96 protein-coding genes, 1 tRNA gene and 3 pseudogenes are annotated in these 102429 nt (G+C 44.4%); 35 read left to right on the forward strand and 65 right to left on the reverse strand.

What is annotated here, in order from left to right; all coding sequences use genetic code 11:
• The 48 genes and pseudogenes from ACED60_RS14515 to ACED60_RS14750 all read right to left on the reverse strand — a co-directional run.
• Positions 1-206: pseudogene (locus ACED60_RS14515) on the reverse strand (chemotaxis protein CheW); the annotation flags it as partial.
• On the reverse strand, positions 193-975 hold the full coding sequence (locus ACED60_RS14520; protein ID WP_009848532.1) for a ParA family protein: 783 nt from the start codon (positions 973-975) through the stop codon (positions 193-195). The gene ACED60_RS14520 and the pseudogene ACED60_RS14515, both read right to left, overlap by 14 nt.
• Positions 976-985: 10 nt before the next feature.
• Positions 986-2098: a chemotaxis response regulator protein-glutamate methylesterase gene (locus ACED60_RS14525; RefSeq protein ID WP_371727858.1), complete on the reverse strand. Its 1113-nt coding sequence runs from the start codon at positions 2096-2098 to the stop codon at positions 986-988.
• A gap of 13 nt (positions 2099-2111) precedes the next feature.
• Positions 2112-4313: a chemotaxis protein CheW gene (locus tag ACED60_RS14530; protein WP_371727859.1), complete on the reverse strand. Its 2202-nt coding sequence runs from the start codon at positions 4311-4313 to the stop codon at positions 2112-2114.
• 9 nt (positions 4314-4322) lie between these two features.
• Positions 4323-5054 carry a protein phosphatase CheZ gene (locus ACED60_RS14535; protein WP_065678596.1) on the reverse strand — a complete coding sequence of 244 codons (732 nt, stop codon included), beginning with the start codon at positions 5052-5054 and terminating at the stop codon, positions 4323-4325.
• A gap of 114 nt (positions 5055-5168) precedes the next feature.
• Positions 5169-5537 (reverse strand): chemotaxis response regulator CheY, encoded by a 369-nt coding sequence (gene cheY / locus ACED60_RS14540; protein ID WP_012603445.1) that lies wholly within the window; start codon positions 5535-5537, stop codon positions 5169-5171.
• A 42-nt stretch (positions 5538-5579) separates the two neighbouring features.
• Positions 5580-6314, reverse strand: coding sequence for an RNA polymerase sigma factor FliA (locus tag ACED60_RS14545; protein WP_009848537.1), 735 nt, complete (start codon positions 6312-6314; stop codon positions 5580-5582).
• Complete coding sequence (locus tag ACED60_RS14550; protein ID WP_371727860.1) at positions 6307-7194, reverse strand: MinD/ParA family protein; 888 nt, start codon at positions 7192-7194, stop codon at positions 6307-6309. Before ACED60_RS14550 ends, ACED60_RS14545 begins: the two co-directional genes overlap by 8 nt.
• 13 nt (positions 7195-7207) lie before the next feature.
• The gene (flhF, locus tag ACED60_RS14555) at positions 7208-8719 is read right to left on the reverse strand and encodes a flagellar biosynthesis protein FlhF (protein WP_017101966.1); all 1512 of its coding nucleotides are present in this window, start codon (positions 8717-8719) and stop codon (positions 7208-7210) included.
• A gap of 27 nt (positions 8720-8746) precedes the next feature.
• Positions 8747-10849: a flagellar biosynthesis protein FlhA gene (gene flhA / locus ACED60_RS14560; protein WP_371727861.1), complete on the reverse strand. Its 2103-nt coding sequence runs from the start codon at positions 10847-10849 to the stop codon at positions 8747-8749.
• Between the two features lie 348 nt (positions 10850-11197).
• Entirely contained in the window at positions 11198-12328 is a 1131-nt protein-coding gene (gene flhB / locus ACED60_RS14565) for a flagellar biosynthesis protein FlhB (RefSeq protein WP_371727862.1), read from the reverse strand.
• 9 nt (positions 12329-12337) lie between these two features.
• Positions 12338-13120, reverse strand: a complete 783-nt coding sequence (gene fliR / locus ACED60_RS14570) for a flagellar biosynthetic protein FliR (RefSeq protein ID WP_009848542.1) — start codon at positions 13118-13120, stop codon at positions 12338-12340.
• Between the two features lie 6 nt (positions 13121-13126).
• Positions 13127-13396, reverse strand: coding sequence for a flagellar biosynthesis protein FliQ (gene fliQ / locus ACED60_RS14575; RefSeq protein ID WP_009848543.1), 270 nt, complete (start codon positions 13394-13396; stop codon positions 13127-13129).
• 11 nt (positions 13397-13407) lie between these two features.
• Positions 13408-14337, reverse strand: a complete 930-nt coding sequence (gene fliP, locus ACED60_RS14580; RefSeq protein ID WP_009848544.1) for a flagellar type III secretion system pore protein FliP — start codon at positions 14335-14337, stop codon at positions 13408-13410.
• Positions 14324-14764, reverse strand: a complete 441-nt coding sequence (fliO, locus tag ACED60_RS14585) for a flagellar biosynthetic protein FliO (RefSeq protein WP_065678595.1) — start codon at positions 14762-14764, stop codon at positions 14324-14326. The genes fliP and fliO overlap by 14 nt, the downstream gene beginning before the upstream one ends.
• On the reverse strand, positions 14764-15174 hold the full coding sequence (gene fliN, locus ACED60_RS14590) for a flagellar motor switch protein FliN (protein ID WP_004739851.1): 411 nt from the start codon (positions 15172-15174) through the stop codon (positions 14764-14766). Before fliN ends, fliO begins: the two co-directional genes overlap by 1 nt.
• 29 nt (positions 15175-15203) lie before the next feature.
• Positions 15204-16247, reverse strand: a complete 1044-nt coding sequence (fliM, locus tag ACED60_RS14595; protein ID WP_009848546.1) for a flagellar motor switch protein FliM — start codon at positions 16245-16247, stop codon at positions 15204-15206.
• Positions 16248-16254: 7 nt separating this feature from the next.
• The gene (gene fliL / locus ACED60_RS14600) at positions 16255-16743 is read right to left on the reverse strand and encodes a flagellar basal body-associated protein FliL (RefSeq protein WP_371727863.1); all 489 of its coding nucleotides are present in this window, start codon (positions 16741-16743) and stop codon (positions 16255-16257) included.
• A 91-nt stretch (positions 16744-16834) separates the two neighbouring features.
• The gene (locus ACED60_RS14605; RefSeq protein ID WP_371727864.1) at positions 16835-18952 is read right to left on the reverse strand and encodes a flagellar hook-length control protein FliK; all 2118 of its coding nucleotides are present in this window, start codon (positions 18950-18952) and stop codon (positions 16835-16837) included.
• A gap of 182 nt (positions 18953-19134) precedes the next feature.
• A complete protein-coding gene (gene fliJ, locus ACED60_RS14610) occupies positions 19135-19572 on the reverse strand; it encodes a flagellar export protein FliJ (protein ID WP_009848549.1) in 438 nt (145 codons plus the stop codon).
• A 22-nt stretch (positions 19573-19594) separates the two neighbouring features.
• Positions 19595-20914 (reverse strand): flagellar protein export ATPase FliI, encoded by a 1320-nt coding sequence (gene fliI, locus ACED60_RS14615; protein ID WP_371727865.1) that lies wholly within the window; start codon positions 20912-20914, stop codon positions 19595-19597.
• Complete coding sequence (gene fliH, locus ACED60_RS14620) at positions 20914-21714, reverse strand: flagellar assembly protein FliH (RefSeq protein WP_009848551.1); 801 nt, start codon at positions 21712-21714, stop codon at positions 20914-20916. Before fliH ends, fliI begins: the two co-directional genes overlap by 1 nt.
• A 126-nt stretch (positions 21715-21840) precedes the next feature.
• Positions 21841-22899, reverse strand: coding sequence for a flagellar motor switch protein FliG (fliG, locus tag ACED60_RS14625; protein WP_012603439.1), 1059 nt, complete (start codon positions 22897-22899; stop codon positions 21841-21843).
• On the reverse strand, positions 22892-24634 hold the full coding sequence (fliF, locus tag ACED60_RS14630; protein ID WP_009848553.1) for a flagellar basal-body MS-ring/collar protein FliF: 1743 nt from the start codon (positions 24632-24634) through the stop codon (positions 22892-22894). The genes fliG and fliF overlap by 8 nt, the downstream gene beginning before the upstream one ends.
• A gap of 15 nt (positions 24635-24649) precedes the next feature.
• Complete coding sequence (gene fliE / locus ACED60_RS14635) at positions 24650-24961, reverse strand: flagellar hook-basal body complex protein FliE (protein WP_009848554.1); 312 nt, start codon at positions 24959-24961, stop codon at positions 24650-24652.
• A gap of 132 nt (positions 24962-25093) precedes the next feature.
• The gene (locus ACED60_RS14640) at positions 25094-26503 is read right to left on the reverse strand and encodes a sigma-54 dependent transcriptional regulator (RefSeq protein WP_009848555.1); all 1410 of its coding nucleotides are present in this window, start codon (positions 26501-26503) and stop codon (positions 25094-25096) included.
• A 33-nt stretch (positions 26504-26536) separates the two neighbouring features.
• Positions 26537-27577: a PAS domain-containing sensor histidine kinase gene (locus ACED60_RS14645; protein WP_009848556.1), complete on the reverse strand. Its 1041-nt coding sequence runs from the start codon at positions 27575-27577 to the stop codon at positions 26537-26539.
• A 188-nt stretch (positions 27578-27765) separates the two neighbouring features.
• Entirely contained in the window at positions 27766-29229 is a 1464-nt protein-coding gene (locus ACED60_RS14650; protein WP_122046951.1) for a sigma-54 dependent transcriptional regulator, read from the reverse strand.
• A gap of 226 nt (positions 29230-29455) precedes the next feature.
• Positions 29456-29866, reverse strand: coding sequence for a flagellar export chaperone FliS (gene fliS / locus ACED60_RS14655; RefSeq protein ID WP_009848558.1), 411 nt, complete (start codon positions 29864-29866; stop codon positions 29456-29458).
• A 12-nt stretch (positions 29867-29878) separates the two neighbouring features.
• Positions 29879-30184: a flagellar protein FliT gene (locus ACED60_RS14660; protein WP_009848559.1), complete on the reverse strand. Its 306-nt coding sequence runs from the start codon at positions 30182-30184 to the stop codon at positions 29879-29881.
• Between the two features lie 3 nt (positions 30185-30187).
• A complete protein-coding gene (gene fliD, locus ACED60_RS14665; protein WP_135382697.1) occupies positions 30188-32242 on the reverse strand; it encodes a flagellar filament capping protein FliD in 2055 nt (684 codons plus the stop codon).
• A 22-nt stretch (positions 32243-32264) separates the two neighbouring features.
• Positions 32265-32690 (reverse strand): flagellar protein FlaG, encoded by a 426-nt coding sequence (gene flaG, locus ACED60_RS14670; RefSeq protein ID WP_017099166.1) that lies wholly within the window; start codon positions 32688-32690, stop codon positions 32265-32267.
• Positions 32691-32771: 81 nt separating this feature from the next.
• Positions 32772-33950 carry a flagellin gene (locus ACED60_RS14675; RefSeq protein ID WP_009848562.1) on the reverse strand — a complete coding sequence of 393 codons (1179 nt, stop codon included), beginning with the start codon at positions 33948-33950 and terminating at the stop codon, positions 32772-32774.
• A gap of 460 nt (positions 33951-34410) precedes the next feature.
• Positions 34411-35577 carry a flagellin gene (locus tag ACED60_RS14680; RefSeq protein ID WP_009848563.1) on the reverse strand — a complete coding sequence of 389 codons (1167 nt, stop codon included), beginning with the start codon at positions 35575-35577 and terminating at the stop codon, positions 34411-34413.
• A 647-nt stretch (positions 35578-36224) separates the two neighbouring features.
• On the reverse strand, positions 36225-37424 hold the full coding sequence (locus tag ACED60_RS14685; RefSeq protein ID WP_009848564.1) for a flagellin: 1200 nt from the start codon (positions 37422-37424) through the stop codon (positions 36225-36227).
• A 401-nt stretch (positions 37425-37825) separates the two neighbouring features.
• On the reverse strand, positions 37826-39016 hold the full coding sequence (flgL, locus tag ACED60_RS14690; RefSeq protein ID WP_012603430.1) for a flagellar hook-associated protein FlgL: 1191 nt from the start codon (positions 39014-39016) through the stop codon (positions 37826-37828).
• Between the two features lie 9 nt (positions 39017-39025).
• Positions 39026-40906 (reverse strand): flagellar hook-associated protein FlgK, encoded by a 1881-nt coding sequence (gene flgK, locus ACED60_RS14695; RefSeq protein WP_371727866.1) that lies wholly within the window; start codon positions 40904-40906, stop codon positions 39026-39028.
• Between the two features lie 220 nt (positions 40907-41126).
• The gene (flgJ, locus tag ACED60_RS14700) at positions 41127-42068 is read right to left on the reverse strand and encodes a flagellar assembly peptidoglycan hydrolase FlgJ (RefSeq protein WP_371727867.1); all 942 of its coding nucleotides are present in this window, start codon (positions 42066-42068) and stop codon (positions 41127-41129) included.
• A 10-nt stretch (positions 42069-42078) separates the two neighbouring features.
• Positions 42079-43170 carry a flagellar basal body P-ring protein FlgI gene (locus ACED60_RS14705; RefSeq protein ID WP_017056857.1) on the reverse strand — a complete coding sequence of 364 codons (1092 nt, stop codon included), beginning with the start codon at positions 43168-43170 and terminating at the stop codon, positions 42079-42081.
• A gap of 93 nt (positions 43171-43263) precedes the next feature.
• Positions 43264-44040 (reverse strand): flagellar basal body L-ring protein FlgH, encoded by a 777-nt coding sequence (flgH, locus tag ACED60_RS14710; protein WP_009848569.1) that lies wholly within the window; start codon positions 44038-44040, stop codon positions 43264-43266.
• A gap of 71 nt (positions 44041-44111) precedes the next feature.
• Positions 44112-44900 (reverse strand): flagellar basal-body rod protein FlgG, encoded by a 789-nt coding sequence (gene flgG, locus ACED60_RS14715; RefSeq protein ID WP_009848570.1) that lies wholly within the window; start codon positions 44898-44900, stop codon positions 44112-44114.
• 21 nt (positions 44901-44921) lie between these two features.
• Positions 44922-45671: a flagellar basal-body rod protein FlgF gene (gene flgF / locus ACED60_RS14720; RefSeq protein ID WP_009848571.1), complete on the reverse strand. Its 750-nt coding sequence runs from the start codon at positions 45669-45671 to the stop codon at positions 44922-44924.
• A gap of 269 nt (positions 45672-45940) precedes the next feature.
• Complete coding sequence (flgE, locus tag ACED60_RS14725) at positions 45941-47245, reverse strand: flagellar hook protein FlgE (protein WP_135382695.1); 1305 nt, start codon at positions 47243-47245, stop codon at positions 45941-45943.
• A gap of 45 nt (positions 47246-47290) precedes the next feature.
• Positions 47291-48001: a flagellar hook assembly protein FlgD gene (gene flgD, locus ACED60_RS14730; RefSeq protein ID WP_009848573.1), complete on the reverse strand. Its 711-nt coding sequence runs from the start codon at positions 47999-48001 to the stop codon at positions 47291-47293.
• A 17-nt stretch (positions 48002-48018) separates the two neighbouring features.
• The gene (flgC, locus tag ACED60_RS14735) at positions 48019-48432 is read right to left on the reverse strand and encodes a flagellar basal body rod protein FlgC (protein ID WP_009848574.1); all 414 of its coding nucleotides are present in this window, start codon (positions 48430-48432) and stop codon (positions 48019-48021) included.
• Between the two features lie 4 nt (positions 48433-48436).
• Positions 48437-48832, reverse strand: coding sequence for a flagellar basal body rod protein FlgB (gene flgB, locus ACED60_RS14740; protein ID WP_009848575.1), 396 nt, complete (start codon positions 48830-48832; stop codon positions 48437-48439).
• Positions 48833-49087: 255 nt separating this feature from the next.
• Positions 49088-49915, reverse strand: coding sequence for a protein-glutamate O-methyltransferase (locus ACED60_RS14745; RefSeq protein WP_009848576.1), 828 nt, complete (start codon positions 49913-49915; stop codon positions 49088-49090).
• Positions 49916-49926: 11 nt separating this feature from the next.
• On the reverse strand, positions 49927-50853 hold the full coding sequence (locus ACED60_RS14750; RefSeq protein WP_009848577.1) for a chemotaxis protein CheV: 927 nt from the start codon (positions 50851-50853) through the stop codon (positions 49927-49929).
• A gap of 76 nt (positions 50854-50929) precedes the next feature.
• Between ACED60_RS14750 and flgA the strand changes: the two genes are divergently transcribed.
• From flgA to ACED60_RS14765, 3 genes are all read left to right on the forward strand, one after another.
• Positions 50930-51676 carry a flagellar basal body P-ring formation chaperone FlgA gene (flgA, locus tag ACED60_RS14755; RefSeq protein WP_012603426.1) on the forward strand — a complete coding sequence of 249 codons (747 nt, stop codon included), beginning with the start codon at positions 50930-50932 and terminating at the stop codon, positions 51674-51676.
• 177 nt (positions 51677-51853) lie between these two features.
• A complete protein-coding gene (gene flgM, locus ACED60_RS14760) occupies positions 51854-52171 on the forward strand; it encodes a flagellar biosynthesis anti-sigma factor FlgM (RefSeq protein WP_029225445.1) in 318 nt (105 codons plus the stop codon).
• A gap of 65 nt (positions 52172-52236) precedes the next feature.
• Positions 52237-52662, forward strand: a complete 426-nt coding sequence (locus tag ACED60_RS14765) for a flagella synthesis protein FlgN (RefSeq protein ID WP_009848580.1) — start codon at positions 52237-52239, stop codon at positions 52660-52662.
• Between the two features lie 260 nt (positions 52663-52922).
• On the opposite strand, the gene flgP is transcribed toward ACED60_RS14765, so the two are convergent.
• Both flgP and ACED60_RS14775 read right to left on the reverse strand, forming a co-directional pair.
• Entirely contained in the window at positions 52923-53354 is a 432-nt protein-coding gene (flgP, locus tag ACED60_RS14770; RefSeq protein WP_009848581.1) for a flagellar assembly lipoprotein FlgP, read from the reverse strand.
• A gap of 9 nt (positions 53355-53363) precedes the next feature.
• Positions 53364-53999, reverse strand: a complete 636-nt coding sequence (locus ACED60_RS14775; RefSeq protein ID WP_012603422.1) for a FlgO family outer membrane protein — start codon at positions 53997-53999, stop codon at positions 53364-53366.
• A gap of 192 nt (positions 54000-54191) precedes the next feature.
• Here ACED60_RS14775 and ACED60_RS14780 point away from each other — a divergent pair, with 192 nt between their 5' ends.
• Positions 54192-55325: a flagellar assembly protein FlgT gene (locus ACED60_RS14780; protein WP_371727868.1), complete on the forward strand. Its 1134-nt coding sequence runs from the start codon at positions 54192-54194 to the stop codon at positions 55323-55325.
• Positions 55326-55464: 139 nt separating this feature from the next.
• On the forward strand, positions 55465-55971 hold the full coding sequence (locus tag ACED60_RS14785) for a Fe3+-citrate ABC transporter substrate-binding protein (RefSeq protein WP_371727869.1): 507 nt from the start codon (positions 55465-55467) through the stop codon (positions 55969-55971).
• Positions 55972-56304: 333 nt separating this feature from the next.
• Here the strand turns inward: ACED60_RS14785 and ACED60_RS14790 are convergent, their stop codons facing one another.
• From ACED60_RS14790 to ACED60_RS14800, 3 genes are read right to left on the reverse strand one after another with little or no spacing between them, the layout of a single operon-like run.
• On the reverse strand, positions 56305-57546 hold the full coding sequence (locus ACED60_RS14790; RefSeq protein WP_371727870.1) for an NAD(P)/FAD-dependent oxidoreductase: 1242 nt from the start codon (positions 57544-57546) through the stop codon (positions 56305-56307).
• 24 nt (positions 57547-57570) lie between these two features.
• On the reverse strand, positions 57571-58644 hold the full coding sequence (locus tag ACED60_RS14795; RefSeq protein ID WP_009848586.1) for a methyltransferase: 1074 nt from the start codon (positions 58642-58644) through the stop codon (positions 57571-57573).
• Between the two features lie 29 nt (positions 58645-58673).
• Entirely contained in the window at positions 58674-59063 is a 390-nt protein-coding gene (locus ACED60_RS14800; RefSeq protein WP_017103990.1) for a hypothetical protein, read from the reverse strand.
• 71 nt (positions 59064-59134) lie between these two features.
• On the opposite strand from ACED60_RS14800, the gene ACED60_RS14805 reads away from it, so the two are divergent.
• From ACED60_RS14805 to ACED60_RS14890, 18 genes and pseudogenes are all read left to right on the forward strand, one after another.
• On the forward strand, positions 59135-59914 hold the full coding sequence (locus ACED60_RS14805) for a beta-ketoacyl synthase chain length factor (RefSeq protein ID WP_371727871.1): 780 nt from the start codon (positions 59135-59137) through the stop codon (positions 59912-59914).
• Positions 59911-60681 carry a 1-acyl-sn-glycerol-3-phosphate acyltransferase gene (locus ACED60_RS14810; protein WP_009848589.1) on the forward strand — a complete coding sequence of 257 codons (771 nt, stop codon included), beginning with the start codon at positions 59911-59913 and terminating at the stop codon, positions 60679-60681. Before ACED60_RS14805 ends, ACED60_RS14810 begins: the two co-directional genes overlap by 4 nt.
• A gap of 106 nt (positions 60682-60787) precedes the next feature.
• A complete protein-coding gene (locus ACED60_RS14815) occupies positions 60788-61048 on the forward strand; it encodes a phosphopantetheine-binding protein (RefSeq protein WP_009848590.1) in 261 nt (86 codons plus the stop codon).
• A gap of 10 nt (positions 61049-61058) precedes the next feature.
• Positions 61059-61316, forward strand: coding sequence for an acyl carrier protein (locus tag ACED60_RS14820; RefSeq protein WP_009848591.1), 258 nt, complete (start codon positions 61059-61061; stop codon positions 61314-61316).
• Positions 61316-61873 (forward strand): septation protein IspZ, encoded by a 558-nt coding sequence (locus ACED60_RS14825; protein ID WP_012603416.1) that lies wholly within the window; start codon positions 61316-61318, stop codon positions 61871-61873. The genes ACED60_RS14820 and ACED60_RS14825 overlap by 1 nt, the downstream gene beginning before the upstream one ends.
• Positions 61874-61879: 6 nt before the next feature.
• Complete coding sequence (locus ACED60_RS14830) at positions 61880-63262, forward strand: AMP-binding protein (RefSeq protein ID WP_371727872.1); 1383 nt, start codon at positions 61880-61882, stop codon at positions 63260-63262.
• Positions 63263-63349: 87 nt separating this feature from the next.
• Positions 63350-63712, forward strand: a complete 363-nt coding sequence (locus ACED60_RS14835; protein ID WP_065678580.1) for a 3-hydroxyacyl-ACP dehydratase — start codon at positions 63350-63352, stop codon at positions 63710-63712.
• Positions 63705-64497 (forward strand): annotated as a pseudogene (locus tag ACED60_RS14840) (glycosyltransferase family 2 protein); the annotation flags it as partial. The gene ACED60_RS14835 and the pseudogene ACED60_RS14840, both read left to right, overlap by 8 nt.
• A 62-nt stretch (positions 64498-64559) precedes the next feature.
• A pseudogene (locus ACED60_RS14845) lies at positions 64560-65525 on the forward strand (glycosyltransferase family 2 protein); the annotation flags it as partial.
• Positions 65503-67050 carry a histidine ammonia-lyase gene (hutH, locus tag ACED60_RS14850; RefSeq protein WP_017099153.1) on the forward strand — a complete coding sequence of 516 codons (1548 nt, stop codon included), beginning with the start codon at positions 65503-65505 and terminating at the stop codon, positions 67048-67050. The pseudogene ACED60_RS14845 and the gene hutH, both read left to right, overlap by 23 nt.
• Before the next feature lie 39 nt (positions 67051-67089).
• Entirely contained in the window at positions 67090-67620 is a 531-nt protein-coding gene (locus tag ACED60_RS14855; RefSeq protein ID WP_012603411.1) for a thioesterase family protein, read from the forward strand.
• Positions 67607-68305: an outer membrane lipoprotein carrier protein LolA gene (locus tag ACED60_RS14860; protein ID WP_371727873.1), complete on the forward strand. Its 699-nt coding sequence runs from the start codon at positions 67607-67609 to the stop codon at positions 68303-68305. The genes ACED60_RS14855 and ACED60_RS14860 overlap by 14 nt, the downstream gene beginning before the upstream one ends.
• Positions 68277-70649, forward strand: coding sequence for an MMPL family transporter (locus ACED60_RS14865; protein WP_009848599.1), 2373 nt, complete (start codon positions 68277-68279; stop codon positions 70647-70649). The genes ACED60_RS14860 and ACED60_RS14865 overlap by 29 nt, the downstream gene beginning before the upstream one ends.
• Positions 70646-71269, forward strand: coding sequence for a DUF3261 domain-containing protein (locus ACED60_RS14870; RefSeq protein ID WP_009848600.1), 624 nt, complete (start codon positions 70646-70648; stop codon positions 71267-71269). Before ACED60_RS14865 ends, ACED60_RS14870 begins: the two co-directional genes overlap by 4 nt.
• Positions 71270-71274: 5 nt before the next feature.
• Complete coding sequence (locus ACED60_RS14875; protein ID WP_371727874.1) at positions 71275-72474, forward strand: beta-ketoacyl-[acyl-carrier-protein] synthase family protein; 1200 nt, start codon at positions 71275-71277, stop codon at positions 72472-72474.
• Positions 72467-72931 carry a hotdog family protein gene (locus ACED60_RS14880; RefSeq protein ID WP_269337358.1) on the forward strand — a complete coding sequence of 155 codons (465 nt, stop codon included), beginning with the start codon at positions 72467-72469 and terminating at the stop codon, positions 72929-72931. Before ACED60_RS14875 ends, ACED60_RS14880 begins: the two co-directional genes overlap by 8 nt.
• The gene (locus ACED60_RS14885; RefSeq protein ID WP_371727875.1) at positions 72928-73653 is read left to right on the forward strand and encodes a 3-ketoacyl-ACP reductase FabG2; all 726 of its coding nucleotides are present in this window, start codon (positions 72928-72930) and stop codon (positions 73651-73653) included. Before ACED60_RS14880 ends, ACED60_RS14885 begins: the two co-directional genes overlap by 4 nt.
• Entirely contained in the window at positions 73650-74873 is a 1224-nt protein-coding gene (locus tag ACED60_RS14890; protein ID WP_371727877.1) for a beta-ketoacyl-ACP synthase, read from the forward strand. Before ACED60_RS14885 ends, ACED60_RS14890 begins: the two co-directional genes overlap by 4 nt.
• An 84-nt stretch (positions 74874-74957) precedes the next feature.
• Here the strand turns inward: ACED60_RS14890 and gltX are convergent, their stop codons facing one another.
• Positions 74958-76385 carry a glutamate--tRNA ligase gene (gene gltX, locus ACED60_RS14895; protein WP_009848605.1) on the reverse strand — a complete coding sequence of 476 codons (1428 nt, stop codon included), beginning with the start codon at positions 76383-76385 and terminating at the stop codon, positions 74958-74960.
• A gap of 318 nt (positions 76386-76703) precedes the next feature.
• On the opposite strand from gltX, the gene ACED60_RS14900 reads away from it, so the two are divergent.
• Positions 76704-79487, forward strand: a complete 2784-nt coding sequence (locus tag ACED60_RS14900) for a copper-translocating P-type ATPase (protein ID WP_371727878.1) — start codon at positions 76704-76706, stop codon at positions 79485-79487.
• Positions 79477-79917, forward strand: coding sequence for a DUF411 domain-containing protein (locus tag ACED60_RS14905; RefSeq protein ID WP_029223113.1), 441 nt, complete (start codon positions 79477-79479; stop codon positions 79915-79917). The genes ACED60_RS14900 and ACED60_RS14905 overlap by 11 nt, the downstream gene beginning before the upstream one ends.
• 249 nt (positions 79918-80166) lie before the next feature.
• On the opposite strand, the gene ACED60_RS14910 is transcribed toward ACED60_RS14905, so the two are convergent.
• On the reverse strand, positions 80167-80880 hold the full coding sequence (locus ACED60_RS14910; protein WP_009848608.1) for an oligogalacturonate-specific porin KdgM family protein: 714 nt from the start codon (positions 80878-80880) through the stop codon (positions 80167-80169).
• A gap of 536 nt (positions 80881-81416) precedes the next feature.
• Complete coding sequence (locus ACED60_RS14915) at positions 81417-84071, reverse strand: beta-N-acetylhexosaminidase (RefSeq protein ID WP_371727879.1); 2655 nt, start codon at positions 84069-84071, stop codon at positions 81417-81419.
• A 404-nt stretch (positions 84072-84475) separates the two neighbouring features.
• Here ACED60_RS14915 and ACED60_RS14920 point away from each other — a divergent pair, with 404 nt between their 5' ends.
• Positions 84476-85363 carry a TraB/GumN family protein gene (locus ACED60_RS14920; RefSeq protein ID WP_371727880.1) on the forward strand — a complete coding sequence of 296 codons (888 nt, stop codon included), beginning with the start codon at positions 84476-84478 and terminating at the stop codon, positions 85361-85363.
• Between the two features lie 121 nt (positions 85364-85484).
• On the forward strand, positions 85485-85907 hold the full coding sequence (locus tag ACED60_RS14925; RefSeq protein ID WP_371727881.1) for a hypothetical protein: 423 nt from the start codon (positions 85485-85487) through the stop codon (positions 85905-85907).
• 503 nt (positions 85908-86410) lie between these two features.
• Here ACED60_RS14925 and ACED60_RS14930 read toward each other — a convergent pair.
• Positions 86411-86487: transfer RNA gene (locus ACED60_RS14930), tRNA-Pro, on the reverse strand.
• A gap of 255 nt (positions 86488-86742) precedes the next feature.
• Here ACED60_RS14930 and ACED60_RS14935 point away from each other — a divergent pair.
• The 3 genes from ACED60_RS14935 to rluF all read left to right on the forward strand — a co-directional run bounded on the left by ACED60_RS14935 (position 86743) and on the right by rluF (position 88949).
• Entirely contained in the window at positions 86743-86883 is a 141-nt protein-coding gene (locus ACED60_RS14935) for a DUF3149 domain-containing protein (RefSeq protein ID WP_004736246.1), read from the forward strand.
• 167 nt (positions 86884-87050) lie between these two features.
• On the forward strand, positions 87051-87632 hold the full coding sequence (gene smrA / locus ACED60_RS14940) for a DNA endonuclease SmrA (protein WP_371727882.1): 582 nt from the start codon (positions 87051-87053) through the stop codon (positions 87630-87632).
• Between the two features lie 177 nt (positions 87633-87809).
• A complete protein-coding gene (gene rluF, locus ACED60_RS14945) occupies positions 87810-88949 on the forward strand; it encodes a 23S rRNA pseudouridine(2604) synthase RluF (protein ID WP_371727883.1) in 1140 nt (379 codons plus the stop codon).
• Positions 88950-89054: 105 nt separating this feature from the next.
• Here rluF and ybaK read toward each other — a convergent pair whose 3' ends face one another.
• From ybaK to hemA, 8 genes are all read right to left on the reverse strand, one after another.
• The gene (ybaK, locus tag ACED60_RS14950; RefSeq protein WP_371727884.1) at positions 89055-89528 is read right to left on the reverse strand and encodes a Cys-tRNA(Pro) deacylase; all 474 of its coding nucleotides are present in this window, start codon (positions 89526-89528) and stop codon (positions 89055-89057) included.
• Positions 89529-89646: 118 nt separating this feature from the next.
• Complete coding sequence (gene ushA / locus ACED60_RS14955; RefSeq protein WP_029223112.1) at positions 89647-91308, reverse strand: bifunctional UDP-sugar hydrolase/5'-nucleotidase UshA; 1662 nt, start codon at positions 91306-91308, stop codon at positions 89647-89649.
• Positions 91309-91857: 549 nt separating this feature from the next.
• Positions 91858-92712: a 3-deoxy-8-phosphooctulonate synthase gene (gene kdsA, locus ACED60_RS14960; RefSeq protein WP_198597434.1), complete on the reverse strand. Its 855-nt coding sequence runs from the start codon at positions 92710-92712 to the stop codon at positions 91858-91860.
• Positions 92713-92734: 22 nt separating this feature from the next.
• Positions 92735-93544, reverse strand: a complete 810-nt coding sequence (locus ACED60_RS14965; protein ID WP_017084479.1) for a SirB1 family protein — start codon at positions 93542-93544, stop codon at positions 92735-92737.
• A 6-nt stretch (positions 93545-93550) separates the two neighbouring features.
• Positions 93551-93934: a SirB2 family protein gene (locus ACED60_RS14970; RefSeq protein ID WP_004736238.1), complete on the reverse strand. Its 384-nt coding sequence runs from the start codon at positions 93932-93934 to the stop codon at positions 93551-93553.
• Between the two features lie 192 nt (positions 93935-94126).
• Complete coding sequence (gene prmC / locus ACED60_RS14975; RefSeq protein WP_371727885.1) at positions 94127-94999, reverse strand: peptide chain release factor N(5)-glutamine methyltransferase; 873 nt, start codon at positions 94997-94999, stop codon at positions 94127-94129.
• 5 nt (positions 95000-95004) lie between these two features.
• Positions 95005-96093: a peptide chain release factor 1 gene (gene prfA, locus ACED60_RS14980; protein ID WP_009848728.1), complete on the reverse strand. Its 1089-nt coding sequence runs from the start codon at positions 96091-96093 to the stop codon at positions 95005-95007.
• 28 nt (positions 96094-96121) lie between these two features.
• Positions 96122-97381: a glutamyl-tRNA reductase gene (hemA, locus tag ACED60_RS14985; protein WP_009848729.1), complete on the reverse strand. Its 1260-nt coding sequence runs from the start codon at positions 97379-97381 to the stop codon at positions 96122-96124.
• A gap of 160 nt (positions 97382-97541) precedes the next feature.
• On the opposite strand from hemA, the gene lolB reads away from it, so the two are divergent.
• The 5 genes from lolB (at position 97542) to ychF (ending at position 102095) form a co-directional block, all read left to right on the forward strand.
• Positions 97542-98189 carry a lipoprotein insertase outer membrane protein LolB gene (gene lolB, locus ACED60_RS14990; protein ID WP_135380866.1) on the forward strand — a complete coding sequence of 216 codons (648 nt, stop codon included), beginning with the start codon at positions 97542-97544 and terminating at the stop codon, positions 98187-98189.
• Complete coding sequence (gene ispE, locus ACED60_RS14995; protein WP_371727886.1) at positions 98186-99061, forward strand: 4-(cytidine 5'-diphospho)-2-C-methyl-D-erythritol kinase; 876 nt, start codon at positions 98186-98188, stop codon at positions 99059-99061. Before lolB ends, ispE begins: the two co-directional genes overlap by 4 nt.
• Before the next feature lie 27 nt (positions 99062-99088).
• Positions 99089-100033, forward strand: a complete 945-nt coding sequence (locus tag ACED60_RS15000; RefSeq protein ID WP_017106306.1) for a ribose-phosphate pyrophosphokinase — start codon at positions 99089-99091, stop codon at positions 100031-100033.
• 369 nt (positions 100034-100402) lie between these two features.
• Complete coding sequence (gene pth, locus ACED60_RS15005; RefSeq protein WP_010439162.1) at positions 100403-100993, forward strand: aminoacyl-tRNA hydrolase; 591 nt, start codon at positions 100403-100405, stop codon at positions 100991-100993.
• A gap of 10 nt (positions 100994-101003) precedes the next feature.
• Entirely contained in the window at positions 101004-102095 is a 1092-nt protein-coding gene (gene ychF, locus ACED60_RS15010; RefSeq protein ID WP_029223110.1) for a redox-regulated ATPase YchF, read from the forward strand.
• Positions 102096-102429: the final 334 nt, after the last annotated feature.

A 102429-nucleotide genomic window follows, 5' to 3' on the forward strand; every position in this document is an offset into this window, starting at 1 on the left:
TCTGGCTCTGGCTCTGGCTCTGGCTCTGGCTCTGGCTCTGGCTCTGGCTCTGGCTTTTTAGTTTGTGATTCGTCGCTAGACTCGTCAACAAGAAAAGCATCAGATTCAAAGTTTTCATCGCCTAACAGCGCAGTAAAGTAATCATCGATTGCTTGTTCACTCGATAAACTTGGTTGCGTCAATGTCGATTCGTTATTCGCGCTCATTTATCGCTAACCTCTCGAGATAAATAAGCAGCTGTTTATAAGCAAATACACCACGGCTACCCGATGCGAAATGAGATGCTGGCAAACGTTTTAGACTGGCATCGCGAAACTTGGTATCAATCGGCACAGCAGAGGTCCAAACTTGGTTTGGATAGTCATCTTTAAGCTGAGTCAATGTTTGCAATGATGCTTTCGTTCGCTTGTCGTACATCGTCGGGACAATCGTCACCTTAAACGGTGTTTTGCGAGACTTCTGCATAATGGTTAGAGTGCGAATCATGCGCTCTAAACCCTTCATCGCCAAAAATTCAGTCTGTACCGGAATCAAGATACGATCACTGGCAGCCAACGCATTCACCATCATCACACCAAGAATAGGCGGACAATCGATAAGCACGTAGTCATAGTCATCTTTCAAAGCGGCTAAAGCACGCTTTAAGATCAAGCCCATACCACTTCGATTTCCCATTACACGGTCTAATGTCGCCAATGACATGTGTGCGGGAATAATATCGATACCTTCAATTTCGGTCTGTATAGTCAATGCTCTCACAGCTTGCGTAGAAAACTCACGCAGCTGGAACAGATCAAACAGGCTCGATTCCACCGTATCTGAGTCGTAACCCAGATAGGTGGTTAGTGATGCATGTGGGTCAGTATCAACCAACAACACACGATGACCCTTTAAGGCAAGTAAGCCAGCTAGGGTCACTGTCGTCGTCGTTTTCCCAACGCCACCTTTTTGGTTTGCAACACTCCAAACAATCATGTCGATTTACCTAAGCTAACCCAACTTCGACCAAAATCCGTTCCGCAACGCGGTCTAGAGGTAGGTCTTCAGTAGAAATGCCAGCTTTTGCTACAGCTTGAGGCATACCATATACAACACAACTATCTTCGTCTTGCGCCCAAATGGTCGAACCCGCTGTTTTTAACATGCGAGAACCTTCTCGACCATCAGCTCCCATACCGGTCAGTATCATAGACAACACTTTATCGCCGTAGATCTTAGCTGCAGAACCAAAAGTGACATCGACACAAGGCTTGTAGTTCATTCGGTCACCACCATCGATAATCTTCAGACGCGCCGAACCCGGGCGACCATCAATCATCATTTGCTTTCCGCCTGGAGCAAGATAAGCCACCCCAGGTTTCAACAGGTCTCCGTCTTGAGCTTCACGAACTTCAATCTTACACAAGGTATTCAATCGGCTAGCAAAAGCAGCGGTGAACGTTGCTGGCATATGCTGCACTAACACAATCGGATGTGGGTAGCTGGCAGGGATGCGTGTCAAAATTTTCTGTAGTGCAACTGGCCCACCAGTAGAAGTACCAATAGCAGTTAATTGATACTTTTTACCCGAGGCTCTGAATTTCGCGGTTGAAGCAACCGCTGGTTTAGCAGCAGGGGCTGTTGCTGAAATAGATTGACGCAATGGCGCCGTAGCTGTTGCAGTAGCTCTTGGCGCAACAGGAGTGCGTCGCATAAACGCGCGCTTTGCCGCAATCTGAATCACGCGCTGTTGAAGCAATGCGACAGCATCGTCACGGTTACGAGCGATGTCTTCAAATTTCTTAGGTAAGAAATCTAGAGCACCAGCATCTAACGCATCTAACGTTGCTCTTGCACCATCATGCGTTAGCGATGAAAACATCAAAATAGGCGTCGGAGACGCAGCCATAATTTCACGAACGGCAGTAATACCGTCCATGACAGGCATCTCGATGTCCATGGTAATTACGTCAGGTCTTAGCTTTTTCGCTTTCTCAACCGCTTCTTTACCGTTTACTGCTACATCGATGACTTCTAGGCGAGCCTCCGAGTTGATGATCTCGCTTACTCTACGACGAAAGAAGCTCGAATCATCAACGACTAATACTTTAATCGCCATATTTATCCTTAAGTTAAATTCTTGATGCAGCTGCGTACTGCTTCAACAAGTCCGGCACATCTAAAATCAATGCTATGTGACCGTCACTTGTAATTGTCGCACCTGCCATTCCTGGCGTGCCTTGTAGAAGCTTATCAAGTGGCTTAATAACCACTTCTTCTTGGCCGATAAGCGCATCGACAACAAAACCAACACGTTGACTACCAAGTTGCACAATAACAACATGACCATGACCTTGACGTCCTTCAACAAGACCTTCTTTAGGTGTAAGCCAATTTTGTAAGTAGAACAGTGGAATAGACTTATCACGAACGATAATCGTTAGCTGGCCATCAACCACGTTTGTGCGGCTTAGGTCTAGGTGGAAAATTTCATTTACAGAAGCCAGTGGCAATGCGAACGGGTGACCCGCAACACCGACCATTAAGGTTGGTAGAATCGCAAGTGTCAACGGAACCTTAATGGTTATCTTGGTGCCTTGGCCCATCTCTGAGTCGATATCAATTGAACCATTCAGTGTGTTGATCGCTGTTTTCACAACGTCCATACCTACACCACGGCCAGAGATATCTGAGATCTTTTCTTTACTTGAAAAGCCAGGAGCAAAGATTAGATTGAAACACTCTTTATTTGTTAGGCGAGACGCTGCATCATCATCCATCAGACCGCGCTTAACCGCGATAGCACGAAGCTTATCAGGGTCCATACCGCCGCCATCATCAACGATAGCCAGTTCAATGTGGTCGCCTTCTTGAGAGGCAGACAGAATCACTTTACCGGTTTTAGATTTACCCGCAGCAACACGGTCGTCCGGCATTTCGATACCATGATCAACAGAGTTTCTCACCAAGTGAATCAGGGGATCAGCAAGTGCTTCTACTAAGTTTTTATCAAGATCCGTTTCTTCGCCACGCATTTCAAGAACGATGTCTTTCTTCAAGGTACGAGCAAGGTCACGGACAACGCGTGGGAATCGACCAAATACTTTCTTGATCGGCTGCATACGCGTCTTCATTACTGCACCTTGTAGGTCAGCAGTAACAACGTCTAAGTTAGAGACAGCTTTCGACATTTCTTCGTCATTGCTGTTTAAACCTAAGCTAACAAGGCGGTTACGGACCAAGACTAGCTCACCCACCATGTTCATGATGGTATCCAGTGTTGATGTATCAACACGAACTGTGGCTTCAGCTTGCTGCTTCTTCGCAGGCGCTTTAACTTCAGCTTTTGCTGGTACGCTAGGCTTAGGCTCTGCTTTTACAGCAACAGGAGCAGGCTGTGGTTTAGGAGCGACTTTCGGCGCAACAGGCTCAGGCTTCGCTTGTACAGGCTTAGTCGCAGCATCCAACTCTTCAATTGAAGGGCCGTTACCTGAACCGTGTAACTGGTCAAGTAAACTCTCAAACTCAGCATCAGTCATTAGGTCATCGCCTTCAGACTTTACTGGTGCTTTGGCTACCGGAGCGACTGGAGGAGGTGGTGGCGTTGAGCTTGCAGCTGTCGGGCTTTGACCTGCACCATGCAACTCATCTAACAACTTTTCAAATTCGTCGTCAGTAATGTCACCACTCGCAGCAACTGGCTGAGGTGCCACAGGTGCTGGCGCTGGTGTGTCTAGAGATGATGTCGTTGGTGAACCACCCTTACCGTGAAGTTCATCAAGTAAACGCTCAAATTCATCTTCAGAAATATCATCCACGGAAGATGCACTGATGTTTGTACTTTCAGCAGTAGGTTCCGGAGCAATAACAGGCTCAGGAGCTGCAACGATAGGCTCAGGGATAACCGGTGCTGGAGCCTCTACTGGTGCCACTTCATCTTCAGACTCTGGCTTGCAGAGGCGATGAAGTTCATCCAGTAAAGATTGGTCTGCTGGTACTAAAGCTTCCTCATCTTGCACGGCTTTAAACTGTACATTGACTGTATCTAAAGCCTGTAGCATCGTATCCATTAGACCTGATGTTACACTGCGTTGGCCATTTCTTAGAATGTCGAACACATTCTCAGCACCATGACAAGTATCCACCAGCTCGGTCAATGCTAGGAAACCAGCACCACCTTTTACTGTATGGAAACCACGGAAAATAGCGTTTAGTAGTTCTTTGTCGTCAGGGTTATTCTCTAGCTCTACCAGTTGTTCTGATAGGAGTTCAAGGATCTCCCCTGCTTCGACTAAAAAGTCCTGAAGAATATCTTCGTCTAAATCGTAGCTCATACGTTACCTTTAAAATCCAAGACTGGATAACAAATCGTCGACTTCATCTTGAGATGCAACAGCATCTTCACGAGCTTCTGGGTTCATGATCGGCCCCTCAGGAGCAATAGATGCTTTCTTATCTGTCTCTGGTGTGGGTTCTATTTGATTCGCACCGAATACGGTGAGAATCTCTACCAGACGTCCTTCAACCTCATTCACCAAGGTAATAACTTTGCTAATAATCTGCCCAGTTAAATCTTGGAAATCCTGAGCCATCAAGATTTCAGTCAGTTGTCCACGTAGTTCAGTACTATCGCCTTCTACTTGGACAAGTAATCCATCAATGCGGTGGCATAAAGCTTTGAATGTTACTAGCTCAATGCGGCCATGCATCAGTTCATTCCATTGAGGCCTTACTTGAAGTAAACACTCGTGTAAATTAGTTGCAATTGGCATACAGCGATCGACAGCGTCCATCGTTTTGTTCGCCGCAACTTCCGTTTTATCAATGACATATTGAAGGCGATCCCTGGCGTCAGGGATTTCATCCTTTGCGATAACGTTAATACGCTCGTCAAAGTTGAATTGTGTCAAAGAATCATGGAGGTCACGAGTCAGACTGCCTATTTCTTGAAGCATTGGGTTATCTTGAAGATTAAAATTATCTTCATAAATGCTTCTAACAAGAGAATCAGCACCTTGCTGCTCGTCGTTTTCAAGCAGCTCTACTAATTTTTTTGCTTGTTCTAATGAAATCATCCTGAGTCCGGCCTTACTCCGCATAGTTTGTGACGCTTCAGCTTTAGAGGTAAACGGGAAACAAAAAAGTTAATGTCTCTCTATGAAGCGCCTGAAACAGGTTCTTATGAGTGCTTATAAACGCTCAAAAATCTTGTCGAGTTTCTCTTTTAGAGTTGCGGCAGTGAACGGCTTCACAATGTAACCATTAACACCCGCTTGCGCTGCTTCGATGATCTGCTCACGCTTAGCTTCTGCTGTGATCATAAGCACTGGAAGGTGCTTAAGTTCAGCGTCTGCACGGACGTGTTTTAGAAGATCAATACCTTGCATACCCGGCATGTTCCAGTCAGTTACCACGAAATCAAATTCGCCTTTTTTCAGCATAGGTAACGCGGTCAAGCCATCGTCTGCTTCTTGAGTGTTGTTGAAACCTAAATCGCGAAGTAGGTTTTTAACAATTCGGCGCATCGTTGAAAAATCATCAACAATGAGAATTTTCATGTTTTTGTTCAAATTAGCCTCCACTGAATAAAATCAGTGTTGTTAGTCGTTCTGTGTCCAAGCACTTAACTTAGTGCGTAAACGCTGCATAGATTGGCTTAGTATTTGGCTGACACGAGATTCGCTGACACCTAATACTTCCCCAATCTCTTTTAAATTGAGTTCTTCGTCGTAATAAAGCGAAAGCACGAGGCCTTCCCTTTCCGGAAGTTGTTTTATCGAGTCGATCAAAGCTTGGCGGAATGATTCATCTGCAACCCCTTGAAAAGGCGTATTATCTTGAGAATCTTCATTCGGAGATATTACATCATCAGAGACACCTAAGTCTTCTATCCCTACCAATTTTGAGCAATTAATATCAGTTAAAGCACTGTGATACTGGTCTAAACTCAGCCCCATGTGCTTTGCCACCTCAGCATCACTGGGATCGCGATTGAGAGTGCCCTCTAATTCCGCGATTGCACTACTGATTTCTCGATTGTTTTTATGAACCGATCTCGGGACCCAATCCCCGCGGCGAATGTCATCCAACATTGCCCCACGAATTCGAATACCTGCGTACGTCTCAAAGCTTGCGCCTTTAGTACCATCATAGTTCTGCTGTGCTTCAATCAGGCCAATCATGCCGGCTTGAATCAAGTCATCAACTAATACATTAGGCGGTAATCGCCCCAACAAATGATGAGCGATACGCTTAACCAACACAGAGTACTTCTCAAAAAAAGCCTGCTGGCTATTGTGATTAGCATGTTGATCGTAAGTAAGCGCTTTATTCACCAAATGGTTCCTCTATAAATTCAGTACGGTTTAGCAGCCTTTCAACAAAAAACTCCAAGTGTCCGCTTGGTGTTTTTGGTATTGGCCAGGTCAATGCCTTATTAGCCAAAGATCTGATTGCCAATGCAGCTGGAGAGCGAGGAAACGCATCGACTACGATTTTCTGTCTCTTAACTGATTGACGTACTTTATCATCTAAAGGAATACATGCTACGAGTTCGAGGCTCACATTCAAGAAGCGCTCTGTGACCAAAGTCAACTTTGCAAATAATTCTCGGCCTTCGCGATAGCTTCTGACCATATTTGCAACAATTTTGAATCGCTGTACTTGGTGCTCTCGACTCAACAGCTTAATCAATGCATATGCATCAGTAATCGACGTTGGTTCATCACAAACCACCACAACCACATCCTGCGCAGCTCTTGAAAAGCTGATGACCATATCGGATATACCCGCTGCGGTATCAACCAATAAGATATCCATCTCATCTTCAAGCGAACCAAAAGCACGAATCAACCCGGCGTGTTGAGCGTGTGAAAGTTCAGTCATGCTTTGTGTGCCTGATGTCGCTGGAATAATTTTAATTCCGTGCGGCCCTTCGACAATCGCATCCTTAAGTTCACACTCGCCAGCCAACACATGCCCAAGATTTCGTTTAGAACGAATGCCGAGCATGATGTCTACGTTAGCTAATCCTAAATCGGCATCCAGCACCATGACTTTCTTGCCTTGGCGAGCCATACAAATAGCCATACCTAACGTTACATTCGATTTACCTACGCCTCCCTTGCCACCCGTTACAGCGATAACTTTTGTGAGTGAAGGCTGGGTTAAGCGACGGAGGCCGCTAGCTTGATCGTGTATCATATTCTCATTCATATTTATCCGCCGCCTAGAGCCCTTCAGAATCGCTATTCCAGTAATGAGGTTCATTCTCTGTCGATTTTTCTAATAACTCATTGGCCTTAGCAATCATGTACTTTGGCTGAGCAATAACGATATCTTCAGGAACTCGTTGACCATTTGCTATATAAGCAACTGGTAATGCATTTTGTATTACCACACTGATGAACTCACCCAAACTAAGTGATTCGTCCAGCTTCGTCAGGATACATCCCGACAGCGGGATTCTTCTAAAGTGTTCAATGGTTTCTTGTAGTACTTTGCGTTGCGCGGTTGCGGGTAACACAAGGTAACTATTGATAACGGAACCACTCTCTTGCATCAATGTGTCTAACTGCTCAGATAGGCGAACATCTCGCTGCCCCATACCTGCAGTATCGACTAGAATCAGGCGACGATTACGTAACTGATATATTACATCGGCCAATTCACTAGAATCTTTAGCAACTCTTACAGGACAACCCATAATTCGACCATAAATCGATAACTGCTCATGTGCACCTATGCGATATGTATCTGTTGTCACAAGAGCAACGTTGTCTGCACCGTACTCCATTGCTGCACGGGCTGCGAGCTTAGCAACGGTTGTTGTTTTACCTACGCCAGTCGGGCCAAGTAAGGCCACAATACCGCCGCGTTTTAAAATATCTTTTTGTGTTACTGAGATTTGATCAGCGACCAGAGCAAGCAAGGCTTTCCATGCTCGTGCTGGTTTTGTGTCTTCTGGAATGTAACAGGCCATTTGATCGGCGAGTTCTGCCGAAACACCCATACGTTCTAGGCGCTTGATAAGCATCGCTCGCAAAGGTTCGCGACGTTCGACTTCTTGCCACATGAGCCCAGAGACTTGATGCTCTAATAAACGACGAATTGAAGTCATCTCGTCGCGCATCGTTTCCATTTCAGTATCTGAACCTTTGGATTGAGTGTTCTCTCGACCACGATCATAACGGGTAGGATCTAAGCGAGGTGCTGGACGCTCTACTCTGCGATCTTCGGCAATCAATTTAGATAAACCCGTTTCACGAGCAAAGGCCGAGTCAAGGCTGCCGCTAGAATGCTGGCTACTCTGAGGTTGATGACCGTTACTTGACTGGCGATTGAGCAATGCTGATAACGAGTCTTCGTTTTCAGCGCGATGTTGTTGCTCATCGTCGGCGCCATGACTGTATTGCTTTAGCATATTCGCAAAGCGCTTGGTCATTGAGCGTCCACCTTCTGCATTCGGCTGGATGCTAACCTTGTCATCATCTAATTGACGACGCCCAGTTGGCAATTTGGGCTCAGACATTTGAGTGTACTGGCTTTGCGTAGGCTGCTGAGGTTTATTGAGTCTGGGACTTGCTGTCGACGGGCTGGAATCGCCATCAATAGCGGCAACAATTTCCACACCACCTGCGACCTTTTTGTTAGACATGATCACCGCTTCTGAGCCAAGTTCTTCTTTAACTTGGAGCAGGGCTGTTCGCATATCTTTTGCAAAAAATCGTTTAATTTTCAATTCGATCGTCCGTTCTAATTAGGCGGCTTAATTACCAACAGCTTGTACTATACGTATCTGCTTTTCGTCTGGTATCTCTTGGTAAGATAATACTCTCAAGCTTGGGATCGTGTTTTTCACGAACTTAGCCAGAGTCGAACGTAAAACACCAGAGGTCAATAATACCGCTGGCTCACCTTTCAGTTCTTGCTCTTGTGTCGCGTTACTGAGTGAGGTCTGTAAACGTTCGGCTAAACCAGGTTCAATACCAGCAGATTCTCCGCCGGATGCCTGCATGGTTTGATGCAAGATTTGTTCCAACTCAGGAATCAAGGTTATAACTGGTAATTCTGGCTCTATACCATTGATTTCTTGAACAATTAGTCGTTTTAGTGAGATACGAACAGCTGCAGTTAATATGTCAGGTTCTTGACTCTTAGAAGAGTACTCCGACAAAGTTTGGACAATGGTTCGAATATCACGAATTGGAATCGCTTCATTCAGTAGGTTTTGTAGAACTTTCACAACCACACCAAGCTGTAATTGATCCGGTACAAAACCTTCCACCAGCTTAGGTGTTGATCGGCTAAGCATCTCAAGTAAGTTTTGAACTTCTTCGTGGCCAATCAACTGTGAAGCGTTATTCGTTAACTGCTGGCTAAGGTGTGTGGCAAGTACGGTTGAAGAGTCTACAACCGTATAACCTAAGGCTTGTGCGTGTTCACGCTGCTCTTCACGAATCCAGACGGCTTCAAGGCCAAAGGCAGGGTCAATCGTCGGCTCTCCATCTATCATCCCATAGACTTGGCCAGGGTTAATCGCGAGCTCCATGTCCGGCTTGATCTCAGCCTCACCAACCGCTACCCCCATCAGGGTAATTCGATAGCTGTTTGGTGTCAGTTCCAGATTATCGCGAATGTGTACTGCTGGAATCAAGAAACCAAAATCTTGAGACAGCTTTTTCCGTACACCTTTCACGCGCTCAAGCAATTCACCACCTTGGTCTCTATCGACCAAAGGAATCAAGCGGTACCCCACTTCGAGACCAATAATGTCTACCGGTTGAACATCATCCCAAGACAGTTCTTTTTGCGATGCGGGCTTATCACCATTGGCATTAGCGGTTGCAGGTAGGTTTTTCTCTTCTACCTTTGCCTTGTTCTTTTTATCGATAAAGTAAGCCCCAGCCCCAGCAACCACAGCAAGGCTCAAGAAGGAGAAATATGGCATACCAGGAACAATACCCATGATGCCGAGGATAGCAGCGGTGATCATTAGGGCTTTAGGATTATCGAACATTTGGAAGACAAGTTGTTCGCCCATGTCTTCATCAGTATTTTGACGCGTTACCATCATCGCCGCAGCAATAGAAAGTAACAGCGATGGTATTTGTGCAACCAGACCATCACCGATAGTCAGTAGCGTATAGATTTCGATGGCTTCACCAAAACCAAGGTCAAACTGAGCCATACCGATACTCAAGCCGCCAATGATGTTGATGAACAATATCAAGATACCGGCTATTGCATCGCCTTTAACAAACTTAGATGCACCGTCCATCGAGCCGTAAAAGTCAGCCTCTTTGGTCACTTCAAAACGTCGAGTACGAGCCTGATCTTGGTCGATCAAACCCGCATTCAAGTCGGCATCGATTGCCATCTGTTTACCCGGAAGAGCATCTAGGGTGAAACGCGCACTTACTTCCGAAATACGACCCGCACCTTTGGTTACAACCATGAAGTTGATGATCATCAAAATCAAGAACACCACTAGACCTACCGCGTAGTTGCCGCCGATAACCACGTTACCAAAGGCTTCGATAACGTTACCGGCCGCGTCACCACCTTCGTGACCATGAAGCAATACCACACGTGTCGAAGCAACGTTCAAAGCTAATCGAAGTAGAGTCGCAATCAGAAGTACGGTCGGGAATGCAGCGAAGTCCAAAGGCCTGCGGGTATAAACCGAAACCAGTAATACAACCATGGACAGTGCAATGTTGAACGTGAAGAACATGTCCAACAAGAAGGCTGGTATTGGCAACACCACCATAGCGAGCGTCGCAAGTACCATAACGGGCGCGCCAATTGCAGGCATCGCACGATTAGGGATTTTAGGCAGCTTGTCCGCAAAAGGCAGGGAGAATTTCATAAGTCTAGACAGTTTCGCTATGTTGTAGCCATCTCACTAAGCTATTTGTTGAAGCTCAGGTCTAAGCTATGTTGCTATGGTTTATAGTGCATAGGTTCAAATGCACAGGTTTATAATACTAAGCTTTATATACTCGGGATTTATAACGCTAGGATTTATAATGACTGGGCCTATAATGCTCAGATTTACAATGCTAAGGTTATTAATGATCGGCTTATAATATTCGGGGTTGATATAGCAAACACTGTACCAACACTATTCGTCAAATTATTGCCATCGCCTCTTTAAAAAGAGGATTAGCTAGCCCGCTATTATCAGGGTTCATCAAGCAGAGCTCAAGCAATTGATCTAATGTCGTAAATCAGGTGGGATCGGCATATTAGAATCTTGGAGTTTTGGCCTCTCTCCGCCTCGTTTTCGGTACTGTTTCAGCTGAAATACATATGCAAGAACTTGAGCAACCGCTGTAAACAGACCGTCAGGAATTTGTTGTTCTAACTCGGTAGTGTGATAAAGCGCCCTAGCCAATGGTGGCGCAGGAACAATATAGATGTCATTTTCACGTGCAATTTCACGAATCTTCATTGCCATATGATCAACACCTTTAGCCACTACAACGGGGGCTTTGTCTTGATTCTGCTTATAGCGTAGAGCCACCGAGAAGTGCTCCGGGTTGGTCACTATCACATCCGCTTGAGGTACGTCAGCCATCATACGGCGCTGGGCTGCTTCTCTTTGCAACATACGAATGCGGCCCTTAACTTCAGGTTTACCTTCAGTATCTTTGTGCTCATCTTTAATTTCTTGTTTGGTCATCTTCAGCTGATCGGCGTGTTGCCAAATCTGGAACGGGATATCAATCGCCACCACGATAAGCAAAGAGCAGCTGATCAGTAGAATAAAATTGAGCAAGATATCTAAAGCGTGGAAGATATTCTGTGGGTATACCTCCATGCTCAGTTGCATTAAATCGTGTTGAGAAGCTTGAATAAGATAGATGGCCATTCCCGAAACAAGTGCCACTTTCAAGATAGATTTCAACAGTTCAACCCAACTCTGCAGGCCAAACATACGCTTAATACCACTGAGTGGGTTTAGCTTAGACGCCTTAGGCATCGCCGCCTGCATAGAGAAATTAATCCCCCCGACACCCGCAGCACCAATGACGGCTGCAACAAATAAGGTTATCAGGATTAAGAACAGCGGGAACAACAGGTTCACTAATGCGCCACCCGCAATTTCGAGAAGTTTTGTGGTATCAAAAACTTCTTCCCGACTCAGAGAAAACAGACGTTGCATTGTTTCGAACAAACCTTTCGCCATCGATTCACCAAACCACATTAAAGCAATCGCACCAACAATAAGTACCGACGCCGACGCTAACTCTTTTGACCTTGCAACCTGCCCTTTCTCTTTGGCCTGTTGCAAGCGTTTGGGCGTGGCGTCTTCCGTGCGTTCTTGACCGTCTGACTCTGCCATTTTAGTCTCCTAGCACTCTAACCTGATTAGACGACATATCTGTTGTTCGGTTTGTATCCAAAATAACTCATAGTGACTAAACAAGCCGCCAAGGATATACCAACAAAGCAATAGGCCCACGAGTAGCGCAAATGAGAAACCCAAAGAAAAGATATTTAGTTGAGGCGCCGCACGCGTCATTACACCAAACGAAAGGTTAATCGTCAGCAGCGCAATAATACCAGACAATGACATTGCTAATGCTGTTTTGAACATGATACCCAACCACAGAGCAAGCTCTCTATAATCAACAGAGGTCAAACTTCCACTGCCAATGGGTAAAGTCTTAAAGCTGAACACCACCAGCTGCAGCATTTTCAAGTGACCGTCAGTCTCCAAAAAAAACATGGTCGCTAGCAACATAAACAATTGGCCCAGTACTGGCGTGTTTTGCCCGTTAGCCGGATCCACCATAGAGGCGAAACCCAAGCTTGATTGCATACCTAAGATCTGGCCGAGCATTACGAAAGTTTGAATCATGAATTGGGTGACAAACCCCATGGCAACGCCAATCACGATTTGTTCAAATACCGTCAAGAAACCTTGGAAAGAGAGCAGTTCAATCTCTTTAGGAACAGCGGGGATCGCAGGCATCACCGCAAAGGTGATCGCTAAACCTAAATACAGACGAATACGCGGCGACACAAAGCGTGCACCGGTTACTGTCATCACCATCAGCATGGCTGAGATGCGAGTGTAGGGCCAAAAATAATTGGCTAACCACTCTAGTACAAGGCTCGTTGGGTATTCCATATCGGTTTAGTACAGAACTTGTGGCAAGCGTTCGATGAGTTCGAAAAAGAACTCCATCATCATTTGGGTCATCCAATGTGCAAACATCATCAACGCTAATAACGTCACGATCAAACGTGGTAGGAAACTTAAAGTTTGTTCATTAATCGAAGTAGCCGCTTGGAAAACAGCCACAACCAAACCAATCAGCAGGCTAGGGATAATTATGGCGCAAACCATAATTAATACCATCCAAAGGGCATCTTGGAACAAATCTACGAATATTTCAGGATTCATGCTTCCCCCAGCTACAAGGCAAAACTGCCGGCGAGTGTGGAGAGTATCAAATTCCAACCATCAACAAGGACGAACAACATCAACTTAAACGGCAACGATACAATCATTGGTGACAACATCATCATACCCATGGCCATCAAAACTGATGCCACCACCAAGTCGATAATTAGGAACGGCAAGAACAACATAAAGCCTATCTGGAAAGCTGTTTTCAATTCAGACGTGATAAACGCGGGAATCAGAACCGCCATTGAAACATCTTCTGGGTTAGTTACTTGCGCACCGGATATCTCAACAAAAGTTTCAAGATCTTTGATTCGAGTCTGTTTAAGCATAAAAGACTTAATCGGCCCTTGGGCAACATCAAACGCCTGTCGCGCTGATATCTGTTCATTCAAATAAGGCTGAACAGCTTGTTCATTGACCTGACTGATTACTGGCGACATGATGAAGAAGGTCAGAAATATCGCAATGCCAATAATCACTTGGTTTGAAGGTGTTTGTTGAAGACCCATTGCCTGACGCAAAATAGACATCACAACCACAATACGGGTGAACGATGTCATCAAAATAACCATCGCCGGCAAGAAGCCAAGCATGGTCATTAACGCAAGAATTTGCAGGTTAATCGAGTAGTCTTCACCGCCATTGGCATTGGTGGTCATGGTAAATGCAGGTATGCCGCCACCATTACCGGTTAAGCTACCAGTGGTCATAGTCTTCGATTTGGCTTGATCTTGCTGCATCGTACTGATGGTGACCGACTCAGATCCAGCGGTATTCGCAGGAATGACAGTGCCATCTTCAACCTGTGCAAATACTGACACGCTAAATACGAGAGAGCAGAATATAATGAGCTGAACCAACCACACTTTCACCGTACGGAAAAATCCGGCATGGCAAAAGTAAAATGGATTCAAAAATCCGTTACTTGTTTGCATCTTTTTTTATTAGCTGGGAAAGCTGACTTGAAAATGTACTTTTTTCCAGCATCTCCTGAGTAAGAGGTTTATCGAGCTTAGAGATCAGCTGAATCGATTGTGTGGTAATGCCTACCAAGAACTGTTCATCACCCGCTTGTACAATAGCGATACGTTCTTTTGTGCCTACCGGAATTTGCCTAATAATAGCCAAACCTTGTTGATTCGACATCGCAGGCACTTGCATTCGCTTCAGTAGCCAAGCAATAAATAAAATGAAGGCTATAACGAAAATTAGCGACCCAAAGGTGGTCGCTAAATCGAGAGAAGGAGGCGTTGCCGCAAAGGCAATAGAAGGAGTAGCAAGTAGCCCTACTCCCAAGACTCTGCGAGAAAAACCTGTCATTCCGAGAGAAGAGCCCGCCAGTCTTTGAGACAAGAAGCTCATTAACGCAACTTCTTAATTCGTTCTGTTTGACTAATAACGTCTGTCAAACGAATACCAAATTTGTCATTCACCACAACCACTTCTCCATGAGCAATCAGAGTGCCGTTAACCATCACGTCAAGTGACTCACCAGCAATTCTATCTAGCTCAACAACCGAACCTTGGTTCAATTGAAGTAAGTTACGGATACTAATTTGAGAGCGTCCGACTTCCATTGAGATAGTCACTGGGATATCCATAATGGTATCCAGCTTACGACGCTCATCTTCTGAAATTGGAGACGATGAGTCGGTTAACTCATCAAGTGGTGCCGCGAGAACATCATCAACATCGATTGACGGCGCTGAAGGGTCTTCACCAAGTGCTGCAGCCCATTCGTCTGCTAGCTTTTGATCTTCACTAGGTTCCATTACCAATTCCTATACTTTTATCTACTTTGCTATTCTTCATCTTCGCTATTTTCCAACTCAGACATTAAGTCTTTGCCAAGAAAGGCGAGATCGGTTTTGACCACATGAGGTCTTTCAATTTTTTCAGAAATCTGTACCGCGAGCTTCTCTCCAGAACGGCCCATTTTAACACGATAGGTCGGCAGTTCTTCAACAAACATGGTTGCATGCTCAGGCATATTCATCGGGATAACATCCCCAGGACGAAGTTCCATCAAATCACGCAAAGAGATATCTTGCTCGAGCAAATTGACACGGAAGTTGACTGGCACATCCATGATTTCATCACGCAATGCAGAGCTCCAACGAACGTCGGTTTCCATTTTATCTGATTGGACACCAGCATCCAGCAATTCACGAATCGGCTCAACCATTGAGTAAGGCATAACCACATGGAAATCACCGCCGCCGCCATCGACTTCAATGTGAAATGAACTCACAACAATCACTTCGGTTGGACTCACAATGTTAGCCATACTTGGGTTTACTTCAGAGTCCAAGTATTCAAACTCAACGCCCATCACGGGAGACCAAGCTTCTTTGTAATCTTCAAAAACAATTTTCAGTAGTAACTGAATAATTCGTCTTTCTGTTGGTGTAAATTCGCGACCTTCAATCTTGGCGTGAAAACGACCATCACCACCAAAAAAGTTCTCTACAAGAATGAAAACTAGCCGAGCTTCCATCGTGATTAGCGCAGTACCTTTTAACGGGCGGAAGCGAACCATGTTTAAACTTGTGGGTACATAGAGTGTGTTCTGGTACTCACCAAATTTCATCATCTGTACGCCGTTGATCGACACTTCAGCCGTCTTACGCAACATATTAAACAAGCTAATACGCATATGACGTGCGAAACGCTCGTTAATAAGTTCAAGGGTCGGCATTCGACCACGAACGATTCGATCTTGTGATGAGAAATCAAAATTGACCGTATTGTCACTTTCGGTTTCTAAGACATCTTCAACGTCTTCAACATCATCAACGCCATGTAATAGCGCATCAATTTCGTCTTGGCTTAATAAATCGGTCACATATTACCTATTGAATTACAAAGTCAGTGAATAACACTTTTTCAATTACCGGCTGGCCAACAGCTTGAGTTAAGCTTGCTTTAATATCTTCAGTCGCCTTGTTCCGCAGTTCAACTCTGCCGGCAGGAGATCGTAATTGATCGACCGTCGCCGAAGCGAATGTAGCAAGTAGTGCGCTTTCAACAAGTGGAGAGTGGTATCGAGCGAGAACTTCATTCTTCATACCACGTACCATCAGCTGTACCTTTATCTGAACTAAGCGATCTTTCTTATCGCCCGTAACGTTAAATAAGAAAGCTTGAGGCACATTAACATAGACCACTGGATCGACACCCATGAGTTGAACCTCAGCTGACGACCCAGCACCCTCAGCCTTATCATCGGAACCCATTAAGAAAAATGCGGCACCACCACCTCCAAGTAACAGCACAACAACCGCGATAGCGATAATGAGGAGCTTACTCTTTCCTTTCGGTGTTTCTTGTTCTTCTGCCATATTCAGCTCTAACTTCCTGTTCTTTCTATTAACTAACTGTTCTTCTATTAACTAACGGTTCTTTCTATTAGCTAAGTGTTTTAGCCTGATACTAGGCATAATAACTAATTCCATCACGCTTTGACGTGACATTCAATTCAAGATTGCTGTTGCTATCAAGGTTTTCATCACCTTGACCATCATTTATACGGTTAGAGCCTGATTGTTGCTCGCCATTATTGTACCTGTCTTGCCCCTGACCAGTATTCTGTTGCTGAACTGAAGACTCAGCAAGCTGCATCCCTTGTTGAGCGAGCATCTCCCTCAAACGAGGTAAGGTTTGTTCAATAACCTCTCTCGCTTGTTGGCTACCGACAGTAAAGTGCACGTTCGCCACATCATTATTCATGGTCATGCGAATTTTCATCTGCCCCAACTCTGGTGGGTCAAGACGGATATCCAAGCTCTTGAGATTCTTAGACATCATCATTTGGACTTTTTCCGCCACCTGGTCGTTCGCTAACTCTTTAGTGAGTTGCAAAGGTGCCTGTTGAGCCGCTTGAATTTCAGCTCGCGTAGGTGCTGAACCCACCGTAGCTGTACCTTGTGCGCCAGCGGCCGAGGCTATCTGCTGAGCAAAGGTCGAATCTTTAGAATCTTCTTTAGCACCGGCTTTGCCCAAACCAGACAATGCCGCGGCACCTGCGCCCGCTTTAAGAAGCGCATCAGTAGAGCCTGCTTTTGTAGTGACTGGCGCTGCATTCATCGCGATCCCTTGCGCGGTTAAAGCTGGATCCAACGTTGCTTGCTGCTGAGGTGAAGCAACATTAGCTTGTTGAGCGGCTGCATGTGCATTGTTGGCGTGCAGCATTGCTGCCTTATCCGTAAGAGCATTGTTTGTTGATTGAGAAGCGGCCTGCGCTGACACTTGTTGTGCAGCCGTCGCTACAGCTGCTGTTGATGCCGCCGCAGCTAAAGCTTTAGTTTCGCTTGAATCCGTATTATCCCAATCAATAGCAGCGGGTTCACCAGACGCGCTGTTCACAGCCGGAGCTTGATTTAGCAAAGCCGTTGCTTGTTGTTGAACGTTAGTGAGCTGTTGATTCAACAGGTCTAAGTTAGAGGTCGCTTTAGCCAAAGCAGCTTGCTCATCAACCGTCAACTTAGCACCACTTTGTTGCTTCTTAAGCAAGCTATCGACAACAGACTGTTCTGATTCGATTTGCCCATTCAATTGTTTTAGTGCTTTGGTATGGGCATCAACCTGCTTGGCTAGTTCAATATCCGCAGCTGAGATCGCTTGGCTCTGTTCGGCCACCGCGGCGCTAGCCGCATTCTTTTGACTCAGCTCTCGGTTCATACTGGCTTCAATTTGTTCTGGAGTGACGCCTTTATCCATCAACTGTCGGATTTCATCATCAGTCAGCTGAGACACACCCTTACCTCCGGTAAGAACAGCGATTTCAGAATCCACCTCAAAACTATTCTCTTGGGTTGCTGCATTCGTTTGCTGTGTCGCCTCATCCGTAACGGAGGCTACTGCAACTGAAGCACCGGAGATATTACCTTGGGCTTTATCTACCTGACCTTGCTGAGGCAAGCCTTTGCCGTTTGGCGCTTGATTTAGAGTTTTGTTTGCCTCATCCAATTGACCAAGCAATTTATTGCCTTCATTCATCGCTGCATTCGCTTGCGATGCTTGCGTAGAGCCATCTATAGCTGATGTACCCTGAGTTTGGGATTGAGCAACCTGTTCTTTAGAATCATTCGTCGTAACCTGCGCATCTTTACCATCCGCCTTATCTGCGACAGTTTTATCAGCGACAGTGCTATCAGTGCCCGAATTGGCTTTGAGCTTAGCCTCAGTTCCAGACACAGCCTCTGCAGATGTTTCCTCAGCAGCTTTCTCGCCTTCTACTTCTGAAGCTGCTTGCTTGCTTTGCGCTTCGCTTACTTCGTCAGTAGCCTTTGATTCAGCTGAATCACCTTTGTTCGCTTCGGCTGACGCTTCACCTTCGGTAGAGGCCTGTTTAGCATCAGGTTTCGCGGTGCTTTCTGTGTCTTTTGCTGCGACTTTACTGTCACTTTCTTCAAAGCCTAGTGCTTCTTTGAAAGACTCAAAGAAACCTTTAGAGTCTCCAGTTTCTTCTACCTTTGAAGAGGCAGAACCGGAGTCCAACAACGATGACGTTTTGTTGGTCGCTGAATTTGAGGAAAGACTAACATTCATATATACAAGCTCTATCTACTAGCTTTGCTGCCTTGAATCAGACAACAAAAAGAAAGTCGGGTGCTTTTTATGCCTTTGGTGAGCATAACTCGCAATTTGATATAAAACAGAGCAAGAAACATGCCTATAAGTTTTAAGTCTGCCATCTGCAGAGCAACACTTGCGTCATTCGTGAATTAGGTTCAAATCTTCTTTCGGCTATATAACAGAGTCGAGAACTCATCCATTTGCTTTTGCTCTCTTTGATCTTGCAGCTTTGCTTTTTCTTTCTGCTTTTTCTCCATCAACCATTCGTAGGATTTACGCTTTTTTCGTAACTCCATCCAATAGTTTTGGCAGTTATCGACCTGATTTTTAAAGTGGTGTTCCGCTTCTCTCTGCTTAGAGAGCGTTTCATCTAATTGCGTTAAGAAACGGTTTAAGTGACCATATTGGCTAGCCGTTAATCCGGCCTTACCTCGGTCAACAAGTTGCTGGCAGTAATCAAGTCGATATTTTTCAATCTGTTCGACCTGTTCGTAGTAACCCTGCAGCTCGACATTCGCTTGATTCAGCGCCAATACAGCTTGGTTCTCTTGGTCTTTCGCTTGATCGAGAAGAAATTCTAACGCGTTATCCATGATTGACCTTATTCAACACGACCTAACCGCCTAACACATGCTTTAACATGTTGACGCACATATCATAGGGAACCGTTTCTTTCATTTTCTGTTGTAAGTACTCGTCCAACCTCGGTTTCAAAGTGAAAGCACTGTCGATTGCAGGGTCTGTTCCCGGCTTGTAAGCACCAATCGAAACCAAATCTTGATTTTTCCGGCATATAGACAGCACTTGTCTAACGGCTTTCGACATCAAGACATGTTCTTCGGTGGTGATTTGAGGCATAACACGACTGACGGATTTCTCAACATCAATCGCGGGATAGTGACCAGCATCAGCCATCTCACGAGATAAAACAATGTGACCATCAAGAATCGCTCGCGATGCATCGGCAATAGGGTCTTGTAAATCATCACCTTCTGTTAACACGGTAAAGAAAGCCGTGATAGAACCTTGTTCATCGTTACCATTACCTGCTCGCTCCACCAGCGCAGGAAGCTTGGCAAACACAGACGGCGGATAGCCTTTGGTTGCTGGCGGCTCACCCACAGACAGAGCGATTTCACGCTGCGCCTGAGCGAAACGAGTCAATGAGTCCATCAGTAGTAAAACATCTAGACCTTGGTCTCGGAAATACTCAGCTACAGCCAGTGCGGTTTGACAGCCTTTTAAACGCATCAATGGAGACGAATCCGCAGGAGCGGCGACCACAACAGAACGCTTACGACCATCTTCGCCAAGGATCTCTTCAATAAATTCTTTTACTTCTCGTCCACGCTCACCAATCAACCCCACCACGACCACTTGCGCGGTTGTACCACGAGTCATCATCCCAAGCGTAACCGACTTACCCACACCGGAGCCCGCAAACAGGCCGATACGCTGCCCTTTGCCCACCGTTAGTAAGCCATTAATCGCTTTTAAGCCAACATCAAGTGGCTCAGAGATAGGTTTACGAGCTAAAGGATTGATTGGCTCAGCATTAAAGGAAGCGCGTTGCTCGGTATAGATTGGACCTAAACCGTCGAGCGGATTACCTACGCCATCGATAACACGACCAAGCAACTCCATTCCAACAGGGATACCGCTTTCCGACGCCATCGGTGTCACGCGAGCGCCTGGTAAGATCCCAGTAATTTGTTCACTTGGCATCAAAAACAGGTTATCGCCAGAAAAGCCAACCACTTCAGCTTCCATCTGACCAGACATAGTCTCTACTAAGCATAAGCTGCCAATTGGCGCTTTGCAGCCGGTCGCTTCAAGCGTTAGTCCAACAACACGAACTAGTTTGCCTGAAGCAATTGGTCGCGACTTTAGCCCCTCGACTTTGTATTGGCTAAGACGGTTCGCTAACTCAAGCATTACTCATGACCTTGATGACGATTTACACCACAGAAGCTTTGAATGACGTTCTTCACGCGCTCTTCCATGCGGTAGTTAACACTCGATTCACCCGCTTCAATTTGTACGTCGCCGCGATTGAGTGCAGGCTCTGATACCAACGTCCAATTGCGAGAGTCCAATTCCGTTTCGCCATACGCTGAGCGTATTATTGCAACGTCTTCAGGGTTTAGCTTCAATGTGATCGCGTGACCTGAGATTGGCAATGACTCTACCGATTCTTTCACGGTATCTAGTATGATTTGTGGGTTGGTTTGCACTTCAACATGAACCACTTCTTTGACCATAGTCAGCACCATGTCCACCAGTTGCTTCTCTACCTGAGCATTCATCAGCTCTAATGGCTGAGCGAACTGGTTGGCTAGCCCCATAAAGATGGCGACTTGCTGCTGAATGTACTCTTGACCAGCAGTAACGCCTTCAAGTTTGCCGGCTTCGTTACCCTCTTCGTGACCTGCGGCAAACCCTTCTTCTTTACCTTTTTCGTAGCCCTGTTTAAAGCCAGCCTCTTGTCCTTGATGAAGCCCTTCCTGATAAGCACCTTGCTTGATCAGTTCGATTTGGTCTTCAGTTAGAACCAGCTCTTCGTCTTCAATGGCTTCTTCAACCGTTGGCATCCAGCCAGGATCGTAGTTAAAAGCCGTTTCTTTGGCTTGTTTGTTCACATCAGATGTATAGTCAGGCAGCCCCCATTTCTGAGGTTGGGCAACCGTATTATCTTCTTCAGGGCGAAGGAAGCCACGTTTTCTATCACCTGACATATCAGTACCTATCTATGAGTTCGTCCAACTGCGTTGTAGATTCAAGCAATTACACGGTAGTTAATCTGTGGTTTGAGGTTGGATAAAGAAAAGCCCCAACAATGTGGGGCTCTTGAGGTTTCTGTATTAAAGGAACTCGTCGGCGCCACCAGACAGCATAATCTCGCCACTGTCTGCCATCTTCCTCGCAATACCCAAGATCTCTTTCTGAGCAGCTTCTACATCAGAGACTTTAACTGGCGGCATCGCCTCAATATCGTCTCTCATCATATCAGCAGCACGCGTAGACATGTTCTTGAAGATCTTCTCACGTAGGCTTTCATCAGCACCTTTAAGCGCTTTCTGTAGAACGTCTTGTGGAACATCACGCAGCAATCGCTGAACACCTTGGTCATCAACTTCAATAAGGTTTTCAAAGACAAACATAAGATCTTGGATCTGTGTTGCCATGTCTTCGTCTTGATCTCGAATTTGTCCCATCAAGATGCCTTCTACATTATTGTCCATGTAGTTCATGATCTCAGCAGCGGCTTTCAGGCCACCAATTTTGGCAGCTTGAGCACCCGCTTGACCCGCAAACTGTTTCTCCATGATTTCATTCAATTCAGCGAGAGCTGAAGGTTGAACTTCTTCAAGGTTAGCAATACGCATCATCAAATCAAGGCGAACACGCTCAGGGAATTGAGACAAGATCTCCGCAGACTGATCCGATTCCAAGTAAGATAATACGATCGTTTGAATCTGTGGGTGCTCGTTAATGATGATGCTTGCCACCTGACGAGGGTCCATCCACTTAAGAGAATCCAAACCTTTAGAACCAGTACCTAAAAGGATCTGATCAACAAGGTTATTCGCCTTATCTTCACCTAGAGCAGCCACCAACGCATTACGCATAAAGTCTTCACTGCCCATACCGATGTTGGTGTACTTCTGAATATCATCTAAGAAAGCGCGGTGCACAGCACCTACTTTTTCTTGAGACCAATCCGTTGAACGTGCCATTGCACTACCAACACGCTGAACCTGTTTAGGTTCTAGATGGCGAATGATACCCGCAGCATCTTCTTCACTTAAACTTAGCAACAAGATAGCAGCGCGCTCTTCGCCTGAGATAGACTCGATATCGACACTTGCGACATCAAGCTCACCACCTTCTGCTTGTTGTGGAACAATTTCGTTAGCCATCTGCCACCCAATTCTTAACTACTTGAGCTGCTAGCTCTGGTTCATTCGCTACAAGTGCACGTACTGCTTTCAGTACGTCCTCATCTTTGTGAAGGTTAGGTAGGTCGATACTTGAACCAAATTCAAATAACTCACCACCTTCAATATCACCACCAATTAAACTGGTTTCGCCGTCAACACCAATTGGCATGCCATCGGGGCCGTACATTTGATCGTCATCGTCTGCTGCTGGGTTAAGCAGTTTTTTCATTGCAGGGCGAACCAGCACCAATACGACAACAATAATAACCAACGCACTCGCAAACCAACGAACCCAATCATTAAAGTGTTGGTGCTCCCAAATTGGTACGTCAGCAACAATATCCGTTACTTGAGGTGCAAATTGCATGCTTAACACATTGAGTAAATCACCGCGGTTTTCATCAAAACCCACAGTTCCAATCAATACCTGACGTATCGCGTTAATTTCGCTTGCTGGAATTGGGGTATGAACCACTTCTCCCGTATCAGGGTTCAATGATTGGCGATCTTTGATTGCAACAGATACGGTCTGACGATTAACCGTGCCGCTCTGTTTTCGCTCATGACTAATGGTAGTATCCAGCTCAAAGTTGCGGGTCGCTTCTTTGTGAACCGAACCTTGCCCCATCATCGTACCATCTTTCATCTGAGCCACATCCTGAGGAATCGAAGCATCAGCAGGAGGCTGGTTACTCAAAGCCCCTGGAATACCAGCCACAACGTTGCCGTTATTATAGTCTTCTAATGTGTATTCACTTCGGGTTGCTGGAGTATTCGGATCAAAACGCTTTCTTGTTTGTTCCACAGCACTAAAGTCGAGTTGAATATCAACCTGAGCCGTGTAGTTACCAAACCCAAGAATCGGAATCAAAATAGAGTCAATTTTTTCACGTAGCGCTTGCTCTTGATTACGCTCTAACTCGTGCTCTTTTCGGCGTGCCGCTGACATCGGATCCTGAGAGCCAGAGCTCAAAAGTCGGCCATGCTGATCGGTCACCGTAATTCGCGAAGTTTTCATCCCCGGAACGGCACTGGCCACCATGTCCACAACAGAATCAACTTCTTGCTGCTTGAGGTTCGTCCCCGTTTTAAGTGTCAGGAATACTGAGGCAGAGGCTTCTTGATTGTGACGAACAAAGACACTTTGCTTAGGTAAGGCAAGTAAAACTTGAGCTTTACGTACCTGCTTCATCTGTTCAATAGCTTTAGCAAGCTGTCTTTCACGGCTTAGTTTAAGACGCTCTTTCTCTAAACGTTGTGATACACCGAAACCCATGTCTTGCATGAGGATATCATCACCGGTGTTTCGCTCTTGGTTCAAACCAGCTCGAACCATATTTAGCTTTAATGAGTTATATTCACTCGCTGGTACCGAGATGGTATTCCCTTCAAGAGAGTACTCAATCTTCTGCGTATCCAAATAATCAAGAACCGGGATCAACTCTTCTGTTTCGTAAGCCCCTAATGGACGCATTTCTGGCTCTTTCACCCAGAAAAACAGCATTACAATAAGCGCTACACAGATCGAGATAGAAAGAACTAAGACGACTTGACGAAGCAAATCGAGATCACCGACGGCCATATCAAACTTAGATGAACTGCGCTCACCTAAATCGGTATTTTGCCCTTCTCCATCTAGATCAGAACTTGCAATAAGTGCGTGGTCGTTGCTATCGCTTACGGTTAAATCTGTTGTTTGACTGTTATCTGCCACTATTTACTACCCAACTTATACCGGCATGTTCATCAGCTCTTTGTACGATTCGACCAATTTATTTCTAATTTGGATCGTCGCTTCAAAAGCCACACTAGATTTATTACGAGCAATCATCACGTCAGATAAAGACACGCTTTGATCGCCACTGTCAAAACGAGTTTGAAGATTACCAGAGGTCTTTTGTAATGAGTTCACATTATTGATGGCATTAGTCAGCATGTTGCCAAAATCTGCACCAACCGCTTGGCCCGTTGCAGCAGGACGCGTGCTGGCAGCTTCAACCATCATTGCCTGCATTTCGCCTTGTAAACCATCTATTCTCATTTACTACCTCAGGAGTCAAAATTATGACTATCTATTTAGCTGTATTATTGACAGAGCAATTAACGTGCCATGCATCAATTTGACTAGCTATCGTAATACACTAGTCAGAAAGCTGACACTACTAATTTATGTTCAATTTGGAATGTCTATTCCAGCATCACGCATTTTCGCTAATTTATAACGCAATGTACGAGGGCTAATGCCTAGCTTTTCAGCCATATCTTTACGTCGACCATGACAAGCAATCAATGTTTCGAGAATGATCGCATACTCTTGATCTCTAAGCTCATTTCCAAGCCCTTCGCTACCTGCCACGACTTTATTGATAGGATTAGCTTCAGCAATCGGCTTAATTTCTGGCGCTGCAACACTGTTCCCTTCAACGATCTGTTGCAGTCCAGTAGCGTCTTGCCAATCAACACCTTCAAGTAAAATATGTTCGCCTGAAATATTTTCTTGCTCACTCAAAATTAGAGCGCGCTGCACGACATTATCCAGTTCACGTACATTTCCCGGCCACGGATAATTGACGAGTTTACTAATGGCTTGCTCAGACAGAACAGGAACAGGCATTCCTAGTTTGGTGCAATGACGTTCCACCAAATGTTTCGCAAGCGGCGCAATATCACCTTTACGTTCACACAGCGCTGGCCAAGTAATTGGAAATACATTCAGTCGGTAGTATAAATCTTCACGGAAATTCCCTTCAGAAACATACTGTTTTAGGTCGCGGTTACTGGTTGCTAGAACACGGACATCCAATTTGATGCTCTTGCGGCTACCAAGACGTTCAACTTCGCGCTCTTGCAACACTCGCAGCAATTTCGCTTGTAGGCTGAGATCCATTTCGCTGATCTCATCCAACAAAATAGTACCGCCTTGAGCTTGCTCAAATTTACCCGGACAAGCTTGAATCGCCCCGGTGAACGCACCTTTATCGTAGCCAAACAGTGTTGCTTCCAACATGTTATCTGGAATCGCGGCACAGTTAATCGCAACAAACGGACCGTCTTTACGGCTCGAGGCGTTATGAATATAGCGAGACATGACCTCTTTACCAGAGCCACTTGGCCCTAGCACCATCACGTTGGCATCGGTTTTAGCCACTTTGTCAGCCAGCATCATTAGTTTGATACTTTTCTCATCGGCAACTATAGCATCGCCATTGTCATCCGACTTTACGGGAGCGTAACGGCTCACCATGTTTAACAGCACTTCTGGAGCAAATGGCTTTGCCATGTAATCGATAGCGCCTTCTTTCATTGCCGCGACCGCATCTTCAATGTTGGCATAGGCCGTCATCAATAGAACCGGAAGATTTGGCCAATGCTGCTTGATGTTTCTTAGCAATGCTAAACCGCCCATACCGGCCATCTGTACATCAGAGACCACGATATCAACAGAGTTTGATTTCAATTTTACCAGAGCATCTTCCGCACAATCCGCTTCCAGCCATTCATAACCAGCAAGCGCGAGTGTATCGACAAGGGCTTCGCGTAGACCTTCATCATCTTCGACGATTAACACTTTGCTTTGAGCCATAGGATTCTCCAGTGTAAATTCAGTTAAAACTTATTAGTCTTCAGAAGAAGAGCTTCTTTCCAACGGTAGACACATGGTAAAGCATGCGCCGTCACCCTCTTCTGATATCAATTCCAGTCGACCTTCATGTGCTCGGCATACCATTTGTACAACCGCTAAACCTAGACCTGTGCCTTGAGAACGAGTGGTAAAGAAAGGTTCCATAATCTTACCTTGTAGTTCTTTAGGCACTCCGGGGCCACTGTCTTGCACTGATATCTTAAGTTCACCGTTTACGGGTCTAAAAAACACATCAATCTGCGATTTCTTGCCAGCAATTTGAACCGCGTTCAAAACTAGGTTACTTAAAGCAGAAGCGATAGCATTGGCGTTGCCAAACATTTGAGTCTTTTCATCTTCAACTTCCTGACAATAATCAATCTGGTTGCTTTTTAACGCAGCCTCCACCATAGGATGAAACTCAATGATGAGTTCCGCGATGGTGAATGGCTTAACCACCTTGTTGTCGCCACCTTTGGCAAACAACAGCATGTCATTCACTTGTTTCTCTAAATCATGCAACCTATCCATCAGCTTAGATTGGAAACGCGTTTTTGTTGCCGGCGGCAAATTTGGCGCGGCAAGGTTTGATGCATACAGCATTGCACTAGAAAGCGGCGTGCGAACCTGATGGGCAAGCGAAGCGACCATTCTTCCGAGTGAAGATAAACGCTGAAGATCGCTCACACGAGACTGAAGTAAGCGAGTTTCTGTCAGGTCTGTAATCAAAATAAGCTGACCTGTAGTCGAAGCTGAAATCGCTAAGCGCACTTTTCGCCCATTCTTCAATGAGATCTCATGCCCATCATCGTCCCTTGGTTCAAAGGCATTTTGTATTACCGAAAACCATTTCTCGCCAACCAACTCAACCCCGAGAATACGGTGTGCTTCAGGATTCGCTTCTCTCACTTCACCATGTGTATCTAACAAGATGACCCCCGCAGGCATAACATCGAGCACTTGCTTATAGCGCTCAACCTGTTGCTCAACAGAATCTAGATGTGATTGATTTTCTGGTTCGTTAGATAGGTGCATGTCAAAAATTTGCCTCAAATACTAAAACAGCCTGACATGTACAACACAAGTCAGGCTATTTGCTATATTTATCACATAGTTAAGCAAGCAACAACTCGACTATGGTTTATCTGTTCGTTTAGCTAAAGTTGCTAAAATGCTAAAATGCTAAAGTGTGTACTAGTTTTCGTTTTCATCGAAAATAGGCACTAACGCTGCAAGTTATATTTACGCATTTTTTCGACCAGAGTGGTTCTGCGCATTCCAAGCATGTCAGCAGCGCGAGCAACAATACCGCCCTGAGCCTCCAACGCTTGATTGATCATATTCACTTCCATATCAGCGAGTAGTTCTTTCAAGTTAACCCCTTCAGCGGGTAAATCTTGAGGTGCGTTCGCATTGTCAGCAAGCTCATCGTGCTGCTCAAAACTGAAGTCTTCTGAGAACAAGTCAGAAAGAGCATCTCGCTCTTGCTCTTCCTCTGATGCAAAATTATTAAACTCTGGCTGAAACTCTGGGATATCACTGTATCTATATTTAGTTGGTAGATGATTCACATCAACCAAGCTATTTGGATATAAAATAACCATTCGCTCAACTAAATTAGCTAACTCACGTACGTTGCCCGGCCAGCAATGCTCCATCAAAGAGTTGATGGCACGGGGAGTAAAACAGATTGGCATGCCACCTTCAGCTTCCATTCTGGTCATCAACTCCTGAAGCAATAGGGGAACATCTTCTTTTCGCTCCTGAAGCGATGGCATTTCAATTGGGAAAACGTTCAAGCGATAGTAAAGGTCTTCACGGAACAAATCATCTTCGATCATATTTTCAAGATTGCGGTGTGTTGCCGCAATCACTCGAACATCAGCTTGAATGGTACTATTGCCACCTACACGTTCAAAACTGCGTTCTTGTAAAACACGAAGCAACTTAACTTGCATCGCCATTGGCATATCACCAATTTCATCAAGAAACAGTGTACCACCTTCAGCCAACTCAAAACGGCCTTTACGTGCGGTAATTGCACCAGTAAACGCGCCCTTCTCATGACCAAACAGTTCACTTTCGAGCAAGTCTGGCGGTATAGCGCCACAGTTTACGGGAACGAAAGGTCCTGAACGACGTTTAGAATGATAGTGAACATTACGTGCTACAACTTCTTTGCCCGTGCCTGACTCACCAAGAATCAATACGTTTGCTTCAGTAGAAGAGACTTGTTCAATCAAGTGACGAACTTCTTGGATACCAACACTCTGCCCAACTAGACTACGAAAAAGCGTGTTCTTACGCGCTGAAGGTAAAATTTGAACGCCTTTACGGCCTAAGAAGTCTTTACAGTGTCTCAGTGCATCACTTAATTGCGGATAGTTAAGAGGAAGTTCGAGTTCACCAACAAAGTTAGTCAGTTCCTCAACCGGGTAATCGTTTTTGCCAATCACCAGTAAAGGGATGTGATTAACATGAACAAGCTTTTCATTCAGTAATGCGAAGCCTTTGGCTTTAATTGAACCAATGATGCAACCGGCCCACTGTAGGGACCAGTCAACGTTGTGTGCTTGTTCAGAGCTGATTACTTCGCAGCTCTCTCCTACAAACTCTAATATTGTGCTTAAATTGTGACGATTTTGAGCGTTATCATCGACGACAAGCAGTTTTGCCAAACCTTGCATAAGTAGGAATTATTGCCTTTATTTTGGTGCGATGCGGAAATTGGTAAGCGACGTAAGAGACAAAACAGAGAAAATATCAATGATTATGATCTACGTGGACAAATCTAGGAAACCAGCAACGAAAAAAGCCATTAGGCTATCTAATGGCTTCTATTTTATTTGATTATAAAAATAAGGCAACCAAGCAATTCAGAGATATGCGATTGGTTTAAACTGGGATGTTTCTTTAAATACCAACATCCGCAGACGTTAAATTGTGATATTCATTCGGAATTTGGTCCCAAGCGCTCTTAATTTCGCGGATAATATCGATAACATCATCAATTGGCTGAGGATCATTTTTGTGATTTGCAGCAGAAATTTGCGTGATCATAAACTCATAAAGTTGATCTAGATTTTTCGCAATGTCGCCACCATCGGACATCGATAGGCAACTACGCAGGCTAATAATGATATCTAGAGCCTTACTCAGTCGCTCACCTTTCACCGGGATGTTGCCCGCTTGCATTGCCGCTTTACCTTGAATTAAGCGCTCGATAGCACCAGCCATTAGCATCTGAACAATTTTATGCGGTGAGGCAGCTGTAAGCTGGCTATCCACTGATACCTTTTTATATGCCTGTAAAGAACCGCGCATAGTAAACCTCTTCTATAAAAACTTTTTGTATTGTTGAACTGATTTGGCAGCATGTCGGTATTTATGTAAGTTTTTACCTACTAGACCAGTCTCAGACTGCATCAGTTCGACCAATTGTCTTGTTCTCGAAATGGCTTCAAACCACTCGGAGCTTTGCTTAACGTCGGGATATGAATCGATTAATTGAAGCACGTTTTGCAATAACTGTTCTCTGTTATCGACAAGATGCACGATTTCTTCAGCATTAATTTCACTAAATTCGAGCTTAGACATAATTAATTGATCGAGCTCACAAAGCTCTTGAAGCAGTTTGCTCATCTATTAGCCCATTGCACTCATCATGCTGCCTAACTGAGATTGCATCTTGCTGGTCGCATCCTGCATAGCAGTGAACTTGGAGTGCGTGCGATTCTGCAGGCTATCCATACGGCGATCGAGCGCGACTTGGTCATCAACCAACCGATAGTTTTGTTCGACCAAGCTCTTCTCTCTCGTACGGATAGAACCGGTAACACCAGTGATCCCTTGAATCGCATCTTCGACTTTTTTAGCGAAGCCATTGTTACCACCAAAGAATTCACCCAACTTATCAAAGTGATTGTTGAGTTGACGGTCAAGCATATCGTAATTGATTTCTAGCGAGCCTTGCCTTGTGGTGGTGATGCCAAATTCAGTCAAAGACTTTAGATTGTCTGGCGCGTCTTCAATGCTTGATGAGAACACACCTTTCAATCGCGAATCGGCACTACGTACTGTACTGTCGCCAGAGAGAGGGCCTTTTTGACCAGTCAGTGGATCTACGCCCGCTAAATCTTTAGATACTTGGTAAAACTGATTATAAGAATTAACAAAAGCTTCAATATCTTCACGAACACGATTACGGTCGTACTCAACACCAATCTCTGCTGGCGGCTTATCTTGAGGGGTTTTACCTTTAACCGTAATATCAATACCTTCAACGGCATCTTCAATCACATTGTTATTGCTAGAGAGCTGAGCAATGCCGTCTAGAACAACCATAGAATTTTGTCCTGCTTGCACTTCAGTCATACCGCTGTATTGGTCAAAAGACTGTTGAGCTACCGCAAGGTCAGCTTGAGCTTTATCAACCTTCTCTAAGTGTGCTCGCTCTGCTGGAGATAATTTAGCTCTCTCTAATTGCTGAGCCTGTAGTGGGGTTAGTTCACCCCTTTCAACTCTCTTCGCTAACTCAGAACGTTCATCAACCAATTTACTTTCTATTCTGGCTTTCTCGGCATCGAGTTTCTGCTGCGCTTCTTTGGGAGTAACATAAGAATCCGTCAACGTACCAGCGGCAGTATTTGACCACCCTGGAATATCAGCGGCTTTCTCTATGGCTTTTTCGTCAAGCTCAAGTTCAGGCCTAAAAAAAGAATCGAGTAATGTACCTGAAGCGGTATTGTTCCACCCAGGGATTGTATCTTCTGGCATCCCTGAAGCCGCTAAAGCTGCCGCATCTAGCGCCTTCTGACCAGCCATTGCCGCAGCTTGACCATAAGTTAAATTGTCACGGTCAAATTCAGCGAAAGGATCTTCGGGTTCAACGACGGGTTCCGATTTTCTTTCATAAATAGGATTACCGTTTACATCAAATATAGTGTTTCCGTTAGCGTCTCGCAGAGGAACAGCGAAGCCGTCTGGAATAGGGTTACCGTCGGCATCCAATTTGGGAGGAGCATCAGCCAAGACGCCTTGCGCTACTGAGCGAGCATCTTCTAAGGCTTTCAGTCTTTCCGATAGGGTTTTATATTCTAATTTTTTTAGAGGGTTGTTATCTTCAGAGTCAACGTGGAGTTTTATTTGATTGTCTTCACCAGACATATTTGAAGCGAGGACTAACCGTGGTCCTTCTTTATCATTAATAATAGAAGCTCGAACACCCGGATTATCCCCGGCACTGTTAATTGCTCTAACAACATCACGCAGTTTTGAGTTAGCACTAACTTGTGTCTCGAAGCTCTCTTTACCAAGCGAAACCTGCAGCTTACCAGGGCCAAATTTCATGTCCTCTGATAGTACATCAGAAGCCACTTTATGGCTCTGGGCAAGCTGCAACACATCGATAGCATATTTGCCAGCGATCGCTTCGGTAGTCGCGGTTGCAGAGACAAGACCTTCATCAGAGCTTTCTACTGTTCGTACAGCAAAAGCTTTATCCTGGCGAAAGCTTGTCATCAGATTTTTCATCGAATCAAGGGACTCTCTGAGTCTTCCATAGGCACTAATGCTGGTGTCGATTCGCGTTCGTTCATTGTTGATTTGTTGCTGTTTAGGCACACGCTCCGAATCAACAATTTTGCTGACCATGGAATTGATATCCATGCCAGACGAAATCCCCATTGGGCCAAAACTCATTAAACCACCTCAATAATACGACTTAAACCTTAGCCTCCAATATTCCACTATTCGAGGTTTGGGCTGCTAGGCGCCTTAGAATTTCGAGCATTTCTTCATCGGGAATTTGGCGAATAATATCGCCCGTTGTGGTCTCATAAATGGTAACCACATCTCTCCCAGTCTCTTCATCAACCTTAAAAGCAACACCCTTGTTGAGAGAAGATATAAATTCGTTTACCTTCTCCACCATTTTGACTCGCTCCGCATCATTTAACTCTTGTCTATGTTGAGCTAATTTAATCGCCGCTTCGGTAGCCATCTCTTTCGATTTTTCTACCTTGTCATAAGATGTTGTTTCTTTCGGTTGTAAAGTACTCGACGCACTACTACCTTTATCGCTTGCAAATTTAATGCCATTAGGTGAGCCATAAGGCTGGATGTTCGATGCGTTAGATAATATTTCCATAACACTCTCCCTCCCAACTTTATGAGCCTAACAGTAAAACTCTACCTACAGTAGAGTTTACCGTTACTTACTGAAGTAAGTTTAGCCCAATAAGCTTAAAGCTGCTGATGGTGATTGTTTTGCTTGAGCTAAAATAGAAGTACTCGCTTGTTGTAAGATTTGAGACTTCGTCATTGCCGTTGTTTCTTTTGCGTAATCAGTATCTTTGATTCGGCTCTTAGACGCATTAACGTTTTCGTTAATATTTTCTAAGTTGCTGATTGCGTGGTCAAAACGGTTTTGGAATGCACCAAGAGAGGCACGATTACTGTCTACTGCCTTTAAGGCACCGTCAATAATAGATACAGCGTTGTTTGAACCTGCAACAGAAGTTACATCAATGTCGTTAACAGTAACATCCGTTACAATAGCCTTGCTGCTGCCAGGAATCTCTTTACCTTCTGCATCTTTACCAGAGCCAAGACCTAGCTCTTCAGCAAGAGAGCCGCCAAACTCAACATTACCATCAACTTTTTGGCTTGAAGCGAAGAGTTGCAATTTACCGCCTTCACCTACCGAAGCTTGAACATCCGGGCTTTGGCCGTTTAGGTAAGTGGCAAGTTCTTCCATGTCATTACCTTTTTTCGCAGTAATCGACAGATCTTGAACGTCACCAAACTGATCTTGGTACTTCATCGTTAGGACAGAATCTTCACCTACGCGCCAAGACGTATCTTTCCCCTCAGCAACGCTATAACTCTTACCGCCCATCGCTTCAGTATCGGTACGCATATTATTCATTGTCAGCATTACTGCTTCACCAGAATCTGCACCAATTTGGAAAGATTGACTACCGAAAGTTCCGTTCAAAAGCTTATTACCACCAAAAGAGGTCGTTTCAGCGATACGGTTAAGCTCAGTGTTTAGAGCAGAGACTTCTTCTTGAATTGCAACACGTTCAGATTTCGTGTTTGAACCATTTGAAGATTGAAGGGAAAGGTCACGCATTCGTTGCAGGATATTAGTTGACTCATTCATTGCACCTTCAGCTGTCTGTGCAATAGAGATACCATCGTTCGCGTTTTTTACAGCCATATCTAGGCCACGACTTTGCGACGTTAAGCGGTTAGAGATTTGTAGGCCTGCAGCATCATCTTTTGCGCTATTAATTTTATAGCCAGAAGACAAACGCTCCATTGATTTTTGAGTACCTTCAGCCGCACTATTTAGGTAGCGCTGAGCCGTCATTGCAGACACATTTGTGCTTACATTAATCGCCATAGTTGATCTCCTTTAGGCATTTTTTTCATGCACTTATGTGACTCTCACCTCACAAAAACACATGTTATTTTGTTTTATATACCAGTGTCTCTCTCACCTTACATTGGTACATATCATTTCTCTCAATCCCTTTAACGGCCCCTTAACTAGAAGCTTTAATAAAAAATGCATTTTTTTTCGTATTATTTTCAATGTTAAAAAAACGTGAAGTAGATCATCATTTCCCGACTCGGTCATTCCCTACTGTGAGGAACGAACGTGATAGAGGATCTCGCTTTTTCTTCTATCAACCAACATTGCACTTTTTCCAAATTCACCCTAGCCAAATAGCAGGCAATAAAAAACCCAGCCGAAGCTGGGTTTATTTAGCGCTCATCTCTCACCACGAGCTAATTTGTGGAAGCCTGACATTGACGATTATAAACAATAATGCACATGGTCAATGTGGCCTTTCAACCGATTAACCTAGTAGGCTAAGTGCCGAGTTCGGAGCTTGCTTCGCTTGAGCAAGAATCGAGCTTGAAGCTTGAGAAAGGATCTGAGATTTAGTCATCTGAGTCGTCTCTTTAGCGAAATCGGTATCTTTGATACGGCTCTTAGATGCATTAACGTTTTCGTTGATGTTGTCTAAGTTGTTAATTGCGTGGTCGAAACGGTTTTGGAAAGCACCAAGCTCAGAACGGTGGCTATCTACATATTTAAGTGCCGCATCGATAACAGCTACAGATTCTTGAGCGCCACCAACAGACGTTACGTCGATACTATCAACCGTAACTTGCTTAGCCTCTAGCGTTTTTGGGTCCTCAGGTTTCGCACCTGCTGTCATGCCTAGTTCATCTGATAAAGCACCAGAAAATGCAATTTCCCCATCAACTTTGTTGTTACCAGCGAAGATTTGCAGTTTACCTTCTTCATCAATTGACGCTTTTACTAGGTCTTGTTGACCGTTAATGTAAGTCGCTAGCTCTTCAATATCATCGCCTGCTTTAGCCGAGATGTTGATTTCTCGTTGGTCACCGAAGCTATCTTTTAATGACATGGTTAAATCATTAGCACCAGCTGTTACACCCCAATCTTTACCTTTAGCTTCTGTAAATTGGTAGCTGTTGCCGCCCATTTGGTCGTTATCAGAACGCATGTCTTTCAGCTGAAGCATTACTGCCTCACCATTGTCTGCACCAATTTGGAATGACTTAGTACCGTGAGTACCGTTAAGCAGCTTGTTACCACCAAAAGAGGTTGTTTCAGCAATACGATTTAGTTCATCGTTCAGTGCTGTAACTTCTTCTTGGATTGCAACACGGTCAGCTTTTGTATTCGAACCGTTTGTTGATTGCAGAGACAAGTCACGCATACGTTGCAGAATGTTTGATGTTTCATTCATCGCACCTTCTGCCGTTTGAGCGATAGAGATACCATCGTTCGCGTTACGTACAGCAACATCAAGACCACGACTCTGAACGTTCAAACGGTTCGAGATTTGTAGGCCTGCAGCGTCATCTTTTGCGCTGTTGATTTTAGAACCTGAAGATAGGCGTTCCATTGATGTTTGTTGAGCGCTGTTTGCACTGTTTAGGTAACGTTGTGCTGTCATTGCTGATACGTTGGTATTTACATTCACTGCCATGGTGATTTCTCCAATTGATTTTCCGGTATAGCGGTTTCCGACGTCTCGGAAAACCAAGTAGTTATCTCTAAGTTACTTTTAATAACGGCTCAAAATTCAGAAGCTTTAGAAAAACTTTCAAAAAACCACAAATTAAATATTAAAATCAAATTTATCAGGCACTTAAAATCTCAAATTTTCTATAACAGTGGCAGTCTTCAATTGAGAACGCATTTAAAAAGTGTTTAAAAAACACACTAATCACTATTTGAGTTACCCAATGTAGATAAATGAATAGTCGCCAAAGAGTTCAGATTGGTATGCTTCTTATACAAAGAGTTGAGTTGTTTGTCGTGAAACAGGTAAGTGAGATCGAGGTTTTACGGATTTGAAAAGTAAACTAGACGATCTAAAAGAAAACAAAAGTGTAGAAATAGAAAGGAAAAAGCCCCTTTTCCTGTGAAGGAACCGGGGCTAGTTGGCGTGTCAGAGCCTGTGCGGAGATCATCGAGAAATGAACACATTTCCGACACGCCGTTGCATTCTTACCGTAAAAATGGATAGCAGGTGAGAGATGAGAGAGCTAAACACCCAATAGTAAGTATGCTTGCCAGTATCCCTCGCTAAGCGGTTCACGTCTGAACACGAATAGCGAGTTCAACCAATAACTATTGCAATAGTGATATTGCAGAGTTAGGCAACTGTTTTGCTTGAGCTAGTATTGATGTACCAGCTTGTTGCAGAATTTGAGCTTTGGTCATTTGCGTTGTCTCTTTCGCAAAGTCCGTATCTTTGATTCGGCTGTTTGAAGCGTCTACGTTCTCTTGAACGTTTGCCAAGTTATTAATACTGTGGCTTAGACGGTTTTGTTTCGCACCCAAATCAGCACGCTGTGAATCAACGTACTGCATTGCAGAGTCGATGACACTGATTGCGTTTTGTGAACCAGCTACAGTATTCAAATCGACATCTTGAACTAATGTCGTTCGACCTACAGCAGGTGCAGGTACAACTTTGCCATCCGCCGTGGTTGTGGTTTCCTGGCCTTCAGGAGCATCATTTTTGAAGCCTAGTTCAGAGGCTAAACCACCCGAGATTCTCATCTCACCATCTAAATCTGGCTCGGCAACAAATACCTGTATGCGACCTTCATCAGTAACCGATGCGTTAATTAAATCAGATTGACCATTAATGTAAGTTGCGAGTTCTTCGATATCGTCGCCGGCTTTGGCGCTTATATCGAGAGTAATCTCTTCACCCGCTTTAGTTTTGAATTCAAACTTAAGATCTTTTGCTGCTACTGGTACTTCCCAGCTTTTATCTTTAGCGTTTTCAGTGTCGAATGTTGTTCCGCCCATACGGAAATCATCCGCACGAATACTCGTCAGCGCCATGATCATCGCTTCACCAGAATTTGAACCAATCTGGAATGAAGCTTCACCAAATGAGCCATTCAACAAACGGCGGCCACCGAAAGCCGTGGTCTCTGCGATACGGTTAAGCTCATCTTGAAGAGCCATAGTCTCTTCGTTTAGTGCTTGACGCTCTGCTGGAGAGTTAGTGCCGTTTGATGACTGAATCGCTAGATCACGCATACGTTGTAGTATGTTCGTTGATTCGTTCATCGCGCCTTCTGCAGTTTGAGCAATCGAAATGCCATCATTTGCATTACGCATTGCTACATCAAGACCACGAGACTGTGCTGTTAAACGGTTTGATATTTGTAGGCCAGCTGCATCATCTTTTGCACTGTTGATCTTGTGGCCTGATGACAAACGCTCCATAGAGGTCGCTAGTTCATTAGACGATTTATTCAAGTATCGTTGTGCTGTCATAGCAGATACGTTAGTGCTTACATTAATAGCCATATTGCTCTCCTTATGAGTTCGCAAAATTTCTGCGAAGCGGCCAGCTTTACTCTCATATGGATAAGCACTGACCGTGTATTACGCGATAAACCCTAGATAAGGTTTAAGATCTGTATTAATCATTTATGACAAATACAAAAGCATGTTATGTGCCAACTTTTTAAACTAATTGCAATAATTTAAAAAACCACAATAAAACAGAGACTTAATGGCAAACCACCATAAGTAACAATTGTATTAAGTCGAGAATATAAGAGATTAATATCTCTCGTTGCCGTTTTTTGCCGCTATTTTTAAAACATGCCACTTTGAATAAAAAAGCGGCAATCCATAGGATTATTCGCACGTATGGCATAGCACATACGGCAGAGAACTACCCCCAGATTAACGACTGTTTACAGCTAAATATAATTAAACAAGGTCAGGTCTTTCGTCTTGCCAAACGCTTGTTGTGAAGCTTGTAACGCTCGAGAGTTTTCATTGAATTCAATGATGGCTTTCGAATAATCCAAGTCTTCAAAGTTGCTTTTTGCTTTCGCTAAAGACAACTTAAAATCTTCATGTTGCTGCTCTTGAATATCCAACGTACTCAAACGTGCACCGACATCCGTTCTCGCCTTAGTCAAATGAATAAACGCGGCATGAAATTCTTCTGTCATTTGGTGCAGTTTTGCCGTTGCCGATGCATCCGATACTGGATTTTCAGCCTGTTCGGCGGTCTCTTTGAATGTATCAAAAATAGAAAATGTCTTTCTCGGCTCTAAAGTGATCGAGTCACCCTTCGTGATCTGCCCCTTGAATTGGATATTCAGACCTTCATAGACAACACCTTTCGAAGGATCAAAATCTTCCGAGGCAACCACTTCGCCATCTTTTTCAAGCTGGTAAGCGAACTTGCCTGTTTGCATATCAACAAAAGTCACTTTATAAGTAGAACCATCTTCAGATTTATTGGTTGCGCGCCCTAGTAATAACTCAGAGGCCGGTTCAAGATCATACTGAGGCTCGTAGTCACCAAACGGGTTATCTATTTCCATAAACAACTTACTGCCCGGATCGTTCATTGCCATTTCAAAGCTAGTTGCTACTCGCATCTTTCTTTGATAGTCATCACCTTGATAAGAAACATTTCCTTCATTATCTTGAAAAAATGGCTGGCTCTTGGGCTTGGTTCCTGAAAATGTGTAGTTACCTGACTCATCTTGAGTATTAGCTAAATGTAGAAGATTATTCGATAACTCTTGAATTTCACGTTTCTTCGCTAAGCGGTCTTCCGGTGAAAGTGCACCGTTAATCATTTCCATCACGGTTCGTTTTGCTTCATCCGCGAACCCTTCCGAGTTGGCGACCATGACTTCATGATGTTCAAGGCGGTTTCTAATTAGAGTGATCGCATCGACATACTGTTTAAGTTGCTCAGATTGCTGGCCGATGTTTTGTAAATAATGCGTCGCCAAAGGATCATCACTCGCCGACTGTAATTTCTTACCGGAAGCCAGTTGTGCTTGATTATGATGCACCTTGTTTTCTTGGCGGCGAAAGTCATTTTGTACTGACTGATAATTATGAAAGCTAGAAATACGAGTCAACATTTATCTCTCCTACCTCAAAGCCAAAATAGTATTAAACGTATCATTTGCGGCTTGCATGATGCGTGAAGAAGCCATGTACGCTTGCTGAAATTTCATCATATTTGCCGCTTCTTCATCTAGGTTCACCCCAGAGACTGAAGCAATACGTTCTTGAGCTGACTCTTTTTCTAGCCTAGCAATATCACTCAAGCGATTTGCCGTTGAAGATTTCAAGCCCGTATTGGTATTCAAGTTGTGGTAAAGATCTAAAATAGTAGACTCACCATCATCCAAGACTTTGCCTGTTTGGAGATCTTGCAATTTACGCAAATTGCCATTGTCACCTTCTGATGGGACAAGGTTTGCCGTAAATTTATCGTTTGCCACCGCGCCCGGTGTAAGTTCAAACGTTGTGCCATTAATTGTCACAGGGCCTTGTGGTGGATACGGTTGAGGCTGCATAAGTATGTTGCCCTTAGGATCGGTAACCGCAAACTGTTCGCCCTTTGGTGACACGATCACTTCGAACTCTCGTAATTGACCTGCCGCCAAAATTTTGAAACCTGCAGTGCCTTTGGCAAAGGTAGTTGATGCCTCATAGCTTTGTGCCGCAATATCTTTAGGGTCTTTGGTTTCCATCTGAATCTGCGCGGCAAAGTTGCGGGTTGGGCGTAGTAATAGCTTCTCACCCAGTTCAGGTGGATTGCGAACTTCCACTCGCATGCCATCTAAATAAAAGGCATTGCCGGTTGAATTGGTGCTAATTTTTACCGTTTCACCATCTGGCTTAATCACCACATAATCGCTGCCATCGTATTTCAGACCATACTCGCCGCCTTTCAGAGCAGAAGTATCATCAATATAAACCGCGACATCCGCTTTTGACTGTCCGTGAGCAGTAACACGAGACTTAGCCACTAACTCAGAGTTCACATCGGTAAACAGGTTTTTACCTACATTGCCATTGAGATCCAAACCTTGCGATTGCAGCGCATTGACCTCGTATGAAAACGCGGTCGCCAAACGACCAAGCTCATCCATAACTGCAGGAATATGTTCATCACGCATGTCTAACATCGCGCCGATTTGTCCATCAATATCGCGGTTAGTAATCGCCTTTAATGACTTTCCTTCTACGATAGCAAGACGACGCTGATGTGCATCTGGTACGCCATCGATCATTTTCAGCTGGCTCGCTTCTGTACCAGAAACTAAGGTATGACCATTACCGATATGGACATTAAACCCTTCATTATTAGCTCGTGGTGTCACCGTCACTTTAGTGTAACCAGAAAGCTCATTAACTAGCTGTTCGTGCTGATCTTGTAGATCATTATGAGGTCCGGGAGTTCGTACCATTAGTCGCTGAAGATCACGGATCTCGTATGCAATTTGGTTAACTCTCTCGATACCCATGTCTAGTTTCTTATTCGCAGAATCAGACTGTTGACGAACGGTTTCATGAAATTCATTTAACGTTTTACTTAATAACCCAGCTTTTTCTATGACGACTTTTCGTGTACCCACATCATTCGGGGTATCAGCGAGCGTCTTAACAGAATCAAACCACTCATTGAGGTTCTCTGGGATTTTCTTCGAAACAACCGATGACAACATGCTTGACAGCATATCCAGGTTAGCTTCGGTATCCGCTTTGTTAGCGGCATTGGTTGTAGATAAGTTAAGTTCCTTGACGGCAAATTGGTCCCACGAGCGGCGAACATTTTCCACATGCACACCCATACCGTAGGTTTGACCACCGTACTGGCGCGGGTCATTCACACCTTGAACCACAGACTGGCGGCTATAGCCTTCTGTGTTGGCGTTAGAAATGTTATGACCTGTGGTGTTTAGCTGTCTCTGAGCAGTAAGAACACTTTGTGCTCCTACATTCAGAAGATCCGACGCCATAATGCCCCCAAAAAACTTAACAAAATCAGCATGAACTGATTAACTACTACAGCTTATTATTAAGATATCTAGCAATATATGTGCCAATAGAAATAACGGAGAGTTAAAAGGCAATAATTCATTGAAGTGTAAGGAGAAAACTATGGATGGCGCGTAAGACTGAAGGAGTGGATAAGAAAAGAGCCTGCCGGTGGCAAGCTCTCGAGTGCATTCAATAACGCTATTTCATCTCATCAATCTTAGCTTTAACTCGTAAAACCTTGTCGGCATAGTTAGGGTCGGTTGCGTAACCCGCCTGGTGAATGCCTTTGATGAAATTCTCAGAGTTACCTTGATGCTGCAATGCCGTTTCGTATCTTGGGTTTTCGTTCAAGAACTTCACGTAATCATTAAAGCTATCTTCGAAATTAGAGTAAGAACGGAAAGAAGCAGACTCTTTAACGGCTGTTTTACCATGGAACTCTAGAGTTTGAGTAGCAACCTTATCGCCCTTCCAACTTCTATCGGCTTTGATATTGAATAGGTTGTTGCTGTTGCCCAAAGAGTTCTTAATCATCTTAGAACCCCAACCTGTTTCAAGTGCCGCTTGTGCCAATAGCAGTGATGAATCGACACCGAGCGCACTCGCTGCTTTTTCAGCGTAAGGCTTCATTGAGGCAACAAACGATTCTGGAGAATCGAAGGAAACGGGTTGTTTGGCTACTGACACGTCTGTTGCTGACATAGCTTGCGCAGATTGAACTTCAGGTGATCTATCTTGTGAACGACCAGAGTACTGCGGTCTTTGCAGTGAAGTATCAAAGCCTTCATTGCGAACCTTATCTTCAGTTGCATCATTTGCTTGGCCAGCACTTAACTGAGCTACGATCATGTCCGCAAGACCGAGCGAACCAGATGCACTGAGTTCACTCGCCATCTGGTCATCTTGCATCTGACGATAAAACTGTTCATTCTGGCTGTTCAACATATCTGACTTAAAGCTCGAGTTCGCATCGCGCATCGACTTAAACAACATCGAGGTAAAAATAGATTCAAACTGTTTTGCTGCAGCGGTTAGCGCTTCTTTTTCACTGCCTTCTTCACCGCTTACCGCTTGTTGACGAAGACGGTCTAGGCTACCAATATCGTGGATAAAGCCGATGTCATTGTTATTTTTAATCATGCTTTACCCCTTAAATAATGATCAACTGACCTTCAATTGCACCCGCTTGTTTCAGTGCTTGAAGGATTGCCATTAAATCAGAAGGTGCGGCGCCGACTTCATTGACAGCGCGTACCAAATCATCAAGCGTTAAACCGGGTTCGAACTTGAACATTTTACCATCGGCTTCGGTTACTTCGATGTCCGAATCAGGAACGACTACCGTTTGACCACCAGAGAATGCGTTAGGTTGACTCACGTTTAGATTTTCTTTGATTGCGACTGTCATGCCGCCGTGTGTTACTGCTGCTGCTTTTAAGCGCACATGCTTACCAACAACAATAGTACCGGTACGAGAGTTAACAATGATTTTTGCAGAGCCCTCTGCAGGGTCAAATTCGATGTTTTCGATGGCAGACAAAAAAGCCACACGTTGGCTGATTTCACGTGGCGCACGAACTTTTACAGAAGTCGCATCTACCGCAGACGCCATTTGAGGGCCTAGGAAATTATTAACCGCATCAGCTAAACGCTGAGCCGTAGTAAAATCAGATTGGATTAAGTTGAAAGTGATGTAGTCACCACGACCAAATGGGGTTGGGATTTCTTGCTCTACCGTCGCACCGCTAGAGATGATACCGACGTTTGGGTTGTTACCAACGAGCTTAGAACCATCGTTGCCTTGAGCACTAAAACCACTCACAACCAAATTACCTTGTGCCACAGCGTACACTTGACCGTCTAGACCTTTAAGAAAAGTCTGCAGCAAAGTACCACCACGAAGGCTTTTTGCTGAACCAATAGACGACACCGTTACGTCTACTTCCTGACCTTGCTTAGAGAATGCCGGAAGTTCAGCGGTAACGATTACCGCCGCAACGTTTTTGGTTTTTGGCTTGGTGCCAGGCGGCAATTGAATGCCAAAATTTTGCAGCATTGCGTTAAACGTTTGATCGGTAAAGGGAGTTGTCTCACCGGTGCCCGGCAAACCTGTGACCAAACCATAACCGACAAGTTGGTTACTACGAACACCCGCTACTTTTGCCACGTCTTTTATACGCGCGGCATGAGCACTGGTGGCAAGAAATAGCATGCCGAAGAGTACGAGTGTCAGTTTTTTCATTGAGTAACCTGTCTGTATTGCTTTAATTTATAATGAGTTAGCTTGAAATTAGATAATTCTTAAAGTGCCAGTATGTCGACACAGTCTCAAGCTCTACAAAGATACATTAAAGAATCGTGCCAAGAACCCAGGTTCTTGCATATCTTTCTGCACACCCGTACCTGAGTACTGAATTCGTGCATTCGAAACACGGTTCGAAGCAATGGTATTCTCAAAGTCGATATCGTCAGGGCGGATGGTGCCACTTAAGCGAATGTACTCATCACCCGTATTCAACGTCATCCACTTTTCACCGCGAACCACTAGGTTGCCATTAGCTAATACTTCAATAACTTCAACGGTAATGTAACCGCTAATGCTGTTACTTTGGTTAGCTGATGCATCTCCAGCAAAGGTGTTGGTGTTACTCAGATCGTAAGAAAAGTTGTATTTACCAAGTTCTAGGTTTTCACCGCCTACAGCTAACGGTTCCATCGATGCATCGTTCGATTTAGACATATCTGCATTAGCTTTTTTAGTCGCTCGCGTATTCTCATCTAACGCAACTGTAATAATGTCACCAATACCGCGAGGTTTTGAGTCGTCATACATGCTACCAATGTGGTTAGCATTGAACAGTGAGCCTGTTGCTGCCGCATAATGCTCTTGTTTTTTCTTCGGGTTAATTGGCGCCCATGCAGGATCACCAGCAATAGGGTCCGTTCTATCTCGAAGTGTGTCGATAATACCAGAGCTTTCCTGGGCCGACTTGTCGCCTTCTACGGCATCAACCACTGTGGTTGCGTTCTCTTGCGCCGGAGTTTCAATTGGAGCCAATGGGGCGCAGCCAGTCATAGACAAAAATAGGGCTAAACAAACAATACGTTTCATGGCGACATACTCTCAGCGGGCAATGGTAAACAGAACGATCAAAAGAAATAAGTAAACAGCGAATTAACTAGCTACAGTTGTTGGTTAACGAAGCTCATCATCTTATCTACCGCCGAGATAACTTTTGAGTTCATTTCGTATACACGTTGAGCTTCAATCATGTTAACCAACTCTTCAGTTACGTTTACATTGGATGCTTCAAGCATAGACTGACGAACATTACCTAAGCCATTCAACCCCGGAACACCCTCTTGCGGGTCACCACTTGCACCTGTAGGCAAGTAAAGGTTTTGGCCAATGGGCTCTAAACCACCTGGGTTTACGAAATCAGTAATAGTGATTTGACCAACCACGACGTTGTCTTGCTGACCACGTAGACGAACCGACACCTCACCATCGTTCCCAACCGTTACCGAGATCGCGTCTTCAGGAATAACGATTTCGGGTTGTAGGGCATAACCTTGACCCGATGTTACGATCGCGCCGTCACCGTTCAATGTGAACTGACCATTACGGCTGTAACCTGTTTCACCGTCTGGCATCTCAACTTGGAAGAAACCGTCGCCTTCAATCATCATATCTAGGCTATTCGACGTTGTTTGTGCGTTACCGTGAGTGTGCACCTTTTGGGTTGCAACTACCTTAGAACCAGCACCCAACATCAAACCACTTGGCAACTCAGTATTCTGAGACGATTGGCCACCTGGTTGGTTAATATTCTGATAGAACAGATCTTCAAACACCGCGCGGCTCTTTTTAAAACCAATGGTTGAGGCGTTGGCAAGGTTGTTTGAAATTGTTGAAATATTGGTTTGTTGGGCGTCTAAACCGGTTTTACTTACCCATAATGCTGGATGCATAGTAATTTCCTTAAAATTCTATTAGCTCATACGAAGCAGTGAATCAGACGACTTGTCCATTTCCTCTGCTGTGCTCATCATCTTGACCTGCATTTCAAACTGACGTTGTAAGTCAATTAAGCTGGTCATTTCACCTACGGCATTTACGTTACTGCCTTCGATAGCACCTTTAAGCAACGTTACCGCTGCATCTGCTTCGTATGCCTGATCTGGGTTTTTCGAACGGAATAGGCCATTCGTATCTTTAAACAAGCTTTGGTTATCTGGACGCACAAGCTTAATACGATCAACTACGGCTAATTCTTCAGCTGGAGCGCCTTGAGGAATCACCGAAATCGTACCATCAGTACCAATTTCTACTTTACTTATTGGGATTGGGAGCGTGATTGGTGCGTCGTTTTCACCAAGCACTAAATGGCCACTTGCGTTGGTAAGTAAACCGTTTTGGTCAACCCTCAGGTTACCGTTACGGGTTAAACCTTCACGGCCAGTATTGTCCATTACTGAAATCCAACCATCACCTTGAATGGTGACGTCTAGATCTCGGCCAGTAGTAACCACACTACCCTGAGCAAAATTATGACCCGGACGCTCTGTCATGCTGAAAACACGAGTAGGCATGCCTTCACCATACGCTTGCATTGAACGTGCCTGTGCTAAATCAGCACGGAAACCCGTTGTACTTACGTTGGCAAGGTTGTTTGAACGCAGCTGCAAAGCCTGCATATTTTGCTTAGCGCCACTCATGGCAAGAAACAGTGCGCGATCCATAATTTTGCTCCAAAAATCATTTTCTGGAACTAACAAAGCAAACACTATGCCAATATTTTTAACTGTTATTTATCAAAAACTTAAATGAAAAAACAACAAAAAAGGCTGATCGTAAAGGATCATTGAGGAAGAATTGTTGCCAGAGGCATTACCGGGCGGCAATAGGGGCGGCAAATAGAAAAGCAAACAGCCATACATAATTCACCAACAATACCCAATTCAATAACATTGAATTGGGTATTCGCAGATGATTCAAACGCTCGAAACGATTAACGAATCTGAAGAATATTCTGTTGTAGTTGGTTGTGTACTTCTAGAGAACGAGAGTTCGCTTGGAAGTTACGTTGAGCAGAAATCAAATCAACCAATTCTTGAGTCATATCGATATTCGACTGCTCTAGTGAGCCATTGTTGATACTACCAAATGAACCTTTATTTGATTCACCCCAGATTTTATCACCTGAAGCGTTAGTAGAATCCCATTGAGTGCCGCCTTTCTTATCTAGACCATGCTCATTAGGTACACGAACTAAACCTACACGGCCTAGAATCACATTTTCACCGTTTGAGTAACTGCCTAGAACGCTGCCGTACTCATCGAAATCGATTTTCGTTAAGAAACCAGTTGTCGCACCATCTTCGTCAAACCTAGACAGTTCGAATGGAGCAGCAAACTGAGTTGAAGAATCCAGACCAAAGTTAAGTACCTGTGTCGGATCAGCACCGTTCAAATCAATAGGATTCTCGCCAGCGCCGATTGGGTCAGAAGTAATTGGCTGACCACTGTTAAGGCTTGCTAAGGTACCGTCATTGTTGAATTTCATGGTGTGACCAACATGGCCTGCTGAATTCGTCGCGTCGCCACCAGTAATATTTACCGGCTTCTCACCCGTTTCATCTGACATGGTGTAGTAGGTTTGCCAAGTATTCGGTTGAGTCTGATCTTTTAGGTAGTAAGTCGTTAACTTGTAAGACTGTCCCATAGAATCGTAGACCGTCGAAGACGTTGCACGGTTATAGGTATCTGGATCTTTGAAGTCAAATGTTGCCGGGTCTTTAAGATCACCGTTCGCAGGAAGGTTAACCCCTACTTCAATGTTTTCTGTCTGTTTAGGCTTACCAAACTCAGCTGGAATGTCGAGAGGCTTTGGTGCATAAGAAAGAACTTCACCCGAGTTTGGATCGACATCATAACCTAAAAGAAACTCATCATTGGCCGTAACCATGTAGTTGTCTTTGTTTAGGTGAAATGCACCATTACGCGTTAGTTCATTGATCTCTGGCACCATACGGTCTTTCGATACTGCAAAGAAACCTGTACCACTTACACGCAAGTCCATTGGGTTATTCGTATAGATACTTGAACCTTCATGGAACTGTTGTGCCACTTGGCTAGCTTGCGCACCGCCTCCTGGCGTCGTTTTTGCGTTAGTGAACAACGAGCTTGAGTAAACATCCCCGAACTCCGCACGAGACTCTTTAAAGCCAAATGTGTTTGCGTTCGCAATGTTGTTACTGGTTGTATTCAGGTCTAACTGTGCAGCGGATAGACCGCTTAAAGATACATATGACATTCCAATATTCTCCTAATCTAGCTAGCATAATCACTCTAAAAAGAGCTACGCTTTACCAACTTCTAGTACTTCAGCAAGTCGTACTGGCGATGTAAAACCAGCCAGATTGAGTAGTACGTTGCCATCGCCTTTACCAAGAAGCACACTGTTCACGTTCGCATAACTCGACACTTGGAACTCTGTGTTCTCACCTTCCAATAAACCCGACGCTTTCACGTTGTATTTACCGGCCGGCAATGGATTACCGTCTTCGTCTTTTCCGTCCCACTCAACACGCGTGTCACCAGATGGTTTTGAGCCGATATCAAAAGTGCGAACCAATTGGCCAACTTCATTCTCAACACGGACCATTACATTGTCCATTGCCTGAGGAAGCTTAACCATTGACGCCATACCGCCATCACCTTGTTTCACACCTGCCGCTCCAGGAACCAATACATCGCGGCCAACCAAAGAAGATGCCTGCAGTGCTTGGTTAGAAGTCATTGATGAATTCAAGCTTTCAAACTGTGTATTCATTTTTCCAATGCCATCTACGGTCGCAAATGAAGCCATTTGCGCAATCATCTGGTCATTGCTAACCGGCTTAAAAGGGTCTTGTTGTGCAAGTTGCTTAGTCAACAACGATAAGAAGTCATCTTGTTTAAGATCTTGCTTACCTGTCGTTTCATCGGGCTTCTTAGCACCATCTTGAAGACTCTTCAGCTGGTCAACATAGGACAAGCCGCTTTGACCAACATTGTTGATTCCAGCCATTTGCTACCTCCTTATCCTTATTGACCCATCTGCAGCGTACGCAGCAGCATTTGTTTACTCGAGTCAGCAACCTGTACGTTTGTTTGATACGCACGTGATGCTGAAATCATGTTTGCCATTTCTTCCATAACGTTCACGTTAGGCTTATAGATGTAGCCTTCGTTGTTCGCTAACGGGTGATCTGGGTTGTACTCCGCATTCAGCGGTTTATCGCTTTCTACGATACCTAATACTTTTACTGGCACAGTGTGACCACTATTACGTGCCTGATTTAGCTCAGCGCCAAACACTGCGTGACGAGCCTTGTAAGTGTCTTTAGCAGAGCTACTTACACTGTCTGCGTTAGCAAGGTTACTTGAGGTAGTATTTAGACGAACAGATTCAGCACTCATCGCAGAACCAGTCACATTGAATACATTAAATAAGCTCATCTAGTTATTCCCCTTTTATCGCTTTAGTTAAATTCTTGAACTTACTTCCTAAGAAGTCGAGAGAGGCTTGATGCCTAATTTGGTTTTGCATGAAAAGATTTCGTTCCAAATCCAAATCAACCGTATTGCCATCTCCAGTATCAGGTTGCGTAGGAATTCGATACTTCGTTTCCCCATTCACCGTTGTTGAGGCAGAAATATGCCGACCGTCTGTTCGGCTAAGACCAATGCTTGCCCCAGAACTTGCCGCCTGCAGTGATTTATTAAAGTCTAATCCCTTTGCTTTATACCCAGGCGTGTTAGCTTGCGCGATATTGGTGGAAAGCACCTCAGCGTTACGCTCACGTACACCAACTGTGTGCTGGTGAATGCCTAAAGCATTGTCAAAAGAAATAGCCATGTAAACCTCAACTCAAGAACTGACTGTTATGAAATAACCCAAGCAATATATATACCAACTTTAAAAATAAAGTGGCCGACCATTACTTTTACAGGTTACTCGTGGGTAAACTTGCAATATACAAGCCAACAAATAGAGTAAAATTGAATGTCACTCTGACTTAAAGATATAGATTAAATGAGAAAAAGAAAACCCAGCACTTGGCTGGGTTTTAAATTTGGACAGTAATATTGCACCTTAAAGTGGTGACACTAATTACTTTAATTTGTAGATGATGCCTGGATTACAGCGAACCATTTCAAAACGATCTGTTAAGCCGGTTAACGATTCAGACGCTCCCAATAACAGGTAACCACCAGGATTCAGGCTATTTGCCATCTGGTTAAGTACTTTTGACTTCATATCCGGAGAGAAATAAATCAACACGTTACGACAAAAGATAATGTCGAATTTGCCTAACAGTGCATAGCTCTCCATCAAGTTCTGAGGACGGAAGTTTACCATTCGCTTAACGTTGTCTTTCACTTTCATACGACCATCGCCAGCATCTTCAAAGAAAGTGCGACGGCGCTCAGGAGAAAGTCCTCGGCCCAAGGCAAGGTTGTCATAAGCGCCAGTGCGGCACATATCTAACATACTTGCTGAAATATCAGTAGCGGTAATCGATACATTTGGCAACATACCCGGCTTACGTGCTTGGGTCTCAAGTATCGTCATAGCCATTGAGTATGGTTCTTGACCTGAAGAGCTTGCCGCAGACCAAATCTTGATAGGACGTTTATTTGCCGCTATTTCCGGTAGAAGTTTATCCGCTAGTACAGCAAACGGATAAGTATCTCGGAACCAAAGTGTCTCGTTAGTCGTCATAGCATCCACTGCCGCCACTCTCAACTCACGGTTTCGACCTGTCACTACATCTCTTAGCAAATCAGACAATGAAGCAACATTAAACTTCGTTACTAATGGGCTTAAACGACTGCGCACTAAATACTGCTTACTGTCACCTAATACAATGCCACATTGAGATTCTAAGAAACGGCTGAAATCGCGATACTCTTGATCACTTATTGTTATAGCAGTCATTAATGTCTCTTTTAGTTAGTTAACGCAGCTTTAACCGCGCCACCAAGCTCATCAGGATTGAATTTCGCGATGAAGGAGTTAGCCCCTACACGCTCAACCATGGCTTGGTTAAATACACCACTCAATGATGAGTGCAAAATTACGTATAAATCTTTTAGTTCTGCGTGACGACGAATCTCAGCAGTCAGCGTGTATCCATCCATTTCAGGCATTTCAATATCTGAAATCACCAATGAAATTTGATCGTAAATACTGCCTTCCGATGCCATTTTCATCAGAGTCTCATAGGCTTCTTTACCATCTTTGACAGCAATGACCTCAAAACCAATAGATTCTATAGCACGTTGAACCTGCTTACGAGCAACCGTCGAGTCATCAGCAATCAAGATTCGGCGAACCAATTCTTTCTCTTGTTCAACTTCTGCAATTTCCTCTGCGATTCTGCTATCCATGGTTTCATCAACAGGTGAGATCTCAGCAAGAATCTTTTCAACATCCAGAATTTCAACCAATTCATTATCGATGTTGGTTACCGCTGTTAGGTAATTATCTTTACCTGAACCATCTGGTGGTGGAAGAATAGCTTCCCAGTGCATATTAACAATTCTATCTACAGAGCTTACGAGGAATGCTTGGATAGTACGGTTAAATTCAGCAATCACCACAAAGCACTTATCGATATCAGATGTAGGACGTCCGCCTACCGCTAGGCTCAAATCAATGACAGAAACTGTCTGACCACGAATATGAGCCACACCTTTTACGAGATGATGTAAATTTGGCATTAAAGTCAGACGAGGGCATTGTAAAACCTCTTTCACTTTAAATACATTAATACCGTAACGCTGACGCCCCATTAGGCGAAAGGTTAGTAATTCTAATCGGTTTTGACCGACGAGTTGCGTACGCTGATTCACTGAATCAAGAATACCCGTCATGAGCTCATCTCCATATCAAACTTTTTGGATAGAAAGTGTTAGTCTACTGCAGGCTACGAACCACTAGAGAAATAAAATGACATATCATAAAGCAAACATATATCTTTTTTCCATAGCTATGTGTAGAACTATTTTTAAAACTGTCGCTAAGTTTATCGGCATTCTAACAATATTGTTTAGTTTTTTTACACACGCGGCAACGCCGGAACAAATTGACATGATCCAATCAGCGGCTGAGCAACACATCCTTGACTCGGTGGAGCAACCGCGAGGCGGTGAACTTTTTGTTAATTCCGCTAATGTAGACTCTAGAATCAAAGCAACAAATTGTCCTATCCCCCTTGAGACAAGTGCCTCTACAACAACCAACACTCGCAGCAGCATTACTGTTTTAGTTCGTTGTGTTCCTGATGAATGGCGTGTTTACGTGCCAGTGCGCCTTTCAATGTCAGTACCACTTGTCACAACGACTCGTTCACTGGCGAGAGGCGAAATTGTCGGTCAATACGACGTCACAACTGCGATGATCTCTCTCAACAAATTTCGTCGCCAAGGCTTTACCACTCCACAACAAGTCATCGGTGCTAAGGTAAAAAAGAACCTAAGACCCGGTGATGTTGTCGAAAGAGGCGATATTTGTGTCGTATGCCGAAATGAGAAGGTTATCATACAGGCAGTAAAAGGTGGCATGACCATTACCACCAAAGGTACTGCACTTACCGATGGCTCAATGGGTGATCAAGTTAGGGTGAAAAATGACAAATCACAGCGTATAATCGAAGGTATTGTTACCAGCATGTCTGAAGTCACGGTTTACTTTTAACACTTCACTTTAAAGTGTCGGTATCGTTAGCGCTTTTATTCTCAACTCTAACATCCAATTATAACGGTTGAGGTGTTTGGTTCGTTTTCGACTATTGAGCTAAAAATTGCTAAAGTATTCTCACCCATGGTCGATATTGACTGTACAGGTTCCCATTTTGAAGAAAAAGGCTTAACTATGGCAGGTATTGATAATATTCGTTCAGGGCAAACCCTAGCGAGCACTAACCGCTCAGCAGTGCGCTCTGATTCTAAGTCTGAGGCATCAAGAGCTGATGTGTCATCTAAATCACCCGCAAGCAAAGATGCGGTTTCACTAAGCCAACAAGGCAAGGCGATTGGTCAACTCCATCAAGAGATGGCAGCACAACCAAGTTTCGATTCAGTGAAAGTCGCGGCAATAAAAGAAGCGATCGCAAATGGCTCATACACTGTTGATCCAGAAAAGTTGGCCGACAACATGATGAAATTTGAAAACGAATTAAAAGGTCTTTAAGCAAACATTAGCTTTTAAATAAAGTTATTATCTTAAAGTACACGAGGTTATTAGTAGGTTACATTATGGCGGCACTAGCAGATTTAGTTAATTTCCAACTTCAAAATGCCAAAGCCTTATCTGAATTATTGAGTTCAGAGAAAATCGCTATTACAAGCCGACAATCGAGCGATATTGAGCGAATAGCCAAAGAGAAAGTGGTTCTTGTTGAACAACTAAGATCAACCGATCAACGAATCGCTGCCCATACTAATATATCTGAACTAACCGAGAACCCTGAACTTGCTCAGTTAGTCGCAACCATCAAGTCCATAGTGCACGACTGCCATCAAGCGAACCTAGTAAATGGCGAAGCCTTGAATCGAGCACACCTTAGCTTCAAAAAACTCAGCAATATGATGCAGCAAAGTCACGGCAAAATTGGCATGACCTACAATGCCGGAGGCCAAACGCATACAATTTCTACGCTAGGAACCAACGTTAAAGCTTAGTTAGGTAAACCACCGCCCTCTCATATCTGTATCTGTATCTGTATCTGTATCTGTATCTCAGCCTACCCTTCTCGTTACACCTATCAAAACGCCTATTAAGCCAGTGAATGTACTCCCCAAGCCAATAAACAAAAAAGCGGCAAGTACTTTAATACTTGCCGCTTTCTTATTCATAGCCGTTACTGGTTGCCGTTACGCCATCTGGAAAGCGAATAGCAGCCAATATAACAGGAGAAACCTATAACTAGACGATCCTTAAACTAGAACAACGTTTGTTGTCTCTTCTCAGGCACTGGTTGAACTTCGCCATAATTACGCAGTTGTTCCATTTTTCGGATATCTAACCGTAGTTCAGTCACATAGCTGTCGCCAACAGGGTAACTGCGCACCACTTCAGCCCCACGGATAACACCATCAACTGCACCTGAAGTTCTTTCAGCACCAAGACGCTGATCCTCAAGCTCAGCCCGACCACTCACGCGCATACCATACACTTGTTCGGCAAGTTCACGATACGCATCAATTTTAGAAGCTCTCATTGCTCGGATACGTTTCTCTTCGTCATTACGACCTTTCTGCTCGCTGACACTCGAGTAGCCAACCGCAACCAAAAAGTCATTAGGTCTCATGCTTTGTAATGGTTGACAGCCGACAAGCAATAAAGCGGCAACAACAAATATTAATTTCTTCATCACGAACTCCTAAGGGCGAAGAATAACAGTATGAGGCTGACTGATCGTTGGATCAGAACGAATAATAACCCCATCTTGAGTTCGAATACTGTTCAGGGTATCTAAGTCACGACCAATACGGTCTGCAGGTAAAAAGCCTTGTGCGGAGGCAACAACGATGCGAGTTTGCATTCCGACCACACGAGCATTCACTAGAACACCGCCTTCTTGACGAAGCATAGTTCCAGTCAAAACATACTGGACGTCTTGCTCTTGGGCTAAGTCTTTCCAATCGCGGCTAATAGCAAAATCCCCCTGGTGGGTCACTTGGATAGAGCCGGTGGTTTTAAAATCAACCACTTTAAAACCTCGACGCTGAAACTGATGAATGAAACCTTCTGATACCGAGTTTCCTAACCAACTGGTTGTGTCCATGTGTTGCAGATCGACAAACGAGGTAATGGCAATGGGTGTTCTGGCTGAAATACTCGTATTCGACAAGATCAAATCTTCGGTCATGCTTTCCACGAAAAAATCCATGGTATGACGCGGGCTGTCCATCAACATAAACGGACTGCCTGAATACTCAGATTTACCGTTATAGATTGGCGAATAAGCGCATGATGTCATTAACATGACACTCATTACTACGAGCCATTTTTTCATTCTCTTATCTCCAGATATATTTAGTGCTTGCTGTTCCAATATGTTCTCGCCATGACTCTTTTCAATGGATTACAATGTTGGAACAATCTTTGCTTTTCATTAATGGTTCAGATTATGAAAAACGCACTTGAGTCAGCTTTAAGCTTATAAATATTTGTTAAGCAATATTTATACCCAACTGGTAACGAATAGATGAAAAAAATAATTTATTACTTATTTCCAATAAGTTTACTGACAACCATCAGCTTCAGCACTCATGCCTCTTGGTATGAAGTTACCGGTACTGCGGCCATAGTATCGTCAGAGGATGCGGCAAGGGTTCACGCCTTAGAGGATGCCGTCTACAAAGCCATACAGTTCTCAGGCGCTGACATCGGCAGTATTGCAAACCTCACCCCCTACTTAGATGCAAAAAAGAAAGAATTTCAATTTACCAATCATGAAGTACGCTACATCTTGGTAGAAAAAGAGAAGAAACGCGGTGGCAATATCATGATCACCGCAAGGGTAGACATCTACCCTTCGGCAAGTGCTTGCCATGACAGCCAATATAAGAAGACGTTTTTGGTCGGTAATATTGATGTGACCTCTCCACAACAAGCTGTGATGGGTCGAATCTATAACATTGGTGATGATTTTGGCCATGTTGTTAACCGACAACTGGCGCAAGAATCTCGCAGTTTTGTCTCTGTTGGTACAACAAATTACGACATAGACAAGCGTCGACCGGAAGTGATCAAAATGATCGCACAAGATACGGGGGCACAGTACATCATAGGTGGTGACATCACCGACTTAACCGCAACCATCGAATCGAAGCTTTTGAAAGACGACATTATCAATCGCCAATTTGCATTAGAAATGCAGGTATTCGATGGTAAAACAGGTCATCAGGTTTACAACCGAAGCTATCGTGAAGTTGCAAAATGGCCATTTGCGAAGACCAGCGAAATCGACACCCGCAGTGCTCGTTTCTGGGCATCAACCTATGGCAGCATGATGCTTCGTGTCAGTCGTAATATTATGTTGGATTTAGAATCGGAAGTATCTTGTAAAATCACGCTTCCTGAAGTTGCTGCTGTGTTTGGGAATATGGTGACCATTGATTTAGGCCGAATACACGGTGTAGAACAAGGTGACAAACTTCAGCTTTGGCACACAGGTTCATTTATCGACCAAAGAGGCTTGCCACGCAATAAGGTCTCTCAAAGCGATATCACCCTGACGGTTTCTCGCGTTTATGAAAACGAAGCTGAACTCACCATTGATCAACCAAGCCTTGCGGGAAGTATTCAAATTGGTGATGTAATGCAGAAAATCATGTAGTTAGCGACAAGCTCACTTCATAGTTTCTAATAAAGCCTTAGCACTTTTGTTAAGGCTTTATTTTTTTCATGATGATTAGTTTCGGTTTTAACGTATTTGTCGTAACCTTATTAATAACATAATCATCATTTAGCAAGCTATGAGCCAGAATAATCTAATTGGTGCGACCGGTTATCGATTTATATCGAAAGGCCAAACCGCTTTTAAAATCCACATCCATACTCCTGAAGATACGGTGTTACATCGTTCTGTCGGTTTTGTTCGTATGGGGGAAGACAAAGCACTCAAGAAAACCATCAAATTAAGAGATGAGCTAGGTAGACAGCTTTGGGGCAAGTTTTGGCCAAAGGTCCTCAAAGAGCCCTATCTCATGACACGTCTGCCTCATAGTTTAGAGCCTAAAATTGTATTTAAGCCTAATCCAACGCAGAGTGACCCTGAACATCGCGACGAGTGCTACATAGCGAAATGGCGTGTTTTCTCTGAGAATGGTGATTACAAATACAGAACAAAAGTATGCTCTATACGAAAACACGGGAGACTCGCAGCCTACAGCCAAACCAAACGAGCACTTCTTGAAGCTCACAAAGATGTGATTGAGCTGCTTATCTTTATGGGACGATTGAACAGCATTGATCTGAAGTAGTATCAACCTCGATAACTTCGTTAGAAACTTTGGATTCTGACGTACTGGAGTTGGTATTCGCTCTGAGAGGCTGATAATCAAATACAAAAACAGCCGCGCATTGCGGCTGTTTTGATTTATGGCTAACCATAGTGACCATTTAGCATGCTGTTATACCAATCACAGTAAGTAAGTGATCATAAATAGCGCAGGAAAAAGGCTTAAGAACAAGGCAGAAATTTTCGATAAGTAGTTATTCTACAATCAAAATTTCTAACGTAGTTATTGAGCGTTTTAACCAGCTAGGATGACCAGTTATTTACTACGATTGGTATTACATACTAAATAGACCATCTAGCTTCGGCATATCTCTGCCAGCGTCTTCAATCGACGTTTTGACTCGTTTACATAGGGGTTGCTTTGATCCCATGCGTAGCCCGCCAAAATCGAACATACCATTTGCTTTATCTTCTGGTTTGGTTCTTGATAGAAAATCACATCCTGAAGAGCCCCCGAGTACCACCCTTCAACATACGTTCTGAAAGTATTTACCCCAATCATCAATGGTTCAGCGTATTCACGATCCCAGTCGACTTTCTCGCCATTGAGTTGTTTTTCCACACACTCAACCACAAACTGAGCCGACTTCATCGCTATAGTCACTCCCGATGAAAATACAGGGTCAAGAAATTCCCCCGCATTACCCAGTAATGCATACTTATCGGTTGCAAGATGTTTAACGTTGACAGAATAGCCACCAATTTCGCCTGCGGGATTTGGATACTCCGCATTTGCCAAAATCTCGGCCAAGCCCGACTCTTCTGTTGCCAGCTGCTTAATCGCCGAAATCTTGTCTTCTGGGTATGATTCAAAGAATTTAGGTTCCCCTACCACACCGAATGAAGAGACTCCGTTACTGAAGGGAATCAACCAATACCAAACATCAGGATTGGTTGGATGTACCGAGACCAAAATTTTACTGCGATCGTATTCAAGATCAGTATCCGTTGCTGAGATATGATCATTAATATGTGTGAAGATAGCTTTGCGCGGAGGAAGTCGTGATGGCTCTTCTAAATCGAGCATCTTGGGTAACACTCGACCAAAACCACTACCATCAAGGACGTATTGAGCCTCTAGCTGATAACGCTCTCCACCCTGTATTTGTACATCTAGTACAGTACGGTCTTCAGCGAAGTTAATGCCTATCAGTTCATGTTGGTAATCAATGGTAACACCCTGCGCTTCAGCACAGTCTGCCATTACCTTATCAAAAGTACCTCGTTGAACCTGAAACGTCGTTCCCGGCCCAGAAGAGAACTTATCTTCAAAATTAAACGCCGTATAAACGCCATTTTTACGAAAAGCCGCGCCATCTTTAAATTGGAAGTTAGCATTAGCCACAGCTTCGCTCATGCCCGCTTGTTCGATCACTTCCATGCACGCTGGTAACAGGCTTTCACCAATAGAAAAACGGGGGAAAAGGCTTTTTTCAATCACTCGAACATCGATGCCTTTTTTATGAAGCAAAGACGCCGCAATAGACCCTGATGGGCCAGCTCCGATGATCACTACTTGAGTTGACAGTTTTTTCATTAATTTAAGCCATGTTTACCATGATTATTTCGCGCTAGCTTTCAGCTCCAGAAGCGTATGCCCAAGACCGATATCGTCGGTACGAGTCACCACATCAAAGCCAGCCTCTTCCACTATCTCTAGGAAATCTTCACTGCGGTAAAAGCGGCTGTTGCCGTTGGCCAAGCAAGTGAAGTAGAGAGACGTCGCATTTAAGCTATAAGAAGCCGCATCGTATTTCTGTGCATCCCAAAACAGTTCAAGGATATAAACAGTCGCGTCTTCTGACATATGAGAGCGAACACGCTTTAATATGCTAAGAATTTCCATTGGCGAGAAACAATCAAGGAACTGACTCATCCACCATACATCCGTACCTGTCGGCAGCGCTTGCTGTTTATCAAGCATGTTAGCGGGGAATGGAGTCACTCGATCTTGATGACCGTGCTGTGTTGCGTTTGCCATTGCCATTTCTAATTGCTGCGGCAAATCGACAATCGTCACCTCGACATCAGAGTCGTAGTTACAACATTGCATTGCCCACTTACCTGTATTACCGCCAATATCCACCAGCGATTTAGGCTTCTTACTGAAAACTTTCTCAAGCAACACAGGGAACGAACGATCTGAGTAGAAATGATCAAACTTAAACCAGCTCTCTTTTGCTTTTTCTGGTAATTGAGACAAACCTTGATAAATCGTTTCCCAATCACCCAGCTCTTTCAGGCCTGCAGGTGTACCTTCTTCTATTGCTTCGGTTAAATGCATCATCGCGGCATAACAAACATCAGCCGTGAAATCCATATTTGCGTTGGTCATGCCATCATGCAATAGATAAAAACCTAGGTTAGCCATTTTATAATGAGGCTTATCCCAAGTAACGATGTGAGCACTCAACGCCATATCAAGCAGAACTTTGACACCGTATTCGGATACACCCGTTGCTTGAGAAATAGTTTCAGCGGGTAAACCATCATTGCCCGCGTCATCTAACGCTTTCAAAATACCTAAATCACGAAGTGTACGAGCTGTATGAAAAACAATAGGAGCAAAAGACAATTTTTGCGCTTCTGTTTTTGCTTCTAATGCGTTAAATGGATCTAATTTATATTCCGACACGAAAAACCTAACTTTAAAATAATAGAGAGCTACATAGCAGCCATTTGTGCAAGCTTGCGTTTAATATCAACGTTCAAGTTATTAACCCAACGGTTGTAATTACGGTGTATTTCACCATCGTCGTACTTCAAATTCTCTGATTCGACGTAAAGAATAGAGTAAAACTTATCATTATATGGAATATCAACCACAGCATGATGTGAACGGACATACAGTTCAGCACGGATTAGGCCTGGCTTAATTTCTGAAACCAACCAACCTCGGTTCTCAGCAGACTCATAAATCGCTGATTTCACCTGTTTACTTTGAAGATTCAAAGCAACTGGAGTATCCTCAACATTCATTACAGGTTGGACACGTCCACAGCCTGCAAGAACGAGTATAAATAACATTGAAACGGCTATTTTTAGTAATTTCATTTAAACTCCTTACCCGTGTTTATTTATAAGCATGCATAGTATTAGTTAGACCCAAAGTAAATCAATACTCTATGTCAAATCAATCCCAATTAATGTCGTTTAATATTGAAAAATGGTCAGCAAATTCGCCAGGCCTCTATTCCGTTGCCGAGTGGCAAACGTGGAGCACTCATTTAGATTGGCCACAAAATGGCTCAACCGAATTTAAAGCCATCCCTCCTATGATGCGTCGCCGAATGAGCCTGCAAAGCAAACTGGCCGTCCAAACCGCATTAACCCTATTAAAAGATACCTCGATTGATTATCTGGTTTTTGCCAGTCGACATGGTGAGCTCCACCGAACAGCCACTTTAATTCAATCAATATTAGAAGGTGACTACGCCTCTCCAATGGCGTTTTCCCAATCGGTACACAACACCGCTGCAGGTCTAACAACGATTGCTGCAAAAGCGCCGATTCCACTGACCTCTATCGCTGCTGGGCAAGATACCTTTCACAACGCCCTGATTGAAGCTTATCTTTACCTACATCAGTATCCGTCACATCGTGTACTCGTCATTGACTTCGACCAACCTCTGCCTGATGTATATCGAGAATATGAAAATCAGCACTATGCTGACTACGCTCTAGGTTTAGTACTCACAGCAGGCAGTGACTACTCGGTGTCGAGAGCAGTAACAAGTAAACCAATCGCTAGCACCCCCAAAGTTAGAGACAACTCAGCAGCTGATTTACCGCAAGGCCTACAAACGCTACAACATATCCTATTGGGAACACAGCATTGGACTATTGCTGGTAAGCACCAAAACTGGTCCTGGGTCAATAACGCGCAAACAGGTGCACAGAAATGAGCAAAGTAGGCCAATGTTGGCGAGTATTCGCGACGGGGCTCTGCTTTACCATCTTTGGTTTGGGAGGCTTAGTCTTAAGCTTCTTAATCTTACCTTCGATCGCCCTAACGACTCGCAACGTCATAGAAAGAGAGCTCAAAGCACAGCGATTAATCCGTTTCTCATTCAATGCATTCTGCCAAATAATGAAGTTTACAGGCGCGATTGATTACCGAATTGATGGCGCCGAACTGCTCCGCGAAGATCGCAACTGCATCATTGTCGCCAATCACCCTAGCTTGATTGACTATGTACTGATCGCCTCTCAACTTCCTCAATGTGATTGTCTTGTTAAAGCGGCAATATGGGAAAACCCGTTTATGAAGAGGATTGTCAAAGCAGCGGGATACATACCCAACCAAACCCCTGACGATCTTTTAGAACGCTGTGAAGAACGCTTTTCGCGTGGAAATGTATTGTTAGTTTTCCCTGAAGGAACTCGCACAACGCCAGGAATTGAACCATCCTTACAACGTGGTGCGGCACAAATTGCCACTCGAACACAAACCGACTTACGCGTGATTCATATTACAGTTTCTCCGACATTCTTAACAAAAGAGAAAAAATGGTATCAAGTTCCTGCCACTAAACCCTTTTTTCATATCGCAGTGAAAGGTAAAATAGACGTCGCACCCTTTATTGAGAATTCAAATAACTTAACTTCGGCAGCAAGGCGCCTCAATCAACACCTTGCACAGACTATTTTTCCTTCCGAAGAAAATATTTAGCTCATCAATAAAACAACTGGTGATATCAGCGTTTCGAAAATACATCACATAATGTAGAATCGCCCCCCTTGAAGTAGCATTTAGATAAAGTACTAAGTAGGCCTAAGTGGAAACATTACACAACGAACTAAAACAACTGATTATCGACGCACTGAATCTTGAAGATATGAGCATTGATGAAATTGAAACGGAAGCACCACTGTTTGGTGATGGACTTGGATTAGATTCTATCGATGCCCTTGAGCTCGGCCTTGCTATCAAGAAAAAGTACAACATTGTTATCGATGCCGACGATTCAAACACTCGCCAGCATTTTGCATCGGTTGAAAACCTAGCTAACTACATTTCATCTAAAACGAACAACTAGACAGATCTTTATGACACAAGCTAACCAACAAGAAGTATTCAACCAGGTTAAAGATGCGCTTATCGAGCTGTTTGAGCTTGATGCTGAAGATATCACTCCAGAAGCACACCTTTATCTCGACCTCGACCTCGACAGCATTGATGCCGTTGATTTGGTCGTTCACTTACAGAACGTTACAGGTAAGAAGATCAAGCCTGAAGAGTTCAAAGCAGTACGCACCGTTAATGACGTTGTCGAGTCTGTGGTTGAACTATTGAAGGACGCATAATGCGTCCTCTGCTGACTTTACTGTCGGCAATCATACTTTTCACTTATCCAATAGCGGTTTACTTTGGACTCAACAAGTTTGGCCTACAAACCGTTGGTATCGTCTTAGCCGCTATTTTTGCTGTCCGCATTTTCACCGGTGGTCAGGCTAAAATCAAAGAGCTAAAACACCTAGCTTGGATCAGCGGAAGTGCCGGAATTGTTCTGCTGGCATTAGGGTTAACCTTCAAACAGCACGGCTGGCTAACTTATTACCCCGTCATCGTTAATGTTTGTATGCTGGTTGTGTTCGCCTCGAGCCTATGGCAACCGCAAACGATTATCGAGCGGCTTGCTCGCCTCCAAGAACCAGAACTTCCACAAAGTGGCGTTGATTACACACGAACAGTCACCAAAGTTTGGTGTCTGTTCTTTGTTATCAATGGCTCTATCGCCCTTTACACCTGCTTCCAACCTCTTGAAATATGGACCCTATACAATGGCTTACTCAGCTATGTATTTGCGGGGTTGCTCTTTGCAGGAGAGTGGGTAGTAAGACAGCGCATTCGTCAGAGTTAAATTGTTATGACACAAACCATCTCTTACACTTCCTTGTCTGAACTTCTTAGTCAGAACAGATCGCCTGATTCTATTGTCTGCTTTGACGACAATAGCGAGATTTCGTGGCAAACATTTAACGACGACTTATCTCAACTCGTACAGCTTTTATCTTCATCCCCTTTTCAACGAGTTGCGATTTGCACCCAAGACAGCTACCTATTTTCAGTGGCCTTTTTAGCGTGCGCAGCCAGCAACAAACACATCATCTTGCCAGGTAACTATCAACCGTGTGCGCTTGCCGAGCTGAGTGAGCATTTTGACTGTCTGTTGGTCGATGATGCGATTGGTGCAGTGGAAATAAATGAAGTTCGCAATATCCAAACCTTATTAGACACCGAAATACGAGAACCTCTAACCGATAATCTTCCCGCCATTGAGTTAGCAGCAATCCAATTGACCCTGTTTACTTCAGGTTCAAGCGGTACGCCGAAGGCAATCAATAAAACACTAGAACACCTAGATATTGAAATCGCTCAGCTAGATAAAAACTGGGGCGCCTTGCTTAAAGACAACCAAATCCACAGCACCGTATCACACCAACATATCTATGGTCTGTTGTTTCGAATCTTATGGCCACTTTGTTCTGGAGTTCCATTTTCTCGAAACAATCTCGAATACCCGGAACAGATCCTGTCTCACGCTAACAAGCAGAGCGTGTTGATCAGCAGCCCTGCGCTACTCAAACGATTAAAACACGAGACAAAGTCTACGCATCTAGCGGGTGTGTTCTCTTCTGGTGGCCCTTTACCTACCGAGTCGGCTCATCAATCACGAGATCTGCTTGGGCATTTACCTATCGAGGTGTTTGGCAGCACAGAAACCGGCGGCATCGCGTTTCGTCAGCAACAGAGCGTTCAAACACCTTGGCAGCTTTTTGACTGTATTAAGGCTAGTCTTAATAGTGAGAATTGCATTAAGTTATTGTCGCCGTACATCGACAAAAACAACTGGTATCAAACCGCAGATGAGTGCGAAATGGTCTCAGAGAATCAATTTATATTGAAAGGCCGAACCGACCGAGTGATCAAGATAGAAGAAAAACGAGTATCACTGGTTGAAGTTGAAAAGCGACTGGAGCAACTACCTTGGATAAGCGAGTGTGTGGTCATTCCCTTTGAAGAGCCTGAACGCTTAATTTTAGCATCGGTTTTGGTATTATCAGAGGAAGGCCAAGTGACTCTCGCAACCATGAGTAAAGGTAAATTCTGGTTAATGTTACGTTCAGAACTCAGAAAATGGTTAGAGCCAATCGCTATTCCAAGAAAGTATCGTGTTGTTGATGAGATCACCCTCAACAGCCAAGGCAAGCGACTAACCTCTCACATAGAGCAGCTCGTCAAATCATAAAAATCACTGGTCGCATTTTATACTGAGATTATCTTTTATATTTTTGTCAGAAGACCCATTTTAGCCCAAGGATTCTAAGCACACGCTATGGATAAGAGAAAACCAAACGTCATTGCTGTTGACACTGTAGAGAAAGAATCGACCCTGACACTCCATGTTACCGGAGACATCACCGATTTTAAGGGGCACTTTAAGAGCTTCCCTATTCTTCCCGGTGTGACACAAATTGACTGGGCACTTCACTATGCTGTCCAAGAGTTAAATGTCCCTGGTTACTTTAAAGGTATGGAGGTCATCAAATTCCAAGAGCCTATCCTTCCTGACGCCACAATCCAGCTATCACTCAAATGGGATGCTGACAAAGACAAGCTGAGCTTCAGCTACACCTCAAACAACGGTGAACAGACCCACTCTTCAGGAAAAATGAAGCTGGGAGAGAAAAGTGAATAGCGCTCCTGCTGAGGCTGCTTCTCAACACGTAACAAAAGAAAGCAACTACAAAGCTTGCTTCCTAATCCCGTGCTTTAACCACGGTGAAACCATGCCTGCAGTGGTGTCGTCACTCCATCATTTTGAGTTGCCGATCATCATCGTTGACGATGGCAGTGAACTCACCACGAAACAGTTTCTGGCTCCCCTAGTAGAGAATTCAAACGTAACCTTGGTGACGCTAGAGCAGAACCAAGGTAAAGGCGGTGCCGTAAAGGCTGGCATCAAACGAGCACAGGATCTCGGCTTTAGTCATGCCATTCAGATTGACGCTGACGGTCAACATGACCTAGACGCCCTACCCGCATTAATCGAAGCGTCACAAGCTAAGCCCCAGCGCCTGATCTCAGGTCAGCCTGTCTATGACGATAGCGTACCGAAGGCAAGGCTCTACGGGCGCTACGCGACACATATTTGGGTGTGGATAGAAACTCTATCTCTCTCGATTAAAGACAGCATGTGTGGTTTTAGAGCGTATCCAATCGATAAGACACAAACAGTACTGAATAAATACGATGTCGGTTCGAGAATGGACTTCGATATCGAGATTCTGGTTCGCTTATACTGGGAAGGTTGCGACATTGACTTCATTGAGACGCGAGTCATCTACCCTGAAAATGGTGTCTCTCATTTCGATGCGCTGTGGGACAACGTAAAAATCAGTTGGATGCATACTCGACTGTTCTTCGGCATGCTGCCAAGAGCCCCTAAGCTGATTGCTCGTCACTTCAAATCAAATTCTGAAGATCACCTAACAAGTTCGACACAATTTTCAGAAAGCAATCAGGCGCAGCAGACACCAAATAGCACTGAACAGCCTCATTGGTCCAGAACTCAAGAGCGCGGCACAGTTCTCGGTATCAAACTGTTGTTAGCTGTGTACTCACTATTAGGCCGAGGTGTATTCAACCTAATTTTGCGCGGTGTGATGCGTTACTACCATTTGACAGGCAAGCGCGCGCGAAACGCTTCTGAGCAATACCTATTCCAGCTTAAGACATACGCAGAGCAACGGAATATTGAGTTACCCGCTGAATTAACCAGTTATAACCACCTGCTTTCGTTTGGCCATACCATGCTAGACAAATTAGCCGCATGGAAAGGTGATTTTTCAGTCGATAACCTGACCATTCATGGTCAAGAGCAATTCGAAAGTATGGTGGAAAACCAGCAAGGTGTGCTAATCCTGGGTTCTCACCTTGGTAATATCGAGTTGTGCCGTGCTTTGGGACGTCGACACTCACACATCAAAATCAATGCGCTGGTCTTCACGGAACACGCCGAACGCTTTAATTCGGTGATGAAAGCAGTAAACCCACAATCTGATTTAAACCTGATTCAGGTGACATCGATGGGCCCTGATACCGCCATCTTGTTGCAACAAAAATTGGAGCAAGGTGAATGGATTGTGATCGTTGGCGATAGAACCTCCACCAGCAAAGAGAGTCGCTCAGTATGGGCAGAGTTCTTGGGTAAAGAAGCTCCCTTCCCTCAAGGGCCATTTATGTTAGCCTCTGTTCTCAAAGCGCCAGTATTCTTATTGTTTGGCCTACGAGATGACTCACAAACCAAACCGCATTTTAATGTCTATTTTGAGCATTTCAGCGACAAGATAGAGCTACCAAGGAAGACTCGCGAACAATCTTTACAGCAAGTCGTGCAGAAATACGCAGACCGACTTCAGCACTACACACTGAAAGCACCGCTTCAGTGGTACAACTTTTTTAACTTTTGGACATTGAGCAAGCACCATGACGAAAACAAATCCAAATAGCATCACCTTTGGTGCCGAACGCCTCACGATTGAGGATGTTGTCGCTATTTCACAAGGCGCAAAAGCCTCGATGAACTCAAGCAATGAGTTCACATCAAAGATCGACCGCGGTGTCGCTTTTTTAGAACGCCTATTGAAAGAAGAAGGCGTGATCTATGGTGTGACAACGGGCTACGGTGACTCATGTACCGTTGCAATTCCGCCAAACCTTGTTGATGAATTACCACTGCATCTAACGCGCTTTCATGGCTGTGGTTTAGGCGAAATACTGTCTCACGAACAATCTCGTGCAGTATTAGCGACACGTCTTTGTTCATTGTCACAAGGTGTCTCTGGTGTGACTCACGATTTGCTCAACCAGATCGTCACTCTGATCAACCAAGATATCTCGCCGCGCATTCCTCAAGAAGGATCGGTTGGTGCCAGTGGTGATTTAACGCCGCTGTCTTATCTGGCAGCTGCACTGATTGGTGAGCGCGATGTCATCTACAAAGGTGAAGTTCGCCCTACTAGTGACGTTTACAAAGAGCTAGGGATTAACCCTATCAAGCTTAAGCCAAAAGAAGGCTTAGCATTGATGAATGGCACGTCAGTAATGACGGCTTTGGCTTGTATCGCCTACAAACGTGCAGAATACCTAGCTCAGCTATCGACTAAGATCACCGCAATGGTGTCTGTAGGTATGCAAGGCAACGATTTCCATTTCGATGAAGCGCTGTTTGCAGTTAAGCCTCATCCGGGTCAACAGCAAGTTGCTGCATGGCTACGTGATGACTTACAAGCGGATCGTCCGCCACGCAACAGTGATCGCCTACAAGATCGTTACTCACTGCGTTGTGCTCCACATGTGATTGGTGTGGTTCAAGACTCTCTGCCTTGGCTACGCCAAATGATTGAGAACGAGCTCAACAGCGCTAACGATAACCCAATTATCGATGGCGACAATGAGCGCGTACTGCACGGTGGACACTTCTACGGTGGCCACATCGCAATGGCAATGGATACGCTAAAAACAGCAGTAGCCAACCTTGCAGATCTACTTGATCGCCAAATGGCGCAGTTGATGGATTACAAGTTCAACAACGGCTTACCATTTAACCTAACGGGTGCTGAAGGCGAACGTAAACCAATCAACCACGGTTTCAAAGCGGTACAGATTGGCGTTTCAGCTTGGACAGCAGAAGCATTGAAACACACCATGCCAGCAAGCGTGTTCTCTCGTTCAACCGAGTGTCACAACCAAGACAAAGTCAGCATGGGCACCATTGCGGCTCGTGACTGCTTACGCGTTCTTGAACTGACTGAACAAGTAGCGGCAGCATCACTTCTGGCGGGGACACAAGCTCTTGAGCTTCGTAAACGCCATAATGAGCTTGATGAGCACCACATGAGTGAAAACCTAAAGCACATTCGCGACGAAGTGCTTAAAGAGTTTGAATTTATCGTAGAAGATCGACCACTTGAAGGCGATCTACGCCACTTCATTGCTCGTATTCAAAGTCAACACTGGTCACTTTACTCCTAGAGTAGCTAACCCTTTACGCAATATTGTTGAGAGCGATTTATGTCTGAAATCCTTCATCCATTAAAATCAGAGGTTACTTTAGTAACCTCATTCCAAGATGCCGACCCAATGGGCGTGATCTACCATGGCAACTACTTCCGATTTTTTGAAGAAGTTAGGCGCATCATGATGGATAAGATTGAGTACAACTACCATGAGATGAAGGATTCGGGCTACATGTGGCCGATCATCGACACGCGCGTAAAGTACATCAAAGCAATACCGTTTAATCATCAGATCACGGTATCCGCTAAGTTAACTGAATGGGAAAACCGCTTGCGTGTTGACTACGAAATTCACGATGCCAACACCGGTGCTCGTATGACACGCGCTCACACCATGCAGGTTGCAGTAACCATTGAAGAGCAAGAGATGTGTTTTGCTTCGCCGAAAGTGTTTACCGATAAAATCGAACACTGGCATCAATTTGGCTGCTTACCCCAATCAACTGAGCAGCAATCAAACGATCACCAATCAGAGCAACCGCAAGTACCTAACACACAGCAGCAGGTGAAACATGAGTCTGTTTAAACACGGGCGTAAGCAAATCAGTATCGCACTGCTAGGGCTTGCTTCAATGATGGCGAGCCACTTTGCTGGCGCTAGCGAGAACACGAATGCTGTCGGCTCTATTACAGAACTACAAACCGTGTTAAGCGAAAATAGTATCGTTCGTGGTGAGTTTACTCAAACACGTAACATGGAAATGTTCGCCCAACCTCTAACATCACAAGGTACTTTCCTGTTAGACAAGTCGAATGGTTTGCTTTGGACACAAGCGACCCCCTTTCCTGTGAGCTTGGTGCTAACCGATAACAAACTGAGCCAAAGATTTGCCGATCAACCCGCTAAGATCATTACCGATAAAGAAAACCCAATGGCATTTTATTTCAGCCATATATTCCTGTCGGTGTTTCACGGGGACACGCAAAAACTTCAAGAGCAATTCTCACTGTCATTTGAACCAGCGACTGAGAAAAATTCTGATGAAAGTGCAAACTCAAGTTCAGAAGACACACGATGGACACTCACTCTAAAGCCAAAGAATGCGCCAATGAACGCGGTGTTTGAAGCCATCACACTGCAAGGAAAAGGTGACATTGAACGTATCGAACTTAGAGAAGTTCGTGGGGACAGCACTGTGATCGAATTTAGCCAGTTAAGCCATCTACCGGAAGTATTAACAGATGCTGAAGCGCAACAATTCCAATTCTAGCCTAGCCCTTGCTTGGCTTGTTGTCGTAATACTGTTTAGCGGATTGTTGATCAAACAATTCGCTTTTTCTTCGTCGGTACCCATTGAAAGCAACATCATGAAATTGCTGCCAGAAAACCAGCAAGATCCCATGGTAGAGCAAGCCTTTCAGCAAATATCCAGCTCGATGAGCGAGCAAGTGGTGTTTATCATAAGTGCCTCCGACGTCGAACAAGCCATGACAGCGACTGACGCTTTTGAAAAAGCCCTCAACCAAAGATCTTTCTCAAATCAGCCAACTCTGTTTAAGCAAGTTCAAGGCAAGATCAACGCCAGCACGCAAAGCCAATGGAGCGATTTCTATTTTCGTCACCGAGCTCAACTTCTAACTCAACAACAAAAAGAGACGCTGACACACTCGCCGGATTCGCGAGCTCAATATGTCATTCAGTCTTTGTACAATCCGTTCTCAGGCGTCACCGCAGCAGAGCTATCTCTAGACCCATTCTTGTTATTTCGCGACTACATCAGTGCTGTTAGCGTTCAATCAAGTAACTTTGTTGTGAAAGAGGGCTACCTCACCGCTCAATCTAATGAGCAAACTCATATTTTGGTGACGGCGACTCTGGCAGGCTCACCTTATAGCTTGTCGATTCAAGAGCAACTTCCCGCTCTTGGTTCAATTGAGCGCGAGATCGAAAAGCAGTTTGGTGTCAAAGTGCAGCATACCGGTGTGGTGTTCTACGCCAATTACGGTACCGAAAGCGCGAAATCAGAAATCAGTACCATTGGTTTAGGCTCATTGGCAGGTGTGATTTTATTGGTGTGGCTGACGTTTCGTAGTGCCCTACCTCTTGCCTTGTCTTTGCTTTCAATCAGTACCGGATTATTGGTCGCACTGGCAAGCACCGTCGCTATCTTCGGTAAAGTTCACCTGTTTAGTTTGGTGTTCGGTGCCAGCTTAATTGGCGTATCCATCGATTACTCCTTTCACTACCTGACTGACCGCTTAGCAGCTGGGAGTAAATGGCAAAGTGAAAAAGGCTTGAAGCACATTCTCGTTGCGATCACCTTGGGTCTGATCACCAGCTTGATTGGCTACCTAGGTCTGTTGGTGGCACCTTTCCCTGGCTTGCAGCAACTTGCTCTGTTCTCGTCAATTGGACTTATTGCCGCTTACGCCAGCGTGGTGTGTTGGTACCCCGTTTTAGCGGCAAAACCAAGCCAAGAACGCCGTCTTCCCTTGTCGAAGCTTTGGCATACTTGGTTAAGCCTCTGGAACAACCAAAAGTTTAGAATTGGCTTACCATTAATAGTGACTGTCGTTAGTTTGATATCACTCAGTCAAATTCGCTACGATGACGATATTCGACAACTTCAGGCGATGCCAGAGCAACTCAAACAGCAAGAGCAAGCCATTACTGAGATATCAGGATTAGGCAGTGGTCAAAATATGCTGCTGGTGACTGCCAACAGCGATCAAAAACTGCTAAAAAAACTGGCTGAGATCACTACGAGCTTAGATTCTTTGGTCGATAGCCAAGGTATCTCAGGATATCGCAGCATCAATCAGCAATTGTTAAGTAAACAAGACCAGCATGATAACTATCAATTGGTTGAGCAACTCTATGACCAGCAAAGCCATATCTTACAGAACACACTTGGTTGGCCTAGCTTTCCAAAATTACCTAAGTTCGAAGCAATCACGGTATCTGGATTTTTAGAATCACCAGTGTCAGAACCTGTTCGACCACTTTGGTTAAAGCCGATAGACGGACAAGCAGCGTCAGTCATTTTGATCAAAGACGTCACAAATTCAGAACTGTTCTCTCAATGGCTTGATTCAAGCTTTGCTCAGCAGCAAGGTGTTAAATACCTCAATAAAGCCGATGAAATCTCTGCTCTCTTTGCGGAATATAGAGTCAAGATCACCGAGCTATTATTGATAGCTTTGGCCGCTATTGGGATGGTGTTAGGTTGGCGCTACGGTGTGAAGCAAAGCCTATTAATGCTGTTGCCTTCATTAATTGCCGGAGTCGCTGGTTTAGCGGTCACGGGCATTTTAGGCTCGACACTGAATCTGTTTAACCTGCTTGGACTGATTCTAATTTTAGGGATTGGTATCGACTATACCCTGTTCTTTGCTGAGCAGAAGAAATCACTAAGCACCTTATTGGCGATTACTTTGTCAGGCCTCACGACGTTACTCTCGTTTGGCTTATTATCGTTGAGTCAAACTCATGCCATTCATAGTTTCGGTGTTACCGTCCTAACTGGTATTTTCGTCGCGTGGTTGCTTTCGCCACTTGCAATCAACAACCAACAAGCAGCGGAAAAATCAAACTCTCGAGAGGCTTTTAGATGAACAAAACAATCAAGATAGCGCTCGTCGTTGGATTGGGCTTACTACTCAGCGCTTGTTCGATGGTGTCTCAACAGCCTACAGGCGCAAGTGTCGCAATCGATAAAGACACAGAGCTCGCCTTGCCGCTGCCTGCTGAACTGGGATACTCATTTACGGCGAGCCAGCTGATCAGCGCTACGTGGGAAAATGATACGCAGCAACTACCGGTTCAAGTCGAAGTCACATCAGACAAAGTCGTGTTGGCGGGTTTCTCCTCTTGGGGTACTCGCATTCTATCGCTGCAATACCAAAACCAAACGATTGATACTCAAGTTCTATCTGGTCTTGGCGCAACCCTGCCGCAACCCGAGCAAGTACTATTTAATTTAATGCTAACTCTATGGCCAGTTGAAGCATGGGCTCAACCTTTACAAGACATCGGTTGGTATTTGGTCGATACAGAAAACAGCCGCACCGTCTTTGATGAAAACCAACAGCCAATCATTGAAATTGATTACCAAGCAGAGCCCGGAGCACATAAAACGGCAGGCAATATTGTTTTCAAGCATTTGATTCAAGGCTACACCATCACCATTCAAACGTTGAACTCAACGATTGTCGACAACCCAAGTAAGAGCTAAACATTATGCCTATTTATATCCAAGACTGTGGTTTCCACTCCGCATTAGGCTCAAGCGTTGCTGACATTCATGGCTGCCTCAAAGGCGAGCATGAATCAAACATGGTTGAAGTGAGCGACATGCTAAACGACGGTAAGCCGACGGTCGTTGGTAAGGTGGCTGGCGAATTACCAGAAATCCCATCAGAACAAGCGGAATACGCCACTCGCAACAATCAACTGGCGTTATCGGCTGTTAATCAAATCAAAGACTCTATCGAACAAGCAAAATCACAATTTGGTGCCGATAGAATTGCTGTAGTTATCGGCACAAGCACCTCGGGAATTTCTGATGGTGAAACGGCGTTTAAACACAAACTAGAACATGGCTCTTTCCCCGAAGATTTCCACTATTCAAAACAAGAGCTAAGCAACACCTCTGAGTTTGTTAGCCAACATTGTGCATTAACCGGGCCAAGCTATGCGATATCGACCGCTTGCTCATCAAGTGGCCGTGTATTTGTTACTGCCCAACGTTTGTTAGATTCAGGAATGGCTGATGCTGTGTTGGTTGGAGGTGTCGATACACTATGTAAACTGACGCTCAATGGCTTTCATGGTCTTGAAGCGCTATCAACCACACATTGTAAGCCCTTTAGCGCCTCTCGTGATGGCATCAACATCGGAGAAGCAGCGGCATTTATGTTGCTTAGCAAGACAAAACCAACCGCTACCAATACAACTCAAAGCACTTCGAATATAGCTCTATTAGGCTATGGCGACAGCTCCGACGCACACCATATTTCAGCGCCCCACCCTGAAGGGAATGGCGCAGAGCAAGCAATGAGAAAGGCGTTAGATTCTGCACAGTTACGAGCAGAAGACATCGGTTATATTAATGCCCATGGCACCGCAACTCCACTCAATGACTCAATGGAAAGCAAAGCCATCCATCGTATTTTTGCAAACAAGGTTCCCGTCAGTTCAACCAAGCCTCTAACAGGACATACTCTTGGAGCGGCAAGTGCGATAGAGGCTGCAATTGCATGGCATATTCTAAAATATGACTTACCACTCCCCTTACAAAAATGTCAGTATAAAGCTGAAGATATTGAGATTGATTTGGTAAACTGTTCCCAGAAACTTAAAGTAAAGAACATCTTAAGCAACTCGTTCGCTTTTGGTGGCAACAACATTAGCCTGATTTTTGGTGTAATAAATGACTGATATCCCTTCTGTAGACCAACTTCTCCCACACGATGATCCGATGATATTAATCGATCGAGCTATCAACGTTGAGGCATTGTCGATTCACTGCCAGGTCGATATTGGCGCGCACAACCTATTCTTTGACGCCGAATCTCAAACGGTCCCAGCTTATGTTGGCATCGAGTTTATGGCGCAGTCTGTTGCAGCTTGGTCTGGATACCATGCGCTGAAAAACGACACTACTCCTCCAATCGGCTTCTTACTCGGTTCTCGTCGCTACAAATCACTGTGTGATGAATTTACTCAAGGTCAAACCCTTGATATCTATGCTGAACAACTCATGGAAGACAGTGGCATGGCCGTGTTTACCGCCCGAGTCGAAGACCAAGGCGAGTTAGTGGCTCAATGCCAACTCAACGTCTACGTGCCGACCGAACAAAAATTACAAGAAATGAAAACTAGGAGCCCATCATGAGCCGTCAGGTTTTAGTCACTGGTGCCAGTAAAGGCATTGGTAAAGCGATCGCTATTCAACTCGCGAAAGACGGTTTTGAAATCGCCGTTCATTACATGGGTGACAAGCAAGGTGCTGAAGACACGTTAAAGTCGATCACCGGACTGGGTGCTGCAGGACGTCTGATCCAATTTGATATCAGCAATCGCAGCGAATGTCGCGAAACGCTTGAGTCAGATATTGTCGAACACGGCGCTTACTATGGTGTGGTGAATAATGCCGGTATTACTCGTGACACGGCATTCCCAGCTATGACTGAAGAAGAGTGGGATGGTGTTATCCATACCAACCTCGACAGCTTCTACAACGTACTTCACCCGTGCGTGATGCCAATGGTTCAAAAACGCAAAGGCGGTCGAATCGTTACTTTGGCTTCTGTATCGGGCATCATGGGCAACCGCGGTCAAACCAACTATGCCGCAGCAAAAGCAGGTGTGATTGGTGCAACTAAGTCTCTGGCTCTAGAGCTCGCAAAACGCAAGATAACGGTAAACTGTGTCGCTCCTGGTCTAATCGATACCGGGATGGTTGATGAGCATGTAAAAGAGCATGCGCTGCCTCAAGTTCCACTGCGCCGCATGGGTGAACCAGAAGAAGTAGCAGGCCTAGTCAGCTACCTAATGTCGGATATTGCGGGCTACGTAACTCGCCAAGTGATTTCAGTTAATGGAGGCTTAGTATGACCCGCCGCGTTGTTGTAACTGGCATGTCAGGCGTTACCGCTTTTGGCAACGATTGGCAGCACATCGAGCCAAAACTAAAAGCATGTGAAAATGCGACCCAGTACATGCCTAGCTTTGAGCAGTACGATGGCCTCAACACAAAGCTTGCCGCACCTATTGATGACTTCCAACTACCTAAGCACTATAAGCGTAAACAAGTACGTGGTATGGGCCGTGTGTCTCGCCTAGCAACAGTGGCGACCGAAAATGCACTAGAGCAAGCAGGACTGATTGGCCACGGCGTTTTGACTAATGGCGAAACAGGCATTGCCTATGGTTCTTCAACCGGCAGTACTGATGCGGTTGGTGCATTTGGCGTGATGCTTAACGAGAAATCGACACGAGCTATCACCGCAACGACTTACGTTCAGATGATGCCACACACCGCAGCGGTCAACGTCGGGCTATTCTTTGGCTTACGTGGACGTGTGATTCCCACCAGCAGTGCCTGTACTTCAGGTAGCCAAGCGATTGGCTACGCCTATGAAGCAATCAAACACGGTTACCAAACCGTTATGGTTGCCGGTGGTGGTGAAGAGCTATGCCCAACCGAATCTGCCGTTTTCGATACCCTTTTTGCTACCAGTTTAAAAAACGACACGCCAGAAAAATCCCCTAGCCCTTACGACAGTGAGCGCGATGGCCTGGTTATCGGTGAAGGTGCTGGTACGCTTGTTCTTGAAGAGTATGAACATGCGGTTGCTCGCGGTGCAAAGATCTACGCGGAAATCATCGGTTTTGCCAGCAACTGCGATGCCGCCCATGTGACCCAACCTCAAATGGAAACCATGCAAATCTGTATGGAGAAAGCGCTGAAAGATGCACAGCTTCCTGCTGAAAAAATTGGTTACGTTTCGGCGCACGGAACGGCAACAGATAAAGGCGATATTGCAGAAAGTAATGCGACCGCGAACATTTTTGGTGAAGTGCCAATCAGCTCATTAAAAAGCTACTTTGGTCATACGCTTGGAGCGTGTGGTGCCATTGAGGCTTGGTTGAGCCTAGAAATGATGCATTCCGGTTGGTTCAGTCCAACATTGAACCTTGAAAACATCGACGAACGCTGCGGCAAACTCGATTACATTACAGGTTCTGGTCGCGAATTGAATGTTGAATACCTGATGAGCAATAACTTTGCCTTTGGCGGAATCAACACTTCAATCATCTTCAAGAAAATCTGAGCTTAGCTAGATAAAACTCAAGACAAATAAAAAGGGTCAGTAACCAAGTTACTGACCCTTTTTTTCAATATAGCTAATGCTCAATTAAGCGTTAGCTTCACGCTCAGCGATGAACTCAAGAGCCATCTTAATGCGAGCGATTACGCGCTCTTTACCAACAAGCTCCATCACTGCATCAACAGAAGGAGACTGGCCGCCACCTGTTACTGCTACGCGAAGTGGCATACCGATTTTACCCATGCCGACCTCTAGCTCTTCACATACTGCTGCAATCACACCATCTTTGATGTTTGCAGTAGTGAAATCCTCAAGCGCTTCAACCTTAGCAAGAGCAAGCTCTAGTGGGCCTTTAGCAACACCACGTAGGTGCTTCTTCGCTGCGCCAGCTTCAAACTCAGAGAAATCTTCGTAGAAGTAACGAGACTGTTCAGCAAGTTCGATAAGCGTATTACAACGCTCGCCAACTAGCGTGATCACTTCAGTGATAGCCGGGCCATTTGTTGTATCGATCTTTTGTGCGTCTAGGTGCCATTGCAGGTATTTAGCAACGTACTCAGGCTCAGAAGTCTTGATGTAGTGGTTGTTCAACCAAAGTAGCTTATCAGTGTTGAATGCAGAAGCAGACTTGCTGATAGCGTTCAGGCTGAAGAATTCAATCATCTCTTCTTGAGAGAAGATCTCTTGGTCACCGTGAGACCAACCTAAACGAACTAGGTAGTTGTTTAGTGCATTTGGTAGGTAACCTTCGTCGCGGTATTGCATTACAGAAACAGCACCGTGACGCTTAGAAAGTTTCGCACCGTCATCACCAAGAATCATTGCACAGTGAGCGAAAGTTGGAACTGGTGCGCCTAGTGCTTCATAGATATTGATTTGACGAGGTGTGTTGTTGATGTGGTCTTCACCACGTACAACGTGTGTAATACCCATGTCCCAGTCATCCACTACAACAACGAAGTTGTATGTTGGTGCACCGTCGGTACGACGAATGATTAGGTCATCAAGTTGGCTGTTAGAAATTTCGATGCGACCACGGATTTGGTCATCAAAGACTACACTACCTTCTTTAGGGTTACGGAAACGGATAACGCATGCATCACCTTCTTTTGCTGCTTCGTTTGCTGCAACAATTTTAGGGTGGTTCGCATCGTAACGAGCCATTTCTTTGTTTTCTTCTTGCTCTGCACGAATTTCGTCAAGCAGCTCTTTAGACGCATAGCATTTGAAAGCTTTGTCTTCAGCAAGTAGCTTATCAACCATTTCGTTGTAACGGTCAAAACGCTTAGATTGGTAGTAAGGACCTTCATCCCATTCCATACCCATCCATTGCATGCCTTCTAGAATTGCATCAACCGCTTCTTGAGAGTTACGCTCAAGGTCCGTGTCTTCGATACGCAGAACGAATTCACCACCTTGGTTCTTAGCGAATAGCCAAGAGTAAAGTGCAGTACGTGCACCACCAACGTGAAGATAGCCAGTTGGGCTAGGAGCAAAACGAGTTTTAACCGTCATTTAAATACCTTGATTATGTAGGTGATTCTTTTAGTGATTACCATTACAAAGCCTGCAACAGAAAAATATCACTAAATTTTGGGCGCTATTTTATCACCACCGCTTAAATCTACAATCAGTAGTGAATGATTAATGCGCTGATCTTGTACGAAAGCTATCGTAGAAGGAGAAAACTAATAGCTCAAGCACATGTCAAATGCTCTAAAACGACAAATTCTCGCCACGCTCGCGATAAACCTCATCTATTCCATCACTCAATATTCCAGCAAATATCAAATTCTTGAATTTATGTTTGACCTTACCCTTACGGGAAGGTTTATGTTAGGGCTAGATGAAAATTGGAGTATCGATATGAACCATTACACAGCTGTGCTCAACGGCCTAAATTGCATGGGGTGTGCTGAGAAGGTCCGCACATTGTTTGACGATCTCGATAATACGAAGATCAACGACATATCGCCGACCTACATCGATATTTCTACTCCTTTTAGTTACGTTCAACTCAACCAACAGTTAGCGACCCTTGGTTATTCCATGGGTAATTCGCTGCATCTTTCATTATCAGGGCTCAGCTGTGGTAAGTGCGTGAGTAAATTGACTCAAGCGCTTGAGCAGACCGAGCTAATCTCAGACCTAGAAGTCAGCAAACATGAATTGTCGTTGGTTACTCTGCTTTCAGAATCCGAGCTTATTGAGCTAATCGAAAGTGTGGGTTATCACGCGACTCCTTACTCTGAAATTAATGAGCCTTTATCTAATTCAGATTCAGAAGACGATAAAAAAACAGTGCCCGTGGAACCGAAACAAGCTAAACCTGCTGCTAGCCAATATACCTATCACCTTGTTCTTGAGGGAATGACGTGTGCGAGTTGTGTTTCTTCGGTAGAGAAAGCACTGAAAAAGAATGAGTTCGTCGACCAAGCTCAGATCAACCTCGCTGAACAGACAGCCTTGGTCTTCACATCTGAAACACGTGACGTCATCGAGAGCGCGCTAATAGAATCGGTGAAAAACGCAGGTTACGGTGCCGAGTTCGTTGATGACGCGGCAACTCAACAACAAAAACAGCAAGAGCAACAACTTCGTACCCAAAAAGCTTTCCTAAAGAATTCAGTAAGTGCACTGCTGATCGGTGCTCCGCTGATGGCGTGGGGTCTGTTTGGTGGCAGCATGACTATTGCTACATTTAACGACCAATTGGCTTGGGGCTTAATAGGTGTTGTCTGTTTGGTACTGCTTGCGACCTCAGGACGCAGCTTCTTTACTAACGCTTGGCAATCACTGATGCACAAGCGTGCAACCATGGATACGTTAGTTGCTTTAGGTACTGGCGCAGCATGGTTCTATTCAATGTTGGTTGTGCTTATTCCATCATGGTTCCCAGAACCATCGCGCCATGTCTATTTTGAAGCGAGCGCAATGATTGTTGGCCTAATTTCTTTGGGTCACTACATTGAAGCCAAAGCCAAAGCTCGCACCACTAAGTCTTTGCAGGCGCTGATTAACTTACAGCCTCAAAAAGCGGTGGTTATCGTCGATGGCAAAGAGCAAACCATCGCTGTAGAAGCCATTCAAGTCGGTATGCAAGCTCGAGTGAAGCCAGGAGAAAAAGTCCCTGTCGATGGTGTCGTGGTATCTGGCGAATCTTATATCGATGAATCGATGCTGACTGGCGAACCGCTTCCCAACGTTAAATCGATTAATGATGGCGTTTCAGCAGGTACCATTAATGGTGATGGCAGCTTAATCATTGAAGCTACGGGGATTGGCTCAAGCACCATGTTGGCTCGAATCATTCAGATGGTTCGCCAAGCACAAAGCAGCAAGCCTGAGATTGCGAAGCTTGCCGACTCTATCTCTGCCGTTTTCGTACCAGTTGTGGTCGCGATCGCAGCCATTGCCGCCCTAGTTTGGTTTTTTGTTGGACCACAACCGAGTGCAAGTTACATGCTAGTGGTATCAACAACAGTGCTAATCATCGCCTGCCCATGCGCATTGGGCTTAGCGACACCGCTCTCTATTACTGTTGGCGTTGGCAAAGCCGCTGAGTTTGGTGTTCTGATCAAGGATGCAGATGTGTTGCAATCTGCAAGCAAAATTGATGCTGTCGTATTTGATAAAACAGGCACCCTAACCCAAGGTAAACCAACCGTTCAGCAGGCCTTTTATGGCGACTTATCAGAACAAGAACTGCTGGCTTACGCCTATTCGGTAGAGGTAGGGTCAGAACACCCATTAGCGAAAGCCGTTTGCCAATATGCTGAGAGCTTACAAGTTTCAGCACTACCCCACAGCGAATTTGAAAACCAACGAGGGCTTGGGGTACTGGCAATAATTAACGGCAAGAACGTGCAAGTTGGCTCGCTTAAGTTCCTAACCCAATTAGGTGTCAATACAGACATTGGCGCGGATTTCATCGAGCTTTGTCGTACACAAGCATGGACACCCATCTTCGTTGTAATCGATCAAAAACTGGAAGGCATATTGGGCATTTCAGACTCGTTAAAAATAGATAGCAAACAAGCCATTGCTCAACTAAAATCCGCCGGAATTCACACCGTACTATTAACGGGCGACAACGACTCTGTGGCTCAAGCAATAGGTAAAAACGTCGGTATCGACGAGGTTATCTCGGAAGTCCTACCAGAGCAGAAAGCTCAGCATATTGTTCAGCTTCAACAACAATATAAGAGCGTTGCCATGGTAGGAGACGGTATTAACGATGCACCAGCTCTTGCTCAAGCGGATATAGGAATAGCAATGGGCAGTGGTAGTGATGTGGCGATTGAAAGTGCGCAAATGACGCTGCTGAACTCGTCGCCACTGTCTGTGAGTAATGCGATCGAGCTATCCCAGGCGACCGTGAGAAATATGAAGCAAAACCTGTTTGGTGCCTTCATCTATAACTCGTTAGGTATTCCAATTGCGGCTGGTGTGCTCTACCCATTTTTTGGATTTTTACTTAGCCCTGTCGTTGCAGGCGCTGCGATGGCGATGTCATCAATCACCGTAGTCAGCAATGCCAACAGATTAAGATTGTTCAAACCCACTCATTATAATATCAACAAAAACCAAATTCATGAGGTTCACCATGATTCGTAAAGTTATGACTCTTACTGCACTCGCTGCAATTTCAGGACAAGCTCTCGCTACTAATGTACTAAACCATAAGTCTCCATATTGTGGCTGCTGCACAGAATGGACAGAACACATGCAAGACGCAGGTTTCGATGTCACAGAGAAACTCCATGATGACATGAACCCAATCAAGCAGAAGTTAGGAGTAACGCCAGAACTGGCTTCTTGCCATACGGCAGAGATCGACGGTTACGTATTTGAAGGGCACATTCCTGCAGAGGACGTGAAAGCCTTTTTAGAGAACCCACCACGCAATGCGATTGGCTTGGCGGTTCCAGGCATGCCAATGGGCTCTCCGGGCATGGAGTATGGCGATAAGAAAGACGAGTATTCTGTGTATGCGTTTAACGAGAAAGGTCAGGTGTTTGAATACCGTCATTACAACGGAAAATAGAGCGTAATTAGACCTACGAACAGCAATAAAAATAGAGCCTAGCATTAAGCAAACCCAAGACTGTGGTTTACTTACTAGGCTCTTTGCTTTTGGACAGTAAAGCAAATCTTGTCGCGGCACCAACCGGGCTGTTAGTACCGCTATGTTTTCGTCGCTAGTTAGCAAAAACTCTATTTAACAAAAAAGCTAATTAGCGAAGAAACTCACTTGGCTAATAATCTAATCGATTAAGCAGCCAAGTGAGTCAGCTTAGAAGCCGTAAGATGCACCGAATACGAATGCGTTGTTTGTTTTAGACGCGCCGTTCGCGAAATCAACTCCGTTAGCTTGGCTACGGAATTCGAAGTAAGGTTGAACACCTTGACGAGTCCATGTTGCACGAAGCTCGTGATCCATAGCTTCAGCATCAATCATGTATACGTTGTTGTAGCTCAGCGCTAGGTCTTCGTTTACAGAGTAAGCAATGCGGTTATCCATGCGGTAATCAGTGTCTGCATCTGCAGAAGTGTCATCGATGTGTGCACGAGTACGGTTACTAATAGAGATACCGTTATCGAAGTTGTAGCCAATTTTAACCAATGGACGGAACTGAATGCTCTCGCCAGCAGAGAAGACATGTTGGTAACCCGCTGCAACCCATAGGTTGTCAGTGATATTGAAAGCTTGCTCACCACCAACAGTGATGAATGCATTTGCTTGACCAGTTGTTGCGTCGCCACCAGTTTCAGCAGCAGTTAGACCTTCAAGGTCGCCAAGTTGGATGCCATCAAACTCAGTGTAAACAGTTAAACCGCCTAGAGAGTTGTCAAACGTGTGGCCAGCTTCTAGAGTCGAAGTCATATCAGAACCGTGGATACGGCCATCGTCGTGAAATTGGATATTACCTGTAACGTAAGAAGAACCAGCGAAAGCACTAGAAGCGAAAGCAAGAGAAAGTGCACTTAGAGCGATAATTTTTTTCATAGTAAACTGCCTTAGTTTAAATTTTTCAGCGACATATCTTCGGTATATCATTCACCTTCGCCGCTTGAGTAATTGGTAGCCTCCCTGGCATGAAATCTATCTTGCTCGAATTAATTTACGTTTCAAAATAAAAGGGCAAACAGAGTGAACTCTCTCACCATCAAAAAAAGGAAAGTTATTTAAACCAAATAAATCAACAACTTAAAAACATAAAAATAGATAAAAAAAGAAACCCAATAATCAAAACGGATCAAGATCACGTTATTTCACGTCGTAAAATTAGATTCAGTTATTTCAATCACACCTGATTTATAGTTTTTTATGGCAGACTTATTTTTTGAAGAGAAGAATGAGAAGTGCGTCACTTTTGCGATGAAGCTCACCTTATGTGCATTGTTGACGTTATAAACAAAGGCTATTTCTATATGTTTCAGTTTAAGGAATGTACCGAACTTAGTTTGGACGAAAAAAAAGCTCCCACTTTTATCTGAGTAAGATAATAGCTAGGGAGCTCATCTATTAATGTTGCTTATCGATTATTTCACCGAAGTCACTCGACTTACTTTCTCGCCACTTTCAGAGATAGAGCGGATGTAAGTTTCGCCAGAAACCGATGGACGTTGCTGCTCATCATACGTTAGCCAGTTTTCACCATCCGCTGAGTATTGAAGCTCTACGCCAGGGAATTGAACGTTCATCGCTAGCTTGCCATCAACCACTTTTGCCCCCGGAACTGGTAGTCGGTAATCAATACCCGCTTTCTCAAGCTTGGCCAGTTCACGTTGACCAACAATATTCGCGAAGCGATTAAAGTCGTTGTTTAAAGACTGCTTATTTACAAGGTCGGTATCTTGAGAGTACTCAACGCCCACTTTGTAGTCGTTTTCCCAATCCGCTCTGTGCCATGCGCGCTCTGCAGCTGCAAGAACTCGCGGGAATACCATGTATTCATACTGCTCATCAGTACGTACGGTTTCAGACCAAAGTTGCGCCGACAAACCGTAAAAAGGTTTTGCTTCAATCTCGCCTTTACCAGAGAAGCCATTGCCGTCACGGTCTAATGATGTTTCCGCATTTTGTGGCATGTTTTCTGGTGCGAAGCCAAACATCTTACGAGTATCCGTTGCACGCGTTGCCCAGTAGTAACCGCGCTCTGCGGCATCTACTTCGTATGGCATATCCATGTATACGTAATCTGGGTTAGAGACAATCACGTCATAACCTTTCGCTGACCAATCGTACACTGATGAAGTGCCGCCCCAGTAAAGAACGTCCCAGAAGTTAACGCGAGTCGTTTCAGTAGCGAAGCCAGATTCACCCTCTTCCACATACTTCAAGCCATCTTGCCAAGCTTGGAAGTGAGGAATGCCTTTGTCTGCAACAATTTTTGATACTTCTTTTGCAAAGTAGCCAGGCAGGTGACCGAAATCACTCACTGAACCATCAGCAATCAAAGACTGACATTGTGGAGACTGTTGGAATGGCTTGTCTTGCTTGTCTAGCTCAATGTTACCTTTCCATGCCACTTTGTCTTGAGCATCAACATCTTGAAAGCCTGCGCCTAGCTTGATGTTTTTCGCTTCATCACCACCAAAGTGCCAAGTCGTTAGTGGCATACCTGCTTCATAGTGCATAGCTGCAATTTCAGTAATCACTTTATCAACAAAGCGAGTCGATGATTCCATACATGGGTTGATGAAGCTGTGCTTATCGTAGAACTGAATAGTCGTCACGTTTGAAGTATCTTGTGGATCCATCAAGCGATATTCACTTGCTTCAGCTTCTTTGCCTTCCGCCATTAGGCGAGTGTAACGCGCTTCCATTGATACCACAGCAGAACGAGCGTGTGCTGGCATATCAATTTCTGGAATTACTTCGATGCTGCGCGCTTTTGCGTAGCTTAAGATCTCGACGTAATCCGCTTTACTAAAGAAACCAGAGCCAAAGTTGTCTGTTGTTGGACCTGAACCTAGCTGAGGCAGTAAACAGCTTTGCTCTTCCAAATCAAAACAACGATTAGACCCTACATCCGTTAGCTCTGGTAAACCTGGGATTTCTAAACGCCAACCTTCATCATCAGTTAAGTGAAGGTGAAGTTTATTCATCTTGTATGCAGCCATTTGATCTAGCGTCGCTAGGATGGCATCTTTTGAGTGAAAGTTTCGAGCAACATCCACCATCACACCACGGTAATCAAAGCGTGGTGCATCTTTGATCGACAGTTGTGGTAGTGATTCAGCGTTCTGACTGTCTATTAGGCCAAAAATAGACTGAACTGCGTAGAAAGCACCTGTTTTATCAAACGCTTTAATCGCAATCCCCTCTTCCGAGATGCTTAGTTCATAAGCGCCAGATTTTGCTAAATCACCCGTAAACTGAGTAGGAACAACGGCAACACTAACAGGTAGGTCGCCACTCACATCTACGTTTACCACATCTGCACGTTCTTCAATTGCAGCGAACTGCTCAGCATCGAATGCCTCTTTAGGTAGGGCAATACCACCAGCAATACTCACTGAACCTTCACCCGCTTCTACCGACATTGGGGTTGGTAAAAGCGTTGTTGAAACGTCTTGCGTTGCTAGATCCGCATTCTTTTCGAAACGCGTAACCGCAGTCGCCATGACATTGTTGTCATCAGGTGTACGCTTAAGGTTGTTTCCTTCCAAACCTGTTACGAACGACGCGACATCTTCAGTATTCAATGAAGCAATCATCTTAGGTTCTGCGTTTGGCGCAGTTACGAATGCACCCGGCATAAAGTCAGTTTCAAACAGTTGCCAGTACTCACTCGTTAACGGAAGAATCACTTCTTCACCAGCGGCAAAACCATCGAACTTATCTGTAGGTTCTAGTTTGTGTAGGTCACCCGTTACACGAGTGATTTTAAATTGTTCGTTATCAACATCTAAAATAAGGCGAATACTATGGAAGTAGATAGTCCAATCTTTCGAATCAATCGCTTCACCGTCATTGGTCAGGGTCATGTTCACTTTATTACATGACGCCCACTCAGCACCTAGGTCCTGACAAGCCATGCCTTCATTCGCACCGTGATTGGTTAGAATTTCATATTGCACATCAAGGTTATCAGCCAGTGCATTAACCACCTGTTGCTCAGGTGCTTGCGTTACAGCACAACCCGTCAAACCAGCCAGTACCGCTACAGATAGTAAGTTTCTCTTCAACATCGTCTTCACCCATAAATTTAAAATTGAGTCAGAAGCAAAGTGGAGCGCTTCGAAAGTTAGATAAACTATATGGGCTTATTTTTTGCCGTGAATTAAATCAGGTTAATAAAGTGATCGGCTTCAAATCTCAAAAACACTGATAAAATTAATTATATTAAAATCATAAAGTTACAACCTACGGCACTTCCGTCATTTTTATTTTGACGTAAAAACTGAGAATTGAATCACAATCTTTTTAAAGGATTTCATAAAATCGTGTTGTTGGTAGGGAGAAAGGTTTAAGAGTTTGTTCGTGTTGTTATACTTTTCGTACAAACAACGTGACATCGTTCTCAAAAAAAACCGTTAAAAAACGCCGTCAAAATCAATTTTAACGAGTTCATATCTTTTAATAGGAGCTTTCCTTGCGCACATTTTTGTACGTAACTTTATTCGTTCTCGCATTTTCAGCCAAACAAGCTGCGGCCGAGCCTCTTTATTGGCAAGCCAAAAAGGATGATCTGACGCTTACTATCTTAGGTTCTGTGCACGTTGGGGATAAAAGTATGTACCCACTTCCTTCGGCAATCACCGACGCGCTAAAAAACAGTGATGGCTTAGTTATCGAAACGGATATCAGAAAGTCTGATGACGTTGTATATCCCCGCAACAAATTCACTACAGCCGATGTACTCAATGAAGAACAGCTGCGATTATTAACCGACATCTCAAAATCATTGGACATGCCGACGCAACAACTGCTTAGCTCACCGCCTTGGGCGACATCTCTTTCTATACAGATGCAGCAGTTAAAAAAACTAGGTTATGGCTCCGCCGGCGGCGTTGATGCGACGCTAGCTTACAAAGCGACTATCCAAGATGTTCCCGTTATCAGCTTAGAGCCGCTTCAATTCCAAATAGACCTGATGACAAAACAAAAGGACGACGGTAAGGAGTGGTTAGTCAGTAGCCTTGAAGAGTTTGACCAAACTGATCGTGTGGTTCATTGCTTAATCGAAAGTTGGAAAGCAGGTGATTTAGCGAAGCTGGAAGCTTTCGCAGAGCTGTCTGAGATGTCACCTGAACTAGAGAAAGCATTTTTAACCGATCGCAATATAGACTGGGCAAACAAACTATCCGCCAATGATTGGAAACTTGACTCGAAAGAGAGCTACTTAATTGTGGTTGGCGCCTTGCACCTAATAGGAGAAGGTAACTTATTGCAGTTGTTAGAAGAGAAGGATTTCAATGTCACTCAACAATCACAAAGCCAACAGGCTCAGTGTCAATTTGAGGTTAGTGACGACAACTAACTAAATTCGATACTATGACCTTCTCATAATATAACCATTACCTAATAACAGAATCATTACATTTAATAGCACCATAACGGTGCTATTATCTTTCGCTCTTTTTATACACGGTGTTGTTCTCATGAAACCAGTTCTCTTCGCTTTACCTTTAGCTCTCTTGATCCTGATGCCCACGACAGCGTCTGCCAAAGAAACTTGTACCATCGAACAGTTTCAAGCCATCGACATTCAGCCAGATACAAAAGGCGGCGTGCTAGATAAAGAAAGCGGACAGTTTTTGATTACTGAGAAGCCACCGATGCGATGCGCGAATATTACGTTCACGACGTCTACAACACGCAACCGTATCGCAAGCCAAATGAATGGTAATTTTGAAGCAAGCTTTTACGACAACCAAACGGGAAGCTCTCACTCGGTGGCGTTTGATGAAGATGAAGTAAAGGCAGGCTACATTCGAATTGGTCCAAATAACCCTGTTGAAGCGTATGTTTGCTTTGTTACTTCAGAGACGCCAATCAAGAACATCACGTGTGATGTGAAGTAAACAGATTTTCGGCTGGCTTATTGAGTCAATCCTTTCTCTATGCGGGATGTTTAGAACAAAAAGAGATTTCCGACTCGCTCCTTCGTCGCTCTAGGGAATGACACATATACCAAAATGCAAAAAAGCCGTAGCCCCCTCTATTACGAGAGTGCTACGGCTTTCTTCAATGTGGCAGTGAAGATCTTATTTTGAACATCAGGCGAACCCCACTTTGGTTCTGACCCTATTTCCTATGACCTAAAACGACGAAAGCCTGCTCGTTGAGCAAGCTTTCTTAATGTGGCCAGTGAAGAGCTTATTTTGAACATCAGGCGAACCCCACTTTGGTTCTGATCCTATTTCCATGATCTAAAACGACGAAAGCCTGCTCATTGAGCAGGCTTTCTTAATGTGGTCGGTGAAGAGCTTATTTTGAACATCAGGCGAACCCCACTTTGGTTCTAATCCTATTTTCTACGCTCTAAAACGACGAAAGCCTGCTCAATGAGCAGGCTTTCTTAATGTGGTCGGTGAAGAGGGATTCGAACCCCCGACCCTCTGGTCCCAAACCAGATGCGCTACCAAGCTGCGCTATTCACCGAGATATCTAACTGGCTGATTGCCTGTCGATGAAGCGTATAATACGGATTCTGAGTTTATCCGCAAGGGCTTTTTTCACTCTTTTTTACAATATCGAATCGTTCGAACAAAAGACGTACAAGTGAAATGCCAATGTGACGAAAAACACACAGTTACCAACAAGTATTTAACTTATGAAACAGGATTGATCCAGATCAGTGAATTGATAACACCAGTTAATACACTAACTCGTGTCATATAACTTTGAGGTATACACATGGACTTTTGGCTAGAACTCCTATTTGGTAATGCGGTGGGGCTATCTTCAATGATAGTAATATTCGGGGCTCTGGGTCTCATGATGTTCTATGGAGGCTTCTTCATCTACAAAGTTATGACTGAAAAATCTCCTCACTAGAATCGCTCAGCCTAAATCATCTACTTTTAAGTATCATTTTCTTTAGGTAGATGTAAAAACGCTTTGCACCGGAGCCGACTTATTGTCTTCTCCGGTTTTTTCATTTTTAAACCCGGCCTCAACTTAGGTATACTTACCTTATCCTTATCCAACTTGAGATACACACTATGTCTCATGATGACGACTTAGATCTATTCCAAGAAATGATGGGCGATGTTAAACGTATCGACCATGACACCACCGAACACCAGAAAGTACACCGAGTCACAGAATCTCACCTTGCTAAGCGTGAAGCCGCTATGTGGCTGTCTGACGACGAGAAAGACTACTTATCATTAGACTACTCTCTAATGATCAAACCTGACGATGTCATTGCTTATAAAAAAGATGGCGTACAAGAAGGCGTATACAAAAAGCTGCGCTTGGGCAAGTATCCAATTCAAGCCAAACTCGACCTTCACAGGAAAACACTGAAAGACGCTCGTAACGAAGTACTCTCATTTTTACGCCAATGTTTAAGAATGGATGTTCGCACCGTTATCATTGTCCACGGTAAAGGTGAGCGTTCGAATCCACCAGCAATGATGAAAAGCTACGTGGCAAATTGGCTAACACAAATTAACGATGTTCAATGTGTTCATTCAGCTCAGCAATTTCACGGTGGTACAGGTGCGGTCTATGTCATGCTCAGAAAGAGTAATGACAAAAAGCTAGAGAACAGAGAGCGCCATCAAAAGCGCAGCAGTTGATAAGTTGAGATAGATAAGTAAGCTAATAGCGGTCTTGCATCAAGAGCGATATTTCGTGCCTAGACTCACACCAAGTGCTAAAATTGTCCTCAGTTAACGAATCCCAACTCAAAGCAACTATTCAGAGGTTGCTTTTTGTTTATCTATATTTCCGTTGTGAAACGCTAAGAGAATATCATGTCACAAGAATCCCAAGCTAAACGCCTTAATAAATACATCAGTGAAACTGGTTTTTGCTCACGCCGCGAAGCCGACAAACTCATTGATGCTGGCCGAGTTACTATTAACGGTAAGATCCCTGAAATGGGCACTAAAGTCTTGCCTGGTGATGATGTTGAGATCGACAATAAACCTGTTCGTTCAAGAGAAAAGCCGATCTACATTGCTCTTAATAAACCAACAGGTATCACCTGTACTACTGAGCGTGATATTCCAGGCAACATCGTCGACTTTATAGGTCACCACAAACGTATATTCCCTATTGGTCGTCTAGATAAGCCTTCTGATGGTCTTATCTTCTTGACCAACGACGGCGATATCGTAAACAAAATCCTACGTGCAGGTAACAACCACGAAAAAGAATACGTGGTTCGTGTAGATAAACCTATTACGACTGAGTTCTTAAAGCAAATGGGCGCTGGCGTTCATATTCTCGATACTGTTACCTTGCCATGTAAGGTAGAGAAAGAGACCAAGTTCTCATTTCGCATCACATTAACGCAAGGCCTTAACCGTCAGATTCGCCGTATGTGTGAAGCTCTCGGATATGAAGTATTTAAGCTTCGCCGTGTTCGTATTATGAACATCTCATTAGACGGCATTCCTAACGGAAAATGGCGCTACCTGAGCGACGAAGAGATTACTGAAATCTTGGCAATGTGTGAAGGCTCAGTAAGTACTGAAGATGCGTCAAAAATCAACGCGAAAGGTCAACGCATTCGTAAAGCGACTGACGCGAAACTTTTTGATAGCCGTGAAGAGAACCAAACTTCAACTGCGCGCCGTAATCAAAACGATAACCGTACTCGCACTTACCGCGGTAACAATGCGGATGAATTCCGTCATGCGCCTAACTCAAAGCGTGGCCGTAACTCATCGAACGGTGAAAGCAGTGGCGGTGGCAATACCGAGAACTGGAAATCAAACTCTCGTTCAGAGCGTTCTAATTCAGATAAAAACCGTTCGGATCGCAATCGCACAGATCGCGACAATAACGAACGTAGAAGCGGTAAACCGACAAACCGCAGTCAAGATTCAAACAGACCGAACAAGCCTGCACCGAAACGTGTTGGTGGTACTTTAGGTTTGAAAAAGTAGTCAGAACCCTTTCAAACAGGACTGTCGATAAAGAAACGCCCGCTAGATTAGTCTAGCGGGCGTTTTATTTATGATCATGTACGTTATCGTTATGGAAAGCACAAGCTACAGGCATAGTTCAGCAAACTGACCACGCGTAAGTAGTACTAAGTCTTTCGGGTCTAGCTCGATCTCTAACCCTCTCTTCCCTGCACTCACGCATATCGTTTCAAAATCGGTAGCGCTGGAATGAACAAAGGTAGGTAATGATTTTTTCTGACCAAGAGGACTGATTCCTCCCACCACATAACCTGTCGTTTTCTGAGCAATATCTGGATCAGCCATCTCTGCTTTTTTACCTTTCGCTGCTTTAGCTGCAAGCTTAAGGTTTAACTTCTGGTCAACAGGAATAACAGCTACCGCCAAATATTTCGCCACACCATTCAAGCTGAACAACAGAGTTTTGAATACACGTTTGGGATCTTGACCAAGCGCTTCGACAGCCTCTAATCCATAATTCGTGTTATTTGTATCATGATGATACTGATGCACACTGTGAGCGATTTTCTTTTTCTTGGCGAGATTGATTGCAGGGGTCATAACAAATCCAAACGATAGATAAACAAAAAGCGACGCCGAGGCGTCGCTTTAGTTAAATTTATCATGGTGCTAGAGTCAATCTAATTTAGCACCTAGTGATTCAATTAACTGGGTTCAATTACTTGTAAACCATTTGACCTGAAGGCGCGTACTTGTTCACATCAACAGGGCTGTTTGCTTCTAGGTACTCTTTTAGTACTTCAGCGTCAACAAAACCTGTGTTCACAAAGCCAGGGTGATCAGACAGTTTAGGGTAACCGTCACCGCCAGCAGCGTTAAAGCTTGGTACCGTAAAGCGGTATGTTTCATCTAAACGAAGCTGCTTGCCACCGATGAAGACATTCGATACTTCACCGTCAGCGACAGTCATAGAAATACCTGCAAACTGTGCATAAGCACCTGAATCAACAGGTTTAGTCGCCACTACGTTTAGGTAATCTAGAACTTCTTTACCAGTCATATCAGTGTAAGTCAGGATGTTTGCAAAAGGCTGTACTGTTAGTACATCTTTGTACGTCACATCGCCGGCTTCAATTGAGTCACGAACGCCACCAGAGTTCATCACAGCGAAGTCTGCTTTTGCACGCTCCATGTGAGAAGTCGCAATCAAACGACCCAGGTTAGTTTGTTGGAAGCGAACTACGTTACGGTCACCTTCAAGCTTGCCATTTGTCTCAGCGATTTGAACTTCTAACTGAGCTTGGCCCTGTTCTTGGAAAGGACGTAGGAATTCAAGCAGCTCTGGATCTTGTGCGATTTCATCTTGAATAAGAACGCGTTGCTTCTTGCCGTCAATCTTAACTTTCTTCTTAAGGTTAACGGGAACCAAGTCGTAGCTCACCATCTCTAGTTCGCCATTACGGAATTCGTAATCAGCACGGCCTACGTACTTGCCCCACTCGTGAGCTTGAACGATGTAAGTACCGTTTTGAACGTCTGGTTTACACTCATCACCCGGCTTGAAGTTTTGCTTCGCAACGTTAGGGCCTTCCATACATACAGGCTCTTGAGAGTGACCACCAACGATCATATCTAGATCGCCTTCATTTAGGTAACGAGCTAGTGCTACATCACCCGGAGCATTAACACCACGCTGACCATTTTCGTAGTGACCCATGTGAGTCACAGCGAAGATAAGATCGGGTTTTTCTGTTTCTTTAAGTTCAGCGATCAGTTTCTTCGCTTCTTCTTTAGGGTCACGGAAATCGATACCAGCAATAAATTCTGGGTTACCAATTTTCGCAGTATCTTCAGTCGTTAGACCGATAACAGCAATCTTGATACCTTGCTTTTCAAACATCTCGTAAGCTTGGAATTTACGCTCGCCTGTCGCTTTGTCGTAGATGTTTGCAGATAGCATTGGGAAGTTTGCCCAGTCGATCTGTTTTTGCAGTACGTCTAGTGAGTTATCGAACTCGTGGTTACCTAATGCCATTGCATCGTAACCAATTTTATTCATACCTTTAAAATCAGGTTCTGCATCCTGAAGGTCTGACTCTGGTACACCAGTGTTGATGTCACCGCCAGATAGAAGCAACACGCTACCGCCTTCTGCTTCAACTTCTGCACGAAGTTGGTCAACAAGCGTTTTACGTGCAGACATGCCGTATTCGCCGTATTTGTTCTGCCAAAAACGACCATGGTTGTCGTTCGTATGCAGGATAGTTAGCTTATAAGTTTCGTCTTGGTTCCAATCATGAGCTGATTGAGACGCACATCCAGCCAAAGTAGCTAGGATTGCAGCACTTAGTGCTGTCTTTAGAATAAGGCGTTGCTTCATTGTCATACCTTTGAACTTTTTAGGGGAATCCACTGCTTTCTATAATCCATTGCGACTCCTTGTCTGGAGTTCGAACAATAAGACTTCAACATGACTAATCTTAAATTAACATTCTAAATGTAACACGACGATTTCATATTTATGTCGAATTGGTCACGCATGAATCAACAGTTAAGTGTAACAAAATTATGAGATTACACTCAAACTTCCCCTGCATCACAGGCAATCGTTTACTTATAAAGTGTGATGAATGTCAGCAATTCACTACAAACAGGACAGACCTCACACACCTATACCGCTTTCTTAGGGAATCAGAGGCTCTGTTAACAAGGGGTTAATCGCCTATCGTGGATTGACGCACTGCAAAACAAGTTCGTGAACAGCCAGACAGACAGCTTAGTCATAGCCCAAATAGGCCGAGGCTTCGGTGAACTAAACGGATGTTCCATTAAAAAACGCCCAACTCTAAGAGTTGGGCGTTTGTCTATTACAATCAAATAACGAGTTAACACTCTCTAGTTAATACTAGTGACTTAACATCAGATAAAACTATTTGATTTCGATGTGCTCGAAGCCTTTGATAAGGTCATCAAGTGCTTTCATCTGCTTCAAGAACGGTTCTAGCTTATCTAGCGGTAGAGCTGATGGGCCATCACAACGAGCTTGATCCGGGTTAGGGTGAGCCTCAAGAAATAGACCAGCAATACCCGTCGCAATGCCCGCTTTAGCTAGTTCAACCGTTTGCTCACGACGACCGCCAGATGCAGCACCTGATGGATCACGCATTTGAAGCGCGTGAGTCACATCAAAGATGATTGGGCTACCGTTTGATGATTTCTTCATCACACCAAAACCAAGCATATCAACTACTAGGTTGTCATAACCCATGCAAGAACCGCGTTCACAAAGAATGATGTTCTCGTTGCCACACTCAGCAAACTTATCAACGATATTACCCACTTGATCTGGGCTCATGAACTGAGGCTTCTTCACATTGATAACCGCGCCAGTCTTAGCCATTGCTTCAACAAGATCAGTTTGACGAGCAAGGAACGCTGGAAGCTGGATTACATCAACCACATCAGCAACAGGCTGAGCTTGCGCTTCAGTGTGAATATCAGTGATGATCTTCACGCCAAAGGTATCTTTCAGCTCTTGGAAAATTTTAAGACCTTCTTCCATGCCAGGACCACGGTATGAGTGAACTGAGCTACGGTTTGCTTTGTCGAAAGACGCCTTAAATACATAAGGGATACCCAACTTCTCTGTTACTTTCACGTAGTGCTCACAGATCTGCATAGCTAGATCGCGAGATTCAAGAACGTTCATGCCTGCAAATAGCGTAAATGGCTTGTCGTTAGCAATTGGCATATCACCAATGTGAACTGTTTTCTGTTCCATCATATTCTCTCTAAATAATTATTAATTAGTGAACAACCACTGTCTTTTCGTTCATGACGTTCACTTGAGATTTCAGTAACTCAGATGCAGGGTCATCTGGGCATTGGTCGATAAAGTATTGATAATCCGTTGCTGCAACTTGATGACAGTCTAGCTGCTGATAAATAAAGCCGCGGTCACGGATTTCATACGGGTCATCCGGCACAAACGTTAACGCAAGATCAGTACACTTCAATGCAAGCGTATAACGCTCTTCTCGCAATAATGCACTCTTAAGCAACGCTAGCCACTTACCAATAATCGTTGGGTGATCGGCAACCTCTAAGTGTTCCGCTTTCACCTTAGCGAGTGGGCCATCATGTCCGATTAACCAAGCTCGTAAAGTTTGCACGCCAACATACTCACCGTTGTAAGGGTTAATATAGACGGCTGCTTGCCCGTACCAACTCACTTTTAGCAAGAATTGAGTTGGGAAAGATACGCCCTCTACAGGGAAGCCTAGCTTGCGACCTAGAAAAAGAAAAATCGCACCAAGACTGACAGGGATGCCTTTCTTTCTCTCGAGCACTTTATCGATAAACGCGTTTTCCGATGAGAAGTAAGCGTCTTTATCGCCTGCGAAGCCCCACTCATAAAAGAATAGTCGAATAAAAGATTCAAACTTCTGTTGCTCGTCGGTTTCATTAACCAAAGCAAACTCAGCGTCTTTTAACAATCTCGCCAGTTCTTGCTCAGCCCAGCTGTCTTGAGTTTCTGGGTTAATCGCTTTATTTAAGATCAATGCACCTTCAGCTAACTCTAGCTGGTCAAAGTCTTCATCAAAAAATTCGTACATACGTCATTAACCGAAAAATGTTGGAGTCTTTGTCATTGCGATTTTGCCTGCCATTGCTAGCCAGCCTAGAGCGCCAAAGAATGAGAAAACTCTCAATAGCTTGTTCTTACCTAACTTAAGCGCAAAGAAGCCCAATGCGATGTAAGCCATTACACAGGTCAGTTTTTCAGTTAACCATGGTGCCGCCGGTGTAAAGGGAATAAAGCCAGTGATAAAAATCAAACCAATACCCGATAGCAGCAGCAACGAGTCATTGATATGAGGGAAACGCTGCAAGAAAGGATGCTTAAGCTTTGGTGAGTTAACCATCATCAGAGCGAAACGAATCGAAAGAAGTAGCGCGCTTATAGCAATCGTTAGTAGGTGAAAATGTTTTAAACCTTCGTACATGGTATTCCTTTATATTTTTTATATGTGCTTTCGTTAACACGAGCCAAACAATACCCGTTAATGCCCTGTATTTCTGCGTAAAATCTCTGTATTTCTGCGTTAAATGCATTATCGAGTTAAACGTATTTTCGAGTTAAAGGTATCAATTTAGCAAGTTAATCATCTATTGCTCACTAGATGATGAACAGCAGCCTATGAACAGTAACGACCCAATGTCACTCGGTCATTACCACCGTAATCTTTTTCTGTAACCACATCCAAGTAGCCCAGTTGTTGCATTATCTCACGTACCGCCAAGCCTTGGTCATAGCCGTGTTCAAATGCTAGCCAGCCTTCGTTTTCTAAAAAACCGCGTGCGTTTTCAGAGATGTATCGAATATCAGCTAAACCTTTATCTTCAGCCACTAACGCTGTGATCGGTTCAAAACGCACATCACCTTGAGATAAATGAGGGTCATTCTTCTCAATGTAAGGTGGGTTAGAGACAATCAACGAGAACTTGACCGCTTCTTTTTCAGAGTTAGCCAGGTTCAAAGGCTCAAACCAACTGCCATGTAAAAAAGTGGCGTTAGTGATATTTAATCGCTGAGCGTTTTCTGTCGCAAGTTGTTGCGCTTCCGGACGAAGATCAATTCCCGTCACTGGTCGGTTCGGCATCTCAGACGCCAATGCCAAAGCAATCGCACCTGTACCAGTTCCTAAATCGAGAATCGCACCTTGCTTGCCATACGTTTTGTCTAACGCCACTTCAACCAAGCGTTCCGTATCTGGACGTGGGATTAAAGTAGAAGGAGAAACTTTTAACGGCAGCGACCAAAACTCACGTTCACCAACAATATAAGCCACAGGCTCACCGGTTAAGCGACGTTTTAGAAGGGTATTGAATTCGGATTCTTGTTCTGAAGTGAGATACTTCTCAGGCCAAGTCAGTAGGTAAGATCTTGGTTTATCTAAGGCGTGGCAAAGCAGTACCGCAGCATCAATCGAGGGCGATGTGTTATCGCCCTCTTGAAGCTGTACGATTGCTGACTTTAAAGCACTTTCAACCGTATATGCTGACTGCATAGTAATTAGTTGTGCTCAGCAAGTGCTGCTAGTTGATCGGCTTGGTGCTCTTGTAGAACAGGATCAAGCAGGCTTTGCATATCACCTTCCAGAACTTCGTTCAGGCGGTAGATAGTTAAGTTGATGCGGTGATCAGAAACACGGCCTTGAGGGTAGTTGTACGTACGAATACGGTCACTACGGTCACCAGAACCTAATAGGTTACGACGTGTATCTGAAATCGCAGCAGCACGACGCTCTTCTTCAGCTTGAACGATACGAGCCGCAAGAACAGCCATCGCTTTCGCTTTGTTTTTATGCTGAGAACGCTCGTCTTGACACTCTACTACTGTACCTGTTGGTAAGTGAGTAATACGGATTGCTGAATCCGTGGTGTTAACGTGCTGACCACCCGCGCCAGATGCACGGAAAGTATCAATCTTAAGGTCGCCAGCTTTGATCTCTGGCAGATCTGCTTCTGGAATCTCAGGCATAACCGCAACGGTACATGCAGACGTATGAACACGACCTTGTGATTCAGTCTCAGGTACACGTTGTACACGGTGACCACCAGACTCGAACTTCATTGTGCCGTAAACAGCATCGCCACTGATTTTAGCGATCATCTCTTTAAAGCCGCCCTGCTCTGAAACATTGCTGCTCATCACTTCGACGCGCCAGCCTTTTTTCTCGGCAAACTTAGAGTACATACGGAAAAGGTTACCCGCAAAGATACCCGCTTCATCACCACCTGCGCCGGCACGAATCTCTAAGAAACAGTTACGCTCATCGTTTGGATCTTTTGGAATCAGAAGAATTTGCAGCTCATCAGTCAGACGTTCAATGTTCGCTTTCGCATCTTTGATTTCTTCTTGAGCCATTTCACGCATTTCTGCGTCGTCTTCATTTGCCATCTCTTCAGCAGCTTCTAAATCTTCTTGAGCTTGCTGGTATGATTTAAAGCACCCCGTCACCTCTTCTAATTGAGAATACTCTTTTGACAAGGCACGGAATTTATCTTGATTCCCAAGTACATCGGGATCACCAAGTAGATGTTGAACTTCTTCATAGCGTTCAACAAGTGTTTCAAGCTTTATTAGAATCGAGGCTTTCATAATGTCTTATTCTGTTGGAGGTCGAATATTATTGAGGGTTTTCTAAGCCCAAACTCTGTCTAATGACCGTTAATTTTGCAGGTTCTCCTTGCTCTGCTGCACTTTGGAGTGCACGCGTTGGAGCATGGATCAATTTGTTTGTGAGCTTGTTACTTAGCTCAAGTAAAACTTTTTCAGGGTCACCGCCAGCGGCAAGTGATTGTAAACTCTTACTTAATAATTCTTCTCGGATTTCATTGGCCGATTTGCGATAGTCACGAATACTGTCTACCGCTTGCAGTGAACGCATCCAACTCATGAATGCCGCACTTTCTTCACTAACAATAGCTTCCGCTTGGATAGCTTCCACTTTACGTTGTTCAATGTTGCCATCAACAATCGACTGCAGATCATCAACGGAATACAGGTAAGCATCATTCAGATCGCCTACCTGAGACTCAACGTCTCGAGGCACTGCAATATCAACCAACAACATCGGTTGATGTTTTCTTGTCTTAAGTGCGGTCTCAACCATGCCCTTCCCAATAATAGGCAGTGGACTAGCGGTTGAGCTGATCACGATATCCGCTCGATGCAGGTGATCGGGGATTTCATTGAGGCTAATCACTTCAGCACCAAACTCTTCAGCTAGCCCTAAAGCACGCTCACGAGTTCGGTTGGCCACAATCATCTTGGTGCAACCATTCGCTGAAAGGTGTTTTGCCACCAATTCAATCGTCTCACCCGCACCTACCAGTAACACCGTTGATTCAGCAATCGACTCAAAGATGTGTTTGGCTAATGTGCAAGCTGCGTAAGCAACTGAAACCGCGCTTCCGCCAATTTCAGTTTCAGTTCGAACACGCTTAGCGACAGAAAATGATTTCTGAAACAGTTTTTCCATTGAAGCATCAACAGATTTGTTATCTCGAGAGTCTGTATAAGCTTGCTTCACCTGACCTAAAATCTGTGGTTCACCCAACACCAGAGAGTCCAAACCACAGGCAACGCGCATTAAGTGCTTAATCGCGGCTTGTTCTTCATGGATGTAGATGCTCGGTTTTAATTCTTCAGGGCTAACTTGATGAAATACAGACAGCCAATCGATCAACTTGTTTTTTGCCACGCCTTTGACGTCACAATACACTTCAGTTCGATTACAGGTAGAAAGTATGACACTTCCATTTACGTGTGCATTTGCGTTAAGTTGCTTAAGTGCCTCAGATAATTTATCTGGACCAAAAGCGACTTTTTCTCGCAATTCAACCGACGCTGTATTGTGATTGATACCTACGGCAAGCAAAGACATGTATCAGAAGTTCTCGATCAGGGAATGGAAACAAGGGGCGAATTTTACTTGATGCATGGCTCTATTTAAAGAGCAAGCGGGATTTGTTTTCCTGAGTTCGTGAATTCAATGCTATAGTCGAGACGTTTTTTAGATAAATTTGAACAAGTTGTGAGCAAATATGAGCAAGCTTCGAAAAATCACGTCTCTTATTTTTTTGACCATCATTATGGTGGGTTGCTCGTCTATCCCAGAACAACCGACCAGCGTTGAGTGGCAAAGTCACCAAAACAGGCTTTTACAGATAGAAAACTATCAAGCTTCAGGCAAGCTCGCTTACATTTCTCCAGAGCAACGCCAAAGCCTAAACTTCATATGGAAGCACTCCCCAAATCAAAGCCAATTAAGACTGACCACTTTCCTTGGTCAAACCGCCTTGAACCTTACAATTGACAGTTTGGGTGCAAAAGTCGTGACTTACGATGATCAAGTATTCACCCATGCAAGTGCATCTGTATTAGTAGAGCAACTTACTGGATTGCAGATCCCCATTGATCACCTACCACAATGGTTCCTTGGCATTCCCGACCAAGCAGATAGCTACCAACTCAACAGCACCAACACACTTGAATCTCTGTCTAAACAAGTCAGCAGTCAATTGTGGACCCTGAATTTTGCTAACTATCGCAATACAGAGATGCCGAGTAAGCAACTATCGGATAAAGACAACGTAAAGGTAGAGACAATCCCCCTCCCTACTCGATTGTCATTCAAGCAAGACGAGAACAAAATCAACATTGTAGTTTCGAAGTGGACACTGAAAAAATGATAACAACGCCAACTCACTGGCCTTCGCCAGCTAAGCTGAATTTATTTCTCTACATCACTGGCCGACGCGACAATGGCTATCACGAACTTCAGACCCTATTTCAGTTTGTCGACTTTGGCGATGAACTTACGGTTACCGCAAACCGAGAAACAAGCTCGATAACAATCACACCTGAAATTCCAGGTGTTGCGACAGAAGATAACCTGATTTGGAAAGCCGCAACTGCCCTTCAACAACATACATCGACGACTTTCGGTGCGGATATTCAGTTAAAGAAAGTGCTTCCTATGGGAGGTGGCATTGGCGGAGGTTCTTCAAATGCCGCAACCGTGTTAGTCGCTCTCAACCATTTATGGCAACTCAACCTGTCTGATGACCAGTTAGCAGAGATTGGCTTAAAGCTTGGTGCAGACGTTCCGGTCTTCGTTAGAGGCCACGCCGCCTTTGCTGAAGGTGTTGGTGAACAACTGCAACCCGCTAATCCGGATGAAAAATGGTATCTCGTTGTTAAACCTCAAGTGAGCATAGCAACTGTAGACATATTCACACATTCAGAATTAACTCGAAATACGCCGAAGCGAGCACTATCAACGCTTCTAGAGCAAGAATACGTAAACGATTGCGAAAAAATTGTGCGAATGCTGTACCCAGAGGTTGATAAGCAACTTTCATGGCTGCTACAATACGCGCCGTCGAGATTGACTGGTACAGGTTCGTGCGTTTTTGCTGAATTTAGCAGCAAAAAAGAAGCCGAACTGGTGCTAGAGCAACTATCTGACACAGTTTCCGCGTTTGTCGCGAAAGGACGAAACATTTCGCCTTTGAAAGAAACTTTGGCTGAATACCAATCAGCCCACCCACAATCTATTTAAAACTGGACGCAACCCGAGGTTTCCACCGTGCCTGATATGAAGCTATTTGCTGGTAACGCAACACCTGAACTAGCCCAACGTATTGCTGATCGTCTATACATCTCTCTTGGCGATGCTACTGTAGACCGTTTTTCTGATGGCGAAGTCGCTGTTCAAATCAATGAAAACGTTCGTGGTAGCGATGTATTCCTGATTCAATCAACTTGTGCACCAACCAATGACAACCTTATGGAATTGGTGGTAATGATTGACGCAATGCGCCGTGCTTCTGCTGGCCGTATTACTGCTGTAATCCCTTACTTCGGTTATGCCCGTCAAGATCGTCGTGTACGTTCTGCTCGTGTGCCTATTACTGCAAAAGTTGTTGCAGATTTCCTTTCTAACGTCGGTGTTGACCGCGTTCTTACTATCGACCTACACGCAGAGCAAATCCAAGGCTTCTTCGATGTACCTGTTGATAACATTTTCGGCACTCCAGTTCTTCTCGAAGACATGGCTAACCGTGGTCTAGAAAACCCAGTTGTGGTTTCTCCAGACCTTGGTGGTGTTGTACGTGCTCGTGCTACAGCTAAAGCGCTAGGTGATGTTGACATCGCTATCGTTGATAAGCGTCGTCCACGTGCTAACGTTTCTGAAGTAATGAACCTAATCGGTGATGTTGAAGGTCGTGACTGTGTTATCGTTGATGACATGATCGATACTGGTGGCACACTGTGTAAAGCAGCTGAAGCGCTTAAAGAGCGCGGTGCTAAGCGTGTATTCGCTTACGCAACTCACGCTGTATTCTCAGGTACTGCTGCAGACAATATCCGCAATTCAGTTCTAGACCAAGTTATTGTTACCGATTCAATCAAGCTTTCTCCAGAAATGGCTGCGACAGGTAAAGTGACTGAACTAAGCCTTTCTCGCATGCTTGCTGAAGCGATTCGTCGTATCAGCAACGAAGAGTCTATCTCTGCGATGTTCAACTAATCAAAGCTCTATAGCTTTGCTTTAGCAGAACAATCTGAAAAAGATATTAAGCACTTCATTCGATGAAGTGCTTTTTTTATATCCAATACCAATCACAGTAAGTAAGTGTTCAGAAATAGCACAGGAAAAAAGCTTGAGAACAAGGCGTAATTTTTTGATAAGTAGTTATTCTACAATCAAAAATTATAACGCAGTTATCGAGCATTTTAACCAGCTAGGGTGACCAGTTATTTACTACGATTGGTATAACGACCACAAAGTGAATTTGACCACAGTTTGAATCATTGAGTTCTATCAGCTAGCTCGCACCTTTTTCATAAACTGTGATATCATACGGCGCTTTTTGAAATCCCAAGAGAGATCCATACCTTGAGCCAACAAATAAAACTTCTCGTTGGACTGGCTAATCCAGGTCCAGAATACGCCAAAACTCGCCACAATGCGGGTGCTTGGGTAGTTGAAGAATTAGCACGTGTACACAACGTGACACTGAAGAACGAACCAAAGTTCTTTGGCCTAACGGGTCGTATCATGGTTCATGGTGAAGATCTTCGTTTGCTGATCCCAACGACTTTTATGAACTTATCCGGCAAAGCAGTTGCAGCACTGGCAAAGTTCTACCAAATTAAACCAGAAGAGATCATGGTCGCTCACGATGAGTTAGACCTCCCTCCAGGTATTGGTAAGTTTAAAAAAGGTGGTGGTCATGGTGGACATAATGGTCTGAAAGACATCATCAGCAAGCAGGGTAACAATAAAGAATTCTATCGTCTTAGATTAGGCATTGGCCATCCAGGACACAAAGATAAAGTTGCAGGTTATGTATTAGGCAAAGCTCCTGCGAAAGAGCAAGAGTGTATCGAGGCTGTCGTTGACGAATCGGTTCGTAGCCTAGACATCTTATTGAAAGATGGCCTACCAAAAGCACAAAATCGCTTACATACGTTCAAAGCAGAATAAGGTTTATATCATGGGTTTTAAATGTGGCATCGTTGGTCTACCAAACGTTGGTAAGTCAACTCTGTTTAACGCACTGACTAAAGCAGGCATCGAAGCAGCAAACTTTCCATTTTGTACGATCGAACCAAACACGGGTATCGTTCCGGTTCCAGATCTACGCTTAGATGCATTAGCAAAAATTGTTAATCCACAGAAGATCCTTCCAACGACAATGGAATTCGTAGATATCGCAGGCCTAGTTGCTGGCGCATCTAAAGGCGAAGGTCTAGGTAACAAGTTCCTAGCTAACATCCGCGAAACTGATGCTATCGGTCACGTTGTACGCTGCTTTGAGAACGAAAATATCGTTCACGTTTCAGGTAAAGTATCACCTATCGAAGATATCGAAGTGATCAACCTTGAGCTTGCTCTTGCCGATCTAGATAGCTGTGAACGTGCAATATTCCGCAATGCTAAAAAAGCAAAAGGCGGCGATAAAGACGCTAAATTCGAAACTACGGTTCTTGAAAAGCTACTACCTATCCTGACAGAAGGTGGTATGGCTCGTACTGTTGAACTTGCTAAAGAAGAAGTAGCGGCGATCGACTACCTTAACTTCCTAACGCTTAAGCCAACAATGTACATCGCAAATGTTGCTGAAGATGGTTTTGAAAACAACCCTTACCTAGACGCAGTTCGTGAGTACGCAGAAAAAGAGAATAACGTTGTTGTTGCTGTTTGTGCTGCAATCGAGTCAGAGCTTTCTGAACTTGACGATGAAGATCGTGAAGAGTTCCTTGCAGACATGGGTATCGAAGAACCAGGCCTTAACCGAGTGATCCGCTCTGGTTACGAACTACTTACTCTTCAGACTTACTTCACTGCAGGTGTTAAAGAAGTTCGCGCTTGGACGATCCCTGTAGGTGCGACTGCGCCACAAGCTGCAGGCAAGATCCACACCGACTTCGAAAAAGGATTCATCCGTGCAGAAGTCGTTGGTTACGAACATTTCATCGAATTTGGCGGTGAAAGCGGAGCAAAAGATGCAGGTAAATGGCGTCTTGAAGGCAAAGAATACATCGTTAAAGACGGTGATGTTGTTCACTTCCGTTTCAACGTTTAATTACCGATAAACATCTAATAAAAGGCCAGTGAATTCACTGGCCTTTTTCGTTTTCGCTCTTTCTAAAGAGCTTCTTATCCAAAACTTAACTTCCTATATATATCGGCATTTGAACCTATTTCTTGCTGACAAATACGCCTCTTTGACTAAAAAGAAACCGAACAGATGTTTATTCGTGATTTATTCAAAAAAAAAGTTGACGGGTTTCACTCAACTCCGCATAATGCGCCCCGTTCACAACGAAGCGGCAACGTCTCGAAATGAGCAACAATTTGGAAATGGCTACTTAGCTCAGTTGGTTAGAGCACATCACTCATAATGATGGGGTCGCAGG

The organism is Vibrio sp. 1F279 (assembly GCF_041439815.1).
GTDB classification, from domain to species: Bacteria; Pseudomonadota; Gammaproteobacteria; order Enterobacterales; family Vibrionaceae; genus Vibrio; species Vibrio tasmaniensis_A.

What these genes read in the sequence shown, in the direction of transcription:
- ispE (WP_371727886.1), top strand. Translation starts at nt 98,186, where the DNA reads ATGATAACAACGCCAACTCACTGGCCTTCGCCAGCTAAGCTGAATTTA.
- ACED60_RS14680 (WP_009848563.1), bottom strand. Translation starts at nt 35,577, where the DNA reads ATGGCAGTGAATGTAAATACCAACGTATCAGCAATGACAGCACAACGT.
- ACED60_RS14790 (WP_371727870.1), bottom strand. Translation starts at nt 57,546, where the DNA reads ATGAAAAAACTGTCAACTCAAGTAGTGATCATCGGAGCTGGCCCATCA.
- ACED60_RS14905 (WP_029223113.1), top strand. Translation starts at nt 79,477, where the DNA reads ATGATTCGTAAAGTTATGACTCTTACTGCACTCGCTGCAATTTCAGGA.
- ACED60_RS14800 (WP_017103990.1), bottom strand. Translation starts at nt 59,063, where the DNA reads ATGAAATTACTAAAAATAGCCGTTTCAATGTTATTTATACTCGTTCTT.
- flhB (WP_371727862.1), bottom strand. Translation starts at nt 12,328, where the DNA reads ATGGCAGAGTCAGACGGTCAAGAACGCACGGAAGACGCCACGCCCAAA.
- ACED60_RS14685 (WP_009848564.1), bottom strand. Translation starts at nt 37,424, where the DNA reads ATGGCTATTAATGTAAGCACTAACGTATCTGCTATGACAGCACAACGA.
- ACED60_RS14640 (WP_009848555.1), bottom strand. Translation starts at nt 26,503, where the DNA reads ATGGCTCAAAGCAAAGTGTTAATCGTCGAAGATGATGAAGGTCTACGC.
- fliH (WP_009848551.1), bottom strand. Translation starts at nt 21,714, where the DNA reads ATGTCAGGTGATAGAAAACGTGGCTTCCTTCGCCCTGAAGAAGATAAT.
- ybaK (WP_371727884.1), bottom strand. Translation starts at nt 89,528, where the DNA reads ATGACCCCTGCAATCAATCTCGCCAAGAAAAAGAAAATCGCTCACAGT.
- ACED60_RS14805 (WP_371727871.1), top strand. Translation starts at nt 59,135, where the DNA reads ATGTCAAATCAATCCCAATTAATGTCGTTTAATATTGAAAAATGGTCA.
- ACED60_RS14605 (WP_371727864.1), bottom strand. Translation starts at nt 18,952, where the DNA reads ATGAATGTTAGTCTTTCCTCAAATTCAGCGACCAACAAAACGTCATCG.
- ACED60_RS14970 (WP_004736238.1), bottom strand. Translation starts at nt 93,934, where the DNA reads ATGTACGAAGGTTTAAAACATTTTCACCTACTAACGATTGCTATAAGC.
- ACED60_RS14520 (WP_009848532.1), bottom strand. Translation starts at nt 975, where the DNA reads ATGATTGTTTGGAGTGTTGCAAACCAAAAAGGTGGCGTTGGGAAAACG.
- fliD (WP_135382697.1), bottom strand. Translation starts at nt 32,242, where the DNA reads ATGAGTTTTGGCCCAATGGGGATTTCGTCTGGCATGGATATCAATTCC.
- ACED60_RS14880 (WP_269337358.1), top strand. Translation starts at nt 72,467, where the DNA reads ATGACTGATATCCCTTCTGTAGACCAACTTCTCCCACACGATGATCCG.
- ACED60_RS14550 (WP_371727860.1), bottom strand. Translation starts at nt 7,194, where the DNA reads ATGAATGAGAATATGATACACGATCAAGCTAGCGGCCTCCGTCGCTTA.
- ACED60_RS14885 (WP_371727875.1), top strand. Translation starts at nt 72,928, where the DNA reads ATGAGCCGTCAGGTTTTAGTCACTGGTGCCAGTAAAGGCATTGGTAAA.
- fliP (WP_009848544.1), bottom strand. Translation starts at nt 14,337, where the DNA reads ATGCAAACAAGTAACGGATTTTTGAATCCATTTTACTTTTGCCATGCC.
- ACED60_RS14530 (WP_371727859.1), bottom strand. Translation starts at nt 4,313, where the DNA reads ATGAGCTACGATTTAGACGAAGATATTCTTCAGGACTTTTTAGTCGAA.
- gltX (WP_009848605.1), bottom strand. Translation starts at nt 76,385, where the DNA reads ATGACGGTTAAAACTCGTTTTGCTCCTAGCCCAACTGGCTATCTTCAC.
- flgG (WP_009848570.1), bottom strand. Translation starts at nt 44,900, where the DNA reads ATGCATCCAGCATTATGGGTAAGTAAAACCGGTTTAGACGCCCAACAA.
- ACED60_RS14705 (WP_017056857.1), bottom strand. Translation starts at nt 43,170, where the DNA reads ATGAAAAAACTGACACTCGTACTCTTCGGCATGCTATTTCTTGCCACC.
- ACED60_RS14785 (WP_371727869.1), top strand. Translation starts at nt 55,465, where the DNA reads ATGAGCCAGAATAATCTAATTGGTGCGACCGGTTATCGATTTATATCG.
- ACED60_RS14935 (WP_004736246.1), top strand. Translation starts at nt 86,743, where the DNA reads ATGGACTTTTGGCTAGAACTCCTATTTGGTAATGCGGTGGGGCTATCT.
- flgM (WP_029225445.1), top strand. Translation starts at nt 51,854, where the DNA reads ATGGCAGGTATTGATAATATTCGTTCAGGGCAAACCCTAGCGAGCACT.
- kdsA (WP_198597434.1), bottom strand. Translation starts at nt 92,712, where the DNA reads ATGATGGAACAGAAAACAGTTCACATTGGTGATATGCCAATTGCTAAC.
- ACED60_RS14915 (WP_371727879.1), bottom strand. Translation starts at nt 84,071, where the DNA reads ATGTTGAAGAGAAACTTACTATCTGTAGCGGTACTGGCTGGTTTGACG.
- fliQ (WP_009848543.1), bottom strand. Translation starts at nt 13,396, where the DNA reads ATGAATCCTGAAATATTCGTAGATTTGTTCCAAGATGCCCTTTGGATG.
- ACED60_RS14745 (WP_009848576.1), bottom strand. Translation starts at nt 49,915, where the DNA reads ATGACTGCTATAACAATAAGTGATCAAGAGTATCGCGATTTCAGCCGT.
- flgL (WP_012603430.1), bottom strand. Translation starts at nt 39,016, where the DNA reads ATGTTGACTCGTATTTCTAGCTTTCATAATTATCAGTCAGTACAAAAT.
- fliO (WP_065678595.1), bottom strand. Translation starts at nt 14,764, where the DNA reads ATGAGCTTCTTGTCTCAAAGACTGGCGGGCTCTTCTCTCGGAATGACA.
- ACED60_RS14645 (WP_009848556.1), bottom strand. Translation starts at nt 27,577, where the DNA reads ATGCACCTATCTAACGAACCAGAAAATCAATCACATCTAGATTCTGTT.
- prfA (WP_009848728.1), bottom strand. Translation starts at nt 96,093, where the DNA reads ATGAAAGCCTCGATTCTAATAAAGCTTGAAACACTTGTTGAACGCTAT.
- fliL (WP_371727863.1), bottom strand. Translation starts at nt 16,743, where the DNA reads ATGGCAGAAGAACAAGAAACACCGAAAGGAAAGAGTAAGCTCCTCATT.
- ushA (WP_029223112.1), bottom strand. Translation starts at nt 91,308, where the DNA reads ATGAAGCAACGCCTTATTCTAAAGACAGCACTAAGTGCTGCAATCCTA.
- ACED60_RS14660 (WP_009848559.1), bottom strand. Translation starts at nt 30,184, where the DNA reads ATGAGCAAACTGCTTCAAGAGCTTTGTGAGCTCGATCAATTAATTATG.
- flgE (WP_135382695.1), bottom strand. Translation starts at nt 47,245, where the DNA reads ATGTCATATGTATCTTTAAGCGGTCTATCCGCTGCACAGTTAGACCTG.
- rluF (WP_371727883.1), top strand. Translation starts at nt 87,810, where the DNA reads ATGTCACAAGAATCCCAAGCTAAACGCCTTAATAAATACATCAGTGAA.
- flgF (WP_009848571.1), bottom strand. Translation starts at nt 45,671, where the DNA reads ATGGATCGCGCACTGTTTCTTGCCATGAGTGGCGCTAAGCAAAATATG.
- ACED60_RS14750 (WP_009848577.1), bottom strand. Translation starts at nt 50,853, where the DNA reads ATGACGGGTATTCTTGATTCAGTGAATCAGCGTACGCAACTCGTCGGT.
- flgD (WP_009848573.1), bottom strand. Translation starts at nt 48,001, where the DNA reads ATGGCTGGAATCAACAATGTTGGTCAAAGCGGCTTGTCCTATGTTGAC.
- ACED60_RS14910 (WP_009848608.1), bottom strand. Translation starts at nt 80,880, where the DNA reads ATGAAAAAAATTATCGCTCTAAGTGCACTTTCTCTTGCTTTCGCTTCT.
- ACED60_RS14965 (WP_017084479.1), bottom strand. Translation starts at nt 93,544, where the DNA reads ATGTACGAATTTTTTGATGAAGACTTTGACCAGCTAGAGTTAGCTGAA.
- fliJ (WP_009848549.1), bottom strand. Translation starts at nt 19,572, where the DNA reads ATGGATAACGCGTTAGAATTTCTTCTCGATCAAGCGAAAGACCAAGAG.
- flaG (WP_017099166.1), bottom strand. Translation starts at nt 32,690, where the DNA reads ATGGAAATATTATCTAACGCATCGAACATCCAGCCTTATGGCTCACCT.
- ACED60_RS14820 (WP_009848591.1), top strand. Translation starts at nt 61,059, where the DNA reads ATGACACAAGCTAACCAACAAGAAGTATTCAACCAGGTTAAAGATGCG.
- ACED60_RS14525 (WP_371727858.1), bottom strand. Translation starts at nt 2,098, where the DNA reads ATGGCGATTAAAGTATTAGTCGTTGATGATTCGAGCTTCTTTCGTCGT.
- ACED60_RS14900 (WP_371727878.1), top strand. Translation starts at nt 76,704, where the DNA reads ATGTTAGGGCTAGATGAAAATTGGAGTATCGATATGAACCATTACACA.
- ychF (WP_029223110.1), top strand. Translation starts at nt 101,004, where the DNA reads ATGGGTTTTAAATGTGGCATCGTTGGTCTACCAAACGTTGGTAAGTCA.
- hutH (WP_017099153.1), top strand. Translation starts at nt 65,503, where the DNA reads ATGACGAAAACAAATCCAAATAGCATCACCTTTGGTGCCGAACGCCTC.
- fliN (WP_004739851.1), bottom strand. Translation starts at nt 15,174, where the DNA reads ATGGAACCTAGTGAAGATCAAAAGCTAGCAGACGAATGGGCTGCAGCA.
- lolB (WP_135380866.1), top strand. Translation starts at nt 97,542, where the DNA reads ATGAGCAAGCTTCGAAAAATCACGTCTCTTATTTTTTTGACCATCATT.
- fliS (WP_009848558.1), bottom strand. Translation starts at nt 29,866, where the DNA reads ATGCGCGGTTCTTTACAGGCATATAAAAAGGTATCAGTGGATAGCCAG.
- ACED60_RS14835 (WP_065678580.1), top strand. Translation starts at nt 63,350, where the DNA reads ATGGATAAGAGAAAACCAAACGTCATTGCTGTTGACACTGTAGAGAAA.
- ACED60_RS14860 (WP_371727873.1), top strand. Translation starts at nt 67,607, where the DNA reads ATGAGTCTGTTTAAACACGGGCGTAAGCAAATCAGTATCGCACTGCTA.
- ACED60_RS14780 (WP_371727868.1), top strand. Translation starts at nt 54,192, where the DNA reads ATGAAAAAAATAATTTATTACTTATTTCCAATAAGTTTACTGACAACC.
- ACED60_RS14825 (WP_012603416.1), top strand. Translation starts at nt 61,316, where the DNA reads ATGCGTCCTCTGCTGACTTTACTGTCGGCAATCATACTTTTCACTTAT.
- flgB (WP_009848575.1), bottom strand. Translation starts at nt 48,832, where the DNA reads ATGGCTATTTCTTTTGACAATGCTTTAGGCATTCACCAGCACACAGTT.
- flgJ (WP_371727867.1), bottom strand. Translation starts at nt 42,068, where the DNA reads ATGATTAAAAATAACAATGACATCGGCTTTATCCACGATATTGGTAGC.
- flgH (WP_009848569.1), bottom strand. Translation starts at nt 44,040, where the DNA reads ATGAAACGTATTGTTTGTTTAGCCCTATTTTTGTCTATGACTGGCTGC.
- flgA (WP_012603426.1), top strand. Translation starts at nt 50,930, where the DNA reads ATGACATATCATAAAGCAAACATATATCTTTTTTCCATAGCTATGTGT.
- ACED60_RS14535 (WP_065678596.1), bottom strand. Translation starts at nt 5,054, where the DNA reads ATGATTTCATTAGAACAAGCAAAAAAATTAGTAGAGCTGCTTGAAAAC.
- fliR (WP_009848542.1), bottom strand. Translation starts at nt 13,120, where the DNA reads ATGGAATACCCAACGAGCCTTGTACTAGAGTGGTTAGCCAATTATTTT.
- ACED60_RS14830 (WP_371727872.1), top strand. Translation starts at nt 61,880, where the DNA reads ATGACACAAACCATCTCTTACACTTCCTTGTCTGAACTTCTTAGTCAG.
- flhA (WP_371727861.1), bottom strand. Translation starts at nt 10,849, where the DNA reads ATGAAATTCTCCCTGCCTTTTGCGGACAAGCTGCCTAAAATCCCTAAT.
- ACED60_RS14675 (WP_009848562.1), bottom strand. Translation starts at nt 33,950, where the DNA reads ATGGCGATTAATGTAAGCACAAATGTGTCTGCAATGACGGCTCAGCGC.
- ACED60_RS14855 (WP_012603411.1), top strand. Translation starts at nt 67,090, where the DNA reads ATGTCTGAAATCCTTCATCCATTAAAATCAGAGGTTACTTTAGTAACC.
- fliG (WP_012603439.1), bottom strand. Translation starts at nt 22,899, where the DNA reads ATGGCTAACGAAATTGTTCCACAACAAGCAGAAGGTGGTGAGCTTGAT.
- flgK (WP_371727866.1), bottom strand. Translation starts at nt 40,906, where the DNA reads ATGGCGTCGGATCTTCTGAATGTAGGAGCACAAAGTGTTCTTACTGCT.
- fliI (WP_371727865.1), bottom strand. Translation starts at nt 20,914, where the DNA reads ATGCTTGAGTTAGCGAACCGTCTTAGCCAATACAAAGTCGAGGGGCTA.
- ACED60_RS14865 (WP_009848599.1), top strand. Translation starts at nt 68,277, where the DNA reads ATGCTGAAGCGCAACAATTCCAATTCTAGCCTAGCCCTTGCTTGGCTT.
- ACED60_RS14875 (WP_371727874.1), top strand. Translation starts at nt 71,275, where the DNA reads ATGCCTATTTATATCCAAGACTGTGGTTTCCACTCCGCATTAGGCTCA.
- prmC (WP_371727885.1), bottom strand. Translation starts at nt 94,999, where the DNA reads ATGCAGTCAGCATATACGGTTGAAAGTGCTTTAAAGTCAGCAATCGTA.
- ACED60_RS14765 (WP_009848580.1), top strand. Translation starts at nt 52,237, where the DNA reads ATGGCGGCACTAGCAGATTTAGTTAATTTCCAACTTCAAAATGCCAAA.
- flgP (WP_009848581.1), bottom strand. Translation starts at nt 53,354, where the DNA reads ATGAAGAAATTAATATTTGTTGTTGCCGCTTTATTGCTTGTCGGCTGT.
- ACED60_RS14870 (WP_009848600.1), top strand. Translation starts at nt 70,646, where the DNA reads ATGAACAAAACAATCAAGATAGCGCTCGTCGTTGGATTGGGCTTACTA.
- ACED60_RS14650 (WP_122046951.1), bottom strand. Translation starts at nt 29,229, where the DNA reads ATGCAAGGTTTGGCAAAACTGCTTGTCGTCGATGATAACGCTCAAAAT.
- ACED60_RS14925 (WP_371727881.1), top strand. Translation starts at nt 85,485, where the DNA reads ATGAAACCAGTTCTCTTCGCTTTACCTTTAGCTCTCTTGATCCTGATG.
- ACED60_RS14775 (WP_012603422.1), bottom strand. Translation starts at nt 53,999, where the DNA reads ATGAAAAAATGGCTCGTAGTAATGAGTGTCATGTTAATGACATCATGC.
- hemA (WP_009848729.1), bottom strand. Translation starts at nt 97,381, where the DNA reads ATGTCTTTGCTTGCCGTAGGTATCAATCACAATACAGCGTCGGTTGAA.
- ACED60_RS14810 (WP_009848589.1), top strand. Translation starts at nt 59,911, where the DNA reads ATGAGCAAAGTAGGCCAATGTTGGCGAGTATTCGCGACGGGGCTCTGC.
- cheY (WP_012603445.1), bottom strand. Translation starts at nt 5,537, where the DNA reads ATGAAAATTCTCATTGTTGATGATTTTTCAACGATGCGCCGAATTGTT.
- smrA (WP_371727882.1), top strand. Translation starts at nt 87,051, where the DNA reads ATGTCTCATGATGACGACTTAGATCTATTCCAAGAAATGATGGGCGAT.
- fliE (WP_009848554.1), bottom strand. Translation starts at nt 24,961, where the DNA reads ATGAGAATAGATGGTTTACAAGGCGAAATGCAGGCAATGATGGTTGAA.
- ACED60_RS14890 (WP_371727877.1), top strand. Translation starts at nt 73,650, where the DNA reads ATGACCCGCCGCGTTGTTGTAACTGGCATGTCAGGCGTTACCGCTTTT.
- flgC (WP_009848574.1), bottom strand. Translation starts at nt 48,432, where the DNA reads ATGAGCTTATTTAATGTATTCAATGTGACTGGTTCTGCGATGAGTGCT.